At 66.3% G+C, this 111,532-nt stretch carries 97 protein-coding genes and 1 riboswitch (2 of these 98 running past the window's edge); of the genes, 48 read left to right on the forward strand and 49 right to left on the reverse strand.

Annotated features, from left to right (window positions below; translation table 11 throughout):
- A protein-coding gene (locus tag AC25MA_RS05610) for an efflux RND transporter periplasmic adaptor subunit (protein WP_028691819.1) crosses the window boundary here: on the forward strand, positions 1-183 show its final stretch. The gene continues 1,038 nt to the left of window position 1, outside the view; only the last 183 of its 1,221 coding nucleotides appear in the window; the start codon falls outside the window, past its left edge; its stop codon occupies positions 181-183.
- 15 nt (positions 184-198) lie between these two features.
- Positions 199-3,354, forward strand: coding sequence for a CusA/CzcA family heavy metal efflux RND transporter (locus AC25MA_RS05615; RefSeq protein ID WP_241412973.1), 3,156 nt, complete (start codon positions 199-201; stop codon positions 3,352-3,354).
- Positions 3,355-3,472: 118 nt separating this feature from the next.
- Here the strand turns inward: AC25MA_RS05615 and AC25MA_RS05620 are convergent, their stop codons facing one another.
- The 5 genes from AC25MA_RS05620 to AC25MA_RS05640 form a co-directional block, all read right to left on the reverse strand.
- Positions 3,473-3,970, reverse strand: a complete 498-nt coding sequence (locus AC25MA_RS05620; RefSeq protein WP_062573596.1) for an HvfX family Cu-binding RiPP maturation protein — start codon at positions 3,968-3,970, stop codon at positions 3,473-3,475.
- Positions 3,971-4,098: 128 nt separating this feature from the next.
- Positions 4,099-4,824, reverse strand: coding sequence for a hypothetical protein (locus tag AC25MA_RS05625; protein ID WP_036986331.1), 726 nt, complete (start codon positions 4,822-4,824; stop codon positions 4,099-4,101).
- 91 nt (positions 4,825-4,915) lie between these two features.
- Positions 4,916-6,016: a hypothetical protein gene (locus AC25MA_RS05630; RefSeq protein ID WP_279153277.1), complete on the reverse strand. Its 1,101-nt coding sequence runs from the start codon at positions 6,014-6,016 to the stop codon at positions 4,916-4,918.
- Positions 6,017-6,042: 26 nt separating this feature from the next.
- A complete protein-coding gene (locus tag AC25MA_RS05635; RefSeq protein ID WP_069017220.1) occupies positions 6,043-6,675 on the reverse strand; it encodes a LysE family translocator in 633 nt (210 codons plus the stop codon).
- Positions 6,676-6,677: 2 nt separating this feature from the next.
- Positions 6,678-7,454 carry a YqcI/YcgG family protein gene (locus AC25MA_RS05640; protein ID WP_279153278.1) on the reverse strand — a complete coding sequence of 259 codons (777 nt, stop codon included), beginning with the start codon at positions 7,452-7,454 and terminating at the stop codon, positions 6,678-6,680.
- A gap of 189 nt (positions 7,455-7,643) precedes the next feature.
- Between AC25MA_RS05640 and AC25MA_RS05645 the strand changes: the two genes are divergently transcribed.
- The gene (locus AC25MA_RS05645; protein ID WP_062359734.1) at positions 7,644-8,564 is read left to right on the forward strand and encodes a LysR substrate-binding domain-containing protein; all 921 of its coding nucleotides are present in this window, start codon (positions 7,644-7,646) and stop codon (positions 8,562-8,564) included.
- Here AC25MA_RS05645 and AC25MA_RS05650 read toward each other — a convergent pair.
- The gene (locus AC25MA_RS05650; protein WP_236180149.1) at positions 8,545-9,456 is read right to left on the reverse strand and encodes a LysR family transcriptional regulator; all 912 of its coding nucleotides are present in this window, start codon (positions 9,454-9,456) and stop codon (positions 8,545-8,547) included. The genes AC25MA_RS05645 and AC25MA_RS05650 overlap by 20 nt on opposite strands.
- Before the next feature lie 114 nt (positions 9,457-9,570).
- On the opposite strand from AC25MA_RS05650, the gene AC25MA_RS05655 reads away from it, so the two are divergent.
- The 6 genes from AC25MA_RS05655 (at position 9,571) to AC25MA_RS05680 (ending at position 16,559) form a co-directional block, all read left to right on the forward strand.
- On the forward strand, positions 9,571-10,776 hold the full coding sequence (locus tag AC25MA_RS05655) for an MFS transporter (protein ID WP_028691810.1): 1,206 nt from the start codon (positions 9,571-9,573) through the stop codon (positions 10,774-10,776).
- A gap of 100 nt (positions 10,777-10,876) precedes the next feature.
- Positions 10,877-13,243 (forward strand): DNA polymerase II, encoded by a 2,367-nt coding sequence (locus tag AC25MA_RS05660; protein WP_486971851.1) that lies wholly within the window; start codon positions 10,877-10,879, stop codon positions 13,241-13,243.
- Between the two features lie 370 nt (positions 13,244-13,613).
- Positions 13,614-14,180: a DUF4174 domain-containing protein gene (locus tag AC25MA_RS05665; protein WP_028691808.1), complete on the forward strand. Its 567-nt coding sequence runs from the start codon at positions 13,614-13,616 to the stop codon at positions 14,178-14,180.
- A 167-nt stretch (positions 14,181-14,347) separates the two neighbouring features.
- Positions 14,348-14,839 carry an HvfA family oxazolone/thioamide-modified RiPP metallophore gene (locus tag AC25MA_RS05670; protein WP_486971852.1) on the forward strand — a complete coding sequence of 164 codons (492 nt, stop codon included), beginning with the start codon at positions 14,348-14,350 and terminating at the stop codon, positions 14,837-14,839.
- A gap of 93 nt (positions 14,840-14,932) precedes the next feature.
- Complete coding sequence (locus AC25MA_RS05675; RefSeq protein ID WP_486971853.1) at positions 14,933-15,766, forward strand: HvfB family MNIO-type RiPP peptide maturase; 834 nt, start codon at positions 14,933-14,935, stop codon at positions 15,764-15,766.
- Positions 15,759-16,559, forward strand: coding sequence for an HvfC family RiPP maturation protein (locus AC25MA_RS05680; RefSeq protein WP_486971854.1), 801 nt, complete (start codon positions 15,759-15,761; stop codon positions 16,557-16,559). The genes AC25MA_RS05675 and AC25MA_RS05680 overlap by 8 nt, the downstream gene beginning before the upstream one ends.
- Here the strand turns inward: AC25MA_RS05680 and AC25MA_RS05685 are convergent.
- Together AC25MA_RS05685 and AC25MA_RS05690 are read right to left on the reverse strand one after the other, a co-directional pair.
- A complete protein-coding gene (locus AC25MA_RS05685) occupies positions 16,477-17,580 on the reverse strand; it encodes a GlxA family transcriptional regulator (protein ID WP_486971855.1) in 1,104 nt (367 codons plus the stop codon). The genes AC25MA_RS05680 and AC25MA_RS05685 overlap by 83 nt on opposite strands.
- Before the next feature lie 90 nt (positions 17,581-17,670).
- Positions 17,671-19,797 (reverse strand): TonB-dependent receptor, encoded by a 2,127-nt coding sequence (locus tag AC25MA_RS05690; protein WP_486971856.1) that lies wholly within the window; start codon positions 19,795-19,797, stop codon positions 17,671-17,673.
- Between the two features lie 107 nt (positions 19,798-19,904).
- A riboswitch (cobalamin riboswitch) is annotated at positions 19,905-20,109 on the reverse strand.
- A 160-nt stretch (positions 20,110-20,269) separates the two neighbouring features.
- On the opposite strand from AC25MA_RS05690, the gene AC25MA_RS05695 reads away from it, so the two are divergent.
- Entirely contained in the window at positions 20,270-21,016 is a 747-nt protein-coding gene (locus AC25MA_RS05695) for an outer membrane beta-barrel protein (RefSeq protein ID WP_028691804.1), read from the forward strand.
- 59 nt (positions 21,017-21,075) lie between these two features.
- Here the strand turns inward: AC25MA_RS05695 and AC25MA_RS05700 are convergent, their stop codons facing one another.
- The 3 genes from AC25MA_RS05700 to lpxO form a co-directional block, all read right to left on the reverse strand.
- Positions 21,076-21,645, reverse strand: a complete 570-nt coding sequence (locus AC25MA_RS05700) for a GNAT family N-acetyltransferase (RefSeq protein ID WP_028691803.1) — start codon at positions 21,643-21,645, stop codon at positions 21,076-21,078.
- 79 nt (positions 21,646-21,724) lie between these two features.
- Positions 21,725-22,069, reverse strand: a complete 345-nt coding sequence (locus AC25MA_RS05705; RefSeq protein WP_062359743.1) for a carboxymuconolactone decarboxylase family protein — start codon at positions 22,067-22,069, stop codon at positions 21,725-21,727.
- Positions 22,070-22,228: 159 nt separating this feature from the next.
- Positions 22,229-23,128 carry a lipid A hydroxylase LpxO gene (gene lpxO, locus AC25MA_RS05710; RefSeq protein ID WP_028691801.1) on the reverse strand — a complete coding sequence of 300 codons (900 nt, stop codon included), beginning with the start codon at positions 23,126-23,128 and terminating at the stop codon, positions 22,229-22,231.
- 215 nt (positions 23,129-23,343) lie between these two features.
- On the opposite strand from lpxO, the gene thpR reads away from it, so the two are divergent.
- On the forward strand, positions 23,344-23,889 hold the full coding sequence (thpR, locus tag AC25MA_RS05715; protein ID WP_182324700.1) for an RNA 2',3'-cyclic phosphodiesterase: 546 nt from the start codon (positions 23,344-23,346) through the stop codon (positions 23,887-23,889).
- Positions 23,890-23,994: 105 nt separating this feature from the next.
- Here thpR and AC25MA_RS05720 read toward each other — a convergent pair whose 3' ends face one another.
- Positions 23,995-24,594, reverse strand: a complete 600-nt coding sequence (locus AC25MA_RS05720) for an NAD(P)H-dependent oxidoreductase (RefSeq protein ID WP_062359747.1) — start codon at positions 24,592-24,594, stop codon at positions 23,995-23,997.
- Between the two features lie 93 nt (positions 24,595-24,687).
- Between AC25MA_RS05720 and AC25MA_RS05725 the strand changes: the two genes are divergently transcribed.
- Positions 24,688-25,284 (forward strand): TetR/AcrR family transcriptional regulator, encoded by a 597-nt coding sequence (locus tag AC25MA_RS05725; RefSeq protein WP_486971857.1) that lies wholly within the window; start codon positions 24,688-24,690, stop codon positions 25,282-25,284.
- 37 nt (positions 25,285-25,321) lie between these two features.
- On the opposite strand, the gene AC25MA_RS05730 is transcribed toward AC25MA_RS05725, so the two are convergent.
- On the reverse strand, positions 25,322-26,227 hold the full coding sequence (locus tag AC25MA_RS05730) for an AraC family transcriptional regulator (protein WP_486971916.1): 906 nt from the start codon (positions 26,225-26,227) through the stop codon (positions 25,322-25,324).
- A 178-nt stretch (positions 26,228-26,405) separates the two neighbouring features.
- Between AC25MA_RS05730 and AC25MA_RS05735 the strand changes: the two genes are divergently transcribed.
- Complete coding sequence (locus AC25MA_RS05735; protein WP_486971858.1) at positions 26,406-27,458, forward strand: NAD(P)-dependent alcohol dehydrogenase; 1,053 nt, start codon at positions 26,406-26,408, stop codon at positions 27,456-27,458.
- A 38-nt stretch (positions 27,459-27,496) separates the two neighbouring features.
- Here AC25MA_RS05735 and AC25MA_RS05740 read toward each other — a convergent pair whose 3' ends face one another.
- Together AC25MA_RS05740 and AC25MA_RS05745 are read right to left on the reverse strand one after the other, a co-directional pair.
- Positions 27,497-28,156, reverse strand: a complete 660-nt coding sequence (locus AC25MA_RS05740) for a DUF3313 domain-containing protein (protein WP_062359752.1) — start codon at positions 28,154-28,156, stop codon at positions 27,497-27,499.
- Positions 28,153-28,491: a hypothetical protein gene (locus tag AC25MA_RS05745; protein WP_028691794.1), complete on the reverse strand. Its 339-nt coding sequence runs from the start codon at positions 28,489-28,491 to the stop codon at positions 28,153-28,155. Before AC25MA_RS05745 ends, AC25MA_RS05740 begins: the two co-directional genes overlap by 4 nt.
- 152 nt (positions 28,492-28,643) lie before the next feature.
- On the opposite strand from AC25MA_RS05745, the gene AC25MA_RS05750 reads away from it, so the two are divergent.
- Both AC25MA_RS05750 and AC25MA_RS05755 read left to right on the forward strand, forming a co-directional pair.
- Positions 28,644-29,357 carry a response regulator gene (locus AC25MA_RS05750; RefSeq protein ID WP_486971859.1) on the forward strand — a complete coding sequence of 238 codons (714 nt, stop codon included), beginning with the start codon at positions 28,644-28,646 and terminating at the stop codon, positions 29,355-29,357.
- Positions 29,354-30,688: an ATP-binding protein gene (locus tag AC25MA_RS05755; protein ID WP_182324694.1), complete on the forward strand. Its 1,335-nt coding sequence runs from the start codon at positions 29,354-29,356 to the stop codon at positions 30,686-30,688. Before AC25MA_RS05750 ends, AC25MA_RS05755 begins: the two co-directional genes overlap by 4 nt.
- Positions 30,689-30,693: 5 nt before the next feature.
- On the opposite strand, the gene AC25MA_RS05760 is transcribed toward AC25MA_RS05755, so the two are convergent.
- Both AC25MA_RS05760 and AC25MA_RS05765 read right to left on the reverse strand, forming a co-directional pair.
- Positions 30,694-32,001: a phosphate ABC transporter substrate-binding/OmpA family protein gene (locus AC25MA_RS05760; RefSeq protein ID WP_486971860.1), complete on the reverse strand. Its 1,308-nt coding sequence runs from the start codon at positions 31,999-32,001 to the stop codon at positions 30,694-30,696.
- Between the two features lie 102 nt (positions 32,002-32,103).
- Positions 32,104-33,501: a purine-cytosine permease family protein gene (locus AC25MA_RS05765; protein ID WP_486971861.1), complete on the reverse strand. Its 1,398-nt coding sequence runs from the start codon at positions 33,499-33,501 to the stop codon at positions 32,104-32,106.
- A 261-nt stretch (positions 33,502-33,762) separates the two neighbouring features.
- Between AC25MA_RS05765 and AC25MA_RS05770 the strand changes: the two genes are divergently transcribed.
- A complete protein-coding gene (locus AC25MA_RS05770; RefSeq protein WP_069017238.1) occupies positions 33,763-34,650 on the forward strand; it encodes an EamA family transporter in 888 nt (295 codons plus the stop codon).
- An 18-nt stretch (positions 34,651-34,668) separates the two neighbouring features.
- Here the strand turns inward: AC25MA_RS05770 and AC25MA_RS05775 are convergent, their stop codons facing one another.
- A complete protein-coding gene (locus tag AC25MA_RS05775) occupies positions 34,669-35,283 on the reverse strand; it encodes a LysE family translocator (RefSeq protein WP_028691788.1) in 615 nt (204 codons plus the stop codon).
- A 34-nt stretch (positions 35,284-35,317) separates the two neighbouring features.
- On the reverse strand, positions 35,318-36,238 hold the full coding sequence (locus tag AC25MA_RS05780; protein ID WP_088852897.1) for a LysR family transcriptional regulator: 921 nt from the start codon (positions 36,236-36,238) through the stop codon (positions 35,318-35,320).
- 104 nt (positions 36,239-36,342) lie between these two features.
- On the opposite strand from AC25MA_RS05780, the gene nfsB reads away from it, so the two are divergent.
- Positions 36,343-36,996: an oxygen-insensitive NAD(P)H nitroreductase gene (nfsB, locus tag AC25MA_RS05785; protein WP_028691787.1), complete on the forward strand. Its 654-nt coding sequence runs from the start codon at positions 36,343-36,345 to the stop codon at positions 36,994-36,996.
- A 93-nt stretch (positions 36,997-37,089) separates the two neighbouring features.
- Here nfsB and AC25MA_RS05790 read toward each other — a convergent pair whose 3' ends face one another.
- Both AC25MA_RS05790 and AC25MA_RS05795 read right to left on the reverse strand, forming a co-directional pair.
- Positions 37,090-38,286 carry a DUF6708 domain-containing protein gene (locus AC25MA_RS05790; protein ID WP_486971862.1) on the reverse strand — a complete coding sequence of 399 codons (1,197 nt, stop codon included), beginning with the start codon at positions 38,284-38,286 and terminating at the stop codon, positions 37,090-37,092.
- Positions 38,287-38,406: 120 nt separating this feature from the next.
- Positions 38,407-40,905, reverse strand: a complete 2,499-nt coding sequence (locus AC25MA_RS05795) for a T6SS effector BTH_I2691 family protein (RefSeq protein WP_486971863.1) — start codon at positions 40,903-40,905, stop codon at positions 38,407-38,409.
- Between the two features lie 231 nt (positions 40,906-41,136).
- Between AC25MA_RS05795 and AC25MA_RS05800 the strand changes: the two genes are divergently transcribed.
- Positions 41,137-41,352: a hypothetical protein gene (locus AC25MA_RS05800; protein WP_028691715.1), complete on the forward strand. Its 216-nt coding sequence runs from the start codon at positions 41,137-41,139 to the stop codon at positions 41,350-41,352.
- 36 nt (positions 41,353-41,388) lie between these two features.
- Here the strand turns inward: AC25MA_RS05800 and AC25MA_RS05805 are convergent, their stop codons facing one another.
- The 5 genes from AC25MA_RS05805 to AC25MA_RS05825 all read right to left on the reverse strand — a co-directional run bounded on the left by AC25MA_RS05805 (position 41,389) and on the right by AC25MA_RS05825 (position 46,292).
- Positions 41,389-42,021, reverse strand: a complete 633-nt coding sequence (locus tag AC25MA_RS05805) for a LysE family translocator (RefSeq protein ID WP_182325016.1) — start codon at positions 42,019-42,021, stop codon at positions 41,389-41,391.
- Between the two features lie 277 nt (positions 42,022-42,298).
- On the reverse strand, positions 42,299-43,306 hold the full coding sequence (locus tag AC25MA_RS05810) for an aldo/keto reductase (protein ID WP_062360838.1): 1,008 nt from the start codon (positions 43,304-43,306) through the stop codon (positions 42,299-42,301).
- A 94-nt stretch (positions 43,307-43,400) separates the two neighbouring features.
- Positions 43,401-43,832, reverse strand: a complete 432-nt coding sequence (locus tag AC25MA_RS05815; RefSeq protein WP_486971864.1) for a hypothetical protein — start codon at positions 43,830-43,832, stop codon at positions 43,401-43,403.
- Positions 43,829-44,671 (reverse strand): hypothetical protein, encoded by an 843-nt coding sequence (locus AC25MA_RS05820; protein WP_486971865.1) that lies wholly within the window; start codon positions 44,669-44,671, stop codon positions 43,829-43,831. The genes AC25MA_RS05815 and AC25MA_RS05820 overlap by 4 nt, the downstream gene beginning before the upstream one ends.
- A gap of 88 nt (positions 44,672-44,759) precedes the next feature.
- Positions 44,760-46,292, reverse strand: coding sequence for an FAD-dependent oxidoreductase (locus AC25MA_RS05825; RefSeq protein ID WP_182325014.1), 1,533 nt, complete (start codon positions 46,290-46,292; stop codon positions 44,760-44,762).
- A 182-nt stretch (positions 46,293-46,474) separates the two neighbouring features.
- Here AC25MA_RS05825 and AC25MA_RS05830 point away from each other — a divergent pair, with 182 nt between their 5' ends.
- The 3 genes from AC25MA_RS05830 to AC25MA_RS05840 are packed head-to-tail and all read left to right on the forward strand — an operon-like array spanning position 46,475 to position 52,161.
- On the forward strand, positions 46,475-47,614 hold the full coding sequence (locus AC25MA_RS05830) for a MexC family multidrug efflux RND transporter periplasmic adaptor subunit (RefSeq protein WP_486971866.1): 1,140 nt from the start codon (positions 46,475-46,477) through the stop codon (positions 47,612-47,614).
- A gap of 15 nt (positions 47,615-47,629) precedes the next feature.
- Complete coding sequence (locus tag AC25MA_RS05835; protein WP_486971867.1) at positions 47,630-50,758, forward strand: multidrug efflux RND transporter permease subunit; 3,129 nt, start codon at positions 47,630-47,632, stop codon at positions 50,756-50,758.
- Positions 50,758-52,161: an efflux transporter outer membrane subunit gene (locus tag AC25MA_RS05840; protein WP_486971868.1), complete on the forward strand. Its 1,404-nt coding sequence runs from the start codon at positions 50,758-50,760 to the stop codon at positions 52,159-52,161. Before AC25MA_RS05835 ends, AC25MA_RS05840 begins: the two co-directional genes overlap by 1 nt.
- Positions 52,162-52,346: 185 nt before the next feature.
- Here the strand turns inward: AC25MA_RS05840 and mobA are convergent, their stop codons facing one another.
- The 3 genes from mobA to AC25MA_RS05855 all read right to left on the reverse strand — a co-directional run bounded on the left by mobA (position 52,347) and on the right by AC25MA_RS05855 (position 57,293).
- Positions 52,347-52,922, reverse strand: coding sequence for a molybdenum cofactor guanylyltransferase MobA (mobA, locus tag AC25MA_RS05845; RefSeq protein ID WP_486971869.1), 576 nt, complete (start codon positions 52,920-52,922; stop codon positions 52,347-52,349).
- A 61-nt stretch (positions 52,923-52,983) separates the two neighbouring features.
- On the reverse strand, positions 52,984-56,106 hold the full coding sequence (locus AC25MA_RS05850; protein WP_486971870.1) for a multidrug efflux RND transporter permease subunit: 3,123 nt from the start codon (positions 56,104-56,106) through the stop codon (positions 52,984-52,986).
- Positions 56,107-56,117: 11 nt separating this feature from the next.
- Positions 56,118-57,293: an efflux RND transporter periplasmic adaptor subunit gene (locus AC25MA_RS05855; RefSeq protein WP_028691704.1), complete on the reverse strand. Its 1,176-nt coding sequence runs from the start codon at positions 57,291-57,293 to the stop codon at positions 56,118-56,120.
- 158 nt (positions 57,294-57,451) lie between these two features.
- Between AC25MA_RS05855 and AC25MA_RS05860 the strand changes: the two genes are divergently transcribed.
- Together AC25MA_RS05860 and AC25MA_RS05865 are read left to right on the forward strand one after the other, a co-directional pair.
- Positions 57,452-58,153 (forward strand): response regulator, encoded by a 702-nt coding sequence (locus AC25MA_RS05860; RefSeq protein WP_062360827.1) that lies wholly within the window; start codon positions 57,452-57,454, stop codon positions 58,151-58,153.
- A gap of 6 nt (positions 58,154-58,159) precedes the next feature.
- Positions 58,160-59,458, forward strand: a complete 1,299-nt coding sequence (locus tag AC25MA_RS05865; protein ID WP_062360825.1) for an ATP-binding protein — start codon at positions 58,160-58,162, stop codon at positions 59,456-59,458.
- Here AC25MA_RS05865 and AC25MA_RS05870 read toward each other — a convergent pair.
- From AC25MA_RS05870 to wecB, 5 genes are all read right to left on the reverse strand, one after another.
- Positions 59,433-60,524: a GGDEF domain-containing protein gene (locus AC25MA_RS05870; RefSeq protein ID WP_028691701.1), complete on the reverse strand. Its 1,092-nt coding sequence runs from the start codon at positions 60,522-60,524 to the stop codon at positions 59,433-59,435. The two genes, AC25MA_RS05865 and AC25MA_RS05870, sit on opposite strands and share 26 nt — an antisense overlap.
- A 94-nt stretch (positions 60,525-60,618) precedes the next feature.
- On the reverse strand, positions 60,619-61,464 hold the full coding sequence (locus AC25MA_RS05875; protein WP_186597108.1) for a DUF4434 family protein: 846 nt from the start codon (positions 61,462-61,464) through the stop codon (positions 60,619-60,621).
- Positions 61,464-64,466: a phage receptor gene (locus AC25MA_RS05880; protein WP_486971871.1), complete on the reverse strand. Its 3,003-nt coding sequence runs from the start codon at positions 64,464-64,466 to the stop codon at positions 61,464-61,466. Before AC25MA_RS05880 ends, AC25MA_RS05875 begins: the two co-directional genes overlap by 1 nt.
- The gene (gene nfrB / locus AC25MA_RS05885) at positions 64,463-66,637 is read right to left on the reverse strand and encodes a cyclic di-3',5'-guanylate-activated glycosyltransferase NfrB (protein ID WP_186597112.1); all 2,175 of its coding nucleotides are present in this window, start codon (positions 66,635-66,637) and stop codon (positions 64,463-64,465) included. The genes AC25MA_RS05880 and nfrB overlap by 4 nt, the downstream gene beginning before the upstream one ends.
- Entirely contained in the window at positions 66,634-67,788 is a 1,155-nt protein-coding gene (wecB, locus tag AC25MA_RS05890) for a non-hydrolyzing UDP-N-acetylglucosamine 2-epimerase (protein ID WP_028691697.1), read from the reverse strand. Before wecB ends, nfrB begins: the two co-directional genes overlap by 4 nt.
- 315 nt (positions 67,789-68,103) lie before the next feature.
- Here wecB and AC25MA_RS05895 point away from each other — a divergent pair, with 315 nt between their 5' ends.
- Together AC25MA_RS05895 and AC25MA_RS05900 are read left to right on the forward strand one after the other, a co-directional pair.
- The gene (locus AC25MA_RS05895; RefSeq protein WP_028691696.1) at positions 68,104-68,541 is read left to right on the forward strand and encodes a PACE efflux transporter; all 438 of its coding nucleotides are present in this window, start codon (positions 68,104-68,106) and stop codon (positions 68,539-68,541) included.
- Positions 68,542-68,629: 88 nt separating this feature from the next.
- Positions 68,630-69,382 (forward strand): AraC family transcriptional regulator, encoded by a 753-nt coding sequence (locus AC25MA_RS05900; protein ID WP_062360817.1) that lies wholly within the window; start codon positions 68,630-68,632, stop codon positions 69,380-69,382.
- Here the strand turns inward: AC25MA_RS05900 and AC25MA_RS05905 are convergent.
- The gene (locus AC25MA_RS05905) at positions 69,352-70,782 is read right to left on the reverse strand and encodes an efflux transporter outer membrane subunit (protein ID WP_062360815.1); all 1,431 of its coding nucleotides are present in this window, start codon (positions 70,780-70,782) and stop codon (positions 69,352-69,354) included. The two genes, AC25MA_RS05900 and AC25MA_RS05905, sit on opposite strands and share 31 nt — an antisense overlap.
- A gap of 16 nt (positions 70,783-70,798) precedes the next feature.
- Positions 70,799-71,551: a helix-turn-helix transcriptional regulator gene (locus tag AC25MA_RS05910; RefSeq protein ID WP_028691693.1), complete on the reverse strand. Its 753-nt coding sequence runs from the start codon at positions 71,549-71,551 to the stop codon at positions 70,799-70,801.
- Positions 71,552-71,969: 418 nt separating this feature from the next.
- On the opposite strand from AC25MA_RS05910, the gene AC25MA_RS05915 reads away from it, so the two are divergent.
- A complete protein-coding gene (locus tag AC25MA_RS05915) occupies positions 71,970-78,308 on the forward strand; it encodes an amino acid adenylation domain-containing protein (protein WP_486971872.1) in 6,339 nt (2,112 codons plus the stop codon).
- A 13-nt stretch (positions 78,309-78,321) separates the two neighbouring features.
- On the opposite strand, the gene AC25MA_RS05920 is transcribed toward AC25MA_RS05915, so the two are convergent.
- The gene (locus AC25MA_RS05920) at positions 78,322-78,966 is read right to left on the reverse strand and encodes a helix-turn-helix transcriptional regulator (protein WP_028691691.1); all 645 of its coding nucleotides are present in this window, start codon (positions 78,964-78,966) and stop codon (positions 78,322-78,324) included.
- A 310-nt stretch (positions 78,967-79,276) separates the two neighbouring features.
- On the opposite strand from AC25MA_RS05920, the gene AC25MA_RS05925 reads away from it, so the two are divergent.
- From AC25MA_RS05925 to ribD, 7 genes are read left to right on the forward strand one after another with little or no spacing between them, the layout of a single operon-like run.
- Positions 79,277-80,320, forward strand: coding sequence for a methyltransferase (locus AC25MA_RS05925; protein WP_028691690.1), 1,044 nt, complete (start codon positions 79,277-79,279; stop codon positions 80,318-80,320).
- Positions 80,320-81,213: a VOC family protein gene (locus tag AC25MA_RS05930; RefSeq protein WP_236248596.1), complete on the forward strand. Its 894-nt coding sequence runs from the start codon at positions 80,320-80,322 to the stop codon at positions 81,211-81,213. The genes AC25MA_RS05925 and AC25MA_RS05930 overlap by 1 nt, the downstream gene beginning before the upstream one ends.
- A 56-nt stretch (positions 81,214-81,269) precedes the next feature.
- Positions 81,270-82,280 (forward strand): formylglycine-generating enzyme family protein, encoded by a 1,011-nt coding sequence (locus AC25MA_RS05935; RefSeq protein ID WP_028691688.1) that lies wholly within the window; start codon positions 81,270-81,272, stop codon positions 82,278-82,280.
- A 34-nt stretch (positions 82,281-82,314) separates the two neighbouring features.
- Positions 82,315-82,911: a GTP cyclohydrolase II RibA gene (gene ribA, locus AC25MA_RS05940; protein WP_028691687.1), complete on the forward strand. Its 597-nt coding sequence runs from the start codon at positions 82,315-82,317 to the stop codon at positions 82,909-82,911.
- Between the two features lie 23 nt (positions 82,912-82,934).
- A complete protein-coding gene (locus AC25MA_RS05945; protein ID WP_182324990.1) occupies positions 82,935-84,626 on the forward strand; it encodes a WD40 repeat domain-containing protein in 1,692 nt (563 codons plus the stop codon).
- Between the two features lie 11 nt (positions 84,627-84,637).
- Positions 84,638-85,297: an SAM-dependent methyltransferase gene (locus tag AC25MA_RS05950; protein ID WP_486971873.1), complete on the forward strand. Its 660-nt coding sequence runs from the start codon at positions 84,638-84,640 to the stop codon at positions 85,295-85,297.
- The gene (gene ribD / locus AC25MA_RS05955) at positions 85,294-86,208 is read left to right on the forward strand and encodes a bifunctional diaminohydroxyphosphoribosylaminopyrimidine deaminase/5-amino-6-(5-phosphoribosylamino)uracil reductase RibD (protein WP_069017362.1); all 915 of its coding nucleotides are present in this window, start codon (positions 85,294-85,296) and stop codon (positions 86,206-86,208) included. Before AC25MA_RS05950 ends, ribD begins: the two co-directional genes overlap by 4 nt.
- A 212-nt stretch (positions 86,209-86,420) precedes the next feature.
- Here ribD and AC25MA_RS05960 read toward each other — a convergent pair whose 3' ends face one another.
- Both AC25MA_RS05960 and AC25MA_RS05965 read right to left on the reverse strand, forming a co-directional pair.
- The gene (locus tag AC25MA_RS05960) at positions 86,421-87,149 is read right to left on the reverse strand and encodes a class I SAM-dependent methyltransferase (protein ID WP_028691684.1); all 729 of its coding nucleotides are present in this window, start codon (positions 87,147-87,149) and stop codon (positions 86,421-86,423) included.
- The gene (locus AC25MA_RS05965; RefSeq protein WP_182324988.1) at positions 87,146-88,573 is read right to left on the reverse strand and encodes an MFS transporter; all 1,428 of its coding nucleotides are present in this window, start codon (positions 88,571-88,573) and stop codon (positions 87,146-87,148) included. The genes AC25MA_RS05960 and AC25MA_RS05965 overlap by 4 nt, the downstream gene beginning before the upstream one ends.
- 134 nt (positions 88,574-88,707) lie before the next feature.
- Here AC25MA_RS05965 and AC25MA_RS05970 point away from each other — a divergent pair, with 134 nt between their 5' ends.
- From AC25MA_RS05970 to AC25MA_RS05980, 3 genes are all read left to right on the forward strand, one after another.
- Entirely contained in the window at positions 88,708-89,028 is a 321-nt protein-coding gene (locus tag AC25MA_RS05970) for a YbjQ family protein (RefSeq protein ID WP_028691682.1), read from the forward strand.
- A 140-nt stretch (positions 89,029-89,168) separates the two neighbouring features.
- Positions 89,169-89,357, forward strand: coding sequence for a hypothetical protein (locus tag AC25MA_RS05975; RefSeq protein ID WP_028691681.1), 189 nt, complete (start codon positions 89,169-89,171; stop codon positions 89,355-89,357).
- Between the two features lie 206 nt (positions 89,358-89,563).
- A complete protein-coding gene (locus tag AC25MA_RS05980) occupies positions 89,564-89,869 on the forward strand; it encodes a hypothetical protein (protein WP_062360800.1) in 306 nt (101 codons plus the stop codon).
- Positions 89,870-89,929: 60 nt separating this feature from the next.
- Here AC25MA_RS05980 and AC25MA_RS05985 read toward each other — a convergent pair whose 3' ends face one another.
- The 3 genes from AC25MA_RS05985 to ampC form a co-directional block, all read right to left on the reverse strand.
- Complete coding sequence (locus AC25MA_RS05985) at positions 89,930-90,262, reverse strand: hypothetical protein (protein ID WP_028691679.1); 333 nt, start codon at positions 90,260-90,262, stop codon at positions 89,930-89,932.
- 307 nt (positions 90,263-90,569) lie between these two features.
- Positions 90,570-91,193, reverse strand: coding sequence for a glutathione S-transferase family protein (locus tag AC25MA_RS05990; RefSeq protein WP_062360795.1), 624 nt, complete (start codon positions 91,191-91,193; stop codon positions 90,570-90,572).
- Position 91,194: 1 nt separating this feature from the next.
- Positions 91,195-92,334, reverse strand: coding sequence for a class C beta-lactamase (gene ampC, locus AC25MA_RS05995; protein ID WP_088851520.1), 1,140 nt, complete (start codon positions 92,332-92,334; stop codon positions 91,195-91,197).
- Between the two features lie 142 nt (positions 92,335-92,476).
- Here ampC and AC25MA_RS06000 point away from each other — a divergent pair, with 142 nt between their 5' ends.
- A complete protein-coding gene (locus AC25MA_RS06000; protein WP_062360791.1) occupies positions 92,477-93,475 on the forward strand; it encodes a bile acid:sodium symporter family protein in 999 nt (332 codons plus the stop codon).
- Between the two features lie 10 nt (positions 93,476-93,485).
- Here the strand turns inward: AC25MA_RS06000 and gspI are convergent, their stop codons facing one another.
- Positions 93,486-93,845, reverse strand: a complete 360-nt coding sequence (gene gspI / locus AC25MA_RS06005; protein WP_028691675.1) for a type II secretion system minor pseudopilin GspI — start codon at positions 93,843-93,845, stop codon at positions 93,486-93,488.
- Between the two features lie 150 nt (positions 93,846-93,995).
- Between gspI and gspG the strand changes: the two genes are divergently transcribed.
- Genes gspG through gspF form a run of 7 tightly spaced genes read left to right on the forward strand, consistent with a single transcriptional unit; the run spans position 93,996 to position 101,795 of the window.
- Positions 93,996-94,442 (forward strand): type II secretion system major pseudopilin GspG, encoded by a 447-nt coding sequence (gspG, locus tag AC25MA_RS06010; protein WP_028691674.1) that lies wholly within the window; start codon positions 93,996-93,998, stop codon positions 94,440-94,442.
- Between the two features lie 24 nt (positions 94,443-94,466).
- Positions 94,467-95,387, forward strand: coding sequence for a type II secretion system minor pseudopilin GspK (gene gspK, locus AC25MA_RS06015; RefSeq protein WP_062360788.1), 921 nt, complete (start codon positions 94,467-94,469; stop codon positions 95,385-95,387).
- Complete coding sequence (locus AC25MA_RS06020) at positions 95,384-96,295, forward strand: GspL/Epsl periplasmic domain-containing protein (protein ID WP_182324986.1); 912 nt, start codon at positions 95,384-95,386, stop codon at positions 96,293-96,295. The genes gspK and AC25MA_RS06020 overlap by 4 nt, the downstream gene beginning before the upstream one ends.
- Positions 96,285-96,806, forward strand: a complete 522-nt coding sequence (gene gspM / locus AC25MA_RS06025; protein ID WP_028691671.1) for a type II secretion system protein GspM — start codon at positions 96,285-96,287, stop codon at positions 96,804-96,806. The genes AC25MA_RS06020 and gspM overlap by 11 nt, the downstream gene beginning before the upstream one ends.
- A complete protein-coding gene (gspD, locus tag AC25MA_RS06030) occupies positions 96,803-99,172 on the forward strand; it encodes a type II secretion system secretin GspD (RefSeq protein WP_486971874.1) in 2,370 nt (789 codons plus the stop codon). The genes gspM and gspD overlap by 4 nt, the downstream gene beginning before the upstream one ends.
- Positions 99,169-100,590, forward strand: coding sequence for a type II secretion system ATPase GspE (gene gspE, locus AC25MA_RS06035; protein WP_197865865.1), 1,422 nt, complete (start codon positions 99,169-99,171; stop codon positions 100,588-100,590). The genes gspD and gspE overlap by 4 nt, the downstream gene beginning before the upstream one ends.
- Positions 100,590-101,795 (forward strand): type II secretion system inner membrane protein GspF, encoded by a 1,206-nt coding sequence (gene gspF / locus AC25MA_RS06040; RefSeq protein ID WP_028691668.1) that lies wholly within the window; start codon positions 100,590-100,592, stop codon positions 101,793-101,795. Before gspE ends, gspF begins: the two co-directional genes overlap by 1 nt.
- Here gspF and AC25MA_RS06045 read toward each other — a convergent pair.
- Positions 101,776-102,702, reverse strand: coding sequence for a LysR family transcriptional regulator (locus AC25MA_RS06045; RefSeq protein WP_028691667.1), 927 nt, complete (start codon positions 102,700-102,702; stop codon positions 101,776-101,778). The genes gspF and AC25MA_RS06045 overlap by 20 nt on opposite strands.
- A gap of 87 nt (positions 102,703-102,789) precedes the next feature.
- Between AC25MA_RS06045 and AC25MA_RS06050 the strand changes: the two genes are divergently transcribed.
- Complete coding sequence (locus AC25MA_RS06050) at positions 102,790-103,095, forward strand: putative quinol monooxygenase (RefSeq protein ID WP_028691666.1); 306 nt, start codon at positions 102,790-102,792, stop codon at positions 103,093-103,095.
- Positions 103,096-103,109: 14 nt separating this feature from the next.
- Positions 103,110-103,964, forward strand: coding sequence for a type 1 glutamine amidotransferase domain-containing protein (locus tag AC25MA_RS06055; protein ID WP_486971875.1), 855 nt, complete (start codon positions 103,110-103,112; stop codon positions 103,962-103,964).
- Positions 103,965-104,010: 46 nt separating this feature from the next.
- Here AC25MA_RS06055 and AC25MA_RS06060 read toward each other — a convergent pair whose 3' ends face one another.
- The 3 genes from AC25MA_RS06060 to AC25MA_RS06070 form a co-directional block, all read right to left on the reverse strand.
- Entirely contained in the window at positions 104,011-104,208 is a 198-nt protein-coding gene (locus AC25MA_RS06060) for a hypothetical protein (RefSeq protein WP_082750428.1), read from the reverse strand.
- A complete protein-coding gene (locus AC25MA_RS06065; RefSeq protein WP_062360774.1) occupies positions 104,189-104,758 on the reverse strand; it encodes a hypothetical protein in 570 nt (189 codons plus the stop codon). Before AC25MA_RS06065 ends, AC25MA_RS06060 begins: the two co-directional genes overlap by 20 nt.
- A 171-nt stretch (positions 104,759-104,929) precedes the next feature.
- On the reverse strand, positions 104,930-105,418 hold the full coding sequence (locus AC25MA_RS06070; protein ID WP_062360772.1) for a signal peptidase II: 489 nt from the start codon (positions 105,416-105,418) through the stop codon (positions 104,930-104,932).
- 182 nt (positions 105,419-105,600) lie between these two features.
- Here AC25MA_RS06070 and AC25MA_RS06075 point away from each other — a divergent pair, with 182 nt between their 5' ends.
- On the forward strand, positions 105,601-106,428 hold the full coding sequence (locus AC25MA_RS06075; RefSeq protein ID WP_082750427.1) for a GIY-YIG nuclease family protein: 828 nt from the start codon (positions 105,601-105,603) through the stop codon (positions 106,426-106,428).
- Between the two features lie 44 nt (positions 106,429-106,472).
- Here the strand turns inward: AC25MA_RS06075 and AC25MA_RS06080 are convergent, their stop codons facing one another.
- Together AC25MA_RS06080 and nspC are read right to left on the reverse strand one after the other, a co-directional pair.
- Positions 106,473-107,717, reverse strand: a complete 1,245-nt coding sequence (locus AC25MA_RS06080) for a saccharopine dehydrogenase family protein (RefSeq protein ID WP_028691662.1) — start codon at positions 107,715-107,717, stop codon at positions 106,473-106,475.
- 30 nt (positions 107,718-107,747) lie between these two features.
- Positions 107,748-108,845 carry a carboxynorspermidine decarboxylase gene (gene nspC, locus AC25MA_RS06085; RefSeq protein ID WP_028691661.1) on the reverse strand — a complete coding sequence of 366 codons (1,098 nt, stop codon included), beginning with the start codon at positions 108,843-108,845 and terminating at the stop codon, positions 107,748-107,750.
- A 503-nt stretch (positions 108,846-109,348) separates the two neighbouring features.
- Here nspC and katG point away from each other — a divergent pair.
- Positions 109,349-111,532, forward strand: partial view of a catalase/peroxidase HPI gene (gene katG / locus AC25MA_RS06090; protein ID WP_486971876.1) — the 5' portion only. Its footprint extends 63 nt past the window's final position; the window shows 2,184 of its 2,247 coding nt (coding positions 1-2,184); the start codon lies at positions 109,349-109,351; its stop codon lies beyond the right edge, outside the window.

The raw sequence follows: 111,532 nt of genomic DNA on the forward strand, positions 1-111,532 counted from the left end.
CAGACCGTGGTGTTCGCCCGTACCGACGAGGGCTTTGAGGCCCGCCCGGTGAAGACCGGGCGCCGCGACGCCGGCCAGGTGGAAGTGCGCGAGGGGCTGGCCGCCGGCACCGTGGTCGCCGCCGCCGGCAGCTTCGTCCTCAAGTCCGAGTTGGGCAAAGGCTCGGCCGAACACAGCCACTGACCGGGGACGCCATTCATGTTCGAACGCCTTATCCAGTTCGCCATCGAGCAACGCCTGGTGGTGATGCTCGCCGTGGTGCTGATGGCCGCCGTGGGCATCCACAGCTACCAGAAGCTGCCCATCGACGCCGTGCCCGACATCACCAACGTGCAGGTGCAGATCAACACCGCAGCGCCCGGCTACTCGCCGCTGGAGACCGAGCAGCGCATCACCTTCGCCATCGAGACCGCCATGGCCGGCCTGCCAGGCCTCAAGCAGACCCGCTCGCTGTCGCGTTCGGGGCTGTCCCAGGTGACGGTGATCTTCGATGACGGCACCGACATCTTCTTTGCCCGCCAGCTGGTCAACGAGCGCTTGCAGGTGGCCCGCGAGCGGTTGCCCGAAGGCATCGAGGCGGCCATGGGGCCGATCTCCACTGGCCTTGGCGAGATCTTCCTGTGGACGGTCGAGGCCGAGGAGGGGGCGGTGAAGGACGACGGCACGTCCTATACCGCCACCGATCTGCGGGTGATCCAGGACTGGATCATCAAGCCGCAGCTGCGCAACGTGCCGGGTGTGGCCGAGGTGAACAGCATCGGCGGCCATGCCAAGCAGTACCTGATCGCGCCTGAACCCAAGCGCCTGGCGGCCTACAAGCTGACCCTCAACGACCTGGTCGCGGCGCTAGAGCGCAACAATGCCAACGTCGGCGCCGGCTACATCGAGCGCAACGGCGAGCAGTTGCTGATCCGCGCCCCGGGCCAGGTGGCCTCGGCCGAGGACATCGCCAACATCGTCATCTCCAGCGTCGATGGCACGCCGATCCGCGTCAGCCATGTCGCCCAGGTTGGCCTGGGCCAGGAGCTGCGCTCGGGCGCCGCCACCGAGAATGGCCGCGAGGTGGTGCTGGGCACGGTGTTCATGCTGATCGGCGAGAACAGCCGCACAGTGTCCCAGGCGGTGGCGGCCAAGCTCGAGGAGATCAACCGCAGCCTGCCCAAGGGCGTGGTGGCGATCACCGTCTATGACCGCACCAACCTGGTGGAAAAAGCCATCGCCACGGTGAAGAAGAACCTCATCGAAGGCGCTATCCTGGTCATCGCCGTATTGTTCCTGTTCCTGGGCAACATCCGCGCGGCGTTGATCACCGCCATGGTCATCCCCCTGTCGATGCTGTTCACCTTCACCGGCATGTTCAGCAACAAGGTCAGCGCCAACCTGATGAGCCTGGGGGCACTCGACTTCGGCATCATCGTCGACGGCGCGGTGGTGATCGTCGAGAACGCCATCCGCCGCCTGGCTCATGCCCAGCAGCATCATGGCCGCATGCTGACCCGCTCCGAGCGCTTCCACGAAGTGTTCGCCGCCGCCCGCGAGGCACGTCGGCCGCTGATCTACGGGCAGTTGATCATCATGGTGGTGTACCTGCCGATCTTTGCCCTGACAGGGGTCGAGGGCAAGATGTTCCACCCCATGGCCTTCACCGTGGTGATGGCGCTGCTGGGGGCGATGATCCTTTCGGTGACCTTCGTTCCGGCGGCGCTCGCGCTGTTCGTCACCGGCAAGGTGAAGGAGGAGGAGGGCGCGGTCATGCGCACCGCCCGCCGCCGCTACGCCCCGGTGCTGGACTGGGTGCTGGGCCGGCGCAACCTGGCGTTCGCCGGCGCCGCCACCGTGGTGCTGCTGTCCGGCGTGCTGGCCAGTCGCATGGGCAGTGAGTTCATCCCCAGCCTCAGCGAGGGTGATTTCGCCCTGCAGGCCCTGCGCGTGCCGGGCACCAGCCTGTCGCAGTCGGTGGACATGCAGCAGCGGCTGGAGAAGACCATCATCGCCCAGGTGCCGGAAGTCGAGCGGGTGTTCGCCCGTACCGGCACAGCCGAGATCGCTTCCGACCCGATGCCGCCGAACATCTCCGACGCCTACGTGATGCTCAAGCCCCGCGAGCAATGGCAGGATCCAGGCAAGCCGCGCGATGAACTGATCTTCGAGGTACAGCGTGCCGCCGCCAGCGTGCCGGGTAGCAACTACGAGCTGTCGCAGCCGATCCAGCTGCGCTTCAACGAGCTGATCTCCGGGGTGCGCAGCGATGTCGCGGTGAAGGTGTTCGGCGACGACATGGAGGTACTCAACCGCACCGCCGCGCAGATTGCCGCGAGCTTGCAGCAGGTGCCGGGAGCCTCCGAGGTGAAGGTCGAGCAGACCACCGGCCTGCCGGTGCTGACCATCGATATCGACCGTGACAAGGCCGCCCGTTACGGCCTGAACGTGGGCGATGTTCAGGACGCCATTGCCATCGCCGTGGGTGGTCGCACTGCCGGCACCCTGTACGAAGGCGACCGCCGCTTCGACATGGTGGTGCGCCTGTCGGAAGCGCTACGCACCGATGTCGACGGCTTGTCCGGCCTGCTGATCCCGGTGCCGGCCAGCGCCGCCGCCGGTGCCTCGCAGATCGGCTTCATCCCGCTGTCACAGGTGGCCACCCTGAACCTGCAGCTGGGCCCCAACCAGGTCAGCCGCGAGGATGGCAAGCGCGTGGTGGTGGTCAGCGCCAACGTGCGTGGGCGTGACCTGGGTTCGTTCGTCGAACAGGCCTCGCAGACGCTGATCGAACAGGTGCAGATCCCGCCGGGCTACTGGACTCGCTGGGGCGGCCAATTCGAGCAGCTGCAGTCGGCGGCAGAGCGCCTGCGGGTGGTGGTGCCGGTCTCGCTGCTGCTGGTCATGGCCTTGCTGCTGATGATGTTCAACAACCTCAAGGATGGCCTGCTGGTGTTCACCGGCATCCCCTTCGCCCTGACCGGCGGGGTGCTGGCGCTTTGGTTGCGGGATATCCCGCTGTCGATCTCGGCGGGGGTAGGCTTTATCGCGCTGTCGGGCGTCGCGGTGCTCAACGGCCTGGTGATGATTGCCTTCATTCGCAACCTGCGCGAGGAAGGCCGGAGCTTGCGCGCGGCGGTGGAAGAGGGGGCGTTGACCCGCCTGCGGCCGGTGCTGATGACCGCGCTGGTGGCGTCGCTGGGCTTCATTCCCATGGCCCTGGCCACCGGCACCGGCGCCGAGGTGCAGCGACCGCTGGCGACGGTGGTGATCGGTGGGATCCTGTCGTCGACGGCGCTGACCTTGCTGGTGTTGCCAGCGTTGTATCAGTGGGCGCATCGGCGGGATGAGGACAACCTGGCAGAAGACGTGTAACGCTATCGCAAGGAGCGGCCTTGTGTCGCGAATGGGCTGCGAAGCAGCCCCAATGAACCATGCAACAATTGCGTGACCTGGGGCCGCTTTGCGGCCCTTTCGCGACACAAGGCCGCTCCTACAGGTACCGGCGCAGCCAGTGATCCAGGCTCAACCTTCCAGCCCCTTTCAACAGCAGCGGCAGCAACGCCACCAGGTAGATCAACGGTAGCTTGAAGTTGCCAAAACCCTGGTCGGTGATCGCATAACCCCGCCCCAATTCCGCCAGGCTCGACCACTGGCTCGGCCAGTGCACGGCGGCAATCGCCACCACCGTCACCACCATCAGCACTGCCGAGGCCAGACGGGTGCCGAGCCCCAGCAGCAGGAGCAGCGGACAGATTAATTCGGCCCACATCGACAGCTGCCAGTTGAGACCCACCGGCAACAGGTTGAACGGGAATGGAAAACTGCTTTGCAGGTCGGCGAACCAGTTGGTGCCGTTGAACTTCTCCAGGCCCGATTCGAAGAACTCCCAGGCCAGGAACAGGCGCAACGGCAGGTCGGCGCTCCAGTTGCCGGTGTGGTCGAGGGCGTTGAACAGCTTCCAGTCAGTGAACAGTGGCAGGGCTTTCATGAACAGGCATCCCGGTGTAGGCGGCAACGGCGGGCTGCCGTCGCGCTGTCGTGGCCGGGAGTGTGTGGTGGCGGGGTATCGACAGTGTGTCGGGGGTGGTGGGTTTATGTATCGCTGTGTAGCGATCCTCAGCGGTTGCTGGTCAGGCGCTGTTGCGCCGCGGCGCAGCCGTTGATGTCCACCGCCTTCTGCAGGAAGGCCTGGCGCTGGCGCGGGTCGAGCTCACCGAGCAGGCGGTAGATCTCGGCCTGGTAGTCGCGCTGGCGCCCCCACTGCAGTTGCAGGCCCTGGGGCCGGGTACGGTTGCACACCAGGCGGGTGGCCGGCTGCGGATAGTAGGCGGCATACAAGGTGGCCATGCTGGGAACCGCCTCCAGCGCCTCGCGGTAGGCGGGGCTGGCATTGTACGGGGAGCACCAGTGGGCGATGGCCAGCGCGGGTGGGGCGAAGCCTTGCTTGAGGCTGGCTTCCAGCAACGGGCAGGCGGCCTCGGCGATCTGTCCTGCCGGCAGATAGGTGGTGTAGTACAGCGCCAGGCGGTACTGGGCTACCGGGTGGCCGAGTTCCACCGACTTTTTCAGCAGGGCCACCGCCGTGGGCAGCGTGTGGGCCATCGCCTGGCCCTGGCGGCTGAGCTCGGGGTCGCCACTGGCGGTGCGCAGCGGACCGGCGTTGTCGTCCTGGTTGTCGGCCTGTTCCAGCAGCGGCAGGGCCTGGCGATAGAGCAGGTCGGCATGGGGGTCGATGCTCACGTCCAGGGCCTGGGCGCCTGTGGCGGCCAGCAGCAACGGGAGTGTCGCAGCCAGGCGAGCGCGAGGACGGGCCAGGAGCGAGGGGAAGGCAGGAATGGTCATGGCAGTTACACGGTGCCTCGGGCGAATCAGGAGCGACGACGGCCTATTCTATCCATCCGCGTGCCTTTCCCGAAAGCCCGGCGTCCGCTCATCAGACCAGCTTGATCGGTGCGACCTTGCGCAGGGCCTGTCTTTCCTGGGCCAGCCCCAGCTTGGCAGTGATCACCTTGGCCAGCGCATTGTTGCCCAGGTCGTTGAAATGCAGGCGATCGACGAACAGGTGCTCGGCGAACACCGGCGAGCTGCTGAGCATGCTGTTCATGTCGTAGCAGGGGACCGGGTCGGCCTGGCTCTTGATGCGGCGGAAGAAGGCCATGTGCAGCTGGCTGTCGAAGGTGTCGCCGAGCAGGCGGTCGAAGTTCGATGGCTGGCGCTCGAGCTTGGCGAGCATGGCCTGTTCCGCCTTGGGCAGTGCCTCGCGGCACCAGGGCAGCAGCGGTTGCAGGATGAAGGTGAGGGTGGTGTGGCCGTCCGCCAGCAGCCGGTCCCACTGGCGCAGGGTGCGGCCCACGGCATCGGCGGCGCGGATCAGGCGCTTGTCCGGGCTCGACAGCGGTTCCACTGGCGGCCAGCGGGTTTCCCGGGCTGGCGCCAGCAGCTGGCCAAGGCGTTGCCAGAACGACTCGCGGCGCGCTTCGCCGCCGGCATGCACGCCTTCGTTGAAACGGTTGAGAAAATCCTGGTAGGCCTTTGCCCGATGCGGGTCCTGCGCACCGGCCAGGACTTCGGCGAGGGCCTCCTGGGCCAGTGTGTTCAGGCCACTGAGCACCACCACGTGGCCGATCTGGCCAAAGCGGTGCTGGTGAGTGAGGAACATCAGCAGTTCCTGGGTTGCGTTCAGGCCGCAACCTGCGAGGCTTAACCAGATCTCGCCGGTCAGCACTGACAGGTACGAGGCCACGGTGTGTTCGTCGGAGCTGGCGCCGATGCCCATGGCGGTGGAACCGCCCACCAGCAGGTTGACCCGCGCCGCGCCGCCGCGCTCGGCCACCGAGAAACGCTTGCCGGCGCAGTGGCTGTAGCGCATGCCCAGGGCGTCGGTGTTGATGGTTGCGCAGCGGTAGCCGCGCTCGTGCACATACAGCGTGTGCGGTGCGCGGCGGCTACCCAGTTGCAGGAAGCGCTGATAGTCCTGCGCCAAGGGGTCGGGCGTGCCCATGCTGCCGGTGGTGGCGAGGGGGATCGGGGTCATGGGCGCTCCTTCTGTTAGGGGGTGGCTCAGGCGGCCAGCTCCCTGAGGTTGTAGGCCAGGCCGACGGCGGCGATCAGCAGCAGGGCAACGCCGGAGGCCAGGCTGATCAGGCGGTTGCTGCGCGGCGAGGCGATCTTGCCGATGGCGAAGATGTACAGGCTGAGCACGGCGAAATCGATGGCGATCCACAGCAGCGACAGCACCACCATGCTCTTGCCGAACGACTCGGTGATCTGGATGAACTGTGGGAAGAAGGCGATGAAGAAGATGATGTCCTTGGGGTTGGAGATACCGACCATGAAACCCTGCAGCAGGCCCCCGCGGCCCGCTTGCGTGCTGGTCGTGGCCTGCGGTGCGCTGTCGACCGGGGCCTGCAGCGCTTCGCGCAGGGTGCCCAGGGCGATGTAGCCGATGAACAGGCAGCCCAGCAGGCTCATGGCGCTGAGCCAGGCCTTGTCGATGGCCGCGCTGGTGAGGATGATCCAGGCGGCCGCGCCGATCAGCACCAGCGAGGCCCAGTTGGTGCCGACCGCGGTGAACAGGGCTTTGCGCGAGCCCGAGGCGGCGGCGGTGTTGACGATCAGGGCCACCACCGGGCCGGGCGTGGCGATCAGCAGCAGGACGGTTAGGGCGTAGGTGGCGGTCAGTGCGGTATTCACGATCAGTTCTCGGTGAGGGTTGCAGCGGTTGCGTGGGCATGGAACGGGCAGCGCGCCGGGCTCGGCGAGCCGGGCTCCTGCAATTGGTACTGCTTCCATTCGAAGTTGTCGTCCTGGCCGAAGAAGCCCAGGGTCTCGGGCATCACCCCGTCGTTGTAGTGGCGCACCCGCTCGCGGATGCGTGTGCGAATGCGCTGGCCGCTTTCAGTGCTGGCGCTGGCGACCTCGTCGAAGCTCTCCCGCGGGTTGATGACGAAGGCAATGTGTCGGCCCAGGTTGCGGCTTTTCATCAAGCGGTGGGCGGGGAAGCTCATGTTGATGAACAGCGGCATGCCGGCGAAACAGAACGACCAGCGCGTGTCGTGCGGATCCTGCGGTACTTCTTCGGGCCAGGGCTGCGGGTCGCGCGCATGGACCTGATTCAGCACGTCCCAGGCCAGTGCCTGCTGTGCCTGCAGCGTGGTGCCGGGCGCCGTCTCGAGGAACACCAGCAGCGGGTTGCCGATGCGCTGCTTGAGCGGGATCGGCTCGATGGTGCTGATGTAGTCGCCAAGGCCTTGGGCAATATCGTCTGCCAGGCGTTCGGCGCGGGCGAAGACGATGTGGCACGTGCGCGCATTGACCGCCTTGCGCCCGAACAGGCACGGGAAGTCAGGGTTGGCGAGGGTTTCCTTGAAGTCTTCTATGGTCTTGTACGTCCAGTGGTGACGGTTCTGGACATGTTCATCGGCGAGCTCCAGCGCATCCAGGCGGTAGCAGTTTCCATAACCCGTAAACATGATTTCCCCAGGCATATCCGTATGCAGTATTTAATAGAGTTTCTCGTTTAATAGAACGTTTTCGACATATAGCGGCAGCTTTGCTATATATAATTGTTATTTACCGGCATTTTCCGAGATGGATCCCGCGTTGTAAAACGCCTGGTTCTATGACCTACTATTAGCTTCACTCATGCTCTGGAAGGCGCCATGTCGGAACGGATTCAAGCCTTGCACGCCCTGCGCGCCTTCGAAGTGGCGTCGCGCTATGGCTCCTTCACCCGCGCGGCCCAGGAATTGGCCCTGACCCAGGGCGCGGTCAGCCACCACATCAAGACCCTCGAAGCCCTGTTCGGCTGCGACCTGTTCGAGCGTCGCGGCCCCAAGCTGCGCCTGACCGAGCACGGTCGGCTGCTGGCCCAGGAACTCAAGGTCGGTTTCAAGATCATCGAGAACGCCTGCGCGCTGTTGCGCCAGGATCGCTACGGCGTGCGCCTGAAGGCGCCGTCCACGCTCACCGTGCGCTGGCTGCTCAGGGCCCTGGACGGCTTCAAGCGGGTCGACAACAGCTGTTCGGTGCAACTGTCGAGCGTATGGATGGACATCGACGCGGTGGACTTCTATTCCGAACCCTATGACTGCGCCATCCTGCTCGGCAACGGACGCTTCCCGGCGGATGTGGAGAGCCTGAAGCTGTTCGATGAATGGCTGATCCCGGTGTGTCACCCAAGCTACCTCGAGCAGGCCCGGCCGGAGCTGTCGGTGCTCTCCAGCTGCGAGTTCCTACACCCCTCGCCGGACCGGCGTGACTGGCGACGCTGGCTGGCGCGCATGGACGCGCTGGACGTCAGCATCGACCAGGGCCAGGTGTTCGACACCCTCGACCAGGGCATCTCGGCCGCCCAGCAGGGGCTGGGCATCTCGGTGGTCGACCTGGTGCTGGCCAGTGCCGACTTGGCCGCGGGCAACCTGGTCACGCCATTCCCCCACGCGGTGGCCACCGGCGACGGCTACTACATGACCTGGCTCAAGGCCAGCCCCAAGGCCCACCAGATGCACAAGTTGCGCGACTACCTGGTGGCGCAGGTGCCGCCGCTGTCGCACAAGGACATCAGCTACCTGTACGGCTGAGGTCGGTGGCAGGCAGTACCCGTTCGAGCATGAAGTCGATGAACACCCTCAGCTTGGGCGGCATCTGCCGTCCTGATGGCCACAGCAGGTAGAAGCTGCCACGTCGCTCCATGAAGCTGTCGAGCACGCTCACCAGGCTGCCGGCCGCCAGTTCCTTGCGCACGCTGAAGTCCGGCAGGCAGGTGATGCCGCGATGGTTGAGGGCGAAGCAGATGCGCGTCTCGACGTGATTGCAGACCATCGAGATGGGAATCGCGTAGTCCTGCTCGGGGTGTTCCCGGCGCAGCGGCCAGGTTTCCAGCTTGCCGCTGCTGGGGAAGCGGTAGTGCAGGCAGCTGTGCTCGGTGAGCTCACGGGGATGCTGCGGCGTGCCGCGTTCGCGCAGGTAGGCGGGGGACGCCACCAGGCGATGCTGGAAGTGCCCAAGGAACTTGGCGTTGAGGCGCGAATCCAGCGGCTGGCCACCGCGCATCACCACGTCGAAGCCCTCGCCGACGATATCCACCATGCGGTCGCTGAAGTCCAGGTCGAGCTCGATGTCGGGATAACGCGCCATGAACTCGGCCAAAGCCGGCATCACCAACCCGGTCACCTGCGGCAGGCTCACCCGCAGGCGCCCGCGGGGCGCTCCGCTGGCCTGGGACAGCTCCTGCTCGGTGGCTTCGATCTCGGCAAGGATGCGTCGGCTGCGTTCCAGGAACAGCGTGCCCTCGGCGGTCAGGGTGATGCTGCGCGTGCTGCGGTGAAACAGGCGCACGCCCAGGCGTTCCTCCAGCCGTGCCACGCGCTTGCCCACGGCGGAGGCGCTGATCCCCAGCGACTGGCCGGCGGCGACGAAACTGCGGGTCTCGGCGACCCGGTTGAAGACCATGAAGCCGCTGAGGCTGTCCATGCTGCGCTCCGATTGCGGACACTGATGTCCTGACTGAGTGGAATTGTACCCGGCTTTTTCCGCAATGCCCCAGCAGCGCACCATGCCTGCCTAAATCGATAGCCGGAGACAACCATGCATTCACCTTCCCCGGCGGCGTGTGTCGCCGCATCCCCTGCCAGCGCCACGCGCCTGCCCCTGAGCGGGCTGCTGGCCCTGGCCCTGACCGGCTTCATCGCCATCCTCAGCGAAACCCTGCCGGCCGGCCTGCTCGACCAGATCGCCGACGGTATGCAAATCAGCCAGGCCATGGCCGGGCAATGGGTCACGGCCTATGCCCTGGGGTCGCTGCTCACCGCCATTCCATTGGTGACCCTGACCCAGGGCTGGTGGCGTCGCCGCGCACTGCTGCTGGCGATCGCCGGGTTCGTGCTGTTCAACGGGCTGACTGCCGTGTCGCCGGACAATACCCTCACCCTGTGTCTGCGCTTTCTTACCGGCGCCGCCGCCGGCCTGGCCTGGGGTTTGATCGCCGGCCATGCGCGGCGCATGGTGGCGCCGGCCCAGCAGGGCAGGGCCATGGCGGTGGCGATGCTGGGCCAGCCCATTGCGCTGTCGCTAGGTCTGCCAATCGGCACCTGGCTCGGCGCCTGGCTGGGCTGGCGCGCGGCCTTCGTGGTGGTCACGGTCGCGGCGTTGCTGCTGACCGTCTGGGTGGTGCGGGCGGTGCCGGACTTCCCCGGCCAAGCCGCCGGCAAGCGCCCCGCAGCGCTTACGGTGTTGCGCACCCCGGGCGTGGCGCGGGTGTTGCTGGTGATCCTGGCGTGGATTCTCGGGCACAACATCCTCTACACCTACATCGTGCCGCTGCTGGCGGCGGCGGGCATGACGGCCGAGGTGGGCCAGGTGCTGATGACCTTCGGCTTGGCCTCGCTGGGCGGCATCGTGCTGGTGGGCCTGGGTGTCGACCGCCATCTGCGTGGGCTGGTGTTGCTGTGCCTGGCCGGGTTCGCCCTGGCGACGCTGGCCTTGGGGCAGGCCCAGGGCGCCGCCTGGCTGGTGCATGTCAGCGTGGCGCTGTGGGGGATGACCTACGGCGGTGCGCCGACCCTGTTGCAGACCGCCTGCGCCGATGCGGCGGGCGAGGGCGGCGATGTGGCGCAGTCGATGCTGGTGACGGTGTGGAACAGCGCGATCGCCTTGGGCGGGATCATTGGCGGGTTGTTGCTGGTCGGCGCCGGGGTCGAGTCGTTTGGCGCCGTGGTGCTGGGGCTGCTGGCGCTGGCGTGGCTGCTGGTGGTCAGCGGACGGCGGGCCGGGTTCGTCGCGGGCGCACGCTAGCCTGATCGGACGCAATCGCGGGGCCTGGAAACACCCCTTTATGCCAAGAGGAACGGTACAATCCGCCCATGTGAGAACGTAGCGATCCGAGGTCCCCGCAGTGCCGTTGCAACAAGGCTTCGTCTTGACCCGCCACTGGCATGACACGCCCGAAGGCACCTGCGTGGAGTTCTGGCTGGCCACCGACCGGGGCCCACGGCGCCTGCGCCTGGCCGCCCAGCCCTCGGTGGCCTTCATTCCCGCCGCCCAGGCTGCCCACGCCCGGGCGCTGCTGGCCGGTGAACAGGGCGCCGAACTCAAGCCCCTGCAGCTGCGCGACTTCGACCTGCGTCCGGTGATGGGCCTGTACTGCCGCCAGCACCGCCAGCTGATCGCCCTGGAGAAGCGCCTGCGCGCTGCCGGTGTCGAGGTGTTCGAAGCCGACATCCGCCCGCCGGAACGCTACCTGATGGAGCGCTTCATCACCGCCCCGGTGCGTTTCGATGGTCGCCCCGACAGCCAGGGCGTACTGCACGATGCCCAGCTCAAGCCCGACCCGGACTACCGCCCGCCGCTGCGCCTGGTGTCACTGGATATCGAGACCAGCGAACGCGGCGAGCTGTACAGCATCGCCCTGGAAGGCTGCGGCCAGCGCCAGGTCTATATGCTCGGCCCGGCCAACGGCGAGGCGGGCGAGCTGGACTTCGACCTGCACTATTGCGCCGACCGCGCCGAACTGATCGTCTGCCTCAACCAGTGGCTGGCCCGCCACGACCCCGACGCGATTATCGGTTGGAACCTGGTGCAGTTCGACCTGCGCCTGCTGCACGAGCATGCCCAGCGCCTGAACGTGCCGCTGTGCCTGGGCCGCGACGGCGCGCCGATGCACCTGCGCGAGCACGGCGCCCGCAGCCACTTCTTCGCCGAGGCGCCGGGCCGGCTGCTGATCGACGGCATCGAGGCCTTGCGCTCGGCGACCTGGAACTTCCCCTCGTTCAGCCTGGAGAGCGTCGCGCAGCAGTTGCTGGGCGAGGGCAAGGCCATCGACACGCCGTACCAGCGCATGGACGAGATCAACCGCCGCTTCGCCGAGGACAAGCCGGCCCTGGCCCGCTACAACCTCAGGGACTGTGAGCTGGTGACGCGGATCTTCGCCCATACCCACTTGCTGGAGTTCCTCCTCGAACGCGCCTCGGTCACCGGACTGGCCGTGGACCGCAGCGGCGGATCGGTGGCCGCGTTCTGCCACCTGTACATCCCACACATGCACCGCCTGGGCTATGTCGCGCCGAACCTCGTCGGTGGCGAGGGCGAGGCCAGCCCGGGCGGTTTCGTCATGGAGTCGCGGCCCGGGCTGTACGATTCGGTGCTGGTGCTCGACTACAAGAGCCTGTACCCCTCGATCATCCGCACCTTCCTCATCGACCCGGTGGGGCTGGTCGAGGGCTTGCGCCAGCCGGACGACGCGCACTCGGTGGAGGGCTTTCGCGGTGGCCGTTTCTCGCGCCGCCAGCATTGCCTGCCGGCCATCGTCGAGCGTGTCTGGCAGGGGCGCGAGGCGGCCAAGCGCGCGGGCAACGCCCCGCTTTCGCAGGCACTGAAGATCATCATGAACGCCTTCTACGGCGTGCTCGGCTCCAGTGGCTGCCGCTTCTTCGACCCGCGCCTGGCCTCGTCGATCACGATGCGCGGGCACCAGATCATGCGTCAGACCCGGGCGCTGATCGAGGCGCGGGGCTATGATGTGATCTACGGCGACACCGACTCCACCTTTGTCTGGCTCAAGGGGGCCCACGACGAAGCGGCTGCCGCAAGTATCGGCCAGGCGCTGGTGGCGCAGGTCAACCAGTGGTGGCGCGAGAACCTGCGTCATTCCATGGGCCTTGAGAGCGCGCTGGAGCTGCAGTTCGAAACCCACTACCGACGCTTCCTGATGCCGACCATCCGAGGCACCGACGAAGGCAGCAAAAAGCGCTACGCCGGCATGGTACGGCGCAGCGATGGCCAGGACGAAGTGGTCTTCAAGGGGCTGGAGTCGGTGCGCACCGACTGGTCGCCGCTGGCCAGGCAGTTCCAGCAGGAACTCTATGGCCGGGTGTTCCGTGGCCAGCCTTACCGCGACTACCTGCAGGCATACGTGCGCCGTACCCTGGCGGGCGAGCAGGATGAATTGCTGGTCTACCGCAAGCGCCTGCGTCGCCCGTTGGCTGACTACCAGCGCAATGTGCCGCCGCATGTGCGCGCGGCGCGCCTGGCCGACGAGCATAATCGACGGGTGGGGCGCCCCACTCAGTACCAGAACGGCGGCTGGATCAGCTACATCATCACCACCTCGGGGCCAGAGCCCCTGGAGATTCTGCAATCGTCGGTCGATTACGAGCACTATGTCGCCCGACAGCTGCAACCCGTGGCGGATGCCATCCTGCCATTCGTGCTGGGGCACACGATCGACCTGGGGCACCTGGATCAACTCGCCTTCGACTTCTGAACAGGTCGGGGCGGGTGCTATCTATCGAGGATGCACCGAAGTTCATGCGCTCGTGTCTCTAATTTCAGCAAAGACGAGTCATGGACAACAACGAGCCGCAAGTGCTTCGCGCGCCATCAGTAACCGGGCACGAAACGTTCCAGGACGCCATCATCGCTCGCGCTTGGCGCTGGAAGCCGGCGAGATGGGCAACGCCACGGCACGGCCCTGAGTGCGCGCAGTATCCTTGGACTATGCTCTGGTCAGGTGTGGGACATGCCCGGTTACTTTTGCCGCGAGCAGGCGCCTGGCCAGTTGGTTTAGGCTCCACGCCGGATCTTTCTCCCTGATCCGCAGTCTTTAGGTTTATAGAGAAAACAAGGAGATGCGCATGCTCGTTCGGTCACTGACCCTCGCTACCCTGTTCGCCTTGGCTAGCCCGCTGTTTGCCGCAGACAGCGATGCACCGTTGGCCAAGGAACTGGGCAAGGCACGGCCACTGGTGGTCATTGCCCCGAGTTCGGCCGACCCGACCCTGCGCGGCCTGGAAGAGGCGTTGAAAGACTCCGCCACCCAGGCCGGATTCAAGGAGCGCAGCCTGGTGCTGTACAGCGTCGCCAACATGATGGGCAAGCGCGAGGACAAGAACCTCGAGCAGCAGACCACCATGGCCCTGATCCGTGAGCTCAAGCTGGGCGCGAGCAAGGGCACCAAGGTGATCCTGGTGGGCAAGGACGGCGAGCGCCACATGCTCAAGGACGACGACAGCGGCGAGAAGCTCGACCCGCAGGTGATCTTCAAGGCGGTCGACGAGCTGCCGGCCAGCGAGAAGGCGGTCACCGCTCCCGAACCCGTCGCAGCCGCACCTGCCGAGCCCAAGGCCAAGGACAGCAAGACCAAGGATGCCAAGGCCAAGCCCGCCAAACCTGCAGCGCCGCCCAAGCCGCTGGAGGACTGACCGCTCTGTCACGGCCCTCTGCGCAACCAGAGGGCCGTTCATGTATCACTGTGTATCTGCGCTTCGCCGCGACCCATTGGCATACAAAATATCGCCTGCCTCGATACATCAGCGACACACCGCTGCGGCTCAATGGCTCCACTTTCCAACCACAGTGGAGCGACACCATGAAAACGACCCGTCAAACCCTCGGCCTGCTCGGCGCCACCTTGCTAGGCGGCATGGTTCTGGGCAACAGTGCCTTCGCCGTAGAACCCCTGGCCCAAGGCTACCAGCTGGCCTCGGCCAAGACCCCGGGCGAAGGCAAGTGCGGTGAAGGCAAGTGCGGTGCCGGTGGCAAGGCCACGCAGAGCGAGGGCAAGTGCGGCGAAGGCAAGTGTGGCGCCAGCGCCAAGGCCGGAGCCGAGGGCAAGTGCGGTGAGGGCAAGTGTGGCGACGCCTCATTCGCCCGCACTGACAGCAACCGCGACGGCAAGGTCTCCCGCGAGGAGTTCCTGGCCGTGGCCAAGGACAGGGTGGCAGACTTCGACAAGATCGACCGCAATCACGACGGCTTCATCTCCGAGCAGGAGGCCCACGATCACCTGGCGGCGATCTACAAGGCCAACGGCAAGGCCATGCCCGACGGGCTGTTCAGCCATCTGACCGGCCAGTCCTGAAGCGCCTCGCGGGGCCAGCCCGCTTCCACGATGTCATGTGTGGGAGCGGGCTGGCCCCGCGCTGCCGTTCAACGCCCCAGAGAGCCTGCAATCATGCCCCAACCTAAATTGCACACCGGCCTCGGCCTGCGCCGTGGCCTGCTGCCCGACTTGCTGACGATGGAGGCGGGCGCGGTGGACTTCCTAGAGTGCGCCCCGGAAAACTGGATCGGCGTCGGCGGCGCCTTTGGCCAGGGCCTGGCGCGCCTGGCCGAGCGTTTTCCCATCGCCTGCCACGGCCTGTCGCTGTCACTGGGCGGCACCGCGCCGCTGGATCGCGGCTTTCTCGAGCGCACCCGACAGTTCCTCGACCACCACCAGGTACGGATGTACAGCGAGCACCTGAGCTACTGCAGCGACGATGGCCACCTCTACGACCTGATGCCGATCCCGTTCACCGAAGAGGCCGTCCACCATGTGTCCGCACGCATCCGCCAGGCCCAGGACATGCTTGGTCGGCGCATCGCGGTGGAGAACATCAGCTACTACGCCGCGCCGTACCAGGCGATGCCCGAGCTGGACTTCGTCCGCGCCGTGCTCGACGAGGCCGACTGCGACCTGCTGCTGGACGTGAACAACGTTTTCGTCAATACCTGCAACCATCGCTACGACGCCCGCGCCTTCCTCGCCGGCATACCCCAAGAGCGGGTGGTGGGCATGCATGTGGCCGGTCATTACGATGAGGCCCCGGACCTGAAGGTCGACACCCACGGCGCGCCGGTCAAGGAGGACGTCTGGGCGCTGTTCGCCGACGCCTGCCGGCGTTTCGGGGCGCAGCCCACCGTGCTCGAGCGCGATTTCAACTACCCGCCGCTGACCGAGCTGCTGGCCGAGACGGCGCGTATCCGCAGCCTGCAATATGCCCACGGAGTGCCCGGCCATGACTGAGACCCTGCGCACCCAGCAATTCACCTTGGCGCGCCACCTGCGCGACCCGGCCGCCAATCCGCCGCCGCCCGGCATCGAGGCACGGCGTCTGAAGGTCTATCGCGAGCTGTTCCATGGCGCCATCGAAGGACTGCTGGCCGGCAGCTTCCCAGTGCTGCGCCGTACCTTGGGCGATCAGCGCTGGCATGCGCGGGTGCGCGATTTCTACGCCCATTACCGCAGTCAGACACCGCTGTTCACCGAGGTTGCCGAGGCGTTCATCGACTACCTGCAGGGCATCGAGCCCGATGCCCCTTGGCAGCTGGAACTGGCGCACTATGAATGGATCGAGGCGCAGCTGTACCTGAGCGACGCCGAGGACCCGCCGCACGACCCGGACGGCGACCTGCTCGACGGCGAGCCACTGTTGTCGTGCGTGGCGCGGGTGCTGGCCTACCGTTGGCCGGTGGAACGCATCGGCCCGGAGTACCAGCCAGGCGAGGCGCCAGCGCAACCCACCCTGTTGCTGGTGTACCGCGACGCCGACCTGCAGGTGCGTTTCGCCCGCCTGGCGCCGCTGGCCTGGCAATTGTTGGTGGGCCTGCCGGGCAGCGGGCGCGAGCGCCTGCGCGCGTTGGGCGAGCAGCACCAGCAGGCGGGCCTGGAGCTGCTGCGCCAGTTGCGCGGGCAGGGCATCATCGTTGGCACCCGCCGAGGCAACAGGGGGGCTGTCAGGCCACTGGAATCAGTGGATCGGCCGCCGCCAGCGCCGTCGCCCGATCCGCGGCCGGCGGAAAGATCCACACCGAGTTGATCTGCTGCTTGAGCTGCTTGGCCTCGGCCGTGTCCGTCGGTGGCGAGACGGTGCGCTCCCAACCCTCGGTGTACACCGCGCCCCAGGCACCGAGGTCGAGGCAGGTAACATACTTGGGCTGGCTGTAGATCATCGGCGCCACGCCGATCAGCTCGGCGGCGGCGTTGTTGCCGGCGTAGCGGCCCAGGGGGATGGCGTGCTGGCAGGACATCACGGCAAAGTTGCCAACCTCGTCGCAGGCCTGCTCGGCCAGCCGCTCGACCGTCAGGCGCGGGTCGCCCAGGTGCTCGTTGAGCCACAGGTGCAGGGCCTCGAAGGCGGCGCTGTCCTCGCCCTGGGCCTTGAGCAGTTCGCTGAACTGCGCCTGGCCGCCGGGGCGCTTGAGGAACACCACCAGCTCGCGGGCCACCTGCATGGCCACCTCGCGGCCACAGTCGGCCTCGACCAGGGCCAGCGCCAGGTCGATGCCGGCACTGACCCCGGCCGAGGTCCACACTTGGTCCTGTTGCACGAAGATCGACTCGGCGTCCACTTCGATGGCCGGGAAGCGCCGGTGCAGCGCATCGCACATCGCCCAGTGGGTGGCGGCCCGGCGTCCGTCGAGCAGCCCGGCGGCGGCCAGCAGGAAGGTGCCGCTGCACACCGAGGCGGTGCGTCGGGCGCGTTGGGCGGCCTGGGCCAGCCAGGCAACCAGCTCGGCATGATCGGGGAGGGTGCGGACGATCTCCGGCGCGCCGGGCACCACCAGGGTGTCGAAGGGTTCGCGCAACCAGGGCGCCAGTGGCTCGGTACCTACCGCCAGGCCCTCGGCGGTCGGCACCAGGCCGCCCTCGAGGCTGGCGGTGACCAGGCGGTAACCTGGCAGGCCGCGGGCGGCGCGGGCCTTGGTCGCGGCCCAGAAGACCGTCTGCGCGCCGGTGAGGTCGAGCAGGCCCATCTGCGGGTAGGCGAGGAACAGCAAGGTGCGCGGCTGATCCAGGGCGTGCACGGGCGGGTTGGGGCTCGGCGGGATGTCGGTCATGGCACGCTGCTTGTGATGAAGGCGTAGGCCCTAGTCGAGCAGGTGGCACGGTGCTGATCAAGCACCGTGCGACGAACGCTGGAGTCCGCCTCAGAAGCGGTAGTCGACCGTGGCGAAATACGAGCGCGGCGTGCCCAGCAGCCATTGCTCGCCGCTGTAGCTGGACTGGGCGTACTGGCGGTCGAACAGGTTGTTCAACTGCAGGCCCAGGCGCACGTCGGGCAGCACCTGCCAGCCCAGGTTGGCATCGACCACGGTATAGCCCGGCACGCGCTGGTCGTTGGCCGCGCTGGCGCAGCGCTCATCCACGTAGCGCAGGCCGATGCCGGCATCCACGGTCTGGCCGAAACCTTTGCTCAGCCACAGGTTGGCGGTGCGTCGCGGCACGTCCTGCGGACGGTTGCCGGCGCGGTCGTGGACCGTGCCGTTGTCGCCTTCCTCGAGAAAATCATCGTACTTGGCCCGCACCAAAGCGGCATTGGCCGAGAGCTGCCACTGGTTGCCCAGCGCCAGTTCCAGGCTGGCCTCCAGGCCGTCGGAGGTCTGCTGGCCGGCCTGCTGGCTGTCGTGGGTGAGCGGGTTGTACACCGGCAGCTTCTTCTTGACGATGTGATAGGCCGCCAGCGTCCACTCGCCACGGGTATCCCAGAAACGTTGCTTGAGGCCTACCTCGGCCTGCTTCGCTTCGGTCAGTTCCAGGCGCTTGTCCGGGCGCTGGGTGAGCAGGTCGCCGACGCCGTCCTCGCTGGTCGAAAACTGCCCATACAGCGACAGGTCGTCGGTGACAGCGAACACCAGGCCGGCGCGCCAGTTGCCGCCCTGCAGGCTGCGGTCGCTGCGGCTGTTGTTGGCCAGGTCGTCGCGGTCGATGTGATTCTGGTCGCGGCGAATGCCGGTGACCAGTGCGAGGCGGTCGGTCAGCTGGGTGCGGTTTTCGGCGAACAGGGCGAAGGTGTCGACCTTGGACAGCGTTTGTGCGCGGGTTGGGCTGAGGCTATGGAAGCCGCCCGGAGCCGGATGCCACGGGTCGAGCGGGTCGCTGCCGCCATCGCGGTAGGGCCAGTTGCTGTCGACGTTGAAGCGGATGCGGTTGTACTCGGCGCCGACCACGGTTTTGCTGTCCAGGCCGAACAGGCCATGGTCGAAGGTGAAGCTCTGGCGATCGCCGAGCTGCTCCTGGTTATGGCGAATCTCGAGGAAGCTGCCGCGCTGGATCACGCCGTTGGCGGCGTCCCAGGTGTAGGACTCGGCATTGCGCCACTGGCGGCGGCTCTTGATGTAGTACAGCTGGTTGCTGGCACTGACGCGGTCGCTGAGGGTCCAGTCGGTGGTCAGGCGCGTCCACTCGTCGTGGTAGCGCTGCTCGTCGTTGCTGACGTTGTAGTTCTTGCGCCGCACGCTGCTGCGCAGGTGCCCATCGATCAGCGGGGTGCCGTAGTAGTTGGCCGGTTGCGCATCGCCGCGTTCGTGGGCGAGGGTAAAACTCAGGTCGTCGCTGGCATCGAAGCGCAGGGCGGCGCTCAGGGCCAGGCTGCGCGAGTCGGTGCGGTCGACCCAGCCGTTGCCGGCCTGCTGGTTGAGGGTCACGCGGTAGCTCAGGCGCTCGCTCAGGCTGCCGCCGCTGTCCAGGCCCAGCTGCTGGCGGTCCCAGGAGCCGTAGCCCAGACGCAGGTGGTTGCGGATCTCGCCAGCGAACGGCTGCTTCGGCACCACGTTGACCACCGCGCCGGTAGCGCCTTCGCCGTACAGCACCGAGGCGGGGCCGCGGATCACGTCGATGCGCTCGACCATCCACGGATCGACCGGGAAGGTCAGGGTGCCGGCACCGGCGTACAGGCGCGAGCCGTCGAACAGGGTCATCACCGAACTCTGCCCGGTGAAGCCGCGGGCCGACAGGCCGGTGCCGCCGTCGCCCGGCGTGCCGATGAAGGTAAGGCCCGGCGAGCGGGTCATGGCGTCCTGCACGGTGAGGTTGTTGCGCTGCTGGATCTGCGCCTCGGTCAGGCTGCTGGTGCTGGCCGGGGTGTCCAGGGCGCTGAGGTTCAGGCGCGAACCGGTCGGGGACGGGGTGGCCAGGTCGATGGCCTGTGGCTCGCGGGTGTCGGTGATTGCCGTGGAGGGCAGGGTGAAGGGCGTTACTTCATGATCGTCGGCCAGCGCCGGCAGGGACACGGCCAGGCAGGCCGCCAGGGTGTGAAGCTTGTTGATTCGGGACATGTCGTTCCACTGCTGCAGGAAGAAATGGATCCCGGTGGAAAACACGCAACGGTCAAGCGCACGCAGGCGCGCACGCGGATACCGGCCTGCGCCCGCCCACCGCGGGTTGCCAAGTAGCGTCTCAGGCCGGTCTCCGGGCTTGCGAGGGGCATGAAGCCTTCACCTTCCCATGCGTGCGCACAGTGGTCTGTCGAAGGATTCACTCGCTTACCGTTGCGGGGGCAGCGCCGGACTTGTCGTGACAACGACGCACCGGCTTCCCGTTTCACCCTGCGCACGGCGGCGCAGGACACCTGAAACTGGCGCGCATCTGACCATTGAACGGGCAGTGAGTCAATCGTTCGAGTGGGTGGGGAAACTGTGACGGACAGGGCGGTTTAGAGCGGTTTGCCAAATTTTTTCGAACTTTTGCCAAGCCCGTTGTCTCGAACCGGTCGTTCGCCATTCATTCACGTCATGGAGACTTTTGCGAATGTTTACCCGTAACCTGCTGCGCCACGCCTGCCTGCTTGCCCTGCTCGGTGCCCCTCTGGCTGCCACGGCGGCACCGAGCACCGACCCGCTGTTCACCCTCGGCTTGCTGGGGTCCTACGACAAGTTCAAGTTCGAGGGAGGAAGCGAATCGGACAAGGAACACATGGGCCAGGGCGGTGTGTTCGCCACGTTCGGCAACAAGATGACCGCCGAATCCGGGTTCATCTACCAGATCGGTGCCGAGGCCAAGTATGGCAAGAAGAACGACAACAAGCTCAAGGAAGCCCAGGCCGACCTCGACCTGGGCTGGCGCGCCGCACTGGATGCGCGCAACTTCGTCGACCTGACGGTGGGCGGCGGGTACAGCTGGACCCGCTTCGAGCCCGAGATCAACGATCTTGATACACGGCTGACCTACAAGTCGCCGTTCGCCAAGGCAGCGCTGGGCTACAACCACCAGTTCGACGCGTCGACCCTGCGCGTGGAGGTGGGCGCGCGCCACACCATTGATGGCCGCGCGCGGCTCAAAGTCGATGATTTCGGCAGCGACAGCGTCGACATGAAGGACCGCACCAATCCGTATGCGGAGGTCACGCTGCTGATGAACCAGCAGGGCGGCATGCCGGTGCAGGTGGGGGCGTACTACACCCGTACCGAATACAAGCTGGACGAGGATACGCCGGTGGCCGACAACACCAAGCTCAAGCGCGACGAGTTTGGGGTGAAGGTGGGGTTGGCGTTCTGATCGGTTGAGCCTGCGCTGATTCCGTCGCGGGGCAGGCCCGCGATGGATTCAGCTGCCTCTTATCGCCCGCGTCGGCGCGACACCCGCGCCTCGATGTTCTTGCGCCCGATCAGCAGCGCCGGTTTTTCCACGACCGGCTCATCGGCCAGCCACTTGTACATCACCAGGCAGTCCACCAGGCCCAATTCGGCATGGCGGTATGCCTTGGGCAGTCGCCCGACGGTCTCGAAACCGAGCTTGTGCCAAAGCGCCACGGCCACCTCGTTGCTCGCTACCACCGAGTTGAATTGCAGGGCCAGGAAGCCCTCCTGGCGCGCCAGCTTCTGCGAGTGCTCGCACATCAGCCTGGCCACGCCCCGGCCGCGTGCCTGTTCGCAGACCATGTAGCCGCAGTTGCCGACATGTCCCCCGGGGCCGGCGGCATTGGCCTTGAGGAAGTAGGAGCCAAGCAGCACGCCGTCTTCATCGGCCACCAGTGTGCGCAGCGGGGTTTCCAGCCACAGCCGGCGCGCCTGGTCGAAATCCAGGGCGGGGTCGAAGGCGTAGGTCTGGCGGGCCTGGACGATGGCCTGGAAGGTCGGCCAGAAGCGCTCGAAGTCTTCCGGGGTCATGGGGCGGATCTGGATCATGGTGGTTCCTGCACGGGCTGAGGCGCCAAGTCTGGGTGTCGCGGCGCCCGCGCGCAAGGGCGCCCACGCCGCAACCTGCTCAGGCGTCGGCCTTGCCCACGGCGTCTAGCGCCCTGGCCGAGTAGACCAGCGCGGCGCCGGCATTCATCGCCACCGCCACGCCCAGGGCCTCGGCAATCTCTTCGCGGGTGGCGCCGTGCTTGACCGCCTGCTGCGAATGCACGGCGATGCAGCCGTCGCAGCGCGTGGTGACCGCCACGGCCAGGGAGATCAGCTCGCGGGTCTTGGCGTCCAGGTGGTTGGTCTTGGCCCCGGCGCCGCTGGCGGTCATGTAGCCGGCCACGGTATCGGGAGAGAGTTGCTTGAGATCGCCGATGCCGGCCATCAACTGCTTACGGTAGGCGTCCCAGTCCATCATGCTCATCGTCTTCACCTTGTCAGGTTGGCAACAGGAGCTATCAGGCTAGTCGATGTTTGGCGGGGGATGAGGCGTAGGTGATCTTGGTAGAAGCGGCCTTGCGGCCCTTTCGCGACACACGGCCGCTCCCACAGGGGCGTGGGGCGGCCGATAGACAGTGGCAGGTCAGATATAGATGAACACCAGCACCAGCGCCGCGACCACCGCCCACTTCTCCAGGTAATAGCGGGTGCGGTTGCGTTTCTTCATCGCCTTGCCGCGCTCGCGGATCTTGTAGATGCGGGTGAACAGGCGGTTGATGCCGCCGGTCTTGTCGCTGGCATCGTTGGGCGCGGCGGCGGCGGCCATGACGTTGCGGCTGAACCAGCGGTTGAACGCTGCGGCCCAGCGGTACTTGAGCGGGCGCTCGACGTCGCAGAACAGGATGATGCGGTTGTGCTCGGTGGTGTTGGCCGCGTAGTGGATGTAGGTCTCGTCGAACACCACGCCCTCGCCGTCACGCCAGGAGTACTTCTCGCCGTCCACGTCGATGTAGCAGCCATCGTCGTTGGGCGTGTCCAGGCCCAGGTGGTAGCGGTAGGAGCCGGCGTACGGGTCGCGGTGGCGCACCAGCTTGGCGCCCGGCGGCAGGGTGGCGAACATCGCCGCCTTGACCGTGCCGATGCCGGCGAGCAGCTCGGTGGTGCGTGGGCACAGGGTCATCGCCGAGGGATGGCTCTCGCCGTACCACTTCAGGTAGAAGCGCTTCCAGCCGGTCTTGAAGAACGAGTTGAAACCGACGTCGTCATAATTGTCGGACTTTTTGATCTCGCCGGCCTGCAGCAGCTGCTGGCCTTCCTTGCGGATTTCCTGCCAGTGGTCCTGCAGCACCTGCAACTCGGGGAAGGCGCTGACCGGCAGGTACGGCTTGGCCGGATGCTTGGAGAACAGGTAGAGGAAGGCGTTGACCGGGGCCAGGAAGCTGGAGTGGTCGCCCAGCTGGCGTGTCAGCTTGTGACGAACCCGACCGCGCAGGTGAACATAGGCGATCGAGAGGACGAAGATCAGTACGAGTGCAATTTTCATGGACGATTACTTGTCGAAAAATGGCCATGCGCCATGGCGTAAGCCCGCCAGCATAAACAATCGTGGCGTGGGTTTGTACTTATTGTTACGTCTTGTCTGGCCGACTTAGGTGCAATGGCTGACAGGTTGCGCAAACGATTCAACAGTTTATGTAGCTGTTTTGCGTGGGCAGAACGCTACACTCGATGACGCGAACCGTTACCAGGGAGACTCCAATGGTCCAGGATCAGCGCCCCAGCGGCGCGCCGTTCAAACGGTTGTTCTTCGCCTTGCCGGTCAGCGACGAACAATGCCGCGCCCTGGCGCAGTGGCGTCGAAGCCTGAACCTGCGCAGCGGCAAACCGGTGCCAGCGGAGAATTTCCACGTCACCTTGCTGTTTCTCGGTGACGTGGACGCCGAGCAGGTGCCGGCGATCTGCTCGGCGGTCGATCAGCTCAGGCGGCCGGTCGCACCGCCACGCTTGCTGCTCGACCGTCTGCAGGTCTGGCCACGGGCCAGCGCGCTGGTGCTGGAGGCGCAGCAGGCACCCGCAGCGCTGCTGCAACTGGTGTATGGCCTGCAACAGGCGCTGTTGCCCCTGGGCGTGGAGGCGGCAAACCGTGAGTACCGCCCGCACCTGACCCTGGCCAGGGACTTTCGCGGCCAGCCGCCGGAGGCCGGCACGGCGCCGGAATTCTTCCTTGCCGCGCGGCACTTCACGCTCTACGAATCGCGCAAGGGCCGTTACTGGCCCTTGGCGCAATGGCCGTTGAGCGCGTGAGCGGCGATCACAACTCAGGCGTGTACTTGACCGAGAACATCACGGTGCGCGGCTCGCCGTGGTTGTTGCTGCCGTTGAGCTGGTTGAAGCCTGCCCGGTGGCATATCAGGCCGCAGCTTCCTGGCCTTCGAACAGGGTCGATCCCAGTTGGCGGGCTTGCGGCAGAAGGCTAGCGGGGGCTGCGCCTTCACTGTCGGTGAACAGGGTCGAACTAATGACCCGGGCACCGCAGTAGTCGAAAATGCCGTGCTCGATCTGCACGCGCATGGCCTCGCCATAGCCATGGCGCTCGAAGGTGCCGGCATCGGCGCCGGCCACGCCGACCAGGTGCGCGGTCATACCGTGCAGCAGCTTGGTAGTGGCGCCGTCGGCGGCCTGGTCGAAGGCCCAGCCGTTGCTGAACACCCGCTCGACCCAGCCCTTGAGCAGGGCCGGCAGCGACCACCAGTAGATGGGGAAGACCATGACCACGGTGTCGGCACGTTCAATGCGGGCTTGTTCTGCCAGCACATCGGCGGGAGGCTTGCCCAGGCGCCGATGCACGGCGTGGTCGGCCAGGCCGAAGCGTGGGTCGAAACCTTCACGGGCCAGGTCGGCGAACTCGCTGGTATGGCCGGCGGCGTGCAGGCCCTCGGCCACTTGCTGGGCGAGGGCGTGGGTGAGGGAGTCGGGATCGTGGTGACCGATGACAATCAAGGCATGCATGGTGGAATCTCCAGAATCAGGATGCAGGGACACCGGGAGCGTTATATACTCGAGGTAAGTTACGTTTAGTAAGTTACTTTTGGTAGGTAATCGATGTCAAGCGAGGAAAAGTCCGCGCCGCGCAAACGCCTGTCCCGCGAGGAGCGTCGGCGTCAATTGCTGGACGTGGCCTGGCGGTTGGTACGCGAGGAGGGCACCGATGCCCTGAGCCTGGGGCGCCTGGCCGAGCAAGCCGGGGTGACCAAGCCGGTGGTGTACGACCATTTCGAGACCCGCAACGGCTTGTTGCTGGCGCTGTACCAGGAATACGACGCCCGCCAGACGGCCATGCTCGACAAGGCCCTGGCCGGCTGCCCGGCCGGCCTGCCGGAGCGGGCCTGGGTGATTGCCGAGGCCTATGTGGACTGCGTTGCCACCCAGGGCCGGGAGATCCCCGGGGTCAGCGCCGCGCTGGCCGGCTCGCCAGAGCTAAAGGCGTTAAAGCGCGGCTATGACGGGCCGTTCATGGACAAGTGCCGCGAGGCGCTAATGCCATTCGCGCCGGGTGGCGATATCGGCGTGGCCGGGTTGTGGGTGCTGGTGGGAGCGGCGGATGCGCTGTCCCTGGCGGCGGCGGCCGGAGAGCTGACGGCTGAAGCGGCCAAGCGCGAACTGCAGGCGACTATCGTGGCGATGGTTCTGCGGCAGTAATTTGGGGGAGCTCCAGTTCAAGATTGCCGGGCTCCAGTCAGGCCGGCAGGCTCTGGTATGGCTGTTCTTCCCCCGGACTGCGGGCGAACTGGCGCTTGTACTCGCGGCTGAACTGCGAGGTGCTTTGGTAGCCGACCCGGTGCGCCACCTGGGCCACGCCCAGCCCGTCGCCGATCAGCATCTGCTGCGCCTTGAGCAGGCGCAGGCGCTTGAGGTACTGCATCGGTGCCAGGTCAGTGCAGCGCTTGAAGTGTTCGTGGAAGGTCGACACGCTCATGTTCGCCCGGCTGGCCAGCTCATCCACCCCTAGCGGCTCGGCGTAGTGCTCGCGCAGGTAGGCCAGGGCCGAGCCGATCCGGGCGAAATGCCCCTGCTGCTCGACCAGTGCCCGCAGCACGCTGGCCTGTGGCCCGCGCAAGGCGGTATAGAGCACTTCGCGTACCCGCGCCGGCCCCAGCACCTTGGCATCCAGCGGGTCCTGCAGGCACTGCAGCAGGCGCTCGACGCTGTCGCGCATGGCTGTGTCCAGCGCTGCAGAAGTCATCGATTGTGGCGTCTGTGCCTGCACCGCGGCATCCGGCCCCAGGTCCATGCTTTGCACCAGCTCGCCGAGCAGGGCACGGTCGATGTCCACCGCCACGCCGAGCAGCGGTGCCTGTGGCGTGGCGAAGGTCTCGCACATGAACGGCACCGACAGCGCCTGTACCAGATAATGCCCGGCACCGTACTCCAGGGTGCGTGGGCCCAGGCGCGCCAGTTTGCTGCCCTGGGCGAGGATGATCAGGCTGGGTTCGTAGATCTGCGGGCTGCTGGCCACATAGTGGTCCCAGGTGAGGATCTGGACCTGGGGCAGGGCGGTGGGCACGAACCCCGGGCCTGTGGCGAGGGCGCGGATCAGCGAGCAGAGCGTGGCATTGGCATCCACATGGCGAGTCAGGTGCATGGTGAACCCGGGCAGAGAATCAGACACTGGCATCTTCGCAGATTAGCGGGGGCATGCCAGAGGTAGGCGACAAGGTCCGGAGAATCAGGCATGCATGCCGGAGAATCGGCTGTGGGCGAGTCTGGTAGCGGCGCGCAGAATGCGCCGCCTGAATCGTTTCACTCGCACGAGGTACCCCATGTACACCGCCATCGGTTACGCCGCCCAATCCTCCTCCAGCCCCCTGGCTCCCATGACCTTCCAGCGCCGCAGTCCGCGGCCCGACGATGTGGTCATCGAGATCCTCTACTGTGGTGTGTGCCACTCCGATATCCACCAGGCCCGTAACGAATGGGGCATCGCCGTGTACCCGCTGATGCCGGGCCACGAGATCGTCGGTCGGGTCAGCGCGGTGGGCGCGCAGGTCAGCCGTTACCAGGTCGGCGATCTGGTCGGCGTCGGTTGCATGGTCGACTCCTGCCGCCATTGCGAGGCCTGTCGCCAGGACGTCGAGCAGTATTGCCTGGAAGGCCCGACCATGACCTATGCCACCCCCGACCGGGTCGACGGCAGCAATACGATGGGCGGCTATTCCAACAGCATCGTGGTCAGCGAGCATTTCGTCCTGCGCATACCCGAGGGCATGGACCTGGCCAGCGCGGCGCCGATTCTTTGCGCCGGCATCACCACCTATTCGCCCCTCAAGCATCACGGCGTAGGCCCTGGGCACAAGGTGGGCGTGCTGGGCATGGGCGGCCTGGGCCACATGGGCATCAAGCTGGCCAAGGCCCTGGGCGCGGAAGTGACCCTGTTCACCCGCTCCGCATCCAAGGCCGAGGAAGCCCGTCGTCAGGGCGCCGATCATGTGATCGTCTCCACTGATGCCGAACAGATGCGCAGCGCGGCGGGCCGCTTCGATTTCCTGCTCGACACCATACCGGTACAGCACGACCTCAACCCCTACCTGCAAACCCTGAAGTTCGATGGCGTGCATATCCTGGTCGGGCTGATGGAACCGATTGACCCGCCGGTGCATGCGGCCAACCTGGTGATGCAGCGTCGGATACTCGCCGGCTCCCTGATCGGTGGTATTGCCGAAACCCAAGAGGTGCTCGACTTCTGCGCCGAGCATGGAATCAGCTGCGATATCGAAATGCTCGACATCCGCAACATCAACCAGGCGTACGAGCGGATGATTGCCGGCGACGTGAAGTACCGCTTCGTCATCGACATGGCCACGCTCAAGGCCTGATCCTGCCGTGGAGCGGGCTTACCCTTCGATGCCTTGCGCTACCTGAGCGGCGCAGCATATCCCTGGCGCAGGTCCATGGCCCAGCCATCGAGTACGGCCTTGACGTTGTCGGCGGTCATCACCTGTCGGTCGTTAGCCAGCGGCACGCCAGTACCCGCGAGCATCGCTTCGCCCACCACCTTGCCGCTGGTGCCGGCCTCGAACGACAGCTCGCTGGTGATCGCGCTGTCCCGGTCGCGAATACCCGCGGCGCTGCTCACCCCGGCCGCGACCAGTGTGATCGGCAGCCACTCGTAGAGCCGCAGGCCTTGGGTGTCGGCGCTGATGCGGGTGATGGCCGGCCTGACCACCAGGGTGTTCGGGCCGGGCCTGTCGACCACGGTCATGACCTTGCCCAGTTCGTTGCGCAGTACCGCGTCGTAGTAGTGGATGATGCTGGCGAGGGTGGTCTGGGGAATGCGCGTGCTTGGCTCGGGTGTCGGGTAGAACTGGCTGGGTGCCAGGTACACCTCGATATAGCGGCCCCGTGGCCATTTCGGGTCGGCCCAGCTGAGCACCGTCCCGCCTGAAGGTGCCTGGTGCGGGGTGAGCAGGCCGTAGTCCTTTAGATAACCGGTGGGGGCCGGCTTGTTGCTGCCACACGCGGACAGTCCCAAGCTGGTCGTCAGCACCAGTACCAGAAGGTGACGCCGACTCATGGGTGGCGAACCTCGCGCCGGGCCGGGTGGGCCGCTTGCAGGTGGGGTACATCCTGCGATGTCTGGATGCGCAACTGCCCGCGCGCCATCAGCCAGTGCACGAGGTCACGGACGGGAACGGTGTGGCTGTACTCGACCCATTCGCCAAAAGTCGGCTCATAGTGTTCGAAATACCGGCGCAGGGTGACGTAGCCCTGTTCGCTTGCCAGCTCCAGGCTTTCCTGCTGCACGATCAGGGAACCCGTTTGTCCGCGCTGGGTGTTGCGCTGACTGAGGATCAGGGATGCGCGGCCCTCATGCCCATCGGTGCTGTTGCGGCTGTCGACTATCTTCATGGGGAACCCTCGGTAGTGGAAGGCCGGCAGGGTGAAGGGCCATCGTTGCCAGGTGATGTCTGCTTTGTGTCGGGTGTGACGAAATGTTGCGCGATTGAAATAAATGACCCGCGTGGCGCAATGGTTTTAGATACGCCTTTTTTCGGACCGGTATGACCGTGAGCAGACTGTTGATCGTCGATGACGACGTGGAAATCCTCGCCTTGCTGAAGCAGTTCTTCGTCCAGCACGGCTACGAGGTGGACCTGGCCGCCGAGGGGCAGGCGATGTGGGCGGCCATCGCGCGGCAACGCCCGGATGCGATCATCCTCGACCTGATGCTGCCCGGCGAAGGGGGCCTAGACCTGTGCCAGAAACTGCGCGCGCAGCTTGGGGTGCCGGTCATCATGCTCACTGCCATGGCCGAGCTGAGCGACCGCATCATCGGCCTGGAACTGGGCGCCGACGACTACCTGACCAAACCCTTCGACCCCCGCGAACTGCTGGCCCGCCTGCGTGCCGTGCAACGCCGTGTCGGCGAGCAACTGCCGCGCGGCGAGACGGCGCGGCCGGTGATCGGCTTTGCCGGCTGGCGCCTGGACATCACCTGCCGCGAGTTGCGCTCGCCCGAGCAGGTGATGGTGCCGCTGTCCGGCGCCGAGTTCGACCTGCTGGTGGTGTTTCTCGAACACCCGCAGCGTATTCTCACCCGCGAGCACTTGATCGACCTGACCCGTGGTCACGGCCATGATGCTTTCGACCGCAGTATCGATGTGCAGGTCAGCCGGCTGCGGCGCAAGATCGAGCCTGACAGCAAGCGCCCGGACCTGATCCGCACGGTGCGCAATGGCGGCTACCTGTTCAGCGCCACGGTGAGCCGTTCGTGATCCGTCGCCTGCTGGGCCGCGATACTTTGCGCAAGCGCATCGCCCTGACCATCTTCACCGCGTTGCTCGCGTCGTTGGCGTTCAATGCCCTGTTCGTCCAGCTAGCCGGCAGCTGGGCACGCCCGCCCATCGACCGTACCGGCCTGCTCGATCAGATCGCCGTGACTACCCATATGATCGAGACCGCGCCGCCAGCGCTGCGTGGGCAACTGGCCGCGGCGGCGAGTACGCCGACGTTGCGGGTAAGGTGGAGCACCCGGCGCGCAGACTTCGGTTTGCCTGGTCCGGGCGTGCCGCTCAATTCCGGACAGGTGCCGGCGATGGCGCAACTGTTGGGACCGTCACGCCCGATCGCGGTGTACAACCCGGGCGACTGGCCTGATGGCAGTGCCGATGCACACTACGTGGCGCTGGTCGGGCTGGATGATGACAGCTGGCTGCTGTTCGTGCCGCCGGAGCGCAGTTGGGGCATGAGCGCGACGGCGCGTCTGGCGGTGGTCATCGGCCTGGGCCTGGTGGCGACCCTGCTGGTGGCCTGGCTTGCCACTCGCCAGTTGGCCGCGCCGCTGCAACGCTTCGCCAGTGCGGCGCGGCGCTTTGGCGGCGACCTGCAGGCACCGCCTATCGCTATCGAGGGCCCCGAGGAGATCCGCCAGGCGATCATCGCCTTCAACACCATGCAGGCGCAGATCCAGCACTTCATCCGTGAGCGCACCCATATGCTCGCGGCCATCTCCCATGACCTGCGCGCTCCGTTGACGCGCATGCGCCTGCGCAGCGAGTTCATGGAGGATCTGGACCACCAGCGCAAGCTGGTCCGCGATGTCGACGAGATGCAGACGATGATCAACGAGGCCCTGGCGTTCTTCCGCGAGGGCACGCAGTTGGAGCAGCGCACGGCGTACGACCTGTCGGAGCTGTTGCAGACCCTGGTCGACGACTACCGTGACCAGCATCTGGACATCGCCTTCAAGGGCCCGGCACACCTGGTGCATGACGGCCGCCCATTGGCGACCAAGCGGGTGATCGTCAACCTGGTGGAAAACGCCATGAAGTATGCCCGCGATCCGCAGATAACGCTGCGTCGCGCCGCTCACCTGATCGTCATCGAGGTTCGCGACAGTGGCCCAGGTATTCCCGACGAGGCCCTGCAGCAGGTGTTCGAGCCGTTCTACCGGCTGGAGGGCTCGCGCAACCGAGACACCGGCGGCGTCGGCCTCGGCCTTTCGGCCGCCCGTGCCAGCGTGCGCGAGCAGGGCGGCGAACTGACCCTGCGCAATCGCGTTGGCGGTGGGCTGGTGGCGCGGGTCGAACTGCCCGATGGCGGCTGAGCGGGTCAGTACACCCAGACCTCGACCCGGCGGTTGCGCAATCGTCCCTGTTCCAGGTCATTGCCGGCCACCGGCAGTTCGTCGCCCATGCCCGCCACGTCCCTGACCTGCACTCCGGTCCGGGCCAGCTCCCGGCGTACCGCCATGGCCCGCAGGCGTGACAGCAGCGCGGCGCGGCCCGGCGTCTCCTTGGGGTCGCCGAAACCCACCAGCACCACCTTGCCCTGCAACTTGCCGGCCTGGCGCAGGTAATCGCCGACCCGCTGCACATCGCGCAAGGCCTTGTTGTCCAGGCCGGCGCTGCCCTCCTGGAAGCGGAAGTTCACGCTCAGGCGCTGCGCCTCGCCGGCCAACGCCCGGTAACGCGGCGGCATGTCGGTCTGGGCCGCGACCTGCTGTGGCTTGATCTGCTGGGAAACGAAGCCCTGCTCGGCGACGATGGCCTGGCCGGCGGGGCTCTGGGCGAACTCGGCGAGTGCCCTGGCTTGCGGCGCGGAGTGAGCGGGGAGGTAGAAGAACAGTCGACGCGACAATGGGTAGTCCTCGCTGGCCACCAAGGCACGGCTGGGCGCCAATGCCGGTGCGTCGCCTTCGGCCACTGCCAGCGCCTTGGCCCTGTGGACCGTGGCCAGGCCGCTGAAGCCGATGGCCTGGCGGTCGGCCGTGACTTGGGCCGCCAGTTCGTCGGCGGACTCGAAGCGCCGTGCCTCGCTGGCCAGTGTCGCTTTCTGAGGCGCGAGTACCAAGGCCTTGAACGTTTCGAAGGTGCCGGAGCGGTCATCGCGGGCATACAGGTGGATCGCTCCGCCAGGCACGCCCAGTTGCTCCCAGCGCTGCAACTGGCCGGAGAACACCTGGGCCAGTTGCTCGGTGGTCAGTTGGCTAAGCGGGTTGTCCGAGTGAACGATCACCGCCACGCCATCCAGGCCGATCACCTGTTCCGAGCCGGCGCCGCGCAGGTTGCCCAAGGCCTGTAACTGTTGCGCCTCGCTGTCGCTGATCGGTCGCGAGGCCGCGGCCAAGTCAGCCTCACCCCGGGCCAGCGCGGCAAATCCGGTGCTGGTGCCGTGGGCGGCGATTTCTATGCGCACGGGCTGGCCGTTCGCATCAACGGCGTGGATCTCGGTTTCGTTGGCCGTGGCACCGGGCCAACGCGCGATGGCACTTGCGCCCTGCGCCTGTAGCAGCCCCTGCACCAAGGCCGGGCCAAGGGCCGCGCCGATGGTGTTGGAGCCCTGGATACGCAGTTGCGCGGGCCCGGCGCTAGCCAGGCCCGGGAGCAGGCATAGCAGAAGGAGTAGCAGGCGGGGCATGCCGGAGACCTGTGGCACAGAGTTGCACTGCAGATTACGACAGTTGCTTGACCAAAAAATGACAGCGCCCCGGCGGGCGCTGCCAGCTTTTTGCAACCCGGCTCAGCGCGCCTCAGGCACGATGATCCCGGCCGGCGCCTCGGCCGCCCGGCGGCGGGCCACGCAGTAATACAGCACGCTCGGCACCACCAGGCCGATCAGCCACGACACATCCACGCCACCCAGGTGCGCGACCATGGGCCCGGTGTACAGCTTGGTATCGATGAACGGCATCTGCACCAGCACGCCGAAGGTGTACACGCCGATGCCCGGCCAGTTCCAGCGCCCGTAGCGGCCGTCAGGGTCGGCCAGTGCCGGGATGTCGTAGCGTTCCTTGGTGATGAAGTAGTAGTCCACCAGGTTCACCGCGCTCCATGGCACGAAGAAGGTCAGCAGGAACAGGATGAACGACTTGAACGCAGTGAGGAACGAATGCTGGCCGAGCAGGGCGACCAGGGTCGCAGCGCCGACGATACCAAGCACGAACACTAGGCGCTGGACCCGACTGATCTGCAGGTGACCCCGGAAACCGCTGATGATCGTGGCGATGCACATGAAGCTGCCGTAGCTGTTGAGGGTGGAGATGGTCACCTTGCCAAAGGCAATGCTGAAGTACAGCAGCGCCGCCGTGGTGCCGGCGCCGCCCAGGCCGACGATGTAGGCCACTTCGCGCCCGGAGAACTGGCCACCGGCGATGGCCGCGGCGAACACGCCGAGGATCATCGAGGCCTGGGCGCCGATCACCGAGCCCAGGCCGGCGGCGAGGAAGGTCTTGAGCGGCGAGGTATGGCTGGGCAGGTAGCGCGAGTAGTCGGCCACGTACGGGCCGAAGGCGATCTGCCAGGACGCCGCCAGCGACACCGCCAGCAGGAAGCTGGCCCAGCTGAAGTGGCGGTTGTCGAGCAACTGGCCGATGTCGGCGAGCATCAAGATGCGGCTGAACAGGTAGACGAAGGCGATGATCCCCAGCACGCTGGCCACGCGCCCGATCCAGTGGATCACCCGGTAGCCGGCCAGGGTCGCCAGCACGATCACCCCGGCGAAGATGAGAATACCGGCGCTGTCGCTGATGCTCAGCAACTGGCCGATGGCCTGGCCGGACAGCACCGTGCCGGTGGCGGTGAAGCCCAGGTACATCAGGCACACCAGGGCCATGGGGATGGCCGCGCCGTACACGCCGAACTGTACGCGGCTGGAGATCATCTGCGGTAGCCCCAGGCGCGGGCCCTGGGCGGCGTGCAGGGCCATCACCGCGCCACCGACCAGTTGCCCGAGCAGCAGGCCGATCAACGACCAGAACACATCGCCGCCCAGCACCACGGGCAAGGCGCCGGTGACGATCGCGGTAATCTGCAGGTTGGCTCCCAGCCACAGGGTGAATTGGCTGTAGACGCGTCCATGGCGTTCAGACTCGGGGATGTAGTCGATCGAGCGGCGCTCGATCACGGGTTTGCTGGACATCGGGGAGGGCTCCGCTTCGTTGTTTTTGTGAAAGGCGGCGGCTATCGGCGGGACGCAGGGCGGATGGCCGAAGCTCGATATGAGCATGTATATACAAGTCTGGTCAAGTGAAGCTTGCGCAGGTTTTTGTCGGTGTCGCGAGGCCATCACAGCCGACTGTTGCGCAAGGCTGGCGCGCAACTGTGCTGGTCCGAGGCAGCGCGATGCCCTTATGCTGTAACCAAATATGTCTATAACAAGCCTGAAGAAGGAATGCGTGCCATGCCACTCAAGGACCTGCTGATCGCCCTGGTGGTGATCATCGCCTGGGGCGTCAATTTCGTGGTCATCAAGGTGGGCCTCGACGGCCTGCCGCCGATGCTGCTCGGGGCATTGCGCTTTCTGCTGGTGGCCTTTCCGGCGGTGTTCCTGATCAAGCGTCCGAACTTGCCCTGGCGTTGGCTGATCGCCTACGGCGCGACCATCTCCCTGGGCCAGTTCGCCTTCCTGTTCCAGGCCATGGCCAGTGGCATGCCGCCGGGGCTGGCCTCGCTGGTGCTGCAGTCCCAGGCGTTCTTCACCCTGGGCTTTGCCGCGCTGTTCCTCGGCGAGCGGCTGCGCCTGGCCAGCGTGCTGGGCCTGCTGGTGGCCGCCGGCGGCCTGGCGGTGATCGGCAGCGAGGACAGTGGCCACGTGCCGTTACTCGCACTGCTGCTGACCCTGTGCGGCGGCGCCATGTGGGGCATGGGCAACATCATCACCCGGCGCTTCGGCAAGGTCGACCTGGTCGCCCTGGTGATCTGGGGCGGGTTGATTCCGCCGCTGCCGTTCCTGGCACTGTCCTGGTGGCTGGAAGGCCCCGAGCGCATCGGCCATGCCCTGGCCAACATCGGCTTAAGCTCGGTGCTGGCCCTGGCCTACCTGGCCTTCGTCGCCACCATGGTCGGCTACAGCCTGTGGAGCACTCTGTTGTCGCGCCACCCGGCGGGCAAGGTGGCGCCATTCTCGCTGCTGGTACCGGTGGTCGGCCTGAGCTCCTCGGCCCTGTTGCTGGGCGAGCGCCTGAGCGAGGCCCAGGGCTGGGGGGCGCTGCTGGTGATGCTCGGGCTGCTGATCAATGTGTTCGGGCCGCGGCTTGGGGTACGTCTGCGCGCGGCCACCGTGCGCTGAAACGCTGCTGTACAGCTGTCAGCGTTGAGCGAACGCCAGGTTGATGCCAAGCCCGGCGAACGAGGCGGCGAAGCTGCGGCGCAGCCAGGCCTGTACCTGGGGCGAGTCGATCACGGCGCGGCGGAACAGATGGGCGAGCAGGCCGTAGATCACGAAGACGACGAAGGTCATGGCCATGAACACCGCGCTCAGGCCGAGCATCTGCACGGTCGCGGAACCGGCCTGGGGGCTGATGAACTGCGGCAGGAAGGCGAGGAAGAACAGCGTCAGCTTGGGATTGAGGATGTTCAGCAGGCAGGCCTTGAGCACCAGCTGGCCGGCGGCGGTTGGAGTGGCCTGGGTGTCCACGGCGAAGGCCGCGCGATCGCGCCAGGTGGCATAGGCCAGGTACAGCAGGTAGGCGACGCCGGCGAACTTCAAGCCCTGGAAGGCCAGGGCGCTGGTGTGCAGCAAGGCCGAGAGGCCGAGCACCGAGGCCAGCAGGTGCGGGACGATACCCAGGGTGCAGCCGGTGGCGGTCCACAGGCAGGCGCGGCGCCCGGCCACCAAGGCGCTGGAAACGGTGAGAATGACCCCGCTGCCGGGAATCAGCACGATGATCAGCGCGGTAACGAGAAATTCCAGGCTCGGCATGAATGACAGCTCCTTGCAGTCGGGGGTGGATGCACTATACGCCCGGTGACAGCGGCTGCAACATGCCGTCCGGGCGCAGCGTGGCGAAGCGCTCGCGCAGCCATTGGTGCAACTGGGCCACCGCCGGGGTGAGCTGCTTGCGGTGCGGGCACACCAGGGTCACCGGGGTCAGCTCGCCGGGGTGTTCGGGCAGCAGGACCTCCAGCTCGCCGGCGGCGACATTGGCGCTGACATCCAGCCACGACTTGTAGACGATGCCTTCGCCTTCCAGCGCCCAGCGCCGGACCACATCGGCGTCGTCGCTGAACAGCGGCCCGCGCACCTGCACGGTGCGGTTGCCGAGCCGCCATTTGTCGTAGACCCGGCTTTGCTGCAGGTACAGCAGGCAGTCGTGCTGCTGCAGCTCGTCAGGGCTGCCCGGCCGGCCATGGCGGGCCAGGTAGTCGGGCGAGGCCACCAGCACCCGACGGTTCCACGGCGCCAGCGGCAGGGCGATGTAGTTGGCGTCCTCGTTCTGGCCGTAGCGGATGGCGACATCCACTGGATCGCGGTAGAGGTCGGCCAGCTGGTCGGAAAGGAACAAGCGCAGGCCGAGCCCCGGATGCTCGCGGCGAAACGCGCTGAGCCAGGGCCGCAACAGGTTGCGCCCCATGTCCGAGGGCGCCGCCACCTGCAGCACGCCGCGCAGGCAGCTGTGGCTGCCGTGCAGGTCCTCGCGACCCTGGCGCAGGGCGTCGAGCACGCGCTGGGCGGTGGGCAGGTACAGCTCGCCCTCGGCGGTCAGGCGCAGGCTGCGAGTGGTGCGGGCGAACAGGCGCACATCCAGTTCGCGTTCCAGGCGCTTGATCGCCGCCGCCACCTGGCCGGGAAGCAGGTCGGCCTCGTGGGCCGCGGCGGTGAAGCTGCCCAGGGCGCTGGCACGGGCGAACAGTTCGAGGTCGTTGATGCGCAGCATTTTCACTCCAGGGATGAAAGTGTTGCTGCATTGTGCTGGTTTTTCTTTACCGCCGGGAAGATAAGATGCGGCTCATTCACGATCCCTTTTAGGAATTGCCGTAGATGGATACCGTTGCCCTCGCCAAACGCCGTTACACCACCAAAGCCTACGACGCCAGCCGCAAGATTCCCCAGGCCACCATCGATGCCTTGCTCGAGCAGCTGCGCCACAGCCCGTCCTCGGTCAACTCGCAGCCTTGGCACTTCGTCGTGGCCGACAGCGCCGAAGGCAAGGCGCGCCTGGCCAAGGCCACCGACGAGCGTTTCGCCTACAACAGCCCGAAGCTGCGCGATGCCTCCCATGTGATCGTGTTCGCCGCCCGCACCAACATGACCGAAGGCCACCTGCAGGCGGTGCTGGCGCAGGAGGCCGCCGACGGGCGCTTCCGCACCGAGCAGGCCCGTGATGGCCAGGACCAGACCCGTCGCGGCTACGTCGACCTGCACCGCTATGATTTCAAGGACCTGCAGCACTGGATGGAGAAGCAGGTCTACCTGGCCCTGGGCACCGCACTGCTGGGCGCCGCCGCCCACGGCCTGGACGCCACGCCGATAGAAGGCTTCGACGCCAAGGCCCTGGACGCCGAACTGGGTCTGCGCGAGCAGGGCTTCACCAGCGTGGTGCTGCTGAGCCTGGGCTATCGCAGCGAGGAGGATTTCAATGCCGGGCTGAGCAAGTCGCGGTTGGCGGCGGCGGAGGTGTTTACTTTTCTGTGATTGATGGTAGGTAGGGCTGTACCTTGCAACTATCAGGTGAATAGCCGTGTCCTGGCTGCCACGCCCTCCATGCCGAACGAGATCAGTCTGGCTCTACGGCTGACCGATACTGTCGACCCCATGGGGCGTATCCTTCTCGATATCGGGAGTTTGAATTGGGCTCTTGGGCTGACGTTTAGAGGCACGGGTTTTCCTCTCCGGCCGTTTGCCAGGGCGTATGGCCCAGAGGTAGGCATTTTCCCGCAGCCTTTCCTGGATATGGGGGGGGTAATCGTCAACTGTGGTTAGTGCCGGGACGGGTTTTCCCGGCAGGCCGGCTTCACGGATAATCTTGGGCCATCGAGGCTTCCAGCACAGCAGGAGGCTCACCCAGTGGCCTGTTCCGATGATCAGGAAGGCAGGAGAGAGCAGCAGCAGACCGCACTTGATGACGCGTGGTGAACTGCGGAAGTAGTGGGTCAGGCCTTCGAACTGAGGCGTGAAGGCTTGCCAGGGCCAAGGGAAGTGCGAGGTGATGTGGGGGCGCGGTAGCCCCTCCGATCCGTCATCCATGAAGCGGCGGATAAACTCCCATTCGGCTTGAAGCTCCGCGAAATTATTGGCGGATTTGCCGACCCAGATCAGTTCGGGACGCAGTGTGCCAGTAAAAACGGGCGACCATGTGAGTTCCAGCGGCATGCCCATGCCACCTGGTGGTGCATACTTTTTATCAGAGCCGCTGGACGATACGCCGTTCCACGGGAGCGTGACGATCCCTCCGCAGTATGGCGGGCGGTGGAGGTAGACTTGTTGGGTGGTGCGGTTGAAGCGTATCAACAGGTGGCGTGATGTAAACATCTCAAAGCGTGTGAAACGGAAACCATACTTTAGGTAAATCCATAAAAGCCATGGATCCAAGCAGAGAAAGAAAATTGTGGTGATTAGGAGTTCTCCATACGGTTCACCTTGATAATTGTAGGCTAATGCGATTAATTCCTTAATGGAATCAGTGGTGAAATATAACTCGAATGTGATTACCGCTATGATTGCAAGGGAAAGGATGGTGATCAAGCCACGTTTGTCCTCCCACATGCCGCAGCGCATTTCGAGCACATGCTCGTTGTACACGTAGACTGGGCCACGGCTCTTTGGGGTTTCGCATACTGATTTTTTTGCAGCTGCAACGTATTCTTCGTCTTCGCTTTCGTAAACCCCTCTATTTTTGATTGTTTTGTTCTGTTTTTTAAAGGCTTCGCGTTTCTCTTTAGGGTGTATGGCTGCCAGCCATGAGAACCACTCAATAAAATACATTAGATCACCTCGCTCATGGCATTAAACAACGCTTTGAGCTCTTCGGCGTCCTTTAGGTATCCTTTGTCGGATGGTTTAAGGCGGAAACAGCATTTGCTACACCACTTCTCCAATGCGTCGTCATCGATAATGAGTAAGGTTACAGTGGTGCCTAATATAATAGCGCCGCCTATCCAGCTCAAGCGGCTCAGAAACATCATGGCGGCACGGTTGGCTGCCAATTCTGCGGAGAGTGTGGATAAAGTGGAGAATAAGCTGCTTTTCCATGTTTGATTGGCACTCATTGATAGCCATTGGAAAAACGCACTCGCTTTTGAAAACGCAATTCCTCCCTGCCCCAGAATTAGGGCAATCGTAGATACAGCTCTTGTCCTGTATGCTGCGGCAAGCATTGATTTGGATCTGATTTTTGCTTTCTTCGGCATCTGAAATGTCCCACGCAATACTGACAACGCCCCCCACCGTCGCCAACGCCGCCCCCCATAGCCGATAGCGCCCCAGGCTGATGTCCGCTCCCCGCGCAATCGCGCTGTTCCGCTCGACGCCCAGCAGGGTCTGTTCCGTCCCCACTGCCAGTAGCTCGAATCCCGCTGCCGCACTGGCCAATCCTGCGGCCACCACCTCGCTCCAGAAACGCCGGTCCTTGTCATCCCGCTGCCCCTGCAACAGGAGCAGTCCCGCCTCCAGCAGGAGCAGGCCACTGGCCAGCCGAAGCCGATAGAACGAATGAGCATGAGCGCCCTGCAACGTCTCCACATAGGCGCGATCAAGGCGTCGGACCATGGGGGCCGCCACCCGTCCTCGCGAGGGGGTGTCACCCTCGAGTGCGTGTTCACTCAGGCGCAGGTTGATGGCTTGCTCGCCCAGCGAGGCGATGAGGTAGGTGCCCAGGCGCCGGTATAGCAGGCGATCCATGTTGCCGGGGGCGCCGGCCTGCAGGCTCTGGCGCCCCAGTTGACCCAGCCAGGCCAAGGCCCCGGCGGTGTTGAGGGCGCTGTGCTGGGCCAGCTGGTCGAGGTGGCCGTCCACCCGGCTGAACTGCGAGGCGAGTTCCTTGGCGTACTTGAGCGAGGTGTCCACCTGCTGCCAGTGATCGTATTCCGGTGGCAGCGCTTGCAACGCCTGGCGTGTCTGCTCCAGCACCTCGGCAATGGCGCGCTGGTTGAAGACGAAGGAACGCAGGGCCAGGTTGTCGGGCGTCAGCGTGTCGGCATGCCACCACTGGGCGAGCAGCCGCGCCCCGGCTGGCACGCCCTCCATGCCGACCACGCTGAGCCCGGTCTGGTGAGCGAAGCACAGGCCGCTGCGCAGGTCGTTCTCGTCGTAGTAGGCCAGGGCCGCGAGCAGCTGCTCAGATTGCAGCCAGGCGAGGTGGTCGTCGGCCCGCACGTCGGCCAGGCGCTGCGCTTCGAGGCCGTGGGATTCGAACCAGGCCAGCTGGTCATGCATGGCCTTGAGGTCGACGTGTGGCAGGTAACGCGCCTCGAACTGCCGGGCGAACTCGCCGTTGTTCGCCCGGGCCTCAAGGTCCTGGCGCCTGAGTGCGCCTGCGGTATCGAGAATGCCTTCCTTGGCCTGCGCCCACCAGGCGGCCATCTGCGGGTTGGCGCCCTGGTCGGCACCGGCGAGGTGGGCGCGCATGGCCTCTTTGTGACGGTCGACCAGCGCGGCGACCTTGCGCTCACTGAATTGCTGATGCAGTTCGGTGAAGGCCTGGGCGACCAGCACCTTGTGCTCGTTGCTGGGGCCGGGTTTTCCCGCGACCGCCTCCGAGGCTTGCAGCCAATCCTTCAGGTGTTCCATGCCCGCGTTGCGCCAGGCATTGAGTTGCTGGGTGATGCCGATGGCATCTTCCACCACCACCGCGATACCACGGGCTTCGGGTTTGCCGGCAACCGGGCCCAGCATGTACCGGGCCGCCGTTAGCGAGTGGACGCTGGTTTCACTGAACAGCTGGTTGTCCAGCAGCTTGCGCAATGAGCTGTCGGTTTGCGCAGCGAAATCGGCGACCAGGTCCAGTTGGTCATGGCGCAGCACATAGGGCCTGGGCGTCGGGCAGCCAAGGCCGGTGAAAGCGGCAACATCCACGGCCGGCAGCCTGTCGCGTCGACGCAGCAGTTGCTGCTGGGCCGCTTCGGTCAACGGGTCGGGGCTGTAGAACAGGCGCAGCTCGGCCAGGTCTTCGAGGTCATGGACGTTGAACGCCAAGGCCGTGTTGCGAATCATGTCGCGCAGGGTGTGGACATCTGTGGCGTCTGGCTCGGACTGCCCGGGGGCAACCAGCGACAAAGAACCGTTCGCCGCAATGCGATAGGGCGGGTGCAGGCTGTGCTGCCCGCTGCGCTTGCGTTTCTCCATGACATACAGGAAACCTTGGCGCAGTGGCCGGATGGCATAGTTGGCCTGCTGGAGCGTGGCAACGCTGTAGGGATGGCGCAGGTGATCGGGCAGGGTTGGCAAGCGCAGGCGCTGGCCGGTAGTGCCGGCAACGGCCGCATAGCGCAGGGGCAGGATGGTGAAGGTGCGCGTGCAATGGACGGCGGGCCCGCTGGCGAAGGGGGCCTCAAGGGCCTCGCAGGCTTGCCGATTGATTTCGAGCAGTTTGTTGAAGTCGAACATCCGATGTCCTCAGCGAAGCTGTTCATGCAGGCGTGTTAGTACCGAGCCCGTGGCTGTTGCAGCCAGCCACGGGCGACGTTACGCAGACCTGAAACACTAGCGAGGAACGGATTGAGGGTGGTCGACAGGGCTTCCCAAGTCCGCGTAGGACGTTTCTCTGATTTTCCCTTTCAGGGCTATTTGGCAGCATTCGCTTACAGTTCTTGGGAGAACCTGCCTGAGGATGCCCCCATGCCGAAGCCCGCGAGCAGATCGACCCCCGCATCGCCAGCCTTGCCGACCGGCGTGGTCCGCACCTGGTCCCGGGTCAGGGCGCTGATCCACCATGCCGGGCTGCTCAATGCCAGTCTCAAGGGCGACACCCGCCGGGCCATCGACCTGTATGAGGACGAGTGGCTCGACGAGCAGGCATTCATCGCGCTGGTGCTCAACCTGGGGCAGTCCTGAATCACCACCCAGGCCTTGCGAGGGAGCAGTCGAGCGTTACACCGCCCGGGTGTTGACCAGGCGCACGCCCAGGCCGATGAACAGCGCGCCGGTGGCGCGCTTGAACCAGGCGGCCAGGGGCGAAGCCTTCAGGCGCAGGCCGAAGCGCCAGGCGGTGAAACAGTAGAAGGAATGCACCAGGCAGACGATCAGTGCGCCGCTCAGGTACATCGCCGCGAACTGGCCGAAGATCGGCCGCCCAGGCTCGAGGAACTGCGGCAGGAAGGCGCAGAAGAACACCAGGGTCTTGGGATTGCTCACCGAGACCAGGAAGGCCTCCACGGCGATCCGCCATTGCGTCTGGGGTGGCGTCGCGACCACCTGGGCCGCCGGGGCGGCGGGGCCTCCTTTACCCAGCAACTGGCGCAGGCCGAGGTAGATCAGGTAGCTGGCGCCGGCCAGCTTCAGCACCAGGAACGCCGTGGGCAGCGAGATCAGCAGGGCGCCCACGCCCATGGCCACGGCGGTGATCGTCAGCAGTTGCGCGGTGAGGTTGCCGAACAGGGTCATGCCCATGCCGGAGGGGCCGTAGCGCAGGGCGTTGCGCACCGTCAGCAGGACGTTGGGGCCGGGGATCAGCGAGGTGAGCAGGTAGGCGAAGGAGAAGGTCAGCCAGAGGTGCAGGGCCATGGGGGCGCGTCCTTTGCGCGGGGAAAGTCGAACAATGCCAGCAATCGGGGCGGGCTGCCATGGGTACTACGCCAACCTGGAGCGGCCTTGCCGAGGCGTCGGACCGGTCGGAAAGGGCTGCGCAGCAGCCCCGGGATTTCAGCATTGTTGCAAAGATCGCCGGGGCCGCTTTGCGTCCCTTTCGCGACGCAAGGCCGCTCAGAGAGATCACGCCAGTTGAGAAATCTCCGCAAGACAATTGATCCCACGCTCTACGCCCCAGACTCAGACCTAGACGTCAGCGCGGCAGGCGCCCGCTGACGAAGTGCGCCACATCGTTGAACCCGGGTGTCGAGGCATGGCCCGGCGTCACCAGCGAGTCGATGAACGCTTCGTCCTCCGCCGTGATCTTCACTGCCAGCGCGCCGGCATAGGTGTCCCACTGCGCCTCGGTGCGCGGCCCGACGATGGCCGAGCTGACCAGGCGGTTGTTCAGCACCCAGGCGATGGCGAACTCGACGATGCCCACGCCCTTGGCCTCGGTGTAGGCATGGATCTTCTGGGCGATGGCCAGCGACTCCTGGCGCCATTCCACCTCCATGATGCGCTTGTCCTGGCGGCCGGCGCGGCTGCCTTGGTCCGGGGTCGAGCCGGGCGCGTACTTGCCGCTGAGCACGCCGCGGGCCAGCGGGCTGAACGGCACCACGCCCAGGCCATGGTAGGCGGCGGCGGTCAGTTGCTCGGGCTCGGCCTGGCGGTTGACGATGTTGTACAGCGGCTGGCTGACCACAGGCTTGGCCACGCCGAGCTTCTCTGCCAGGTTGCAGATCTCGGCGATGCGCCAGCCACGGAAGTTGGACACGCCCCAGTAGCGGATCTTGCCCTGGGCCAGCAGGTCGCCGATGGCGCGCACGGTCTCTTCCAGCGGTACGGTGTGGTCCTCGCGGTGCAGGTAGTAGATGTCCAGGTAGTCGGTGCCCAGGCGCGTGAGGCTGGCCTCGATGGCGTTGAACAGGTGCTTGCGCGACAGGCCGCTGCGGTTGGGCACGCCATCGACCGGGCCGTAGCCAGCCTTGGAGGCGATGATCCAGTCGTGGCGGTTGCGCGCCACCGCCTCGCCGACGATCTCCTCGGAACGGCCGCCGTTGTAGACGTCGGCGGTGTCGACGAAATTGATGCCCTGGTCCCAGGCCTTGTCGATGATGCGCAGCGAGTCTTCGGTGCTGGTCTGCTCACCGAACATCATGCTGCCCAGGGTGAGGGCCGAGACGTGCAGGCCGGAGCGGCCGAGGGGGCGGTAGATCATTGCGAGTCATCCTTTCCTTACAGTGTGGGTGAACTTGTTTTACACAGTTCACCTCGGTATTGAAAGCTCGCGGTGGCCAAGGCAAGGCGTGCGCTCAGGGCGTCGGCAGGCCGAGCAGTTCACGCCTTGTCTCCAGGGCAATGGTTGCATAACCCTTGCCGGTACCCCGGTTGTGCAACCCATGGTCATGCTGGGCCGTCACGTCTTCCCAGCATTCGATCGACAGCAGCTGGCAGTAACTGCTGTCGGTCTCGAGCTCGAAGTCTATGAAGCGTTCGGTATCGGTCAACAGACTGCCCGTCAGGCTGGCCATGCCGGGGAAGTCGAACTCAAGGTCCAGCAGCAGGGAGCGTGTCCAGTCGATCCCGTGGCTTTCGGCGACGCGTAGCAGGGCAGGCGGTACCTCACGGGTGAGCCAGGGGCGTGCCGACTCTCTGATGCGATGGGCAGTGAGCAGGTTTTGCTCCTGCACATTGAGTTGTCGTTTCCTGAGCAACCGCTGGATATCCAGGGAGCGCGAGTTCATCCGTCGGCCCCGCTGCGGCCGAGGGCCTGCAGAAAGTCCTGTTCGCCGTCTGCCTGCCACCAAGGGATGCGAACCTGGCCGCCTTGTTGCCGAAGTTGGCGCAGCAACGACAGCAGGGCGTCGATTCGAGGCGCATCCCAGTCAGGCCCCATGCGATAGTCCAGTGTCAGGCCGTGCTTGCAGACCATCACGCCCAGGTCAGGGAGGGGCTGGCCATCGATGTTGATACCCTTCGCCAGTACATGAAACGGTTCGACGACACCGTCACTGACACGTGAGGCATCCTGTGGGCCGGTAAAGGGCGTTTCGCACCCGCTTGCCTTGTCCCATAAGCTGCCGCAGCCCACCCTCGCACCGAGGGTGAACAGGCGTGCGAATGCGCTCGGCATGTCCGCGCTCCGGGCAAAGTAGAGCTCGATTTCCGGCAGTGTACCGTCGTCATGGCTGAAGTAGCCTGCCAAGGGGGGCGCTTGTGGCGTCTCTACATGCAATACCAGTTCGATCGAGTCTTCACGTAACCCCGCAAGTTTTTCGCTCTGAATTCTGCTGATGACGAATCGTGAGCCAGGGCGAGTTTCGGCAGGCATGGAAAAACCGTTGGCCAGCCGCTGTCTGAGCGCTTCGGTGAAGGTGATTTGAAGCATGTCTTCATTCAGTGCCAGGAACGCCTCTCGCCGATCACAGGAAACTCGCAACATCGTGCAGGTTCCCGTGGCAGAGCGAAGCGCGAGTTGCGCGTGGCTGCCAGGTCGGCATCGGCGCATTGTCCGTGCCAGGTTGTTGAATGCCTGGGTACTGGCAAAGAGGTGGGCCTGGTGTTCGTGCCAGTCGAAGTGCACTGGATCAATCTCCCTGCGCTGGGGCGAGTCTGCGGTGTACTGTACGGTGAGGAGCGCGCGGTTGCCACTGTCCGGGCAACGCCAGGTCTCAATCCGGCCAAGCATCGATCAGGTCACGCGCCTCGCGGCTCGACAGCGGCCGTTTCAGCCGCTGCGACAGCACCGCCATGGCCCGCGCGTGGCCCTTGGCGATTACCGCCTCGACCTGGTCGTCCAGGCACTGCAGGGCGATGAAGTCGCCCTGTTCCGGGGTGCCGACGTATTCGATGCGGTTCCAGCCGCTGGCATGCCCGAGCACTTCGTAGGTGCGGCCGTGCTGGTAGGTCCAGAAGAACGGCACGTCGTCGTAGCGGCGGCGCTCGCCGAGCATGTTGGCGGCGGCGATCACCCCATGCTGCTGGGCCAGGCGCCAGTGCTCGATGCGTACCGGGCGGCCGGCCAGAGGGAAAGTGGCGATATCGCCGGCCGCCCACAGGCCGTCGGCGGCCTGCAGATGGGCGTCCACTGTCAGTGAACGGTCCTCGGCCAGGGGGAGGTTTTGCAGATAACCGGTGGCCGGGCTGACGCCGGTGCCGAGCAGTACCAGCGGGGTTTCCAGGCGCTCGCCAGTGGCCAGCAGCACGGCCTCGACCCGCTCCCGGCCTTCGAAGCCGCTGACCTCGGTCGGCCCGTGGAATACCACGCCCTTGCGCTCGTGCAGCTCGCGCAGGCTCTGGCCGATGCGCTCGCCCAGCTGTCGGGCCAGCGGGATGGCGTGGCGCGTGACCACATGCACCTGTAGGCCGTACTTGCGCAGGGCGCTGGCAGCCTCCAGGCCGATGAACCCATCGCCGACGATCACCACCGGCTGGCCTGGTTCGGCCAGGTCGAGCAGTTGCGCGGCATCCGTGCGCGAGCGCAGCACGCAGATACCGGGCAACTGCACGCCGGGGAGTTCGGGGCGTCTGGGTTTGCCGCCGGTGGCCAGCAGGGCGGCGTCGTATTTCAGCTTCTGGCCGTCGGCAAGGGTGAGCACGCGCTTGTCGGCATCCAGGGCGCGCACCTTGCCGTGCAAACGCTGCAGCTGGCCACGGCGCAGGGCGTCCGGGGCCAGCAGGGTCGGCACTTCGTCCACCGGCATCTGCCCGGCGATGACGAACTTGCTCAGGGCGGTGCGATCGTAGGCGTTCGGCTGTTCCTGGTCGATCCACAGCAGGCGCCCGGCAAAGCCATGCTCAAGCAGGGTGGCGATGGCGGCCGAGCCGGCGGCGCCGGCGCCCACCACGACGAAGGTGCGGGCGTCGCTGTGGCGCGGTGCCTCGGTTTCGGGCAGTGGCTGGTCGTCGACCCAGACCTGGCCATCCCTGAGCTGCACGGCATGGCGGCGCAGGCCGGTCAGGGCCGGCGGTTCGCACACCGCGCCCTCGCCCACGGCGAAGGCGGCCTTGTGCCAGGGGCAGATCAGCAGCCCACCACAGACCGCGCCTTGTTCGAGGGGCGCGCCCTCATGCGGGCAGTTGGCCTGGTAGGCCATCACCAACTCGCCCTGGCGCACCAGGATGATCTCCTCGGTGCCGGCCTGGACGCGCAGGGGGCGGTGTTCCTCGAGCTGGTCGAGGCTGGCCACGGCGTGCAGGGTCATGGCGGATCTCCTCAGGCGTTGTGTTTCATTTGACGCCCTCCATGGGCCAGCACTGCGACGAGCCGACGATCGGAGGTGGTCATTACAGCTTTTCACAAAAACTTCAAATGAGACAAAATTGACTCAAATCGAATATGTAAGTACCATTCGCGCCAAATTTAGTTAACGGCTCGGGTGAGTTCATGAGCAATTTGCGTGCAATAGGAATGGCCAGCTGGCTGGCAGTGGCTGTGGCCCTGGCCGGCTGCGGGGCGGCCAACGAACAGCAGGCCGGCGCTGAAACGGCCTTTCCGGTGGAAATCGTGACCGTGGCCGCCGAGCCACTGGCCCTGGCCTCGACCTTGCCAGGTCGGGTCGAGCCGATGCGGGTGGCCGAGGTACGTGCCCGGGTGGCCGGCATCGTCCTGCACAAGCGTTTCGAGGAAGGTGCCGACGTCAAGGCCGGCGATGTCCTGTTCCAGATCGACCCGGCGCCGTTCAAGGCTGCCCTGGCCCGCGCCGAGGCCGACCTGGCCCGGGCCCAGGCCGTGCAGCACGAAGCCCAGGCGCGGGTAAAACGCTATGAGCCGCTGGTGAAGATCGAAGCGGTCAGCCAGCAGGACTTCGACAGCGCCACCGCCGAGCTGCGCAGCGCCCAGGCCGCCGTGCGTTCGGCCCAGGCCGACGTGCAGACCGCGCGCCTGAACCTGGGTTACGCCACGGTCACCGCGCCGATCTCCGGGCGCATCGGTCGCGCCCTGGCCACCGAAGGCGCGCTGGTCGGGCAGGGCGATGCCACGCTGATGGCGCGCATCCAGCAACTCGATCCGATCTACGTCGACTTCACCCAGTCCGCCGCCGATGCCCTGCGCCTGCGCCAGGCGCTCAAGGACGGCGCGTTGGTCGGTGGCGATGACAAGGCGCTGACGGCCCAGGTAGAAGGCACCGACTACCAGCGCCAGGGCGCGCTGATGTTCACCGACGTGGCGGTCGACCGCGGCACCGGCCAGGTCTCCCTGCGCGGGCGCTTCGACAATGCCGACGGCATTCTCCTGCCGGGCATGTACGTGCGTGTGCGCACCCCGCAGGGCACCGACCAGCAGGCGATCCTGGTACCGCAACGGGCGGTGCAGCGCGGCAGCGATGGCGAGGCGCGGGTGATGGTGGTGGGCACCGGCAGCCTGGCCGAGGCGCGCAGCGTGCGCACCGGCGTGATGCAGGGTTCGCGCTGGCAGATCGTCGAAGGCCTGCGCGGCGGTGAGCAGGTCATCGTCGGCAGCCCTGCCGGCCTGGCCCCGGGCATGCCCGTGGTGGCGCAGGCGCAGCCGGTCGCGGCGAAATAAGGCGAGGGAAGCGAGATGTCCAAGTTCTTCATCAATCGGCCGAACTTCGCCTGGGTCGTGGCGCTGTTCATTGCCCTGGCCGGCTTGCTGGTGATCCCGGCGTTGCCGGTGGCCCAGTACCCCAGCGTGGCACCGCCACAGATTTCCATCACCGCCAGCTACCCGGGCGCGTCGGCCAAGGTGCTGGTGGAGTCGGTGACCAGCATCATCGAAGAGTCGCTCAACGGCGCCAAGGGCTTGCTGTACTACGAGTCCACCAACAACTCCAACGGCGTCGCCGAGGTGCTGGTGACCTTCGAGCCCGGCACCGAGCCGGACATGGCCCAGGTCGACGTGCAGAACCGCCTGAAGAAGGCCGAGGCGCGCATGCCCCAGGCGGTGCTGACCCAGGGCCTGAAGGTGGAGCAGGCCAGCTCCGGCTTCCTGCTGATCTACGCCCTGACCAGCAAGGCCGGCGACCGTGGCGACACCACGGCCCTGGCCGACTACGCTGCGCGCAACATCAACAACGAACTGCTGCGCGTGCCGGGCGTGGGCAAGCTGCAGTTCTTCTCTTCGGAGGCGGCCATGCGGGTCTGGGTCGATCCGCAGAAACTGGTGGGCTATGGCCTGTCCATCGATGACGTCAACAACGCCATCCGTGGCCAGAACGTCCAGGTGCCGGCCGGCAGCTTCGGCAGCACGCCGGGCGCCAGCGAACAGGAGCTGACCGCGACCCTGGCGGTGCAGGGCACCCTCGACACCCCCGAGGCCTTCGCCGGCATCGTCCTGCGCGCCAACCCCGACGGCTCCAGCGTGCGCCTGGGCGATGTCGCGCGGCTGGCCATCGGCAGCGAGAACTACAACCTGTCCTCGCGCCTGAACGGCCACCCGGCCGTGGCCGCTGCGGTGCAGCTGGCCCCTGGCGCCAACGCCATCCAGACCGCGACGCTGGTCAAGGAACGCCTGGCGGAGCTGTCGCAGTTCTTCCCCGAGGGCGTCGAGTACTCGGTGCCCTACGACACCTCGCGCTTCGTCGACGTGGCCATCGAGAAGGTCATCCACACCCTGATCGAAGCCATGGTGCTGGTGTTCCTGGTGATGTTCCTGTTCCTGCAGAACGTGCGCTACACCCTGATCCCGTCGATCGTGGTGCCGGTGTGCCTGCTGGGCACGCTGATGATCATGAAGCTGCTCGGCTTCTCGGTGAACATGATGACCATGTTCGGCATGGTGCTGGCCATCGGCATCCTGGTGGACGATGCCATCGTGGTGGTGGAGAACGTCGAGCGGCTGATGGCCGAGGAGGGCCTGTCGCCGGTGGACGCGACCATCAAGGCGATGGAGCAGGTGTCCGGGGCGATCATCGGCATCACCCTGGTGCTGGCGGCGGTGTTCCTGCCGCTGGCGTTCATGTCAGGATCCGTGGGGGTGATCTACCAGCAGTTCTCGGTGTCGCTGGCGGTGTCGATCCTGTTCTCCGGCTTCCTCGCCCTGACCTTCACCCCGGCGCTGTGCGCCACGCTGCTCAAGCCGGTGCCCCATGGCCACCATGAGAAGGGCGGTTTCTTCGGTGCCTTCAACCGCGCCTTCGTCCGGGTGACCGAGCGCTACTCGGTGATGAACAGCGCCCTGGTGGCCCGTGCCGGTCGCTGGATGCTGGCCTACGTCGGCATCCTGGTGGTGCTCGGCTACTCCTACCTGCGCCTGCCAGAGGCCTTCGTGCCGTCGGAGGACCTGGGCTACAGCATCGTCGATATCCAGTTGCCGCCAGGCGCCAGCCGGGTGCGCACCGATCACACCGCCGAGGCGCTGGAAAAATTCATCATGTCGCGCGAGTCGGTTGCCAGTGCGGTCATCGTCAGCGGCTTCAGCTTCTCGGGCCAGGGCGACAACGCCGCGCTGGCGTTCCCCACCTACAAGGACTGGTCCCTGCGCGGCCCCAAGCAATCGGCCGAGGCGGAAACCGCCGCCATCAACGCCCAGTTCGCCGCCAACGGCGACGGCGCTATCACCGCGGTCATGCCGCCGCCGATCGACGGCCTGGGCAACTCCGGCGGTTTCGCCCTGCGCCTGATGGACCGTGGCGGCCTGGGCCGCGAAGCGCTGCTGGCGGCCCGCGACCAGCTGCTGGCCCGTGCCAACGGCAACCCGGTGATCCTCTACGCGATGATGGAAGGCCTAGCCGAGGCGCCGCAGCTGCGCGTGCAGATCGACCGCGAGAAGGCCCGCGCCCTGGGCGTGAGCTTCGAAACCATCAACAGCACCCTGGCCACCGCCTTCGGTTCAGTGGTGATCAACGACTTCACCAACGCCGGGCGCCAGCAGCGCGTGGTGGTGCAGGCCGAGCAGGGCGAGCGCATGACCCCGGAAAGCGTGCTGCGCCTCTATGCGCCGAACGCCCAGGGCGAGCAGGTGCCGTTCAGCGCCTTCGTCACCACGAAATGGGAAGAGGGCCCGGTGCAGCTGGTGCGCTACAACGGCTACCCGTCGATCCGTATCGCCGGCGACGCCGCCCCGGGCTACAGCACCGGCCAGGCAATGGCCGAGATGGAGCGCCTGGTCAGCGAGCTGCCGCCTGGCATCGGCTACGCCTGGACGGGCCTCTCGTACCAGGAGAAGGTCTCCAGCGGCCAGGCCACGGCCTTGTTCGCCCTGGCCATCCTGGTGGTGTTCCTGCTGCTGGTGGCGCTGTACGAAAGCTGGGCGATCCCGCTGACGGTGATGCTGATCGTGCCGATCGGCGCCCTGGGCGCGGTGTGGGCGGTGATGCTCACCGGGCTGCCTAATGACGTGTACTTCAAGGTCGGCCTGATCACCATCATTGGCCTGGCGGCGAAAAATGCCATCCTGATCGTCGAGTTCGCCAAGGAGCTGTGGGAGAAGGGCTACAGCCTGAGCGACGCCGCCATCGAGGCCGCGCGCCTGCGTTTCCGCCCGATCGTGATGACCTCCATGGCCTTCATCCTCGGCGTGGTGCCGCTGGCCATCGCCACCGGCGCCGGCGCGGCCAGCCAGCGCGCCATCGGTACCGGGGTGATCGGCGGCATGCTCAGCGCCACCTTGCTGGGCGTGGTGTTCGTGCCGATCTGTTTCGTATTCGTGCTCAAGCTGCTCAAGCGCAAGCCGGCCCCCGTGCAACACGCTGTCGAGGTAACCCAGTGATGCTCATGCGCAATCTTGCAATTCCGTTCGCGCTGGCCGTCACCTTGGTCGGCTGCTCCCTGGCACCGACCTACCAGCGCCCCGAGGCGCCGGTGGCGACCGCGTGGGGGGATGCCGCCGGCCATCATGGCCAGGCGGTGGAGCAGCTGGACTGGCAGGCGTTCATCGTCGACCCGTCTCTGCGCCAGTTGGTGGGTACCGCGCTGGACAACAACCGCTCGCTGCGCCAGACGTTGCTGGATATCGAGCAGGCCCGCGCGCAGTACCGTATCCAGCGTGCCGACCGGGTGCCGGGCTTAAATGCCGGGGTTTCGGGCAACCGCCAGCATTTGCCGGCGGACCTGTCGAGCAACGGTCGCGAGGGTATCAGCAGTGCATATCAGGTGGGCCTGTCGTTGCCGGAGTACGAGGTCGATCTGTTCGGTCGGGTGAAGAGCCTGAGTGACGCGGCCCTGGAACAGTACCTGGCCACCGAGGAAGTTGGCCGTGCCGCGCGCATTGCCCTGATCGCCGAGGTCAGCCAGGCCTACCTGACCCTGGACGGCGCCGAGCGGCGCCTGGCGCTGACCCGCCAGACCCTGGCCAGCCGCGAGGATTCGCTGGCTCTGGTCGGCCAGCGGCGTGGCGCCGGCACGGCCACGGCGCTGGATCACCAGGAGGCGCTGGGGCTGGTCGAGCAGTCGCGGGCCGAGCTGGAAGGCATCGTGCGCGAGCAGCGCCAGGCCTACAACGCCCTGGTGCTGCTGCTGGGCAGCGTGGACGCGGCCAAGGCGATTCCGGCCGAGCGCAGCGAGGCGCCGATGGTTCTGCAGGACATCGCCCCGGGCGCGCCGTCGGCGCTGATCGAACGCCGCCCGGACATCCTCGCCGCCGAACACCGGCTGCGGGCGCGCAACGCCGATATCGGCGCGGCGCGGGCGGCGTTCTTCCCGCGGATCAGCCTGACCGGCAGCTTCGGCACCTCCAGCGCGCAGATGTCCGGGTTGTTCGACGGCGGTTCGCGCAGCTGGAGCTTCATGCCGCAGCTGTCGCTGCCGTTGTTCGACGCCGGGCGCAACAGGGCCGGCCTGAGCCTGGCCGAGGCGCGCAAGGATTCGGCGGTGGCGGCCTACGAAGGCACGATCCAGACCGCCTTCCGCGAAGTCGCCGACGCCCTGGCCGCCACCGACACCCTGCGCCGCGAGGAAGCGGCGCGCCGGGCCCTGGCCGACACCAGCCGGGCGACCGTGGCGCTGGCCAAGGCGCGCTACGAGGGCGGGGTGGACAGCCACCTGCGTTACCTGGATACGCAGCGCAACGGCTATGTCAACGAAGCGGCGTTCATCGAGGCCAGTACCCAACGCCAGCTGGCATTGGTCGATCTGTTCCGTGCCCTGGGCGGTGGTTGGCCGGGCAAGGGCTGAAAAACTCCTTTGGTTGGGGATTCCAACCGCTTGGCCCCGGGGAATTTTGCCCGGGGCTTTTTTTGCCTCTAAGAATGGGGTAGGCAGGGCCGACGAAATCGCGGGGCAAGCCCGCTCCCACAGAGCACGCGTATTTCTGCGGGAGTGGGCTTTCGTGGGAGCGGGCTTGCCCCGCGATCGAGGTGTTAATCCTGCAGCAGATCCGGGCTGTTGAAGTTGCTCAATCGCGGGTCGTCCTCGGCACACTCCAGCCCCTGGAAGCTCGCCTGCAACAACGCCTTCTGCAAACTCCGCTCACCGGTCCGCCATGCGTGCTCCAGCAGCGGCAGCAACCGCCGCGGCAACACACTGAACATCGGCTGCCAGTACCCACCTTGGCGCACCATGGCCGCGCTGTCTTGGGCCACCGCCAAGGCCAGCAGATCCTCGATCAAGGCCCGGTCGATCCGCGGCGCATCGCAGGCCAGCACCACCACCCATTCATGCCGCGCCACCTTGAGCCCGCTGATGACCCCGGCCAGCGGACCAGGAAAGTCCGCATCGGCATCGTTGACGAGTTGGTCGGCATACGCCGCATAGGCCGCCTGGTTGCGGTTGCAGGAAATCACCAGGTCATCGCTGAGTGCCCGTACCGCACGCTGCACATGGGCCACCAGCGGCTCGCCGCGCCAGGCCACCAGGCCCTTGTCGCGACCGCCCATGCGCTGGCCACGACCACCGGCGAGGATGAGGATGGAGCAGGGGGGGAGGGCGTCAGGCATGAAAAAGGGTTCCGGGCAGTCAATGCCGGGAACCCTCCCATTTACCGCGAGGCTTGTCCAGTCAGGCCTCGTGGGTGGCTGCTTCGGTCGTCCTTGCCCGACCGCGCCCGGCCAGGCGCATCACCACGACGAAGAACACCGGCACGAACACCACGGCGAAAGTGGCGCTGAGCATGCCGCCGATCACCCCGGTGCCGATCGCCTGTTGGCTGGCCGAGCTGGCGCCGCTGGCGATGGCCAGGGGCACCACGCCGAGGATGAACGCCAGCGAGGTCATCACGATCGGGCGCAGGCGCAGGCGCGCTGCCTGAATCGCGGCATCCACCGCGTCGTGGCCCTGGTCGACCAGGGCCTTGGCGAACTCGATGATCAGGATGGCGTTCTTCGCCGACAGGCCGATCAGGGTGATCAGGCCAACCTTGAAGTACACATCGTTGGGCATCCCGCGCAGGGTCACCGCAAGCACCGCGCCAAGCACGCCCAGGGGCACCACCAGCAGCACCGCGGTGGGGATCGACCAGCTTTCGTACAGCGCCGCCAGGCACAGGAACACCACCAGCAGCGACAGCGCCATCAGCAGCGGGGCCTGGCTGCCAGACAGACGCTCCTGCAGCGACAGGCCGGTCCATTCCAGGCCGGCGCCGGCCGGCAGCTGGGCAACCAGGTGTTCGACCTCGGCCATGGCCTCGCCCGAGCTGTGGCCGGCCGCCGGCTCGCCGGAGATCGACACCGCCGGGTAGCCGTTGTAGCGGGTCAGCTGCACCGGACCGGACTGCCAGTGGGCGCTGACGAAGGCGCCGAGGGGCACCATCTTGCCGCTGTTGTTGCGCACGTGGATCTTCAGCAGGTCCTCGACCTGGCTGCGCCGGTCGCCTTCGGCCTGCACCACCACCCGCTGCATGCGGCCCTGGTTGGGGAAGTCGTTGACATAGTTGGAACCCACGGCGGTGTCCAGCACCGCGCCGATGTCGGCGAACGACACGCCCAGGGCATTGGCCTGGCGCCGATCGATTTCCAGTTCCACCTGGGGGCTTTCGGCCAGCGAGGCTTCGCGCACGTTGACCAGTACCTTGCTCTTGCGCGCCGCCTCCAACAACTGGTCGCGGGCTTGCATGAGCGCGGTGTGCCCCATGCCGCCACGGTCCTGCAGGCGGAACTCGAAGCCGGTCGACTCGCCCAGGCCGTCCACCGGCGGTGGCAGCACCGCGTAGGCGATGGCGTCCTTGAGCTGGGTGAAGGCCAGGGTGGCGCGGTCGGCGATGGACTGCGCGCTGTCGTCGCCATCGCGTTCGGACCAGTCCTTGAGCGTGGTAAAGGCCAGCGCCGCGTTCTGGCCGCTGCCGGAGAAGCTGAAGCCGAGGATCAGCGTGGTGTTGGCCACGCCCGGTTCTTCGGCGTTGTGCGCCTCGATCTGCCGGGCCACTTCGATGGTGCGCGCCTGGCTGGCGCCTGGCGGCAGCTGGATATCGGTGATGGTGTAGCCCTGGTCCTCGGTGGGCAGGAAGGCGGTGGGCAACTGGCTGAAGCCGTAGCCGAGCACCGCCAGCAGCACGGCATACACCAGCAGGTAGCGGCCGCTGCGGGCCAGGGCGTGGGTCACCCAGCGCTGGTAGCCGTTGCTCATGCCCTCGAAGCGGCGGTTGAACCAGCCGAAGAAACCCTTGCGCTCATGGTGCTCGCCCTTTTCCAAGGGCTTGAGCAGGGTGGCGCACAGGGCCGGGGTCAGGCTCAGGGCGAGGAACGCCGAGAACAGGATCGACACCGCCATCGACACCGAGAACTGCTGGTAGATCACGCCCACCGAGCCTTTCATGAAGGCCATCGGCAGGAACACCGCCACCAGCACCAGGGTGATGCCGACGATGGCGCCACTGATCTGGCCCATGGCCTTGCGTGTGGCTCCCTTGGGCGGCAGGCCTTCCTCGGCCATGATCCGCTCGACGTTCTCTACCACGACGATGGCGTCGTCGACCAGGATGCCGATCGCCAGCACCATGCCGAACAGGGTCAGCACGTTGATCGAGAAGCCCAGCGCGTTCATCACCGCGAAGGTGCCCATCAGCGCCACCGGCACCACCAGGGTCGGGATCAGGGTGTAGCGGAAGTTCTGCAGGAACAGGAACATCACCGCGAACACCAGCACCATGGCCTCGACAAGGGTGTTGATCACCTGCTTGATCGAGACCTTGACGAACGGCGAGGTGTCGTAGGGGATGTCGTATTTCACCCCGGCCGGGAAGTAGCGCGCCAGCTCGTCGAGCTTCTGCTTGACCAGGCCCGCGGTTTCCATGGCGTTGGCGCCGGGCGACAGCTTGACGCTGAAGGCGCTGGTGGCCTTGCCGTTCAGGCGCGTGCCGTACTGGTACTCCTGGGCGCCGATCTCGACCCGGGCGACATCGCCGACGGTGACGGTCGAGCCGTCGGTGTTGGCGCGCAGGACGATGGCGGCGAATTCCTCGGGGGTGCTCAGCTGGCCCTTGACCACCACGTTGGCGGTGATCTCCTGGGTCGGCCGGCTGGGCAGGTCACCGATGCTGCCGGGGGCGACCTGGGCGTTCTGCGCGGCGATGGCCTCGGCCACGTCGTTGGGCGTGAGGTTGAAGCCGACCAGCTTGGCCGGGTCGATCCAGATGCGCATGGCCCGCTCCGAGCCGTACAGCTGCGCCTTGCCGACGCCCTTGATGCGGCGGATCTCGTTCATCACGTTGCGCGCGAGGATGTCCGACAGGGCAATCTCGTCGAGGTTGCCGTCCTCGGAGGTGAGGGTGGCCAGCAGCAGGAAGCCGGTGGACACTTTCTCAACCTGCAGGCCTTGCTGAGTCACCGGGCGCGGCAGGCGCGACTCGATCACCTTGAGGCGGTTCTGCACATCGACCTGGGCCATGTCCGGATTGGTGCCGGGCTGGAAACTGGCGGTGATGGTGGCGTTGCCCAGGCTGCTCTGCGACTCGAAGTAGAGCAGGTTGTCGGCACCGTTGAGCTCCTGCTCGATGATGCTGACCACGCTCTCGTCCATGGTCGCCGCCGAGGCGCCCGGGTAGACGGCGTAGATTTCCACCTGCGGCGGCGCCACGTCGGGGTACTGGGCCACCGGCAACTGCGGGATGGCCAGGGCGCCGACCAGGAGGATGAAGAGGGCGACCACCCAGGCGAATACCGGGCGGTCGATGAAGAACTGCGGCATGGATCAGGCCCTCATTGGCCGGTGTGTTGGGCGACCGCGGAGGCGCCCGGTTGCTCGTCGACCTGGACCTGGTCGCCGGCCTTGACGTGTTGCAGGCCCTCGACCACCACGCGATCACCCGGGGCCAGACCCTCGCTGATGATCCAGCGATCACCCTGGGCGCTGCCCAAAACCACCTGGCGTTCGCTGATGCGCTTCTGCGGGTCGACCAGCAGCACCTTGGGCACGCCGGCGCTGTCGCGCAGGATCGCCCGTTGCGGCACGCTGATGCCCTGGGGCTGCACCGCCTGGTCCAGGCGCACGCGCACGTAGCTGCCCGGCAGCAGGTCGAGGTCGGGGTTGGGGAACTCGCTGCGCAGGGTGATCTGGTTGGTGCTCGGGTCGACACTGATGTCCGAGAACAGCAGCTTGCCGGCCAGCGGGTAGGCGCTGCCGTCGTCCTGGATCAGCGTGGCCTTGACCTGGTCCTGGCCGACCTGGCGCAGTTCGCCGGCGCGCAAGGCGCGGCGCAGGGCATTGAGCTCGCGGGTCGACTGGGTGACGTCGGCGTGAATCGGGTTCAACTGCTGGATGGTGGCCAGCGGCGTGGTTTCGTTCTGTCCGACCAGCGCGCCCTCGGTCACCAGGGCGCGGCCGATGCGCCCGGAGATCGGCGCGGTGACGGTGGCGTAGCCCAGGTTCAGGCGCGCCCGTTCCAGCGCCGCCTTGGCTTCGCCGACCGCGGCGTCTGCCTGGAGGAAGGCGGCGCGGGCGTTGTCGTACTCCTGGCGGCTGACCGCCTTGTCGTCGACCAGCTCGCGGTAACGCTGTTCCTGCAGGCGGGCCTGGTACAGGGTTGCCTCGGCCTTGGCCAGGGTGGCGCGGGCGCTGTCGAAGTCGGCCTTGAATGGCGCCGGGTCGATCAGGAACAAGACGTCGCCCTGCTTGACGTCGCTGCCTTCGCGGTACACCCGCTTGAGCACCACGCCGGCTACCCGGGCGCGCACCTCGGCGGTACGCGGCGCGAGGAGGCGGCCGCTGAGTTCCGTGCTGATCGCCAGTGGCTGCACGGCCAGGGTCTCGACCCGGACCTGGGAAGGCGGGGCCTGTTCTTCCTGTTCGGCGGCGTCGTTGCAACCGGCCAGGGAAAGGGTGATCAGCGCCAGCAGCGCCAAGGGGCGCAGGCGCGAAGGGCAGGGAATGGACATACGGATCTTCCAGGTTTGATCCAGCGTATGCTAAAGCAGCCGTTCGGGTGGCGGCTGTTAAGCTGTGTTGGGCGTGTGTGAAAAAGTGTGAACAATCGGCGGTGGCCCGCGCGGGATTCTATATCCTGCCTTACTTCAATCTTTCGTCAAATCCCCTTATGCCGAACATTCTCCTGGTCGAAGACGACAGCGCGTTGTCCGAACTGATCGCCAGCTACCTGCAACGCAACGATTTCCATGTCCGGGTGATTGCCCGCGGCGACCATGTGCTGGACGAGTTCCGCCGCCAGAAACCGGACCTGGTGATCCTCGACCTGATGCTGCCGGGCCTCGACGGCCTGCAGGTGTGCCGCCTGCTGCGCCAGGAGAGCCAGGGCCTGCCGATCCTCATGCTGACCGCCCGTGACGACAGCCACGACCAGGTGCTGGGGCTGGAAATGGGCGCCGACGACTATGTCACCAAACCGTGCGAACCCCGGGTGCTGCTGGCCAGGGTGCGTACCCTGCTGCGCCGCAGCAGCGTCAACGAGCCGCGCCTGGACAGCGACCTGATCCAGGTCGGTGGCCTGCGCATCGACCTGGCCGAGCGCACGGTCAGCTGGCGCGGCGAGGAGGTGGAACTGTCCAGCGGCGAGTACAACCTGCTGGTGGTGCTGGCGCGCAACGCCGGCGAGGTGATGAGCCGCGACCGTATCCTGCAGCAGTTGCGCGGCATCGAGTTCAACGGCACCGACCGTTCGGTGGACGTGGCCATCTCCAAGCTGCGCCGACGCTTCGACGACAGCGCCGGCGAAGCACGCAAGATCAAGACCGTGTGGGGCAAGGGGTATCTGTTCAGCCGGGTCGAGTGGGAGTACTGACAGGCCATGCTCAAGATCCTGGTGCGGCTGTACCTGGTGATCATCGTCGCCTATGCCGGGGCGATCGCGCTGATCCCCGACACCATCGTCGGGTTGTTCCATGAGCGCTTCATGGCCTACAACCTCGAGCAGGCCAAGGGCGTGCAGACCCTGATCGTGCGCCAGTTCCAGCAGGTGCCGCAGGAGCAGTGGCCGGCAGTGGAAAAAGACCTGGCCGAGGTGTTCAAACCTTTGCAAGTGCGCCTGTTGCGCATGGACGATGCCGACTTGAGCAGCGAGGAGAAAGCCCGGCTCGAACATGGCCTGTTCGCGGTGCGCATGGCCGACTGGGGCTACTACGAAACGGTGCTGGCGCCGCTGGATTCGCAATGGCTGGTGCGCCTGCATTCGCCGGACGACCCGCTGGACATCAACGTGCTGTCCTGGGGCGTGACCGTGCTGATCGGCGCGGCCATGCTTGGCTGCCTGCTGTTGTGGGTGTGGCCGCACTGGCGCGACCTCGAACGGCTGAAGGACACTGCCCGGCGCCTGGGGCGCGGCGAGATGTCCGAGCGCACGCATATTTCGCCTCGCTCGAACATCGGTGAACTGGCCGGGGTGTTCGACACCATGGCCAGCGATCTGGAACGCCACGTCAACCAGCAGCGCGAACTGCTCAACGCGGTTTCCCACGAGCTGCGCACGCCCTTGACCCGCCTGGACTTCGGCCTCGTGCTGCTGTTCGACGAGGTGCCGCCGGCCAGCCGCAAACGCCTGCTGGGGTTGGTGGGCCATGTGCGCGAACTGGACGAACTGGTGCTTGAACTGCTCTCCTACAGCCGCCTGGACAGCGTCGACCAGGCCCGCGAGCGGGTCGAGGTGTCGTTGCTGGAACTGGTGGACAGCGTGCTCGGCAGCTTCGCCGAGGAGCTCGACAACCGTGGCATCCGTTGGGAGGTGCGCTGCGAAACCGACCTGCCGCGTTTCGTCCTCGACCCGCGGCTGACCGCCCGCGCCGTGCAGAACCTGGTGCGCAACGCCATGCGCTACTGCGATGAAAGCCTGCTGCTGCGCCTGCGCCGGGAAGAGGACGGCGCTTGCCTGGTGACCGTGGAAGACGACGGCATCGGCATCCCAACCGAGGAGCGTGAGCGGATCTTCCAGCCGTTCTATCGCCTGGACCGCAGCCGTGACCGTAATACCGGCGGGTTCGGGCTGGGGCTGGCGATCAGCCGGCGGGCCATCGAAGGGCAGGGCGGCACGCTGACCGTGGCGCAGTCGGCGCTGGGCGGGGCGCAGTTCAGGATTCGTTTGCCAGCCGGGTAGTCCACAGGACGAAGCGGTCCTTGCCGGTGTGCTTGGCCTCGTACAATGCCTGGTCCGCCCTGATCAGCGCCAGGCTCAGGGTATCGCCGCTGTCGATCCGGGCCAGGCCGATGCTGATGGTCACCGGGTGCGCAGACAGGTCCTCGCGCACTCTCTGGCACAGCGCGGCGACCTGCTGCTCGGCGCTGGCTTCGTCCAGCCCCTGGAAGAAGATCGCGAATTCCTCGCCGCCCAGCCGGGCGATCTCGTAGCCGATCATCGCTGCCTTGATATGCGCTGCCACGCGCTTGAGCACCTCGTCGCCGATGTCATGGCCGAAGCGGTCGTTGACCTGCTTGAAATTGTCGATGTCGATCATCGCCAGGAACTGTCCGGCATCCGCCTGGCGCAGCTGCTTTCCGGCCTTGGCCATGAACGAGCGGCGGTTGGGGATTTCGGTCAGGGCGTCGATGTAGGCCTGTTCCAGCAGCACGTTGGTCAGGTAGAAATTGTGCAGCTTGGCCTGGCGGATGCGCAGGTAGCTGTAGGTCACCAGGCCGCTGAGGAATACCCCGTAGCTGATCAGCATCGCGCCCTCAAGCTCCAGGGCCTCGATACGCGTGTGGAAGAACGGGTTGAGCATGAGCCAGGTGATGCCCAGGGCGCAGAAGAACGACCAGCGCCGCACCGGCAGCAGCGAGACGGCGTAGAGCACCGTCGAGACTCCGAGCACCAGCCACACCGGGCGCAGAACGATCGGAATGCCCTCGATCACCAGGCGCATGGCCAGGGTGATCACCGCCACGAACAACAGGTTGAGCACGTCGAAATGCTGGCTCTTGCGGGTGAAGCCCAGGACCACGCAGAGGCTGCACAACAGGGCGATGAACACCCCCGACAGCCAGGTGAAACCCTGGCCGCCAAGGTAGCTGACGATCAGGTCGAAGATCAGCCAGATGGCGATGCCGATGCAGAAGATCAGCAGGCAGAAGCGGCGCATGGCCTCGAATTCGTGCTGGCGGAACTCGGCGCGCAGGGCGGCGGGGGCGACCTGTTGGCGAATGTGGGCTTCGAGGGTCTTGTACATGGAGGCGATGATGGCCTTGAAATTGTTGTCTGTTATGCCTTCCAGGGCTGTGAGGTCTCTGTAGGAGTGGCCTTGTGTCGCGAAAGGGCCGCTCCTACAACGAGCCTGATTGCAGCACATCCTTGGCCCAGGGCCGGTAGCGCAGTGCGAACACAGCCTCGGCGTGGCAGCCTCCGCTCAGCGCCGGCTGCGCCGGTTCGGCGCGGAACGGTTGCCCAGGCGGGCTGACCTGGCGAAACGCCTCGCGCACGATACCCACCTGGCAGGGCAGGGCCTGTTCATAGCCCTGGCGCACGAGTGGCGGCAGGCGACCGGTGCCGGCACCATCCTGCCACCACACGTTCAGGCCAAGGTTCGCCAGTTGCTCCAGCCACGCACCACTGACCCGTGGCGACAGCTGGCCGGCGCTGAAGGCACTGATATGCAAGGGCTTGTCCAATTGCCGATTGAACGCCTGCAATTGTGTGTAGAGCGCATCGCGCCTGGCCGCATCGCTAAAGTGCAGGTCGTCCAGCTCCAGCGGCAGGTACCAGCCGGACACCGGCAGCGCCCAGTCGGTCTTGAGCTGCTGGTATTGGGTGAGGGAGCGGCCCAACTGCGACTTGAGGTAGCTGTTCAGGCCTTCACCGTCGAGCTGTTCGAGCCGCTGGTAGTAGGCCGGATCCATGTACAGCCCCAGCACCAGCTCCAGCCCCTGGGCATGCGCCTCGCGCAGGCTGCCGGCAAGCCAGCCGTGGGCGCCGCCGAAGTCGCTGTCGCCGTAGGCGCTCCACTGCACGATCAGGGTCGTGCCACCCTGGGCCCTGGTGGCGCGCCACAGTTGTTGCCACTGGGCTGGCGTGACGTTCGCATCACGGTTGAGCGGCTGGTAGAACAGGCGCTCGTCGGCAAGGGTCGGCAGGCACAGGGCGAGCAGGCAGAGAGCCAGAAAGGTACGCATCAGAAATTCATCTCCACACCCAGCAGCACGCCGTTGGCGCGCTCGTAGAGGTTGCCGCCCAGCGCCTGCTGGTACTCGGCGCGTACTTTCAGCGAGCCACGGTAGGCGTTGTAGCGGTCGTCGTCGAACCACCACTGCCAGCGCAGGCCGACCCCGGCGCGGGCGTCCTGGCGCCAGTCGTTGCTTGGGTCCTGGCTTGAGAACTCGAGGAAGCCATAGGGCATGATCGTCTGCGGCGACCGGCTTGGCAGTTTCCAGGCATGGCCCTGCTGGAAGCGCGACAGCCAGGCATGATCGCCCGCCCGGGTCCACCAGGCGGCGTCGAGGTAGAGGAAGCGCTCGTCCCAGTCGTCTTCGTCGATGCGCCAGTCATTGCGGTACCGGCCCTGGTCGAGGAACGAGGCGGTGGCACGCAGCAGCAGGTCGTTGCTCGATTCGGCGTTGTGGCGCAGGTCGCCCCAGTTGCCGCCGACCTTGGCCGGGCTTAGCAGCTCGCCCAGGCTCAGGCCGCTGTAGTGCGTGCTGTCGATCTGGCGCTGGTGGTAGAGCTCGGCGTACAGGTTGAGGTTGGCCTGTCCGAGCGGCTTGTAGCGCAGGCCGACGCCGGTGCCCATGCTCTGGGCGTAGTCGGTGCGGCTCTGGCCACCGAACAGCACGCGGCCATAGACCGACAGGGTGCTGCCGTTGCGGCTGGGCTCCTCGCCCAGGGCGTGGTCCCACATCGCCAGCTGCACGTTCTGCGATTGTGCCCGGCGGGAGCTGCCGGCGCGCGCGCCGTTGTCGAGAAACCTATCGTTGGTCGAGGTACCGGCTGGCGACCAGGTACTGGCCAGGGTGATGCTGTCGCGGCGCGACAGGGCTTCATGGGCACGGCGCTGGCGATACTTGCGCGCCTCCAGGCTGCCGTACTCGTCGTCGCCGTCGACCAGGTTGCGCTCCACGTCCAGCACCCGGCGCAACTCGCGGCGGGCCGAGGCGCTGTCCTCGGCCTCGTCGTAGCGCAGGGCCAGGGTCTCGCCCAGGCGGTAGTCCTCGGGGAAGTCGCGGGTGGCGCGCTCCAGATAGGGGATGGACTGGCGCCGTTGCTGCTTGTCCGTCGAGCCGGCCAGGCGCATGCCGTAGTCGGCGCGGTAGCGCGGCTGATCCGGCGCCAGGCGCACGGCCTCGGCCAGCCAGGCGGTGCTCTGGGGGCTGTCGCCGGCCTGCTGGGCGGTGCTGGCGGCGGCGTAGTAGTGATCGGCGCGCGGGGTGTGGCGCAGGGCTTCGCGCTGGAAGGCCAGGGCCTGCTGGGCGTCGCCCTGGCGTTGGGCGATGGCCGCGCCCAGGGCCCAGTCGTCGGCGTTGCGGTGCGCGGCCGCGTCCCAGTGGCGGCGGGCGGCGTCGGCATCGCCGGCGTTCAAGGCACCCCGCGCCGCGGTCAGGCGAGCATTGTCGGTCCAGGCGTCGGCCGGCAGGCTGTTCCAGATCGGCAGCGCTGCTTCGGCATCGCCCGAGGCCTCCAGCGCGTAGGCCAGGGGCAGGCGGCTGGCGGTGTCGCCCAGGCGTTCGGCGGCCTGGTAGTAGACCACGGCTTCGCCGGGCCGGTCGGGCATGGCGCAGCGGCCCAGGGCGCGATACTGCCCGGCTTCGCTCGGGTTGGCCGGGATCGCCTTGCGCACCGCGTTGCACTGGCCGGCCTCGGCCAGGCGGGCGAGCAACTGGCCGCGGGTGGCGGCATCGACTCGCGGCACCAGGGCGAGCATGCGCGGGGTGTCCAGCGGACCGTCGTTGCGCGCATAGAGGTTGCCCAGGCGTTGCAGCAGCGAGGGCGTCAATCGGCCCTGGCGGCGGTCGTAGGCGTTCTCCAGCAACTGCCGGGCGTGCTCGGTCTGGCCTCGCTCGAGCAGCATGAACGTGGCTTGCTCCAGCGCCGCGAGGTCGCCGGTCTGGCGGTAGCGTTGTTCCCACTGAGCCGCCGTGCGTGGTTGCGGCGGCTGCGCAGGGTCGCCATACAGGCGTTGCTTGAGAATGGCATAGCTGCGCGGATTGTCGCGGGCCTCGCACTGGCCGAGCTGCTCGCGGGCCAGCTTCAGGTCCTTGTGCGACAGCCAGTCGACGGTCTCCAGGCACGGGCGCTGCAATTCATTGCTCAACTGGCGCACCAGCGCCGCATCGTCGCCCTCGCGGGCCAGTTCCCAGAGTTGCCGGCGCTGTTCGGGATGCTGCAGTTGATCGGTGGGCAGGCTCTGCAGCCAACGCTCGGCCTGCTGGTTGTGGCCCATGGCGATGGCGCGGTTGGCCATGGCCAGGCGGGCATGGGTCGCCGCCTCCTGGGAAGGCGCGCTGGCCAGCAGTTTGTTCAGGCCCTTTTCATCGACCTGCTGGATATAGGCGTTGGCCAGGCGCTGCCAGTCCTGCGGCGGCAATTCGCTCTTTTCGGCCAGGGGTTGCAACTGGTCGATGGTCTCGCCCCAGTTGCGCAGTTGCTCGGCGAAGTTGGCCCGGGTCATGCGCAGCACCATGCCGTCGTCGCGCACCGGCAACTGGTTGAGCCATTCCAGGGCCTTGGCCGCGCCACCGAACTTGGCCAGGCTGACGCTGTAGGCTTGCCACAGGCGCACCCGCTGCTGGCCCTGGCTGTCGGCCAGCCACGCCTCAACCTGGCTCTGCGCGGGCGGGTCCTGCTCGATCCAGGTCAGGCGCAGTTCGAGCAGGGCGTCGGCGTGCTCGGGGTTGTCGTCGAGGTCCTCGGCGATGGCCTCGGCTTCCTTGTAGCGACGCTGGTGGGCCAGGGCCTCGGCCAGCAGGGCGCGTGCCTCGTTGTTGTTGGGCACGCGCCCCAGCACGTGGCGGGTCAGGCGCTCGACCTCCGCCCAGTTGTCCTTCTGCGCCTCCCGGTAGCCACGCTCCATGAACGGGTAGCTGGTGAAACGCTGGAAGTCGGTCATCGGCTTGGTCGGCGCGGCCAGGGTGGAAGAGCACAGCAGCAGGCTGGCGAGGGTCAGGGAAAGACGGGGCGTCATGCCACCTCCCGGGTCAGATCATAGGCGGCCTGCTGTTCGCTGGCCTGCTCGGCGAGGGCTTGCTGCAGCACCTCTTCGGTAATGATGCCGCGGGCGATCAGGTGCTCGCCCAGGCTCTGCTGCTCGGGGTTGAAGTCGATCAGCGCCTGGTTGAACAGGGTCACCGGCACCATGCCGCGCACCTGCAGTAGCGTGCCGAGCATCACCTGGTGGATGCCGACCTGCTCCAGCAGGGTGGCGTCGTCCTGATGGCGCTCGAGCACCGCGAGCATTTCGCGGGTCTCGGGCTTTTGCCAGGGGCTTGGGTAGTGGTAGCGCAGGCCCAGGGTGACCCGCCCTTGCGGCGCCAGGCGGGCGCGTACCGGGCGCTTGAGCTGGCGACTGATCACGCCCAGCGAAACCTGGCTGACCGGACTCTCGCTGGCCAGCACCAGGGTGTCGCCGTCCTCGTCCACCGGCAGCACGCCGTAGTGGGTGGCGAGCTTGCGCGGCAGCTTGGCGATCAACGCAGGTTCAATCTTGAATGGATTCAGCGGCGCCCAGGGCAGGTCCAGCTGTTCAGCCAGGGTCTCGACCAGTTGCTCGCTGCTCAGCCAGCCGTGCAGCAGCAACTCGCGACCCAGGCGCCGACGGACCGGGCTGGTGATGGCCTGCTCCAGCTGGGTTTGGCTGATCAAGCCTTTCTCCACCAGGCGCTGGCCCAGCGGCGTGCGCGCAGGCGCGGCGAGGGCGGGGAACTCGTGGGTGGTCTTGTCCCAGGCCACCCGCCGCGAATCGCCCATTTCCATCACCTGGCGCAGGGCGCGCAGGTTGGCGAAGAAGTTGACGAAGTTGCTCCACATCATCCGCGGCGCCGACAGCAGGCCCTCGAAGATGCCGTAGTAGCGGGTGACGAACCAGAAACGCTGGAACAGGCGGTTGAACAGCAGCAGGCCGTTGAGCCACAGCAGTGTGCTCAGCAGCTTGCTGTCGCTGAGAATCGACATGAAGCGCCACGACTCCGGCGCGATCACCGTCACCAGCCACATCGCCAGCAGCACCAGCAGCAACAGGTTGACCAAAAAGCTCAGCAGGTAGGCGAACAGCCCGCGGCGGTCGCGCCAGAGGAAGTAGTTGAGCGCCCCCTTGCGGCTCCAGCCGAGGTTGCTGGTGCCCTGGAACACGATGCCGACGATCCACCGCGATTTTTGCCGGATGGCGTGCTGCCAGTCCCGCGGGAAGTGCTCGCGCACGCAGATCACCTGGGCGAATTCGCGGCTCATGCCGAGACGCCAGTCCTGCTTGAGGGCCAGCGCCGGGTCGGTGATGGAGTAGCGGGCGAAGATGCACTTCATGCCCTTCTGCTTGAGACGAAAACCAATGTCGTAGTCCTCGGTCAGGCTCTGCACATCGAAGGCGATGCCGTCGCCGTCCTCGAGCAGGGCGCTGATCGCCCGGCGGCTGAAGCAGGTGCCGACCCCGGCGCTGGGCACCTGGCCGGTGAGCGCTTCGCGCACGATGACGTCCTTGCCGTGGTTCTCGGCGAACTCGTCGACATAGTGGCCGGCGGTGAAGCCTTTCCATTCCGGGGCGTAGGGGTACACCGGAATCTGGATCATGTCCTTGTTCGGCAGCAGGTAGTTGAACAGGCGCAGTTCCATCGGCGAGATGACGTCCTCGGCGTCATGCAGGATGAAACCGGCGAACTCGATGCGCGCGTCCTGCTGGAAGCGCAGGATGGCGTCGATGATGTTGTTCAGGCAGTCGGCCTTGCTGGTCGGGCCGGGGCGGGCGCAGACCACCTTGTGAACGTTTGGGTAGTGCAGGCAGACGGCGTCGACGTCGGCCTGGGTCTGCGGGTCGTTGGGGTAGGTGCCGACGAAGATCTGGTAGTTCTCGTAGTCGATGGTCGAGGCCGCCAGGCGCGCCATCTCGCCGACCACGCCGACCTCGTTCCAGGCCGGCACCATGATCGCGAGGGGCTTTTCCGGCACCTCGAACAGGCGTTTCTCGTCGGCCTTGTCGAACTTGTCGTAGATCCGAAAGCGCCGGATCAGCGTGCGTCCCCAGTAGCACAGGTCGATGAACAGGTCGTCCAGGCCGAGCACGAACATCAGTGTCGCCAGGATGATGGCGAGGATCTTCAGGCCGAACAGGACATAGGTGAGGAAGTCGATGAAAGCCAGGCTCATGCGTTGTCCCGCGCGGCGGATTGCTCGGCGAACCAGCGGCTCAGGCGTTCGGCGATGCGCTCGCTGGCGTGGCCGTCGCCGAAGGGGGTGAACACCTGCGCCATGCGCGCGTAGGCCGCCGGGTCGTCGAGCAATTGGCTGGTCTCGTGGACGATGCGCTCGGTCAGGGTGCCGACCAGCTTGACCGTGCCACCCTTGAGCACGGCGGGGCGCTCGGTGACCTTGCGCAGCACCAGCACCGGCTTGCCCAGGGCTGGCGCCTCTTCCTGCACGCCGCCGGAGTCGGTGAGGATGATATGGGCGCGGTTCATCAGCCAGACGAAGTGCGGGTAGTCCTGGGGGGCGACCAGGTGGATGTTGTCGCGCCCGGATAGCACGCTGTACACCGCGTGCTGCACCTGCGGGTTGAGGTGAACGGGGTAGAGGAACTGCACGTCCGGGTAGCGCAAGGCCAGTTCGGCCAGGGCCAGGCAGATGCGTTCGAAGCCGCTGCCGAAGTTCTCCCGGCGGTGGCCGGTGATCAGCACCATGCGCTGGTCGTCGCGCAGCACCTTGAGCGGGGATTCGGGGGCGGGGCGCCAGTTATCGCGGTGCAGCTTGTCGCGCATCCACAGCAGGGCGTCGATCACTGTGTTGCCGGTGACCTCGATATGCTCGGGCGGCACGCCTTCGCGGATCAGGTTGGCGTCGGAGTCGCGGGTGGGGGTGAAGTGCAGGTCGGCGAGCACGCCGGTCAAGCGCCGGTTGGCTTCCTCGGGCCAGGGCTGCTGCAGGTTGCCGGTACGCAGGCCAGCCTCGACATGGCCGATGGGTATATGCCGGTGGAAGGCCGCCAGCGAGGCTATGAAGCTGGTGGTGGTGTCGCCGTGGACCAGCACGATATCGGGCTTGACCTGCTCGTAGGCGCGGTCGAGCTTGTCCAGCAGGTCGCGGGACAGGCCGTTGAGGGTCTGGTTCTGGGTCATCACCTGCAGGTCCTGATCGACCGTGAGGCCGAAGGCGGTGAGGACCTGTTCGAGCATTTCGCGGTGCTGGCCGGTGGAGCAGATATGCAGGTCGACCTCGGGCCAGTCGCGCAGGACGCGGGCCAGCGGGGCCATCTTGATCGCTTCGGGGCGGGTACCGAATACCATCATCACGGTGTAAGCCATCGTGTAGTTCCTCGTTCGATTCCCTGGACGAAGTTGTACGACGTGTCGCCGCTTGCCAGTCATAGATACAAGCAGTCGATCACGGGGTTGTCCAATGCGCGGCCTGCGCCGGACGGTGCGCTGCAGGCGCTTGCGGAAGTGCCATGGAGGCGGGGGTCGTGTCGGCACTGTCGAGGCCGAACGCCAGGGAGGGTTGGTGCGGAAACGTTTATGCTAGTTTTTCTTGATTGAACGGTCAGTCAATAAAGTATTTCCGGCTTTTTCTTACAGCCTTCTTCTTGTAGTTTTGTAGGTCTTTTCTTCAGGGAGTAGAACATGCAAGGCAAGGCGCGCAAGGTCGTCCAGGCCATCCTGTACGAGGCCATCGCCGTGGCCTGCGTGGCGCCGGCGCTGGAGCTGGCGTTTGGCGCCGGCATGGCCCAGTCCACCGTGCTGTCGATCCTCATGTCGGGCATCGCCATGAGCTGGAACATGGCCTACAACTGGGCGTTCGAGCGCTGGGAGGCGCGCCAGCGCCAGCGCAGCCGCACCTTCCTGCGGCGTCTGCTGCATGCCCTGGGCTTCGAGGGCGGGCTGGTGCTGATCCTGCTGCCGCTGGTGGCGTACTGGCTGGACATCGGGCTGTGGGCGGCGCTGGTGACCAACCTGGCGTTGTTCGTGTTCTTCTTCGTCTATGCGTTCGTGTTCCAGTGGGGGTTCGACAAGGTCTTCGATGTGCCGGTATCGGCGCAGGAAGCGGCCAAGGGGTGCTGATATCGGGGCTTTTCCCACAAGTCACCGGGTTCCCCTTAGCCCCACGCATCGCCAATAATCTACGTTCAACCATGCCAGACCCGCACCGATGCCGCGTCCGATCATCCTGCCGCTCGCCGAGAACTACCGCCATGGCGAGCACATCGCGCCGCACTGTCATGACCGCGCCCAGTTGATCCACGCGATCAGTGGCGTGGTCACGGTCAGTGCCCGCGAAGGCTGCTGGGTGGTCCCCCCGGGGCGTGGAGTGTGGGTGCCAGCGGCGGTCGAGCACGAGCTGCGCATGGCCGGCGTCGTGCGCATGCGTACCTTGTTCGTCGAACCCAACGCGCGCCCGGACCTGCCGCGCCAGTGCCAGGTGATCGAGATCTCGCCGCTGTTGCGCGAGCTGATCATCCGCGCCATGGACATCGCCCCCGACCATCCGGCCCAGGGCCGCGAGGCGCGGATCATGCAACTGATCCTCGACGAACTGCGCGTGCTGCCGGTATTCGCCCTGCATGTGCCCAGTCCGCATTCGGCGCACCTGCAAGGCCTGTGCGAGGCCCTGCGCCAGGCACTGTCCGAGGACTGGAGCCTGGCCCGTGCCGCGGCCCACAGCGGCCTCAACCCGCGCACCTTGACCCGTGCCTTCCAGCGCGAGACCGGCCTGAGCCTGGTGCAATGGCTGCGGCGCATGCGCCTGCTTGCAAGCCTGGATGCCCTGGCGGCCGGGCAGTCGGTGCTGGAGGTGGCGCTGGACCTGGGCTATGACAGCCCCAGTGCCTTCAGCGCGATGTTCCGCCGCACCCTCGGGGTATCGCCGTCGGTCTACTTCGGCAGGGCCGTGGAGCGCTGGTAGGCCAGCCCCGGCGTCTCGTCCCAGCCGCCACCCAAGGCCGTGAACAGGTTCACCTCGGCGAGCAACTGCGCCAGACGGTCGCTGATCAGGCCCTGCTGGGCGCTGAACAGCGAGCGCTGGGCGTCGAGGAAAGTCAGGCTGCTGTCGATACCGGTGCGGTAGCGGTTCTCGGCCAGGTCGTGGTAGCGCTGGCTGGCTTCGACCAGGTCGCGCTGGGCCCGCAATTGCTGTTGATAGGTGCTGCGCGCCGCCAGGCCGTCGGCCACTTCCTGGAAGGCGGTCTGGATCGACTTCTCGTACCGCGCCACCTGCATGTCCTTCTGCAACGTGGCGTAATCGAGACTGGCACGCAGGCTGCCGGCGTTGAACAGCGGCAGGTTGACCTGCGGCTGGAACAGCCAGGTGCCAGTGCCGGCGTCGAACAGGTCGGCCAGCTCGCGGCTGCTGCTGCCGGCGTTGGCGGTCAGGCTGATGCTCGGGAAGAACGCTGCCCGCGCCGCGCCGATATTGGCGTTGGCGGCCTGCAGCTGGTACTCGGCTTGACGGATGTCCGGGCGGCGCTGCAGCAGGTCGGCGGGCAGGCCGGCGGGGACCCTGGCAATCTGTTCGTCGGCCAGCGGCAATGCCGGCAGGTGTTCGTCGATCTGCGTGCCGACCAGGCGCTGCAACTGGTTGAAGTCCTGGGCGGCCAAGCGGGTGTAGCGCGCCACGGCGGCGCGGGTGCTGTCGACGCGGGTGGTGGCCTGGATCTGGTCGAGCGCCGACAGCGTGCCGGTGCGGCGTTGACGCTGGGTCAGGCGCAGGCTCTTTTCGTCGGCTTGCAGGGTCTGGCGCGACAGGGCCAGCAATTCCTGGTCGGCACGCCAGGTCAGATAGGCGCCGGCGACGCTGCTGAGCAGGCTGAGCTCGGCGCCACGCCGGGCCTCGTCGGTGGCCAGGTAGCTGAGCAGCGCCTGGTCGCTGAGGCTGCGCAATCGACCGAACAGGTCCAGTTCATAGGCGCTGATGCCAACGGTGGCCGATTGCTGGGTACTGATCATGCCTTCGCCGCCGGTGCGCCGCCGTGGCAGGTACTGGCGTGTGCCCTGGGCGTTGGCCGCGATCTTCGGCAGCAGCTCGGCGCGCTGGATGCGGTACTGGGCGCGGTAGGCCTCGGCGTTGAGCACGGCCACGCGCAGGTCGCGGTTGTTGGCCAGCGCGGTGTCGAGCAACTGGCGCAGCACCGGGTCTTGGAACACCCCGCGCCAGTCGCCGGTCAGGTCCGTGGCGGGTGGCCCGCCCCGGTAGGCGACGCCCGTGGGGTACTGCTCGGCGCTGGGCGAAGGTGGGCGCTGGTAGTCGGGGGCGAGGCTGCAACCGGTCAGAACGAGAGCAAGCAAGGGCAGGGCGATTCGCGGCATGACAGGGTCTCTGGGGTCAGGTGCCGGCCATCCAGCGGGCCAGGCCATGGCGCCCGCTGACGCCGAGCTTGGCGGTGGCGCGTTTCAGGTAGGTCTCGATCGAGCTGTTCTTCACATTCAAGCGCTGGGCCATCTGCGGCACGGTGGCTCCGGTGAGCAGGCCGATGCACACTTCCTGCTCGCGGGTGGACAGGCGGATTGCCTCCTGCTCCAGGCGCTCGGTGAAGACCTGGCGCAGCGAGCCGGCCTCATCCGCCTGCACGCTGCCCGGACGACGCTGGGCCGTCTGCAGGAACAGCTGGGCATGGTGCTCGACCAGTGGCAGCAGGGTGTCGGACAGGCGCTTGAGCAGCGACAGTTCGGCCAGGGAGAACATCCGCTCGCTGCGCTGGCGATGGCAGCAGATGACCCAGCGCCGGTCGCCGCTGCGCGACACCAGGTTGCACTGGTGCACGGGGGCGTTTATCTGGATCAGCAAGGGGTCTTCCATGCGCATGATGCTTTGCAGCAGGGGATGGCGCAGCTGCGCTTGCGCGGGCGTCGCCTCGGGCAGGCCGGCGCTGCCCAGCACCTTGACCTGGCGGATGTTGGCCTGGTCGCTGTCAAGGGTCCACTCGCTGAGGTCGAGCCGATGGATCGGCACCTGGTCGTCGATAAGCTGGAACATCTGTTCGGCGAAGGTGGCATCGCCGGTGCTGGCAACCAGTGCCCCCAATTGCAGGTACAGGTGCGGGTCGTGGCGGTGTTCGAGGCTGTCGATCAGCTTCATGTCGTCGTCTTCCTTGATCCGGTAACGCGGTGGGTCTCGCGGTCGAGTCCTCTCTGTGGTGGGGCTTGGCGCTATTGAATAGCAGGCTCCGAGCCTGCGTCTGTAGCGGAAAGCGGGGACAGGAAATGTCAAATTATCCGACAAGAAAAGTCGGCATTTCCGTGGGCTCATGCAGCCTAAATTGACGGATTGTCGGACAATTGGCGCCAGAAACCGGCCAGATCGCCGGCGATTGCCCCGTCGGTTGGCGGGGGTAGGCAGGTACCGGCTGCCGACTATCGTCAATTTCCTACAAAAGTTTCAGCGGACTTAGGCGGAGCAATAAGGGACTGGCCAATGTCCGGGTTTGGGGGGCCATACAGGGCGCGGGGTGGGTGCTTGAATCCGCGGACGATCCCGTTTCAAGGAAGACCCGCCCATGCCTGTCGCCGATAGCTTCCCCCTGACCTGCGCCCAGCGCGACATCTGGCTGGACCAGATCAGCCACGGTGACTCGCCGCTCTACAACGTCGGTGGGTATCTGGCATTCGACGGCGCCGTGAACAGTGGTCTGCTGCGGCGCGCGCTGGCGCATCTGGTCGCGCTCCACGACGGGTTGCGCACGGTGCTGGTGCGCGAGGCGGGGGACGATGGCATCGCTCGCCAGCGCTTTGTGGCCGGCTTACAGGTGCCGCTGGACGAGCACGACCTGCGCGGGCAGGCCGAGCCGTTCGCCGCTGCGCAACGTCTGGCCAAGACCTTGCTGCAACAGCCCTTCGCCCTTGAAACCGGACCGTTGCTGCGCATGGCATTGCTGCATGTGGATGCCGGGCGCAGCCTGCTGATGTTGCAGGCCCATCACCTGATCCTCGACGGCTGGGGCCTGGAGCAGTTGCTCCACCAGCTGGGCCAGTACTACGGTCTGCTTGAGCAGGGCCTGGCACTGCCGGACACGGCCCCGTCCTACCGAACATTCATCGAGGATGACCTGGCCTACCAGGGATCGGCCCGTCAGCAGCGCGATCTTGCCTATTGGCTAGGCCGTTACCCACAACTACCGGATGCGCTGCTGCAGCCCAAGGAACAGGCCCTGCCGCCAGGTGCCACGCCCAGCCATGCGCTGGAGCGCAGTTTCGACGGCGACCTGCTGGCGCGCATGCGGCAGCTGGCCGACGAGCTGCAGGGATCGGTCGCCCATGTGCTGCTGGCGGCCTTGCACGTGTGCTGTGCCCGGGCCTGGCAGCGGGACGACTGGGTCGTCGGCCTGCCGGTGCGTAACCGTGGCAATGCGCGGGCCAAGGCGACCCTGGGCATGTTCGTCCAGGTCAATGCCTTGCGCATGGACTTCGGTCGGCAGTTGAGCTTCGCCGAACTGGTGCGCGGTATCGGCGATGCCCTGCGGCGCGACCTGCGTCACCAGCGCCTGCCGCTCAGCGAGCTCAACCGGGTGCTGGGGCTATCCCGGGAGGCCCGTGGGCAATTGTTCGAGATCACCGTGTCCTACGAGGAAGAGGGCCATGACCTGCGCTATGGCAGCCTCGGCGCCCACAGCGTGAAGGTATGCAACGATCACGAGCCGACGCCGCTGTCGATCTACCTGCGCAGCAACCCGCACAATGGCAAGGCCTGGCTGCACCTGGTACATAACCAGGCCTGGCTGGCCCCCGAAGAGGTCGAGGTGTTCACTGCGCGCCTGCTGCATGTGCTGGCCCAGGGGCTGGCGCGGCCGCAGGCGGGCATCGACGACTACGACCTGCTGTTGCCTGACGAGCAGCAGCGCCTGCGCCTGTGGAATGCCACCGCCAGCGCAGCCCAAGGCCCGGCCCTGATCCATCGGCGCATCGAGGCCCAGGCCGCGCTGCGCGCCGAGGCGACGGCCGCCGTGCACGAGGGGCGCCACCTGAGTTATGCCGAGCTGAACAACCGCGCCAACCAGCTGGCCACCCAACTGCTGGCCCTGGGCGTGGTGCCGGAGCAACGGGTGGCCGTGGTCGCCCGCCGTGGCCTGGACACCCTGGTCGGCCTGCTGGCGGTACTCAAGGCCGGCGCCGCCTATGTGCCGATCGATCCGGCGCACCCGGACGAGCGCCTGCGCTACCTGCTCGACGATTGTGCGCCGAAGGTGGTGCTGACCCAGTCCGGCCTGCGCGAGCGTCTGCCAGCCATCGAGGTGGCGGTGATCGAACTGGACCGCCTGCCACTGCCCGCGACGGCGTTCGCCGACCTCGAGGTGCCGGGGCTGTCGGGTTCTAGCCTGGTCTATGTGATCTACACCTCCGGCTCGACCGGTCAGCCCAAGGGCGTGATGATCGAGCACCGCATGCTCGCCAACCTGGTCGACTGGCACTGCGAAGCCTTCGATCTCCACCCTGGCAGCGCAACCTCCAGCCTGGCCGGTTTCGGCTTCGATGCCATGGCCTGGGAGATCTGGCCGGCTTTGTGCGCTGGCGCCACCCTGCACCTGGCACCGGTGGGCGAGGGCGGCGAGGACATCGACGCGCTGCTGCGCTGGTGGCGCGCCCAGCCGCTGCAGGTCAGCTTCCTGCCCACGCCGGTGGCCGAGCACGCCTTCGCCCAGGGCGCGCCACATCCGACTCTGCGCACCTTGCTGGTCGGCGGCGATCGCCTGCGCCGGCTGGCCCGAGAGCGTGGCTGCCAGATCATCAATAACTACGGGCCGACCGAGGCCACGGTAGTGGCCAGCGCGGGCGAGGTGCGCCCGGGCCAGGTGCTGCACATTGGCGCGCCGGTGGCCAACACCCGGCTGTACGTGCTCGATGCCCAGGGACGGCAACTGCCGATAGGTGCTGTCGGTGAGCTGCACATCGGCGGCGCGGGAGTCGCCCGCGGCTATCTGAACCGCCCCGAACTGACTGCCGAGCGCTTCCTCGACGACCCGTTCACCCTGCAGCATGGCGCCCGGATGTACCGCACGGGTGACCTAGTGCGCTGGTTGCCCGACGGTACCCTGGAGTACCTTGGGCGTAGCGACGACCAAGTGAAGATACGCGGCGTACGGGTCGAACTGGGCGAGATCGAGAGCGCGCTGGCCAGTCATCCAGCCGTGCGCGAGGCGCTGGTGCTGCTGCGCGACGGCCAACTGGTGGCCTGGTACCTTGGCGAACAGCCGTCGACCCCGTTGCAGTTGCACGAGCACCTGCGCAGCCGCCTGCCGGCCGCCTTGCTGCCGAGCGCTTATGTGGCGATGGCGGCCTGGCCGTTGACCGCCAATGGCAAGCTTGACCGCCGCGCGTTGCCCGCGCCGGGCAACGAGGCCACGGTACGGCGCGCCCACGAGCCGCCCCGAGGCGAGCTTGAACAGCGCCTGGCCGCGCTGTGGGCCGAGTTGCTGGAGGTGGAGCAGGTCGGACGGCACGATCATTTCTTTGAACTGGGCGGTCATTCGCTGCTGGCGGTGCGCTTGATCGAGCGCATGCGTCAGGCGGGGTTGCAGGTCGATGCCCAGGTCCTCTTTGGCCAACCGACCCTGGCGAGCCTGGCCGCGTCGCTTGACGGCGCCCCCGTGCACTCGGTGGCGGCCAATCGCGTGGCCCCGGGTTGCCAGCGGATCACCCCAGAAATGCTGGCCCTGACCCACCTCGACCAGGCCGACATCGACCGCATCGTCGACAGGGTGCCGGGCGGGGCGGCCAATGTGCAGGAAATCTACCCGCTGGCACCGCTGCAGGAGGGGCTGCTGTATCACCACCTCACCGAAGACCGTGATCCGTACCAGCAACAGGCGCTGTTCGCCTTCGCCAGCCAGGCTGCGCTGGAGGCGTTCAACCGCGCCTTGGCCGGGGTCATCGAGCGTCACGACATCCTGCGTACCAGCCTGGCTTGGGAAGGCTTGGCGCAGCCGCAGCAAGTGGTGTGGCGCCAGGCCTGGTTGCCGTTGAGGGTGCTTGCGTCCGGTCCGGGCGACGCGGCCACCCGGCTGCGCGAAGAGAACCTGCGGCTGGACCTGCGCCAGGCGCCGATGATGGCTCTGGCCTGCGTCGAGGACAGCGCGCGGCAGCGCTGGCTGGGGCTGCTGCACTTCCACCATCTGGTCAACGACGCCGTATCGGTGAAGGTGCTGCTGGCCGAACTGGCGGTACTGATGGCGAACGAAGGGCATACATTGCCCAGGCCGGTGCCCTACCGCAATTACGTTGCCATGAGCCGCGACGAGGCTCGGCAGGCGGGCCATGAAGTGTTCCTGCGCGAAGCACTGGCCGGGGTGGAGGCGCCGCCGAGGCTGGCCGGCATGGGCGAGGGGATCCAGACCCGTGTCGAGACCTGCGTCCTGACCGTTCCTGAGGACCTGGCCCTGGCCCTGCGCCAGCGCGTGCGCCAATACGACGTCGGCCTCGGTAGCCTGATGCACCTGGCCTGGGCCCAGGTGCTGGGGACCTTGGGTGGTCGCGACGAGGTGGTGTTCGGCACCGTGCTGCTGGGGCGGGTGATGGCGGGCGAGGGCGCCGACCGGGCATTGGGCATGTTCATCAACAGCCTGCCGCTGCGGGTGTCGCTGGCGGGTCGCGACGTGGGCCAGGCGCTGGTCGGAATCCATGGCCAGCTGGCGGCGCTGCTCAGGCACGAGGACGCGCCGCTGGTGCTGGCCCAGCGCTGCAGTGGCCTGCCCGCCGGCGTGGCACTGTTCGACAGCCTGCTCAACTACCGGCATGGCGCCGCGCACGACGCCGAAGCGTTGCCCGGGGTGACCCTGCTCGATGCCAGCGAGGTGCACAGTCACGCCCTGGTGTTGACCGTGGACGAGCAGGGCGACAGCCTGCGCCTGAGTGTGCGGGCACCTTGCGAGTTGGGTGCCGGACGGGTGCTAGGGTTTGTTTCCTGCGCCCTGCAGGCGCTGGCTGCCGCCCTGCTCAGCGAAGCCCCGGTGGCGCTCGAGGCGCTGCCGACCCTGCCGGAAACGGAGCGTGTGTATCTGCTGGAAACCCTCAACAGCACCGAGGTTGCGCTGGATCCCGCGTATCCGCACCTGCCGGCGCTGTTCGCCGCTCAGGTGCGACGCACGCCGGATGCCGTGGCGCTGCAGAGTGAAGACGCGCAGCTCACCTACCGCGAGCTCGACGCCCAGGCCAATCGCCTGGCCCATCACTTGATCGGCCTTGGCGTGCGGCCCGACAGCCGGGTAGCGGTGTGCCTGGAGCGGGGCGCCTCGCTGATCGTCGGCCTGCTCGGCGTGCTCAAGGCCGGTGGCGCCTATGTGCCGCTGGACCCCGGCTACCCCGACGAACGCCTGCACTACATGCTGGCCGACAGCGCGCCCCTGGCACTGCTGGTGCACGGAGCCACCCGTGGCCTGTTCGAGGGTCAGTCGACACCGCTGGTGGATCTGGATCACGGTGACTGGCAGGTGCACGGCGACCATGCGCCGGAGCTGCCGGAACTGGGTGGCGGGCACCTGGCCTATGTCATGTACACCTCGGGCTCGACTGGCACGCCGAAAGGTGTGATGGTCGAGCACCGCGGGCTGTGCAACCTGATGCGCTGGGGCAGCGACCTGTGCCCGCCGCGGGCCGACGACGCGCTGCTGCAGCGGGCGCCGTTCAGCTTCGACGGTTCGGTGTGGGAGTTGTTCTGGCCACTGTGCGCGGGCTTGCGCCTGGTGCTGGCCCGCCCCGACGGTCACCGCGATCCGGCTTACCTGGTGCAGCTTGTCCAGTCGCGCAGGGTGACCACCGTCAAGTTCGTTCCGGCCCTGCTGCAAGCGTTTCTCGACACCCCGGGCGTGGAGCGTTGCAGCAGCCTGCGCGATGTCTTCTGTGGTGGCGGCGAGCTGACGCTGGCGCTGGCGCAACGGGTGCGCCAGGCCTTGCCCCAGGTGCGCTTGCACAATGTCTATGGCCCCACCGAAGCTACCGTGGACAGCACCGCCTGGACCTTGGAGCCGCAGCAGCCGTTGCCCGTCGCCGCCCCGCCGATCGGGCGGGCGATCGGCAACACGCGTCTGTACGTGCTCGATGCCCATGACCGTCCGGTGCCTGTGGGTTGTGCCGGCGAACTGCACATCGGCGGCATCGGTGTGGCCCGCGGCTACCTGGGCTTGCCGGCGTTGCAGGCCGAGCGCTTCATCGCCAGTCCGTTCGTGGCCGGCGACCGCCTGTACCGAACCGGCGACCTGGTGCGCTATCGCGCCGATGGTGAGCTGGAGTTTCTCGGTCGCAACGACTTCCAGGTCAAGCTCAACGGCCTGCGCATCGAGCCGGGCGAGATCGAGGCGCTGTTGGCGGCTCATCCGGACCTTGGCCAGGTGGTGGTGCTGGTTCGCGAGGAGCGCCTGGTGGCTTATGCCAGCTGTCGCGACGGCCATGGCGCGCCGACGCTGGAAGCGCTGCGTGCCTACCTGCTGGCGCGACTGCCGGCCTACATGGTGCCCTCGGCCTATGTGCTGCTGGCCGAGTTGCCGCTGAGCCCCAATGGCAAGGTCGATCGCCGCGCTTTGCCGGCGCCGGGCGTGGAGGCGGTGATCAGTCGGGCCTATGAGGCGCCCCGTGACGAGCTGGAGCATACGCTGGCGCAGATCTGGACCGAAGTGCTGAAGATCGAGCAGGTCGGCCGCGACGACAACTTCTTCGAGCTGGGTGGGCACTCGCTGTTGGCGGTCAGCCTGGTGGCGCGCATGCGCCAGGCCGGGCTGCATGCCGATGCGCGCCTGTTGTTCAGTCAGCCGACCTTGGCGGGCCTGGCGGCCAACACGCGCCGCGGGCAGGAACAGGTGGCGATTGCGCAGACCACGATTCCAGCGCTCAAGGGCAGGCGGCGGATCTGACCGGTTGGGGCCGCTACTTCGGCGAAATGCGATAGACGCAGCGCCGATCCCCTGAAATCAGGTGTTCGCAACGCTCCACCAGCCCCTGCTCGCCGATCGCCGCCTGGAATACCTGCAGCTCGCTGCGGCAGAACCCCTGGCAGCGGGTGGCGGCGATGCAGATCGGGCAGTGGTTCTCGACGATCAGCCAGTCGTTGCCGTCGGCCTGCATTTCGGCCATGTAGCCGGCGCGCTCGCGCAGCTGCACGAGGATGCGCACCTTGTCCTCCAGGCTTTGGCCATCGGCGCAGGCCTGCTGGTACTCACGGCTGTTGCTGTCTTCCATGCGGCTGATCAGGCGGTCGACCCCGTCGCTGCCGAACACCTGCTCGACGCTCTCGATCAGTTGCAGGGTCAGCACGCTGTGGGAGTCGGGGAAGCGGCGCTGGGCCGTGGCGGTCAGTGCCCATTTCTGCGAAGGGCGCCCGGCGCCCTTGGCCGGCACGCTGATGCCGCTGACCAGGTCGGCCGCCTGCAGTTTCTGCACTTGCTGGCGAGTGGCTTCGAAGGTGATGGCGAGCAGCTGGGCCAGGTCGGCGGTCTTGAGCGGCCCGCGGGTCTTGAGCAGGAACAGGATGCGGTCGGCGGTGCAGTTGGTATCAACGGTGGTCGAGGTCATGGAGCGCTGGAAACCGGGCGTGAATGAACGGATCGGGCACTCTCCTGGGCCATCCTTTGCGCAGGCAAGTGGGCGAAGGATAGCCCGGATTCGTGGTGATTTGTGCAAGAAGAACGATTATCGAATATAAAATTTATATGCGATAAAAATATAAAAGGTATTAGTTGTATTTATTGAGTCCGCGGCTAAGCTGAACTGCGGAGCCTGTGCTTGCCGGTCCCAGGGAGGGGTGCGTGCACGTCCATCGACACCTTGCTGGCAAATGCCGGGCATGGGCTCACCCACAATAACTCGACAGGGATGTGAGTGCATGAATGCCCAGAAACCCGTGACCATCTATGAACACGCCGACGCGCTGAACAGCCTGCAAGGCGTGGTCGACCTGGTGAAGCTTTCCGACCAGTACCGCCAGTCCGCGATCCTGCATTCGGCGCTGGCCCAGCGTGTGTTCGATCACACCCGCCAGCCGGTCAGCGCCCAGGCCCTGAGCGATGCGCTGGGTTGGGTGCCGAACAAGGGCCGCATCTTCCTCAACGCGCTGGTGGCCATGGGCCTGTTGAAGCGCACCGCCCAAGGTTTCGAGAACCTGCCGCTGAGCCAGCGTTTCCTGGTCAGCGACAGCGCCGAGTTCATCGGCCCGATCATCGACCACCAGCGCCTGCAGTGGCAAAACTGGCCGCGCCTGGACGAAGTGCTGCGCAGCCGCACCTCGCTGGATTTCCAGCAGGAAAACCGCTTCAAGCACGACCTGGCGGCCCGCGACGCCTTCAACGATGCCATGGTCCGTTTCAGCCAGCCCATGGTTGATGTGCTGCGTGACCTGCCGCTGTTCGACAAGGCCCGTCGGGTGATCGACCTGGCCGGTGGCCACGGCACCTACCTGGCCGAGATCGCCAGCCGAAATCCGCAGGTCAAGGGCGAGGTCTGGGACCTTGAGCCCACCCGCGAGGCCGCCGCGGCCACCTTCGCCAAGTACCGTCTTGACGACCGCCTGGGCTTCCATGCCCGCAACCTGCTGGACCTGGCGCAGTACCAGGGCGAGCGGGCCGACGTGGTGATGCTCAACGACTGCCTGCACTATTTCACCCGCGAGCAGGTGCGTACCCTGATCGCCGGCGCTGCCGGCATGGTCGAGGGCGACGGCGCGCTGCTGGTGCTGAGCATGGCCCTGGAGGATGACGAGATCCACCCGGCGCTGTCGGCCGACTTCTCCCTGCACATGATGCTCAACACGGTCAACGGCGAGCTGCATCCGACCCGCTACCTGATCGACAGCATGGCGTCGGCGGGGTTGAGCGTGGAGCAGGAGCCGATCGGCCGCTACACCCTGCTGATCGGACGGAGGGCTGCCTGATGCTGCGCTTGTTGGCATTGCATGCCGCGCCGCTTGGCGACGCGGCGGCCCAGGCCCTGGACAGCTTGGGCAGCGCCGCGGCGGCGGCAGGTTTCAGCCTGCAGGTCAGCCAGAAGCCGGCCGGCCAGGGACCGGTGGACGCAGTCTGCCTGCTGCTCGACAGCGCCACGCCACCGGTTGCGTTGAACACGTTGCTCAATGAGGCCAGCGGGCTGTGTCGCAACACCGCGCTGGTGCTGGTCCGCGTGCAGGGTGCACTGGCACAGTTGCCGCCCGCCAGCGGCGTGATCGCCCAGTGGCAGCAGGCGAGCCAGGGCTTTCTCTATCCGTACTCGCTGGATATCGGCGCCGGGCAGGCGCCGGAGCTGGCGATCAAGGACTGGCTGGCGGGCTTCGCCAAGTTCGCGGCCGCGACCAAGCTGTGGCGTTCGCTCGACAGCCTGGGCCTGGACGAAGCGGCGCGGGCCGCGCAGCGCCCCGAGCTGAACCACATCAATATCCTCACCCGCGACCTGGAAGCCTCCAAGGCGTTCTACAGCGACATCCTCGGCGCCAACTACTGCTACAACCTGGGGCCGCGCAAGGCCGTGATGGAGCTCAACGGCTTCGACTTCTTCATCGAGCAGAGCGAGTCGTTCAGCTACCCGACCGGCTACCACATCGGTGTGCGGGCACTGCCCGGGGATGTGCGGCGCATCGCCGAGCAGGTCACCGCTGCCGGCACCATCAAGCTGGTCAAGGGCAACGGCCCGGCGCCGGGCTACCACCATGGGCCGGACAACGTGCGCAGCGCCGTCTACTTCGAGGACCCGGATGGCCTGGTGATCGAGGTCTACAGCGCCGAAGTGGAGATGATCGAAAGCAACCCTCGGTTGCTCCTCGACCGCCTCTGACCCCACGTCGTCACAGGCCTGCCGCTCGGCGGGCCTGTGCCTAGGCAGGTATTCGCATGAACAGCTACAAACAGTGGCATTGGCCACGGCTGCCCAGCCCATTGCCCAAGGATGTCAGCGACCGGGCGTTGATGGGCTACCCAGAGCACTACCAGGAGCATCCGTTGCAGGCGCAGGTCGCCACGGCGCTCGACGATCTGCTCCAGGCGCCGCTGGACGTCTTGCTGACGTTGCTTGAGCAGCCACGCCAACCCCTGGCCCGGCGCATCGCCGCCGGCGAGGTGCTGGCATTGCGCGGCGACCCGCGCATCGACACCTTCGCCCCGCAGATGATCGATATCCCGGCGGCGCGGGTGCACATCGGCCTCGACCCGCGCGCGGTCGAGCAGGTGATGGACCAGTTCGACGGGCTTGGCCTGGACCGCAGCTGGATCGACAAGGAAACGCCGCGCCACGCCGTGGAACTGGCGGCGTTCCGTATCGCCCGCTTCCCGGTGACGCACCAGGAGTACCGCCAGTTCCTGCTCGACAGCGGGCATGCCGGCATCCCCGACGGCTGGGCGTTCGGCCGGTATCCGCGGCACCACGCCAACCACCCGGTGTACAGCGTCTCGGCCAGTGACGCCGATGCCTACGCCCAGTGGCTCAGCGAGCGCACCGGCCGACGCTTTGCCCTGCCCAGCGAGGCGCAGTGGGAGTATGCCGCCGCCGGACCTGAAGGGCGTCAGTTCCCCTGGGGCGACGCCTACCAGGTCGAGCACGCCAACACCGCCGAGCTGGGCTATCTGGACAGCACGCCGGTCGGCGTGTTCAGCGACGCCGCATCGCCCTTCGGGGTGCTGGACATGGCCGGCAACGTCGAAGAGTACGTGGCCGAGGACTATCGGCCATACCCCGGCGGCCCGCAGATCGAGGACGACCTGGTGCTCGATGTCGGCACCCACCGCGTGGCCCGCGGTGGCAGCTTTACCCGTTTCCGCGACCTGGCGCGCACCGCGCGCCGCCACGGGCGTTACCCGCGACCGATCTACGTCATGGGTTTTCGCCTGGTTGAAAACCACAACTGAGCTGTTCCGTCTTCCGTGCAAGAGGTCTGATTCCATGAACAAGGATGTTTCGCTTCACACCATCGTGCCGATTTCCATCCTCGGCGGCGATGTCGATGCCCATTTCTTCGGCTTCCACGGCTTCGAGCGTGACCAGGAGCATTTCGCCGTCGGCATCGGCCGCGAGCAGTGCGACGTGCCGTTGGTGCGGGTGCACTCCGAGTGCATCACCGGCGATGTGTTCGGCTCGCAGCGCTGCGATTGCGGCCCGCAATTGCAAGAGGCGTTGCGCACCCTCAAGGAGGTGGGCGGCTACCTGATCTACCTGCGCCAGGAAGGGCGTGGCATCGGCCTGTACTCCAAGTTCGAGGCCTACCTGCTGCAGGACAAGGGCCTGGACACCTATGAAGCCAACCTGCGCCTGAACCACTTGGCCGACTCGCGCTCGTTCGACCCGGCCGTGCAGATCCTGCGGGCCCTGGGCGTGGACCAGTGCCGGTTGCTGACCAACAACCCGGAGAAGGTCGCCCAGCTGCGCGCCGGTGGCATCGATGTGATCGAACAGGTGCCCACCGGGGTGTTCCTGACCAATCACAACCGCAACTACCTGCAGGCGAAGGCCGTCAAGTCCAGCCATTCGATCAAGCTCTGACTCCAGCGAAAAAGGATCTTTCGATGAAACACATTGGCCCTATCAGCGGTATCGCCGCCCATGCCGCGCGCTTCGTCGCCACCGCCGGCTACGACAACCAGGTGATCTTGTGGAACGCCGCCACCGGCGAGCCGATCCACCGTGTGCACCACGACCACCTGGCCAACCAGTGCGCCTTCAGCAGTGACGGCAAGCACCTGGTCAGCGCCAGCAGCGACTACACCGCGCGCATCTGGGAAGTGCCGAGCATGCGCCTGAAAGCCGTACTGCAGGGGCACAACGACGATGTCGAGATGGCGGTGTTCTCGCCAGACAGCCAGCGCGTGGCGACCTGTTCGCGTGACCATGTGCTGCGCATCTTCGACCTCGACGGCGTGCAGTTGCAGGCGTTCCATGGCCACCAGGCCGACGTTATCTCGGTGGTCTGGTCGCCGGACGGCCAGCGCCTGATCTCCAGCAGTGACGACGGTACCGTGCGCCAGTGGGACACCCGCAGCGGCCAGCAATGCGACGAGGTGGACATCGGCGGCGTGGAGACCGACACCATCGCCATCACCCGCGAAGGCGTGGTGTTCGCCGGGGACGACGAGGGGCGCATCTCGATCATCGCCCAGGGCCAGGTGCAGACCGTGCCGGCCCACGCCGCCGGGATCAAGCGCATCGTCTGGAACGACGACAAGCGCCTGCTGGTGAGCCTGAGCTATGACCGTTCGGCGATCCTCTGGACCTTCGACGCCGCGCGCAACCTGGTCAAGCGCCGCAGTACCGCGCTGCCGAGCATCGTCTGGCCGCGCAGCTGCGCTTTTGTCGGCGACGAACAACTGGTGTTCGCCACCTTCGGCTCGCGCTACGCCACCTGGAACTACGAGCTGGACCAGTGGCAGGTGTCGGGCATCGAGCCGGCGGTAAGCATTAACGCCGTGGTGCGCAGCGAAGAGCGCCAGTACAGCATTGGCGATGCTGGCATTCTGCACCGTGACGACCAGCCGGTGACCAGTGTCGGCAGCCTGTGCAACTTCCTCCTGCCGTTCGGACCGCTGCTGTTGACCGGCGGCCAGATGGGCCAGGTGTTCGATGGCCTGTCCGGGCGCATGCTGTACCAGCACCGTTCGCCACTCAACTGCGGCGCCACCTTCGTCAGGAATGGCGAAGACCTGGCGTTGATCGGCACCTATACCGGCGAAGGCCTGGTGTTCGGCCATGATGGCCAGGGCGGGCTGCGCCTGGTGGCGTCGATCCCCATGCATGACAACGCGATCAAGGGCGTGGCCGCCGACCAGCGCCACCTGTTCAGCGTCTGCGCCTCGGCCGATGCCGCGCTGCACAGCATCGAGGATTTCAGCAGCGTGCGGCATATCGAGGGGGCGCATACGCGTATTTCCAATGGTTGCTGCCCGATCACCGGCGGTTTCGCCAGCATCGGTCGCGACCTCAAGCTGCGCCTGTGGCTGGAGACCGGCGACGAGGTGTTCGACTCGCCGCACCAGCACTCGATCAAGTGCATCGCCGCCTCCGCTGATGGCCGGGTGATCGCCACCGCGGCCTACAACGGTACCGTGGCACTGTTCGACCTGGTCTCGCGGCGCTGGCTGCCCATGCAGCGGCCGACCGCCAGCGGCATTTCCTGCCTGACCCACGACGCCGTCAGCGGCGCCTTCCTGGCCAGTTCCTATGACGGGCGCATCTACGGCATCGACGCCCGCCTGGCGTCCTGAAGGAGCAGCACATGAGCAAGCAAGCAAGTGACTTCATGGCCCAGGGCGACTACCGCAAGGCCCTCGATACTTCGTTCGTGCACCGCTACAGCCATGGCGAGGACGAGTGGTCGTGGGACATCGGCATGATCCAGGCGGCCCAGGCTTTCCTCGAGCGTCTCGACCCCCGTGCTGATCAGCATGTACTGGACATCGGCGTGGGCCGTGGCCGTGACGCCTCCACCTTCATCCTCGCCGGGCATCGGGTCACCGGCCTGGATATCGTCGAGAACTCCAGCTGGCCGTTGCTGCGCAAACGCTGGGGCGATCGCCTGGACCTGGTGAACAAGGCCATGCAGGACTGGCAGCCGGCGCCGGGCACGGTGTTCGATGCGGCCCTGGACAATGGCTGCTTCCACCACCAGCATCCGGACGAGTGGGGCGCGTACCTGGCCCATGTGCGCCGCCTGCTGCGCCCCGGCGCGCTGGTGGGGCTGAACGTGTTCGGGGTCGACGCGGCCCATCCGCAGCCGGGCTGGCGCGAGATGGACAACCAGCGCCAAGGCTACTTCTTCACCGACGATGGTATCCGTCAGATCCTTGAGGCCCATGGCTTCACCTGGGAGGGGCTGGAGGTGATCGAGCGCCAGCACGGCGAAGCCCGCTACCTGTTGGCGCTGGTGCGCACGTGAGTGCGATCGACCGCCATTACCTGGACATGGCCCTGGCGCTCGCCAGCCAGGGCCTGTACAGCACCATGCCCAACCCGCGGGTCGGTTGCGTGATCGTCAACGCCGGGCAGGTGGTAGGGCGCGGCTGGCATCAGCGCGCCGGCCAGCCCCACGCCGAAGTGCACGCCCTGCGCGAGGCAGGCCCGGCGGCGCGCGGGGCGACCGCCTATGTGACCCTGGAACCTTGCGGCCACCAGGGTCGCACGCCGCCGTGCGCCGATGCCCTGGTGGCGGCGGGGGTAAGCCGGGTGGTCACGGCCAGCGGCGACGTCTCGCAGAGCATCGGCGCGGATCGCCTGCGCGAGGCGGGCATCGTGGTCGAGGCATTGCCCTGCCCACGTGCGCGGGCGCTCAATCGCGGGTTCTTCTCGCGCATCGAACGCCAGCGCCCGTGGGTGCGGGTATTGCGTCCGGCGGCGCTGGAGATCGGCGCGATTGGCGAGGGCGCGATGCTCAGCCATTGCGACGAGCAGGCGCCCCTGGCGCACTGGCGGGGCAGGGCCTCGGCGCTGCTGAGCACTTGTGACTGGGTGAAGGCCTGCGACACCTCGCTGGTGGCGCAGGTTGCCGGGCAACGCGCCGAACCAGTGGTGCCCTTGCGGGTATTGATCGACCAGGGGCTGGACTGCCCGGCTTCGGCCAAGATGCTCGACGGGCGTGCGCCGACGCTGGTTTTGCATGGGGCGCAGGCGAGGCGGGACGGTCGGTATGCACGGGCCCGTTGCCAGGTGCTGGAGGATCTGGGGGCCTTGCGGATACTACAGACGTTGCATGAGCTCGACTGCAACGAAGTCCAGGTCGAGGCCGAGCCGGCCTGGTGCGAGGCCTTGGCGCGCCAGGGGTTGGTGGATGAGTGGTTGGTGCAGGTTTGAGGCCTTCCTGAGCGCTGTACTATCCCTGTGGGAGCAACCGTCTTGCTCAGGCCCCTCAATCTGGCGCGATCTCTGTGGGAGCGGCCTTGTGTCGCGAAAGGGCTGCGCAGCAGCCCCTATTGCGGTGAAACGCTGAAATTACCGGGGCCGCTTCGCGGCCCTTTCGCGACACAAGGCCGCTCCCACAGGGATATGCGTAAGCCTCGATCATTTCAGCGACTGCAGATCAACCCGACCTGCAGGCTGTTCTGTTCGAACAGGTCCCAATATCCCGGCGGATGCGCCTTCTTGCGGATCCCGCTGATCAGCGGGGCAATCCAGCGCACATTGCGCAGGCCGACATCGTGGGCGGCCTGCTCGTAGACTGCCTTGTCCCAGCGGTAATAGGTGAAGTCCGCAGGCGGTGAGCTCATGAATTGCCCCTGGCAGCGCAGGCCGCCTTCCACCGGCTGCTCGTCCAGCACACGGATGCCGTATTCGGTGAAATTGCCCAAGGCCAGGTCGAAGGCGGGATTCGCCGTGTAGGCGATCAGCTGTCCGTTCGGTTTGAGGTTGAGCGCGACGCTCTCGAACATGCGCCGCAGCTCCTCGACGCTGCCGGCGTAGTTGAACAGCCAGGCGGCGGTAACCTTGTCGAACTGGCCGATGCGGCCCATCTGCGCCACGTCGCGCACTTCGTAGGCGATGCCGTCGTTGGCCTGGCGCGCCTGGTAGATCATGCTCGGCGAGATGTCCACGCCGTGCACCCGAGCCGCGCCCCAGTCCTTCAGGCGGCGGCTGAAGAAGCCATGCCCGCAGGCCAGGTCGAGAATCTCATCGCCGGTTACGTCGCCGGCCATGTAGCGAAACGTGTCGACCTCGACCCCGCGCTGGCTGGCGTGGCTGGTGAAGTCTTCGAACTGCTCGCTGATCCGCTCGTAGACTTCCTTGGATTCCTTCATGGGCACTTCTTCCTTTCAGAGGTGAGGCGCAGCGCCAACGGCAGGGCCAGCAGCGGTGCGCAGGCGAACACGGCGAACAGCCACAGCGCCGCCTGGCGCGCGCCTTGCTCGCCGCCGGGCTCGACCAGCCCGGCACCATTGGCGACCAGCCCGGCCAGGGCCGCAGCCAGGGCGGTGGCGTAAAGTTGCACGGTGGTGATCGAGGCCGAGGCGAGGTTTTCCTCGCCGGGGCGCGCTGCCTGCAGCACCCGGGTGAGCAGGTGCGGCCAGCCCAGGCCGATCCCCAGGCCCACGCCGGCCAGGGCCAGGGCGAACAAGGCCAGGCCCGGCGCGCTGGCGATCCAGGCCGGGGCGGGGGTCAGCAGGGCCAGGGCCAGCAGCGCCACCGCGACCACCAGCGGCCCACTGCGGATCTGCCAGGCGCCGCCTTCACGGTCACGGCCGGCGCTGGCCAGGGCGCCGACCGTCCAGCCTGCGGCCATCACGGCGGTCAGGTAGCCGGCGGCGAGTGGGCCGAAACCATGGATGCGCTGGAGGAAGTAGGGCACATAGATTTCAGTGGTGATGGCTGCTACCAGCAGGCACATCATGGCGAACAGTGCGCCCATCGGTTGCCTGAGGCTGTAGGCGCCCGTGGGCAGCAGGTGGTGGCGCGCCCTGGGATCGAGGCGGGCGATCAGCGCGGCGATGGCCAGGCCGGCGACGATGCCGGCCAGGTTGATCCACAGGCTGTCGGCCAGGCTGGCCGCACAGATCGCCAGCACCGAGGCCACCAGGCAGGCGATCAGCCCGTAGGCCGGGCGCGCGCCATTGTCGTCCAGCGCCTGGCGCGCCGGCAGGCGCAGGCAGACGATCAGCGCCAGGGCGCCAGCCACCGGCAACAGCGACCAGAATGCCCAGCGCCAGTGCCCGCCCTCGGCGAACACTCCGCCCACGGCCGGGCCGCACAGGGTGGCCACGCCCCACATCGCCGAGACCAGGGCCATGGCGCGAGGCCACAGGCGGCTGTCGAACACCAGGTGGATCAGCGCATAGCTCAAGGCGAACAGGATGCCGCCTCCCAGGCCCTGCACGCTACGCCCGAGCAGCAGCACCGGCATGCTCCCGGCCTGGGCGCAGAGCATTGAGCCAAGGGTGAACACCAGCAGTGCCAGCAGGTAGGCGACCCGCGGTCCGCCACGGGCCAGCAGGCGGGTGGAGAGGGTGGAGCCGATGATCGAGGCGACCACGAACAGGGTGGTGTTCCAGGCATAGAAGGCCAGCCCGCCGATCTCTTCGATCACCGTCGGTAGCAGGGTAGTGACGATGTAGACATTGATGGCGTGCAGGGCGACACCGCCAGCCAGGGCGATCGAGCGCAGCGCGTTGCCGCCGCTGAGCAGTTCGCTCCAACGGGCCGGCGGCTGTTCGGGGATGGCGGTCATGTACGCTCCTTGCGTGGTCCTGCGCTGGAATTCTAGGAGTCGGCAAATAATTATTCAATATATTGCTTGTGTAATTTGCTTGCGGTGGATTTGTTAGGATCGTGCTCTTTTGTCTTGTTTCAGGAGCGACATCCATGATCATCAGCACCACCAGCCAGCTCGACGGTCGCCCGATTGCCGAGTACCTCGGCGTGGTCAGCGCCGAATCGGTGCAGGGGATCAACTTCGTGCGCGATTTCTTCGCGCGCTTTCGCGACGTCTTCGGCGGCCGCTCGCAGACCCTGGAGGGCGCGCTGAAGCTGGCCCGTGAGCAGGCCACCGAGGAACTCATGGCGCGGGCACGGCAGTTGCAAGCCGATGCGTTGGTGGGCGTGGACTTCGAGATCAGCATGCCGTCGGTACAGGGTGGCATGGTCGTGGTGTTCGCCACCGGCACGGCGGTACGTCTGAAGTAAGGCCAGTTGCCATTGGTCGGGCCAGGAGATTTTGCCCGGCTGGTCTGCAAATGACCGGCTAGTCTCACTTCAACGGACCGTCGCTTCACTAGGCAGGTGTATTGCCTGCCGGCACGGTTGCCATTGGAGGGAGACAGGGCATGAGCGAATCCTATTTCGAAGACTTGAACGATGCGTTTCCGATCAACAGCCAGGTACGCTGCGGCCAGGCGGCTGTTCGCCTGGGCTTTGCCAACATGACCCTGGACGAGTCGGAGCAACTGCAACCGGCGCACCTGCAACGGGCCAAGAAGGGGCGTTTCACCCCGCGTGTCCCGTCGAAGAAGTGAACCTGCGTTGACCTCATAAGCCCGCTCTCACAAGCAGGAGCGGGCTTGCCCCGCATCACGTTTGATCAATCAACACGAAACCGCCCGACGGCACGCCTTTCCCGCCATTTCTTGACCCCGCTCATGGTATCGGTGCGTCCCCCTCGCCGAAGGCCCTAGGCTGTGCTTTTCTTGCGCGGGATTTCAGACACGGAGTATCGACTTCAATGCGAATCAGGGAAGAGACCTACTGGCAGTGGGCCGATGCGCAGCTGCACAGTCGCTGTCACGACGAGGAACTGAGCGACGGCACCAGCTTCGATGTGCAGGTGCGCCTATCCAGGGTCGGTGCCACACAGTTGTTTCTCGGACTGTATGCGCGCAGCGGCGAGGCCTTGCTCGAGGAGTACTACCCCTCGCGGCCGGGCGAAACCATGACCCGTGCGCTGGTCTGGGGCGTGGATCGCGCCCGCGCCCTGGCTACCGGCGCTTTGCCATTGCCGGAACAGGTGCCACGTCGGCGCCTCGCCTAGCAGCAATGAAAAAGCCCGGCCTTTTCAGGCCGGGCTCAAGAAACGGTGTGCTGCGCCGCTTCAGTTCAGCGCGTCGATCACCTTGATTGCCTGCCGCTCGCGGGCGGCGGGCCATTCTTGTTGCAGGGTCTGCAGTACGCGACCGACGAAGGTGGTGTCGGCGGCGGCCTTCTTGCCGACGTAGCCCTGGCCACGCCGGTAGACCTTGAAGCGGGCGCGCATGCTGGGCATGTGCGATTCGAATTCGGCTTCGACCGTGTTCGGCGGCAGGCGGTCCAGGCGGACCTCACCGGACTGGCTGACCCACAGCAGGTGGTCGTCGAGGCTGTCCTTGCGCGCAGCGAACAGACGGGCCAATTGGTCGATGGTTGGATTGTTGTTCAAGTTCATCATAAAGCCCCCATTACTCTCATTCGTTGGTGAAGTTCGGCTGAAGTTCACATTCGGCGCCACACGATGTAGCGCGCTAACCAAGGCTGCTACAGCAGCTTCGCAACAGGGGCTTTCTCACGCTGCCTTCTGGGCAGTTTCCCTCTCCACGGACGGCCTGCGTTACCGCGCAGGCCGTCTGGAACACCCTTGCCACCGCTCCCGATCGGGGAGACGGCCTCATCATGCACAAGGCGCGGGAAGGGCGTCAACAGGTTTGTAGTGATTATTTTTAGTCACTACATCTTGTCGGACAATCTTCCCGGTTCTGTCACGCCAGTCCGTTGTCGCCGTGCTCGAGGTAGCCGGGGCGTTGCCGCAGGCGCTCATGATAGGCCTCCAGCGCCGGCAGTTGCGGGTGCTCCAGCGGCGTGCGCCGCCAGCGGTTGAGGGACAGGCCGATGGCCACGTCGGCGAGGCTGAAGGCGTCGCCAGCGACATAGGCGCCGGTGGCCTGCAGGCGCGCTTCGAGCAGGCGCATCCTGGCCGTCCACTGGGCGCTGCTGGCGGCCAGCAGTGCAGGGTCCTGATGCGCCGGCGATTGACGCACCAGCGACATGAACGGGTAGCGCCAGGCGTCGTTGAGGTCGGTGGCCTGCCAGTCGAGCCACTGGTCGACCGCGGCGCGGGCGCGCGGGGCGCCGGGGTAGAGCGCCTCGCCGCCGTACTGGTTGACCAGGTAACGCAGGATGGTATTGGACTCCCACAGCACGAAGTCGCCATCGACGATCACCGGCACCGTGGCGTTGGGGTTCAGCGCCAGGAACTCGGGCGTGTCGGTGGCACGAAAGCCACTGCCCCAGTCTTCGCGCTGGAACGGCAGGTTCAGTTCGGCGCAGGTCCACAGTACCTTGCGCACGTTGATCGACGAGGCCTTGCCCAGGATCTTCAGCATGTCACGGCTCCAGGCTGGAAAGGATGCGTTGCGCGGCGCGCACGCGTTCTTCGTTGGGGTAGTTGCGGTTGGCCAGCAGGACGATGCCCATCTGCCTGGACGGCACGAACGCCACGTAGGCACCGAAGCCGCCGGTGGCGCCGGTCTTGTTGTACCAGGCGGCTGGATCGGCGGGCAGCGCCGGGTTCAGCGCCTGGATCGGGTTTTCTCCGCGGATGATTTTGGCGCCGTTGTATTCCAACAAGGTGTCGAGGCTGACCGGGTAGGGGTAGCGCTCCCAGCCCAGGCCCTGGATCATCGCGCCGACCTGGAAGTAACCGGACTGGGTGATGGCGATGGCCTTGCGCATTGCGGGGTCAAGCGTGTCCGGCTGCAGTTGCAGTTGCACATAGCGCAGCAGGTCGCTGGCGCTGGTCTTGATGCCGTAGGCCTGCTCGGCGTAGGGGCCCGGGTTGACCCGCACCGGCTGGTCCTTGGCGTCGTAGCCTTGCGCGTAGAGCCCGCGGGCGCTGGCCGGAACCTCCAGGTAAGTGTGCTTGAGCCCCAGGCGGAGCAGCACCTGCTGGGTCATCAGTTTGGCGAACGGTTGTTGCTGCGCACGGGCCGCCAGGTCACCGAACAGGCCCAGGCTGGGGTTGGAGTAGCAGCGGTGAGTGCCGGGTGCGAAGCGGGGCTGCCAGTGCTGGAACCAGGCCAGGGTCTGGGACGGCGTCTGTACTTCATCGGGGAACTGCAAGGGCAGGCAGTCACCGCTGTAGGCTCCCAGTTCCAGGACGCTGGCCTTGCCGATCGAGGCCTTGGCCAGGGCCGGCTGGTAGCGGCTGGCGGGGGCCTGCAAGTCGAGCTTGCCTTCGGCGCTGGCCAAGGCGGCGAGGGTCGCGGTGTAGGTCTTGCTCACCGAGCCGACCTCGAACAGCGTGTCGCGGCTAACCGGCTGGCGGCTGGCCTTGTCGGCCAGGCCGTAGTTGAAGTAATGCGACTGGCCGTTGGCATACACCGCCACGGCCATGCCGGCAATGCCTTGCTCGCGCATCAGCGCCGGGATGACGTCATCGACGGTGGTTTGCAAGTTGTTGGCCAGCAGGGGGGGCGCGGCCAGCGTCAGGGCGGTGGCCAGCAGCAGGCGAGGGGGGCGTTTCATGGTGGGGCGTTCCTTGTCGTGGATCAGGGGCGTGGCGAAGCGAGGTGTCCGTTGGGCGACACCGACAGGGGTTCCGGCGTTAGCGGCACAAAGGCCAAGACCTTATCGTCCGGGCTTGCACAAAGACAAGACGGAAACTGTGATGAGATATCTACGGATGCTGTTCGACAACTTCACCCTGGCACTGCTCGGGGTGGTGTTCATCGCCACCGTACTGCCGTGCTCCGGCGAGGGCGCGCTGCTGTTCGGCTGGTTGACCAACCTGGCCATCGGCCTGCTGTTCTTCCTGCACGGCGCCAAGCTGTCGCGTGAGGCGATCATCGCCGGTGCCGGCCACTGGCGCCTGCACCTGCTGGTGTTCACCTGCACTTTCGTGCTGTTCCCGCTGCTGGGGCTGGCGTTCAAGCCGCTGTTCGTGCCGCTGGTGGGCAATGAACTTTACCTGGGCGTGCTGTACCTGTGCGCCTTGCCGGCCACGGTGCAGTCGGCGATCGCCTTCACCTCGCTGGCCCGGGGCAATGTGCCGGCGGCGATCTGCAGCGCGGCGGCCTCGAGCCTGTTGGGGATCTTCTTGACGCCGCTGCTGGTGATGCTGCTGCTGGGCGCTTCGGGCGACACCGGCTCCGGGCTGGACGCGGTACTGAAGATCACCTTGCAGTTGCTGGTGCCCTTCGTCGCCGGGCAGGTCGCCCGCCGCTGGATCGGCGCCTGGGTCAAGCGCAATGCACGCTGGCTGAAGGTGGTGGACCAGGGCTCGATCCTGCTGGTGGTGTACACCGCCTTTAGCGAAGCGGTGGTCACGGGCCTGTGGCATACGGTCTCGCCGCCGCACCTGGCCGGGCTGTTCGCCGTGTGCGGCATCCTGCTGGCGGTGGTGCTGCTGGGCACACGACTGCTCGGGCGAGTGCTGGGGTTCAATGTCGAGGACCGCATCACTATCCTGTTCGCCGGTTCCAAGAAGAGCCTGGCGACGGGCGTGCCAATGGCGCAGGTGTTGTTCGTCGGTGGCGGCATCGGGGCGATGATCCTGCCGTTGATGTTGTTTCATCAGATCCAGCTGATGGTCTGCGCGGTGCTGGCGCAGCGGTATGCGGCGCGGGTGGAGGCGGGGCATCCTGAGGCGGGCGTCACGGTGAAATGATGCGCTGCGTTCACTGACCCACCAATGTTTGCAATCGCGCCAGCGCAGGCCCTTCGCGTTGGCGCTCGAACACCTGCAGCGACACCTCCAGCAATCCGGCCCGCGCCTGTGCGATTCGTTGTTCGCAGCGCAGGCGCAAACGCCCCTGGTCGCATTCGAACTGCCTGACGCCGGGCTTCGCGCCACCCTCCAGGCGCAGTTCGGCCAGGCGCCCCTGGGCCGCCAGCAGGGCCAGCCCCTTGTCGCGCAACAGCCCGTTGCCCTGGGTCATCAAGCCGGTGGCGCGCACGGCGGCGGCCATGGCCACGGCGACGATGGTCAATGCCACCAACACTTCGATCAGGGTGAAACCGTCCTCGGTGGTGCGCACAGGGGCTCCATTCTCGCGCAGACCAAAGCGGTACTGTAGAGCGGCGCGATGACGGTTTGACGACGCCGACTCCCGAGCTTTTTCAATATCCGTGACATACCGGCTTGCCACAATCGGCCCCCGATTCGAACTCACGCAAGGAATGCCGAGATGCAGATCGTCCGCCGCAACATGCCCGCCCATCGACTCCGCCAGCAGGGTTTCACCCTGATCGAGATCATGGTGGTGGTGGTGATCCTCGGGATTCTCGCGGCGATGGTGGTGCCCAAGGTGCTCGATCGCCCCGACCAGGCCCGCGCCACCGCGGCACGCCAGGACATCGGCGGGCTGATGCAGGCACTCAAGCTGTACCGACTGGACAATGGCGCCTACCCCAACCAGAACCAGGGCCTGAAAGTGCTGGTGGAAAAACCGGCCCAGGCCAAGGACGGCCAATGGCGCGCCTACCTCGACCGCCTGCCCAACGACCCCTGGGGGCGCCCGTACCAGTACCTGAACCCGGGCGCCAACGGTGAGATCGATGTGTTCTCCTTGGGCGCCGACGGCCAGGCTGGCGGCGACGGGGTGAATGCCGATCTCGGCTCCTGGCAGTTGTGACCGGCCATGGCGCGCCAGGAGGGCATGGCCGTGATCAGTGCGTTGCTGATCGCCGCAGTGGTGGCGGTGATCGCCGCCGGCATGATCGAGCGTCAGGGCTTGCTGACCCGTCAGCTGGAGAACCACCAACTGGCATTGCAGGGCCAGTGGGCCCTGGAAGGCGGCCTGCAGTTCAGCCGCCAGGTGCTGTTCGAACAGCGCTTGCGCGATCCGCTGGTGCGTGGCGGTCAGCCCTGGGCTCAGCCGATGCGCGACGTGCCGTCCGGCAGCGTGCGCTTCGACGGGCAACTGGAGGACGAGCAGGGCAAGTTCAACCTGCGCAACCTGATGGTTGATGGCCAGGTGGACGCCGAGGCGTTGGCGACCTTCAAGCGTCTGTGCGCGCTGATCGGGATCAATGAGCGCCTGGCCACGGCCATCGCCGGACAGGTGATCGACAGCTACCCACAGCGCCCGCTGGCCGCTCTCGGCAAACTGGACAGCGGCCGGGCGACTTCACCGGGTGGTGCCGTCGAAGCGTTGCCGGCCAGGCGCCCGATGCTGCGCAGCGTCGAGGGCCTGGCCGGGCTCAAGGGCATGGATGGCCAAGCCCTGGAGCGCTTGCGCCGTTTCGTCACGGTGCTGCCGGCGCTGACCTGGGTCAATGGCAACACCGCCAGCGCCGAAGTGCTGGCCGCCCAGGTGCCGGGCCTGTCGCTGCAGCAGGCCGCGGCGTTGGTGGCTGAGCGCGATGGCGGGCGCTGGTTCATCAATCGCGGCGATTTCGTCAATCGCCTGCGCATGCCATCCCTGGCCATGGCCAATGTGCGGGTGGGGATCAACAGCGACTGGTTCCGCCTGCGCGGCCTGGTGCGCCTGGGCAATCGCGAGCTTGCCCTGCAGGCGCTGCTGCGCCAGCGCGAGGGGCAGTTGCCGGATGTCATCTGGCGGCGGGTGGGCGCATGAATACGGTCATGGATGTGTGGCTGGCACCGCTGGCCGAACTGGACGAGGCGTCGCTGCTGGAGTATCGCCTGGCCGATCGGTGTGGCCAGGCGAACCGCGGGCAACTGCTTCGGCAGGCCAAGGGTGCGCCCTGGCGTCTGCACCTGCACGAGCAGGATAGCCTGGCCTTGGACATCGCCATGCCGCCTCTGACCGGCAAGCGTCTGACGGCGGCGGTGGGTTGTGCGGTGCAGGGGCTGGTGCTGGGGGATGCCGGGCAGGTCCATGTCGCCCACGGGCCGCGCCGGGTCGATGGGCAGGTCGCGGTGGCCTGGCTCGGCTTGGCGGAAATGGCGCGGCTGCAGGCGTGGCTGCAGATCGGTGGGATCAAGGTAGCCGGGTTGCACGCCTGTCAGGACGCTGCACCGTCAGTGGTGGATCTTTCCGGCGGGTTGACCGGGCCGGCGAAGCCGATGGCCTGGGGGCGCACGCTGGGCATCTGGGTTGCGGCGACGCTGGCCTGGTGCCTGGGCCTCAATCTTTACGCGGCTCAATTGGCCAGTGAAGGTGACGCGTTGCGTAGCCACATGGTTGCGCAGGTGCGCCTGGCCTTCCCACAGTTGCCGGTGGTGCTCAACCCGTTGCAGCAGGCACGCCAGCAACTGCACGGCGGCACGGCGGTCGGGTTGGCGGCATTGCTGGACGGTGCCGGGCAGGTCATGCCGTTCCTGGTCGGCAATGTCGAGGCCATGGATTACCAGGATGGTCAGTTGCGTATCACCGCCCTGGCCGACGGCGGCAAGGTCCCGGCGGGCAGCGCCTGGCAGGCCGATCTTGCCGCCCGTGGCATTGACGCACAGACCAGCGGGCAAGGCTGGACCCTGCGCGCGGCCAAGCCATCCGGCGAGGAACTGGCCCATGTCGATTAAAGCGCGCCTGGCTACCGTCCGCGCGCAGGGGCGGCAACGCTGGCAGGCCCTGGCCGTGCGGGAGCGCCGGGCCGTCGCCCTGGGCGGTGGTCTGCTCGGCGTGTTGTTTTGCTGGCAGGTGCTGGTCCAGCCGGCCTTGGCCAAGATCGACCACTGGCAAGCCGAGACACCCAAGCTGCGCGGCCAGGCCCAGGCGCTCGCTGCGCTGCTCGGCGAGCGCCTGGCGCAGCGGCCCGCAGACACCGCCCTGGCATTGCGGCAAAGCCTGGAACAGGCCGGCCTGCTGGCACAGACCCAGCTCGACGCCGAGGGCGATGCCTGGCGCCTGAGCTGGCAGCGGGCCCCGGCCGAAGCGGCGATGGCCTGGCTGCAGGGCGTGCCGCCGCGGCTGGGGCTGGACATCGGCCAACTGGCGCTACGTCGCGACCCGGCTGCCGAGCCAGGCAGCCCGGCGACCTTCTCCGGAACCCTTCGCATGGATCAGGCGCATGGCGCTAAGGACCCTTCATGACGTGCCTCCGTTCACCGCGACTGCCGTTCGCGCCCTTGCTCCTGGCCCTGGCGCTCAGCGCCTGCGCCAGCGCGCCGAGCGCGCAACGCCCCCTGGCCAGCAGCGAGCTGGGCCGTCCGCTGGCCGAGGCCGGCACTTCGACGGGCGTGCTGGATCATCGTGCGCAGCCCGGGCCACAGACCCGCTCGGCAACGCGCCAACCCGCTCCTCGGGTCGGCCAGCGCCACAGCCGCGCCGTGGCGGCGCCGGTTCCGGCCAATCCGCTGGGTGACCAGCCAGTGCAGTTGAACTTCGTCGATGCCGATATCCAGGCGGTGGTGCGCGGCCTGTCCCGCGCCACCGGCCGGCAGTTCCTGGTCGACCCGCGAGTCAAAGGGCAACTGACCTTGGTGTCAGAGGGTGAGGTACCCGCCAGCAAGGCCTACGGCATGCTGTTGTCGGCCCTGCGCATGCAGGGCTTCAGCGTGGTCGACGTCGGCGGCGTGGCCCAGGTGGTGCCCCAGGCCGACGCCAAGCTGCTCGGCGGCGCGCTGGTGACCGGGGACCGTGATGCCGGCAACGGCATGGTCACCCGCACCTTCCGCCTGCAGTACGAGAACGCCGTCAACCTGATCCCGGTGCTGCGCCCGATCGTCTCGCCCGACAATCCGATCAACGCTTACCCCGGCAACAACACTCTTGTCGTCACCGACTACGCCGAGAACCTCGAACGGGTGGCGCAGATCCTCGACCGGGTCGACATTCCCACGGCCATCGACACCGACGTGGTGGCGGTCAACAACGGCATCGCCAGCGACATCGCCGGCATGGTCAACGAACTGCTCGACAGCCAGGGCAACGACCCGACCCAGAAGATCAGCGTGCTGGGCGACCCGCGTTCGAACAGCGTGGTGATCCGCTCCGGTAGCCCCGAGCGCACCCAGCTGGCCCGTGACCTGATCTACAAGCTCGACAACGCCCAGAACAGCGCCGGCAACCTGCACGTGGTGTACCTGCGCAATGCCCAGGCCGACAAGCTGGCGCAGAGCCTGCGCGGGCTGCTGACCGGCGAGAGCGACACTGCCGGCAACGACGCCACGCGCGCGCTGCTCAGCGGCGGCGGAATGCTCACCGGCGGCAGTGGCAACGGCACCAGCGGCAATGGCGGCAGCGCGCAGGGCAACAGTGGCAACAACAACGCCAATGCCAGCCGCAGTAGCAACCAGAGCGCCGGTACTACACCGAATGGCTATGGCAGCAGCACCCAGCAGAACGACCAGGGGCTCGCGTTCTCCGCCGGCGGCGCGACCATCCAGGCCGACAAAACCACCAACACCCTGCTGATCTCCGCGCCCGAGCCGCTGTACCGCAGCCTGCGCGAGGTCATCGACCAGCTCGACCAGCGCCGCGCCCAGGTGGTGGTGGAAAGCCTGATCGTCGAGGTCGGCGAGGACGACGCCAACGAGTTTGGTATCCAGTGGCAGGCCGGCAACCTCGGCAAGAATGGCGTGTTTGGCGGCGCCAACCTCGGTGGCAGCGGCCTGGTCAAAGGACCCAGCAGCATCGACGTGCTGCCCAAGGGGCTGTCGGTAGGGGTGGTCGACGGCACGGTGAAGATCCCGGGCATCGGCGAGGTACTCGACCTCAAGGTGCTGGCCCGGGCGCTGAAGAGCAAGGGTGGCAGCAACGTGCTGTCGACACCCAACCTGCTGACCCTGGACAACGAGGCGGCGAGCATCTTCGTCGGCCAGACCATCCCCTTCGTCAGCGGCCAGTACGTCACCGACGGTGGCGGTAACAGCAACAACCCGTTCCAGACCATCCAGCGCGAGGAGGTGGGGCTGCGGCTGAACGTGCGTCCGCAGATCTCCGAGGGCGGCACGGTCAAGCTGGACGTCTACCAGGAGGTCAGCAGCGTCGACCAGCGCGCCTCCAGCGCGGCCGGCACGGTGACCAACAAGCGCGCCATCGACACCAGCATTCTGCTCGACGATGGCCAGATCATGGTTCTGGGCGGCCTGCTGCAGGACGGCTACACCCAGACCAACGAGGGCATTCCATGGCTGTCCGGGCTGCCGGGGGTCGGTTCGTTATTTCGCAGCGAGCGCCGCGCCAGCAGCAAGACCAACCTGATGGTGTTCCTGCGTCCGTACATCGTGCGCGATGCGGCGGTCGGGCGCAGCATCACCCTCAATCGCTACGACTTCATCCGCCGCGCCCAGGGCAGCCTCAAGCCCGAGCACTCCTGGGCCTTGCCGGACATGGACATGCCGCTGCTGCCGCCGGTGGAGCAGGGCGTGCCCGAGCAAGGGCGAGTCCATCCGGCGGCGCTGCGCGCACCGCGGGCCGCGATCCGCGCGGTGCCGGTGGACGAGGTGGCGCGATGAGCCGCCTGCCCTACGCCTGGGCCAAGGCCCAGCGCCTGGTGCTGCGGGTGGACGGTGAGGACGGGTCGGTGCTGTCGCGCTGCCCGTCGAGCCCGGCCTGGGCAGTGGCTGAGGTGCGCAGACGACATGGCCCGGCGCGGGTCGAGGCGCTCGACGATGCGCAGATGGATGCGCTGCTGGCCAGCGCCTACGCCGACACCGGCAGCGCGGCGGCGGTGGTGGGGGCTGCGGAGAACGAAGTGGACCTGGACCGCCTGCTGCAGGACATCCCGGAAGTCACCGACCTGCTCGAGGCCCAGGACGATGCGCCGGTGATCCGCATGATCAACGCCTTGCTCACCCAGGCCGCGCGCGACCAGGCCAGCGACATTCATATCGAGCCGTTCGAAAGCCACTGCCTGGTGCGCTATAGGGTCGACGGCACCCTGCGCGACGTGGTCTCGCCGCGCAAGGCGCTGCACGGCGCGCTGGTGTCGCGGATCAAGATCATGGCGCAGCTGGATATCGCCGAGAAGCGCCTGCCCCAGGACGGGCGCATCGCCTTGCGCGTGGCCGGGCGACCGATCGATATCCGTGTGTCCACCGTGCCCACCGGCCATGGCGAGCGGGTGGTGATGCGCCTGCTCGACAAGCAGGCGGGACGTCTGCGCCTGGAGGCGCTGGGCATGGACGCAGGCATCCTGGCGCGGCTCGACCAGCTGATTCATCAGCCCCACGGCATCGTGCTGGTCACCGGCCCCACTGGTTCGGGCAAGACCACCAGCCTGTACGCCGCCCTGGCGCGGCTGGACGCCAGCGTCAGCAACATCCTCACCGTGGAGGATCCGGTGGAGTATGACTTGCCGGGCATCAGCCAGATCCAGGTCAACGCGCGTATCGACATGAGCTTCGCCGTGGCCTTGCGCGCCATCCTGCGCCAGGACCCGGACGTGATCATGATCGGCGAGATCCGCGACCTGGAGACCGCGCAGATCGCCGTGCAGGCCTCGCTGACCGGGCACCTGGTGCTGGCCACCCTGCACACCAACGACGCGGTGTCGGCGGTCAACCGCCTGGTCGACATGGGCGTCGAGCCGTTCCTGCTGGCCTCGGCGCTGCTTGGGGTGCTGGCCCAGCGCCTGGTACGCCGATTGTGTCCGCACTGCCGCGAGCCCGACCCGGCCACGCCCGGGCAATACCGCGCGGTGGGTTGCGCGCACTGCAACCACTGCGGCTACAGCGGCCGCACCGGCATCCACGAGTTGTTCTGCGTGGACGACGAGGTCCGTGGCCTGGTGCACCAGGGCGCGGATGAACAGGCCCTGCGCGTCGCCGCCCGGCGCAACGGTATGCGCAGCATGCGCGAGGATGGCCAACGCTGGGTCGACAGCGGCAGCACCTGCCTGGAAGAGATCCTGCGCGTGACACGGGACACCTGATGAACCGCTATCGCTATGAAGCCGCCGATGCCCAGGGCCGCGTGGTCAAGGGCCTGCTCGAAGCCGACAGTCCGGGGGCGGCGATGGCCCAGCTGCGCGCCCTGGGCCTGACCACCCTGGAGGTCGAAGTCCAGGACGTGGCCGGGCAGGGCAGTGGTCTGTTCGGCGTGAAGCTGTCCGACGGCGACCTGGCCTGGGCCACGCGTCAGCTGGCCAGTCTGCTGGCCGCCGGTCTGCCGCTGGAGGCGGCGCTGGGGGCGACCCTGGAGCAGGCCGAGCGCAAGCATGTGGCCCAACTGCTGGGCGCGGTGCGCGGGGATGTGCGCAGCGGCATGCGCTTGGCCGATGCCCTGGCCAACCGGCCGCGGGATTTCCCTGAAATCTACCGGGCGCTGGTGGCGGCGGGCGAGGAGTCTGGCGACCTGGCCCAGGTGATGGAGCGTCTGGCCGACTACATCGAAGACCGCAACACCCTGCGCGGCAAGATCCTCACGGCATTCATCTACCCCGGCGTGGTGGGGCTGGTGTCGGTGGGTATCGTCATCTTCCTGCTCAGCTACGTGGTGCCGCAGGTGGTCAGTGCCTTCACCCAGGCGCGCCAGGACTTGCCCGGGCTGACCCTGGCCATGCTCGCTGCCAGTGACTTCGTGCGCGAATGGGGTGTGCTGTGCTTCGCCCTGATGGCCGGAGCGTTCTGGGGCTGGCGGGTCTATCTGCGCGCCCCGGCGGCGCGCCTGGCGTGGCATGGGTGCGTCCTGCGGTTGCCGTTGCTCGGGCGTTTCGTGCTGGGCCTGAACACGGCGCGTTTCGCCGCCACGCTGGCGATCCTCGGCAGCGCTGGCGTGCCCTTGCTGCGGGCACTGGAGGCGGCGCGCCAGACCCTGGGCAACGAACGCCTCGACCAGTGCGTCAACGAGGCCACGGCGCGGGTGCGCGAGGGCGCCGGGCTGGCCTCGGCGCTGGCGGTGGAGAAGGTCTTTCCACCGCTGCTCATCCACCTGATCGCCAGTGGCGAGAAGACCGGCAACCTGCCGCCGATGCTCGACCGCGCCGCCGACAGCCTGGCCAAGGACATCGAGCGCCGCGCCATGGGCATGACCGCGCTGCTCGAACCGTTGATGATCGTGGTCATGGGCGCGGTGGTGCTGCTGATCGTCATGGCGGTGCTGATGCCGATCATCGAGATCAACCAGCTGGTGCAATGACCCGTTGCGCCACTTCCCACACCTGCTGGCGGAACCATCGGCGCATGGGATCGGCGTGGGTGCGCGCGTGCCAGATCTGCATCACCTCGACGTGCGGCAGCACCAGGGGCAGGGCATGCAGGCGCAGGCCGGGATCGCGCTCGACTGCCTCCATGGCCAGCGAGCGCAGGCACGTCAGCAGCAGGTCGGTGCCGCGCACCAGGCGCGTGGGGGCGATGAAGCTGGATAGTCCGGCCACCACCCGGCGTTGCCGGCCGAGAGCCCGCAGGGCCTGGTCGACCCGGCCGTCGAGATCGCCGGTCAAGGTCGTCAATAGGTGGTCGCAGGCCACGAATGCCTCCAGGGTCAGGCCGTCGACCAACCTCGGGTTGTCGGCGGCGGCCAGCACCGCGAAGTCCTCGCAGAGCAGCCGCTGCTGGTGGAATGTGTCTGGCAGGTCGCTGTAGAAGCCGGCGATTGCAAGGTCGCAGGTGCCTTTCTCCAGCGCCTCGCGGGGCAGGTCGCCACGGGTGTTGTGGGTGACCAGGGTCAGGTTCGGCGCCTGGTCGCGAAGAATCGGCAGCAGCCCGGGCAGCAAGGTCTGCTCCAGGTAGTCGGTGCTGTACAGGTGCAACTGGACCGGGCGTTCAAGGAAGTGCTCGCCGTCGCAGCGGCTGAAGAAGTCCTGCAGGTGCCCGATCAACTGCTGCACCTGCGGCGCCAGTTCGTGGGCCCTGGGGGTGGGCGTGAGGCCGCGTGGCGCGCGCACGAACAGCGGGTCGCCGAACTGGTGGCGCAGCTTGTTGAGCTTATGGCTCAGGGCCGGCTGGCTGAGCGCCAGGCGTTGCGCGGCACGGGAGGCGCTGCGCTCTTCGTAGAGCACCTGGAACAGGTGCAGCAGGTTGAGGTCCTTGTTACCGATATTCATGAATTGAATCGCAGGAATAAGTGCTTTCGAATTATCGAATCATAGCGTGCTGGTTAGGATGGGCCCAACCTGTTGAGGGAGTCGCCCATGACCATCGCCATTTTCGCCGCCATCCAGCCCCTTCCCGAATACCGTGACGCCACCGAGCAGGCCCTGCGCCGGATGGTCGAGCAGACCCGCGCCGAGCCCGGCAACCTGCGCTACGACCTGTTCGTGCGCGAGGGGGGGACGCTGGCGTTCGATCTGTTCGAGCTGTACGTCGACGAGGCCGCCGTCGAGGCCCATCGCCACAGCCCCCATTACCAGGCCTACCGCGCCGCCACCGCCGATTGGCTGGCCGCACCGACACAAGTGCAGCTTGCCCGCCCGCTGGATATCGCGCCATTCAACTGAATCAGGAATCGACCATGAACAAGATTGCTCCCGTTGCGCTGGCGCTGGCCGGCGCATTGCTGACTGGCCACGCCGCCGCTGCCGCGAAGGGCGAAGTGCTGGTGCTGTTGTCCAGCGAGAACCAGTTACCGCTCAAGGACGGCAAGCCGTACCCCACCGGTTATTACCTCAACGAGTTCGGCGTGCCCGCCGACCGCTTGCTCAAGGCCGGCTACAAGCTGGTGCTGGTGACGCCCAGGGGCAATGCGCCGAGTGTTGACGAGCGCTCGATCGACCCGATGTACTTCGGCGGCGATGCCGGCGAGATGCAGCGAATCCGCCAGGTGGTCGAAAGCCTGCCGGACATTCGCGACACGCTGTCGTTGAAGGAGGTGCTGGCGGGCGATCTGGATCGTTACGCGGGGATCTTCATCCCAGGTGGCCATGCGCCGCTGATCGACCTGGCCAACAACCCTGACGTCGGCACCTTGCTGCGCCATTTCCACCAGGCCGGCAAGCCCACCGCCGCCATCTGCCACGGCCCGATCACGCTGCTGTCGGCGCAGCAGGATCCGGTCGCCTACCACGCCGCGCTCGCCCGTGGCGAAACCCCAGCGGCCAGCGACTGGACGTACCAGGGCTATCGCATGACGATTTTTTCTGACCCTGAGGAGCAGATGTTCGAAGGCTCGCTCAAGGAACAGCGTCTGCAGTTCTATCCCGCCAAGGCCATGGCCGGCGCAGGAGGCGACATGAGCTACGCCGAGGCCTGGCAGCCCCATGTGGTGGTCGATCGCGAGCTGATCACCGGGCAGAACCCGTTCTCCGACAAGGCGTTGGCCAAGGCGTTGCTAGAGCAGTTGGAGAGTGTCGGTAGTCGCAAGCACTGAGTAAGTGCAACTGATGGAGGCCTTGCGGATGCTGGCAGGGCCTCGGTCATTCAGGTGCACAGGCTTTGCCTCGCTTGGGGCGGCCCGCGTAGGCGGAACCTTCGACTTTGGCAAACGCCTCCACGGCTGCTTCGTTGATAAAACTGTCGTACTGGGGCGATGCGCGTAGTCGCGCGAGTTTCTCGTCGGCAACGGCCTTGAAGTAGGCGACGGTTGCTTCAAAATCACTGGGTGTTACCGTCATGCGATGCGTCCTCCCGAGTGAATGCAGCGTAGTCCGCGGCCAAGTTGTAGGCAAGGCCAATTCCCTTGATCTGGATGAAACCATCCCGCTCGTAGGCTGCCCGGGCCTGAGGCAAGGGATCTCGCACCACGACCCATTTAAGCCCCAGCATGCTGGCATAAAAGCGTACGCCGCTCAGGCACAGGGGCGCGACATGGCCTTTGGTCAGCAAGCGATCATCAGGGTTGCGCTGCAGGTACAGCACCATGATCTTCTCCTTGCTGCCCTGTGGTGAGGCCCAGCACAAACCTGCCAGCTGGTGGTGATGCCACAGGGCGATGTCGAGGGCGTTGGCATGGGCACGCCGGGTCTTCCATTTCAGTACACGCTCCCAGCCGAAATCATACCGCTGTGGATGCCAGTGCTCATACGCGGTGATGGCGCGTTCGTCGATTTCCTCGATGGCCAGCCACTGGGCGAGATGATTGTTGCGCTGGCCTATTTCCAGGGCAATCTGCCCGCGTGCGGCCTGCTTGAAACCGGCGAGTTCGGCCAGTTTACGTTCGTCCATGTCGCACCCTCGAATGCATTGGAACTGAGGTGCGAAAAGGCTAACGTGTCTGTCGCTCCGATGATGGTGGAAAGGCAGTAGGTGGATTCCCACGATTGTGTAGTAAGGCTCCGAAGGCCTGTTTTGCAGGGCCGACCGCGTTGCGCAGTACGGCCCATTGGCGAGGCGGGATCAGCGTTTGCTCGGCCGGGTAATGCCGTCCACCACCAGCACCGTGGCACCGGCCATGATGGCGATGTCAGCCAGGTTGAACACACCGGTGTGCAGGGTGCCGATGTTGAGGACCAGGTAATCGACCACGTGGCCGTCGCGAAACAACCGGTCGATCAAGTTGGACAGCCCGCCTACGGCGATGAACCAGGCCGCGCTGGCCTTGATCGGTGCCGATTGCCAGTGGCGCCAAGCCCAGACCATGGCCCAGGCGCACACCACGCCGACGGCGACCACGAACACCATTTGCTTGAACCACGGAGCCAGCCCGGCGCCGAGGCTGAGGAACGCTCCGGGGTTGAGGCTCAGGGCCAGGTCCAGCCAGGCGCTCGAGTTGCCATAGACATAGCTGTGATTGTTCAGAGCGACAAGGGCGATCAGTTTCACCCACTGGTCGAGAATGATGAAAGCGACGCCCAGAGTGAGGACGAGGGTACGGCTGGAAAACATGCTGACAATTCCTTTAGTGCGCGAATGCGGTCGTCCACCATTGGCGGGCAAGCCTGCGGCGCGGCGAAGATAGCGCAACTGGATGGATACAGAAAGCATCGAGTAGTGGGTCGCACAGGAGTATCACGTTGCGGCAAATTGCCATTAATGTGAGTGTTGGCGGAGGAAGGAGGACGAAATTGATGAAGTCAGGATATGTATATGTTTTACAAAATCCGGCATTTGGGCCCTATGTAGTGAAAATCGGTGAGACGTCCGATACGCCTGTCGCCCGTGCACAAAGCGTCTATTACGGCGCAACGGGTGTACCCACGCCATTTTTTGTGTATTGCGCCTATACGGTAGGTGATCGGAAACTGGCGGAAAAACGTGTCCATAAACGGCTGAAAGCGTTTCGCATGAATAATCGGCGCGAGTTCTTCCGGGCAGCTCCAGAAGTAGCCGCGGCATTGGTGCTTGAGGTCTGTACTGAAATCAACAGCCATTTGGGGCTGCCTTCTCCTGTTGCTTTTACTGTTCCAAGCATCCCTCCTGTTACCGCGAGCGGTGCAAGTCGAAAACGAGGGGAACTGCAATCGGAAGACCCGGAGGAGCCTTCGCTCAAGACATTAAAGGTTAGACTTGCAGATATCAGACCGAGCGCCATCGGTACGAGTACCCTGACGGAAGAACAGCAGGACCGCGTGTGTGTGCTTCAAATGCAATTATTCAATGCATTGCCGGGGGATCGCTCAGAGTGGCTGCACGACTTCAGCAGGGATACGAATCCAGAAAGGGAGATTCGAATCTGGGAGTCTCTTGCGAAAGCGTATCTTTCGATTGAGGAGCTACCAATAGCCACTGATGATCTCAAGCGTGAAGCTTTCAGTCTGCTGCTCCAGCGGACCATGGCATCGACGGATGAGGTGCTTGCCGAGGCAGAGTTGCAAAATTTTTGCTCCAAGACGGCCAAACGTCTTCTGGAACTTTATGAATTGAAGCCAAAGCCGGTTAGCGTGGTGTACAGGTAGTCAATGCAGAAGGGGCGCCATCTGGCGCCCCTTCGTCGTGCAGCTTAGGCTTCAGCGTCCCATGGACGATCGCCTTTTTCATCCTTGACGCGGGTCGGCAGGCCCATCACGTCCAGCGCCTTGAGGAACGGCTCGGCCGGCAGTTCCTCGACGTTGACCATGCGCCCGGCGTCCCATTCGCCACGGGCGACCAGCAGTGCGGCGGCCACCGGCGGCACGCCGGCGGTGTAGGAGATGCCTTGGCTGTCGGTCTCGGCGTAGGCTTCTTCGTGGTCGGCCACGTTGTAGATGAACACCTCGCGCGGCTGGCCATCCTTGGTGCCCTTGACCAGATCACCGATGCAGGTCTTGCCGGTGTAGCCCGGGGCCAGCGAGGCTGGATCCGGCAGCACGGCCTTGACCACTTTCAGCGGTACCACTTCCAGGCCTTCGGCGGTCTTGACCGGCTGCTCGGAAAGCAGGCCGAGGTTCTTCAGCACGGTGAACACGTTGATGTAGTGCTCGCCGAAGCTCATCCAGAAGCGCACGTTCGGCACGTTCAGGTTCTTCGAGATCGAGTGCACCTCGTCGTGACCGGTCAGGTACAGGTTCTGCGAACCCACCACTGGCAGGTCGTCGGTACGCTTGACCTCGAACATGGTGTTGCTGGTCCATTGGCTGTTCTGCCAACTCCAGACTTGCCCGGTGAACTCGCGGAAGTTGATTTCCGGGTCGAAGTTGGTGGCGAAGTACTTGCCGTGGGAACCGGCATTGACGTCGAGGATGTCGATCGAATCAATGCGGTCGAAATACTGCTGCTGCGCGAGTTTGGCGTAGCTGTTCACCACACCCGGGTCGAAGCCGACACCGAGAATGGCGGTAATGTTCTTCTGCTGGCATTCCTCGAGGTGCTTCCACTCGTAGTTGCCATACCAGGGCGGGGTTTCGCAGATCTTGCCCGGTTCTTCGTGAATCGCGGTGTCAAGATAAGCGACACCGGTATCGATGCAGGCACGCAGCACCGACATGTTGAGGAAGGCGGAACCAACGTTGATCACGATCTGCGACTCGGTCTCGCGGATCAGTGCCTTGGTCGCCTCGACATCGAGGGCGTTGAGCGAGAAGGCCTGGATGTCGGCGGGTACCTTGAGGCTACCCTTGGCCTTGACGCTGTCGATGATGGCCTGGCATTTGGAGATGTTCCGTGACGCAATCGCAATACGACCCAGTTCGTCGTTATGCTGTGCGCACTTGTGGGCCACCACCTTGGCGACACCTCCTGCACCAATGATAAGAACGTTCTTCTTCAATTCAGCTTTTCTCCTTCGTGAAAGCCTGTCTTACGACAGGCTCGAAACGTAGTCTTCGAACCCGAACTCGCGCACCAGCTCGACGCTGCCGTCGAGCTGCTTGACTGCGATGGATGGCATTTTCAGACCGTTGAACCAGTTTTTCTTGACCATGGTGTAACCGGCGGTGTCAACGAACGACAGGCGGTCACCGATCTGCAGCGGCTTGTCGAACTGATACTCGCCGAAGATATCGCCGGCCAGGCACGACTTGCCGCAGACCATGTAGGTGTGCGCGCCGTCGTTGGGCGCCATCTTGGCGTTGAGGCGATAGATCAGCAGGTCGAGCAGGTGTGCCTCGATCGAGCTGTCGACCACGGCCAGGTGCTTGCCGTTGTACAGGGTGTCGAGCACGGTCACTTCCAGCGAGGCGCTGTTGGTGATGGCCGCTTCGCCCGGCTCCAGGTAGACCTGCACGCCGTACTGTTGCGAGAAGGCTTTCAGGCGTGCGCAGAACGCGTCCAGCGCGTAGTCTTCGCCGGTGAAATGGATGCCGCCGCCGAGGCTGACCCACTGGACCTTGTGCAGCAGGTGGCCAAAGCGTTCCTCGATGTGCGTGAGCATCTTGTCGAACAGGCCGAAGTCGCCGTTCTCGCAGTTGTTGTGGAACATGAAGCCGGAGATCTTCTCGATCACCTTCTCGATTTTCTCAGGGTCCCACTCACCGAGGCGGCTGAACGGGCGCGCCGGGTCGGCCAGCAGGTAGTCGGAACTGCTCACCTGCGGGTTGACGCGCAGGCCGCGCACCTTGCCCTCGGACTGTTCGGCGAAACGCTCAAGCTGGCCGATGGAGTTGAAGATGATCTTGTCGCAGTTCTCGAGCATCTCTTCGACTTCATCGTCGGCCCAGGCCACGCTGTAGGCGTGGGTTTCGCCGGCGAACTTCTGGCGGCCGAGCTTGAGCTCGTACAGCGAGGACGAAGTGGTGCCATCCATGTACTGCTGCATCAGGTCGAACACCGACCAGGTGGCGAAGCACTTGAGGGCGAGCAGGGCCTTGGCCCCGGACTGCTGGCGCACGTAGGCGATCTTTTCCATGTTGCCCAGCAGCTTTTGTTTATCGATGAGGTAGTACGGCGTCTTGATCATTTAAAGGCCCCCGGCCAGGCCGGCCAAAAAAAGGACACGCATTGTGCCTTCACTTGCCGCGGTACGAAAGGGCGCGAGGCGCATTTCGTCCGAGTCGCCCACGCACGGCGCTGTTGAAGCGCCATCTGGCCCGTGATTGCGCCGTCCCTGGCGCGGGTTCGGCCGGTATCGCGAGGATTGGCCAAATATGCTTTTTCATCGGGCGAGCCCAGTTGAACAGATCAATGTGACGATCCTGGTCTGCCACGTGATCGTGGCACGGGCAGGGGGCGCCACAGGCTGACAGAGCCAGGCTATCACCACCCAATAGCGCTTCTATTAGACCTCTGCCCAGGCTCGGCTAGTCTTTGTGCGGGTTCCGTGAAAAGCCGGTGCACAGGCGTGCCCGGCCACTACTGATGAGCAGAGGGCGTGCTTGCGGGCGCGCCTGTTCCGAGACCTGGCAGCAAACATACAAGAACGCCCGGAAATCTGAATTGAACCGACCCGAAAGGTAGAAGCAGATGGCGAACGAATCGAAATGCCCGTTCCACCAGACCGCCGGTGGCGGCACCAGCAACCGTGATTGGTGGCCTGACCAGCTCAACCTGAAGATCCTCCACCAGCACTCCAGCAAGTCCGATCCCATGGACCCGGACTTCGACTACGCCAAGGCGTTCAAGAGCCTCGACTTCCAGGCCCTGAAAAAAGACCTGGCCGCCTTGATGACCGATTCCCAGGACTGGTGGCCGGCCGACTTCGGCCACTATGGCCCGCTGTTCATCCGCATGGCCTGGCACAGCGCCGGCACCTACCGCATCGGTGACGGCCGTGGCGGTGCCGGCTCCGGCCAGCAGCGCTTCGCCCCGCTCAACAGCTGGCCGGACAACGTCAGCCTGGACAAGGCCCGGCGCCTGCTGTGGCCGATCAAGCAGAAGTACGGCAACAAGATCTCCTGGGCCGACCTGATCGTGCTCACCGGCAACGTTGCTCTCGAATCCATGGGTTTCAAGACCTTCGGCTTCTCCGGTGGTCGCGCCGATGTGTGGGAGCCCGACGAGGACGTGTACTGGGGCTCGGAGAAGGTCTGGCTGGGCGGTGACACCCGCTACGGTAAGGATCAGGTCAAGGCCCAGCCCCCCGGCCAGGGTGACTTGGTGGCCGAGCCTGCCAAGCATGATGACGAACAGAACCGTGACCTGTCGGCCGAGCGCAACCTGGAGAACCCGCTGGCCGCCGTGCAGATGGGCCTGATCTACGTGAACCCCGAAGGGCCGGAGGGCAACCCCGACCCGGTCGCCTCGGGCAAGGATATCCGCGAGACCTTCGGCCGCATGGCCATGAATGATGAAGAGACCGTGGCGCTGATTGCCGGCGGTCATGCCTTCGGCAAGACCCATGGCGCGGGCCCCGCCGACAATGTCGGCGCCGAGCCGGAAGCCGCGGGCCTGGAGCAGCAAGGTTTCGGCTGGCACAACAAATTCGGTACCGGCAAGGGCGCCGACACCATCACCAGTGGCCTGGAAGTGATCTGGACCTCGACCCCGACGAAGTGGAGCAACGAGTACCTCAACAACCTGTTCAACTTCGAGTGGGAGCTGACCAAGAGCCCGGCGGGCGCCCATCAGTGGCGACCGAAGGATGGCAAGGGCGCGGGGACCGTGCCGGATGCCCACGACCCCGGCAAGAAGCACGCCCCGTCGATGCTCACCTCCGACCTGGCGCTGCGTTTCGACCCCATCTACGAACCCATCGCCCGACGCTTCAAGGACAACCCAGACCAGCTCGCCGACGCTTTCGCCCGCGCCTGGTACAAGCTGATCCACCGCGACATGGGCCCGCTGGCCCGTTACCTCGGGCCGGAAATGCCCAACGAGGAGCTGTTGTGGCAGGACCCGCTGCCCAAATCAGGCCCTCAGCCGAGCGACGCCGATATCGCCGCGCTCAAGGCCAAGGTGCTGGCGTCGGGGCTGAGTGTGTCGGAGTTGGTTTCCGCCGCCTGGGCCTCGGCTTCGACCTTCCGTGGCTCCGACAAGCGCGGTGGCGCCAACGGCGCCCGCTTGCGCTTGGCACCGCAGAACGGCTGGACGGCGAACCAGGGCCTGGACAAGGTGCTGACGGCACTGGAGAAAATCCGCGGCGAGGGCGGCAACAAGATCTCGCTGGCCGACCTGATCGTGCTGGCTGGCAGCGCGGCCGTGGAGAAAGCGGCCAAGGACGCCGGGCACAACATCAGCGTGCCGTTCCATCCGGGGCGTGTGGATGCCTCGCAGGAGCAGACCGACGTCGAGTCGTTCGCCGTGCTCGAGCCGCTTGCCGACGGTTTCCGTAACTTCAGCAAGGCCCGCTACAGCGTCAAGGCCGAGAAGCTGCTGCTGGACAAGGCCCAGTTGCTGACCCTCACCGCACCGGAGCTGACCGTGCTGATCGGCGGCCTGCGGGTGCTCGGTGCCAATCATGGCGGCAGCAAGGACGGCGTGTTCACCGACAGGGTCGGCGTGCTCAGCAACGACTTCTTCCGCAACCTGCTTGACATGGGCGTGGAGTGGAAGCCGACCTCGGCGGACAACGAGGCGTTCGAGGGGCGTGACCGCAAGACCGGCCAAGTGAAATGGACCGCCAGCCGGGTCGACCTGGTGTTCGGCTCCCATGCGCAGCTGCGTGCCTTGAGCGAGGTGTATGGCAGCAGCGATGCCAAGGGCAAGTTC

This window comes from Pseudomonas sp. P65(2024), from assembly GCF_057480955.1.

What these genes read in the sequence shown, in the direction of transcription:
- AC25MA_RS05870 (WP_028691701.1), bottom strand. Translation starts at nt 60,524, where the DNA reads ATGTACAAGACCCTCGAAGCCCACATTCGCCAACAGGTCGCCCCCGCC.
- AC25MA_RS05965 (WP_182324988.1), bottom strand. Translation starts at nt 88,573, where the DNA reads ATGACCGCCATCCCCGAACAGCCGCCGGCCCGTTGGAGCGAACTGCTC.
- AC25MA_RS05630 (WP_279153277.1), bottom strand. Translation starts at nt 6,016, where the DNA reads ATGACCCCGATCCCCCTCGCCACCACCGGCAGCATGGGCACGCCCGAC.
- AC25MA_RS05915 (WP_486971872.1), top strand. Translation starts at nt 71,970, where the DNA reads ATGCCTGTCGCCGATAGCTTCCCCCTGACCTGCGCCCAGCGCGACATC.
- AC25MA_RS05750 (WP_486971859.1), top strand. Translation starts at nt 28,644, where the DNA reads ATGACCGTGAGCAGACTGTTGATCGTCGATGACGACGTGGAAATCCTC.
- ampC (WP_088851520.1), bottom strand. Translation starts at nt 92,334, where the DNA reads ATGAAACGCCCCCCTCGCCTGCTGCTGGCCACCGCCCTGACGCTGGCC.
- ribA (WP_028691687.1), top strand. Translation starts at nt 82,315, where the DNA reads ATGAACAAGGATGTTTCGCTTCACACCATCGTGCCGATTTCCATCCTC.
- AC25MA_RS05920 (WP_028691691.1), bottom strand. Translation starts at nt 78,966, where the DNA reads ATGACCTCGACCACCGTTGATACCAACTGCACCGCCGACCGCATCCTG.
- AC25MA_RS05855 (WP_028691704.1), bottom strand. Translation starts at nt 57,293, where the DNA reads ATGTCCATTCCCTGCCCTTCGCGCCTGCGCCCCTTGGCGCTGCTGGCG.
- AC25MA_RS05790 (WP_486971862.1), bottom strand. Translation starts at nt 38,286, where the DNA reads ATGTATTTTATTGAGTGGTTCTCATGGCTGGCAGCCATACACCCTAAA.
- AC25MA_RS05830 (WP_486971866.1), top strand. Translation starts at nt 46,475, where the DNA reads ATGAGCAATTTGCGTGCAATAGGAATGGCCAGCTGGCTGGCAGTGGCT.
- AC25MA_RS05620 (WP_062573596.1), bottom strand. Translation starts at nt 3,970, where the DNA reads ATGAAAGCCCTGCCACTGTTCACTGACTGGAAGCTGTTCAACGCCCTC.
- AC25MA_RS05980 (WP_062360800.1), top strand. Translation starts at nt 89,564, where the DNA reads ATGCGAATCAGGGAAGAGACCTACTGGCAGTGGGCCGATGCGCAGCTG.
- lpxO (WP_028691801.1), bottom strand. Translation starts at nt 23,128, where the DNA reads ATGAAAATTGCACTCGTACTGATCTTCGTCCTCTCGATCGCCTATGTT.
- AC25MA_RS05645 (WP_062359734.1), top strand. Translation starts at nt 7,644, where the DNA reads ATGTCGGAACGGATTCAAGCCTTGCACGCCCTGCGCGCCTTCGAAGTG.
- gspG (WP_028691674.1), top strand. Translation starts at nt 93,996, where the DNA reads ATGCAGATCGTCCGCCGCAACATGCCCGCCCATCGACTCCGCCAGCAG.
- AC25MA_RS06055 (WP_486971875.1), top strand. Translation starts at nt 103,110, where the DNA reads ATGAACAAGATTGCTCCCGTTGCGCTGGCGCTGGCCGGCGCATTGCTG.
- AC25MA_RS05990 (WP_062360795.1), bottom strand. Translation starts at nt 91,193, where the DNA reads ATGCTGAAGATCCTGGGCAAGGCCTCGTCGATCAACGTGCGCAAGGTA.
- wecB (WP_028691697.1), bottom strand. Translation starts at nt 67,788, where the DNA reads ATGGCTTACACCGTGATGATGGTATTCGGTACCCGCCCCGAAGCGATC.
- AC25MA_RS05985 (WP_028691679.1), bottom strand. Translation starts at nt 90,262, where the DNA reads ATGATGAACTTGAACAACAATCCAACCATCGACCAATTGGCCCGTCTG.
- AC25MA_RS06020 (WP_182324986.1), top strand. Translation starts at nt 95,384, where the DNA reads ATGAATACGGTCATGGATGTGTGGCTGGCACCGCTGGCCGAACTGGAC.
- AC25MA_RS05780 (WP_088852897.1), bottom strand. Translation starts at nt 36,238, where the DNA reads ATGCTGCGCATCAACGACCTCGAACTGTTCGCCCGTGCCAGCGCCCTG.
- AC25MA_RS05840 (WP_486971868.1), top strand. Translation starts at nt 50,758, where the DNA reads ATGCTCATGCGCAATCTTGCAATTCCGTTCGCGCTGGCCGTCACCTTG.
- AC25MA_RS05650 (WP_236180149.1), bottom strand. Translation starts at nt 9,456, where the DNA reads ATGGACAGCCTCAGCGGCTTCATGGTCTTCAACCGGGTCGCCGAGACC.
- AC25MA_RS05835 (WP_486971867.1), top strand. Translation starts at nt 47,630, where the DNA reads ATGTCCAAGTTCTTCATCAATCGGCCGAACTTCGCCTGGGTCGTGGCG.
- AC25MA_RS05700 (WP_028691803.1), bottom strand. Translation starts at nt 21,645, where the DNA reads ATGATCCAGATCCGCCCCATGACCCCGGAAGACTTCGAGCGCTTCTGG.
- AC25MA_RS06050 (WP_028691666.1), top strand. Translation starts at nt 102,790, where the DNA reads ATGACCATCGCCATTTTCGCCGCCATCCAGCCCCTTCCCGAATACCGT.
- AC25MA_RS05760 (WP_486971860.1), bottom strand. Translation starts at nt 32,001, where the DNA reads ATGCCCCGCCTGCTACTCCTTCTGCTATGCCTGCTCCCGGGCCTGGCT.
- AC25MA_RS05880 (WP_486971871.1), bottom strand. Translation starts at nt 64,466, where the DNA reads ATGACGCCCCGTCTTTCCCTGACCCTCGCCAGCCTGCTGCTGTGCTCT.
- AC25MA_RS05685 (WP_486971855.1), bottom strand. Translation starts at nt 17,580, where the DNA reads ATGACCGACATCCCGCCGAGCCCCAACCCGCCCGTGCACGCCCTGGAT.
- AC25MA_RS05730 (WP_486971916.1), bottom strand. Translation starts at nt 26,227, where the DNA reads ATGCACCTGACTCGCCATGTGGATGCCAATGCCACGCTCTGCTCGCTG.
- AC25MA_RS05690 (WP_486971856.1), bottom strand. Translation starts at nt 19,797, where the DNA reads ATGTCCCGAATCAACAAGCTTCACACCCTGGCGGCCTGCCTGGCCGTG.
- AC25MA_RS05705 (WP_062359743.1), bottom strand. Translation starts at nt 22,069, where the DNA reads ATGAGCATGATGGACTGGGACGCCTACCGTAAGCAGTTGATGGCCGGC.
- AC25MA_RS05945 (WP_182324990.1), top strand. Translation starts at nt 82,935, where the DNA reads ATGAAACACATTGGCCCTATCAGCGGTATCGCCGCCCATGCCGCGCGC.
- AC25MA_RS05775 (WP_028691788.1), bottom strand. Translation starts at nt 35,283, where the DNA reads ATGCCGAGCCTGGAATTTCTCGTTACCGCGCTGATCATCGTGCTGATT.
- AC25MA_RS05745 (WP_028691794.1), bottom strand. Translation starts at nt 28,491, where the DNA reads ATGAAGATAGTCGACAGCCGCAACAGCACCGATGGGCATGAGGGCCGC.
- gspM (WP_028691671.1), top strand. Translation starts at nt 96,285, where the DNA reads ATGTCGATTAAAGCGCGCCTGGCTACCGTCCGCGCGCAGGGGCGGCAA.
- AC25MA_RS05655 (WP_028691810.1), top strand. Translation starts at nt 9,571, where the DNA reads ATGCATTCACCTTCCCCGGCGGCGTGTGTCGCCGCATCCCCTGCCAGC.
- gspD (WP_486971874.1), top strand. Translation starts at nt 96,803, where the DNA reads ATGACGTGCCTCCGTTCACCGCGACTGCCGTTCGCGCCCTTGCTCCTG.
- AC25MA_RS05725 (WP_486971857.1), top strand. Translation starts at nt 24,688, where the DNA reads ATGTCAAGCGAGGAAAAGTCCGCGCCGCGCAAACGCCTGTCCCGCGAG.
- gspF (WP_028691668.1), top strand. Translation starts at nt 100,590, where the DNA reads ATGAACCGCTATCGCTATGAAGCCGCCGATGCCCAGGGCCGCGTGGTC.
- AC25MA_RS06070 (WP_062360772.1), bottom strand. Translation starts at nt 105,418, where the DNA reads ATGTTTTCCAGCCGTACCCTCGTCCTCACTCTGGGCGTCGCTTTCATC.
- AC25MA_RS05805 (WP_182325016.1), bottom strand. Translation starts at nt 42,021, where the DNA reads ATGGCCCTGCACCTCTGGCTGACCTTCTCCTTCGCCTACCTGCTCACC.
- AC25MA_RS05860 (WP_062360827.1), top strand. Translation starts at nt 57,452, where the DNA reads ATGCCGAACATTCTCCTGGTCGAAGACGACAGCGCGTTGTCCGAACTG.
- AC25MA_RS05895 (WP_028691696.1), top strand. Translation starts at nt 68,104, where the DNA reads ATGCAAGGCAAGGCGCGCAAGGTCGTCCAGGCCATCCTGTACGAGGCC.
- thpR (WP_182324700.1), top strand. Translation starts at nt 23,344, where the DNA reads ATGGTCCAGGATCAGCGCCCCAGCGGCGCGCCGTTCAAACGGTTGTTC.
- AC25MA_RS05900 (WP_062360817.1), top strand. Translation starts at nt 68,630, where the DNA reads ATGCCGCGTCCGATCATCCTGCCGCTCGCCGAGAACTACCGCCATGGC.
- AC25MA_RS05935 (WP_028691688.1), top strand. Translation starts at nt 81,270, where the DNA reads ATGAACAGCTACAAACAGTGGCATTGGCCACGGCTGCCCAGCCCATTG.
- AC25MA_RS05810 (WP_062360838.1), bottom strand. Translation starts at nt 43,306, where the DNA reads ATGATCTACCGCCCCCTCGGCCGCTCCGGCCTGCACGTCTCGGCCCTC.
- gspE (WP_197865865.1), top strand. Translation starts at nt 99,169, where the DNA reads ATGAGCCGCCTGCCCTACGCCTGGGCCAAGGCCCAGCGCCTGGTGCTG.
- AC25MA_RS05740 (WP_062359752.1), bottom strand. Translation starts at nt 28,156, where the DNA reads ATGAGTCGGCGTCACCTTCTGGTACTGGTGCTGACGACCAGCTTGGGA.
- AC25MA_RS05695 (WP_028691804.1), top strand. Translation starts at nt 20,270, where the DNA reads ATGTTTACCCGTAACCTGCTGCGCCACGCCTGCCTGCTTGCCCTGCTC.
- AC25MA_RS05720 (WP_062359747.1), bottom strand. Translation starts at nt 24,594, where the DNA reads ATGCATGCCTTGATTGTCATCGGTCACCACGATCCCGACTCCCTCACC.
- AC25MA_RS05865 (WP_062360825.1), top strand. Translation starts at nt 58,160, where the DNA reads ATGCTCAAGATCCTGGTGCGGCTGTACCTGGTGATCATCGTCGCCTAT.
- AC25MA_RS05680 (WP_486971854.1), top strand. Translation starts at nt 15,759, where the DNA reads ATGACTGAGACCCTGCGCACCCAGCAATTCACCTTGGCGCGCCACCTG.
- AC25MA_RS06075 (WP_082750427.1), top strand. Translation starts at nt 105,601, where the DNA reads ATGAAGTCAGGATATGTATATGTTTTACAAAATCCGGCATTTGGGCCC.
- AC25MA_RS05800 (WP_028691715.1), top strand. Translation starts at nt 41,137, where the DNA reads ATGCCGAAGCCCGCGAGCAGATCGACCCCCGCATCGCCAGCCTTGCCG.
- AC25MA_RS05675 (WP_486971853.1), top strand. Translation starts at nt 14,933, where the DNA reads ATGCCCCAACCTAAATTGCACACCGGCCTCGGCCTGCGCCGTGGCCTG.
- AC25MA_RS05950 (WP_486971873.1), top strand. Translation starts at nt 84,638, where the DNA reads ATGAGCAAGCAAGCAAGTGACTTCATGGCCCAGGGCGACTACCGCAAG.
- AC25MA_RS05975 (WP_028691681.1), top strand. Translation starts at nt 89,169, where the DNA reads ATGAGCGAATCCTATTTCGAAGACTTGAACGATGCGTTTCCGATCAAC.
- AC25MA_RS05815 (WP_486971864.1), bottom strand. Translation starts at nt 43,832, where the DNA reads ATGAACTCGCGCTCCCTGGATATCCAGCGGTTGCTCAGGAAACGACAA.
- AC25MA_RS05875 (WP_186597108.1), bottom strand. Translation starts at nt 61,464, where the DNA reads ATGCGTACCTTTCTGGCTCTCTGCCTGCTCGCCCTGTGCCTGCCGACC.
- AC25MA_RS06065 (WP_062360774.1), bottom strand. Translation starts at nt 104,758, where the DNA reads ATGGACGAACGTAAACTGGCCGAACTCGCCGGTTTCAAGCAGGCCGCA.
- nspC (WP_028691661.1), bottom strand. Translation starts at nt 108,845, where the DNA reads ATGATCAAGACGCCGTACTACCTCATCGATAAACAAAAGCTGCTGGGC.
- nfsB (WP_028691787.1), top strand. Translation starts at nt 36,343, where the DNA reads ATGGATACCGTTGCCCTCGCCAAACGCCGTTACACCACCAAAGCCTAC.
- AC25MA_RS05770 (WP_069017238.1), top strand. Translation starts at nt 33,763, where the DNA reads ATGCCACTCAAGGACCTGCTGATCGCCCTGGTGGTGATCATCGCCTGG.
- AC25MA_RS05905 (WP_062360815.1), bottom strand. Translation starts at nt 70,782, where the DNA reads ATGCCGCGAATCGCCCTGCCCTTGCTTGCTCTCGTTCTGACCGGTTGC.
- AC25MA_RS05665 (WP_028691808.1), top strand. Translation starts at nt 13,614, where the DNA reads ATGCTCGTTCGGTCACTGACCCTCGCTACCCTGTTCGCCTTGGCTAGC.
- AC25MA_RS05960 (WP_028691684.1), bottom strand. Translation starts at nt 87,149, where the DNA reads ATGAAGGAATCCAAGGAAGTCTACGAGCGGATCAGCGAGCAGTTCGAA.
- AC25MA_RS05625 (WP_036986331.1), bottom strand. Translation starts at nt 4,824, where the DNA reads ATGACCATTCCTGCCTTCCCCTCGCTCCTGGCCCGTCCTCGCGCTCGC.
- AC25MA_RS05910 (WP_028691693.1), bottom strand. Translation starts at nt 71,551, where the DNA reads ATGAAGCTGATCGACAGCCTCGAACACCGCCACGACCCGCACCTGTAC.
- AC25MA_RS06060 (WP_082750428.1), bottom strand. Translation starts at nt 104,208, where the DNA reads ATGACGGTAACACCCAGTGATTTTGAAGCAACCGTCGCCTACTTCAAG.
- AC25MA_RS06045 (WP_028691667.1), bottom strand. Translation starts at nt 102,702, where the DNA reads ATGAATATCGGTAACAAGGACCTCAACCTGCTGCACCTGTTCCAGGTG.
- AC25MA_RS05850 (WP_486971870.1), bottom strand. Translation starts at nt 56,106, where the DNA reads ATGCCGCAGTTCTTCATCGACCGCCCGGTATTCGCCTGGGTGGTCGCC.
- AC25MA_RS05970 (WP_028691682.1), top strand. Translation starts at nt 88,708, where the DNA reads ATGATCATCAGCACCACCAGCCAGCTCGACGGTCGCCCGATTGCCGAG.
- AC25MA_RS05795 (WP_486971863.1), bottom strand. Translation starts at nt 40,905, where the DNA reads ATGTTCGACTTCAACAAACTGCTCGAAATCAATCGGCAAGCCTGCGAG.
- AC25MA_RS05640 (WP_279153278.1), bottom strand. Translation starts at nt 7,454, where the DNA reads ATGTTTACGGGTTATGGAAACTGCTACCGCCTGGATGCGCTGGAGCTC.
- gspK (WP_062360788.1), top strand. Translation starts at nt 94,467, where the DNA reads ATGGCCGTGATCAGTGCGTTGCTGATCGCCGCAGTGGTGGCGGTGATC.
- AC25MA_RS05925 (WP_028691690.1), top strand. Translation starts at nt 79,277, where the DNA reads ATGAATGCCCAGAAACCCGTGACCATCTATGAACACGCCGACGCGCTG.
- AC25MA_RS05765 (WP_486971861.1), bottom strand. Translation starts at nt 33,501, where the DNA reads ATGTCCAGCAAACCCGTGATCGAGCGCCGCTCGATCGACTACATCCCC.
- AC25MA_RS05825 (WP_182325014.1), bottom strand. Translation starts at nt 46,292, where the DNA reads ATGACCCTGCACGCCGTGGCCAGCCTCGACCAGCTCGAGGAACACCGC.
- AC25MA_RS05615 (WP_241412973.1), top strand. Translation starts at nt 199, where the DNA reads ATGTTCGAACGCCTTATCCAGTTCGCCATCGAGCAACGCCTGGTGGTG.
- AC25MA_RS05735 (WP_486971858.1), top strand. Translation starts at nt 26,406, where the DNA reads ATGTACACCGCCATCGGTTACGCCGCCCAATCCTCCTCCAGCCCCCTG.
- AC25MA_RS06000 (WP_062360791.1), top strand. Translation starts at nt 92,477, where the DNA reads ATGAGATATCTACGGATGCTGTTCGACAACTTCACCCTGGCACTGCTC.
- mobA (WP_486971869.1), bottom strand. Translation starts at nt 52,922, where the DNA reads ATGCCTGACGCCCTCCCCCCCTGCTCCATCCTCATCCTCGCCGGTGGT.
- AC25MA_RS05670 (WP_486971852.1), top strand. Translation starts at nt 14,348, where the DNA reads ATGAAAACGACCCGTCAAACCCTCGGCCTGCTCGGCGCCACCTTGCTA.
- AC25MA_RS05930 (WP_236248596.1), top strand. Translation starts at nt 80,320, where the DNA reads ATGCTGCGCTTGTTGGCATTGCATGCCGCGCCGCTTGGCGACGCGGCG.
- nfrB (WP_186597112.1), bottom strand. Translation starts at nt 66,637, where the DNA reads ATGAGCCTGGCTTTCATCGACTTCCTCACCTATGTCCTGTTCGGCCTG.